The sequence below is a fragment of the Sphingomonas sp. Leaf38 genome (genome assembly GCF_001421825.1).
GTDB lineage: Bacteria > Pseudomonadota > Alphaproteobacteria > Sphingomonadales > Sphingomonadaceae > Sphingomonas.
Window position 1 is genome coordinate 538,127 of sequence record NZ_LMLD01000011.1, and the last position, 93,772, is coordinate 631,898.

General features: G+C 67.4%; 84 protein-coding genes, 1 tRNA gene and 1 riboswitch. Of the genes, 55 read left to right on the forward strand and 30 right to left on the reverse strand.

Annotated elements, in window-relative coordinates; all coding sequences use genetic code 11:
- Positions 1–277: 277 nt before the first annotated feature.
- Entirely contained in the window at positions 278–2,404 is a 2,127-nt protein-coding gene (ligA, locus tag ASE88_RS09880) for an NAD-dependent DNA ligase LigA (protein ID WP_056477835.1), read from the reverse strand.
- Between the two features lie 116 nt (positions 2,405–2,520).
- Between ligA and ASE88_RS09885 the strand changes: the two genes are divergently transcribed.
- Positions 2,521–3,492, forward strand: coding sequence for an SDR family oxidoreductase (locus tag ASE88_RS09885; RefSeq protein ID WP_056477837.1), 972 nt, complete (start codon positions 2,521–2,523; stop codon positions 3,490–3,492).
- A 137-nt stretch (positions 3,493–3,629) separates the two neighbouring features.
- Here ASE88_RS09885 and ASE88_RS09890 read toward each other — a convergent pair whose 3' ends face one another.
- Complete coding sequence (locus tag ASE88_RS09890) at positions 3,630–4,298, reverse strand: Crp/Fnr family transcriptional regulator (protein WP_055873803.1); 669 nt, start codon at positions 4,296–4,298, stop codon at positions 3,630–3,632.
- 98 nt (positions 4,299–4,396) lie between these two features.
- Here ASE88_RS09890 and ASE88_RS09895 point away from each other — a divergent pair, with 98 nt between their 5' ends.
- Together ASE88_RS09895 and ASE88_RS09900 are read left to right on the forward strand one after the other, a co-directional pair.
- Positions 4,397–5,176, forward strand: coding sequence for a class II aldolase/adducin family protein (locus ASE88_RS09895; RefSeq protein ID WP_056479345.1), 780 nt, complete (start codon positions 4,397–4,399; stop codon positions 5,174–5,176).
- 143 nt (positions 5,177–5,319) lie between these two features.
- Complete coding sequence (locus ASE88_RS09900) at positions 5,320–5,664, forward strand: hypothetical protein (protein ID WP_162233414.1); 345 nt, start codon at positions 5,320–5,322, stop codon at positions 5,662–5,664.
- 91 nt (positions 5,665–5,755) lie between these two features.
- On the opposite strand, the gene recN is transcribed toward ASE88_RS09900, so the two are convergent.
- The gene (recN, locus tag ASE88_RS09905; protein ID WP_056477841.1) at positions 5,756–7,420 is read right to left on the reverse strand and encodes a DNA repair protein RecN; all 1,665 of its coding nucleotides are present in this window, start codon (positions 7,418–7,420) and stop codon (positions 5,756–5,758) included.
- 65 nt (positions 7,421–7,485) lie between these two features.
- Positions 7,486–8,448, reverse strand: coding sequence for an outer membrane protein assembly factor BamD (locus tag ASE88_RS09910; RefSeq protein WP_082463228.1), 963 nt, complete (start codon positions 8,446–8,448; stop codon positions 7,486–7,488).
- Between the two features lie 135 nt (positions 8,449–8,583).
- Between ASE88_RS09910 and ASE88_RS09915 the strand changes: the two genes are divergently transcribed.
- Complete coding sequence (locus ASE88_RS09915; RefSeq protein ID WP_056477843.1) at positions 8,584–9,408, forward strand: class I mannose-6-phosphate isomerase; 825 nt, start codon at positions 8,584–8,586, stop codon at positions 9,406–9,408.
- A gap of 331 nt (positions 9,409–9,739) precedes the next feature.
- Positions 9,740–10,912 carry a glycosyltransferase gene (locus ASE88_RS09920; protein ID WP_056477846.1) on the forward strand — a complete coding sequence of 391 codons (1,173 nt, stop codon included), beginning with the start codon at positions 9,740–9,742 and terminating at the stop codon, positions 10,910–10,912.
- Positions 10,913–10,967: 55 nt separating this feature from the next.
- Here the strand turns inward: ASE88_RS09920 and ASE88_RS09925 are convergent, their stop codons facing one another.
- Genes ASE88_RS09925 through yajC form a run of 4 tightly spaced genes read right to left on the reverse strand, consistent with a single transcriptional unit; the run spans position 10,968 to position 14,277 of the window.
- Positions 10,968–11,342, reverse strand: a complete 375-nt coding sequence (locus tag ASE88_RS09925) for an Mth938-like domain-containing protein (protein ID WP_056477848.1) — start codon at positions 11,340–11,342, stop codon at positions 10,968–10,970.
- Positions 11,343–12,317 carry a protein translocase subunit SecF gene (gene secF, locus ASE88_RS09930; RefSeq protein WP_055873785.1) on the reverse strand — a complete coding sequence of 325 codons (975 nt, stop codon included), beginning with the start codon at positions 12,315–12,317 and terminating at the stop codon, positions 11,343–11,345.
- A 14-nt stretch (positions 12,318–12,331) separates the two neighbouring features.
- Positions 12,332–13,936 (reverse strand): protein translocase subunit SecD, encoded by a 1,605-nt coding sequence (gene secD, locus ASE88_RS09935; protein WP_055873781.1) that lies wholly within the window; start codon positions 13,934–13,936, stop codon positions 12,332–12,334.
- Positions 13,936–14,277: a preprotein translocase subunit YajC gene (gene yajC, locus ASE88_RS09940; protein WP_055875282.1), complete on the reverse strand. Its 342-nt coding sequence runs from the start codon at positions 14,275–14,277 to the stop codon at positions 13,936–13,938. The genes secD and yajC overlap by 1 nt, the downstream gene beginning before the upstream one ends.
- A gap of 243 nt (positions 14,278–14,520) precedes the next feature.
- Here yajC and ASE88_RS09945 point away from each other — a divergent pair.
- Positions 14,521–14,597: transfer RNA gene (locus ASE88_RS09945), tRNA-Pro, on the forward strand.
- 145 nt (positions 14,598–14,742) lie between these two features.
- Here the strand turns inward: ASE88_RS09945 and ASE88_RS09950 are convergent.
- Positions 14,743–17,025 (reverse strand): NADP-dependent malic enzyme, encoded by a 2,283-nt coding sequence (locus tag ASE88_RS09950; RefSeq protein WP_056477850.1) that lies wholly within the window; start codon positions 17,023–17,025, stop codon positions 14,743–14,745.
- Positions 17,026–17,210: 185 nt separating this feature from the next.
- The gene (gene pyk / locus ASE88_RS09955; protein WP_056477851.1) at positions 17,211–18,674 is read right to left on the reverse strand and encodes a pyruvate kinase; all 1,464 of its coding nucleotides are present in this window, start codon (positions 18,672–18,674) and stop codon (positions 17,211–17,213) included.
- 81 nt (positions 18,675–18,755) lie between these two features.
- Here pyk and ASE88_RS09960 point away from each other — a divergent pair, with 81 nt between their 5' ends.
- The 4 genes from ASE88_RS09960 to ASE88_RS09975 all read left to right on the forward strand — a co-directional run bounded on the left by ASE88_RS09960 (position 18,756) and on the right by ASE88_RS09975 (position 20,413).
- Entirely contained in the window at positions 18,756–19,076 is a 321-nt protein-coding gene (locus tag ASE88_RS09960) for a DUF1244 domain-containing protein (protein WP_055873772.1), read from the forward strand.
- A 196-nt stretch (positions 19,077–19,272) separates the two neighbouring features.
- Positions 19,273–19,515 carry a DUF2312 domain-containing protein gene (locus ASE88_RS09965; RefSeq protein WP_197942503.1) on the forward strand — a complete coding sequence of 81 codons (243 nt, stop codon included), beginning with the start codon at positions 19,273–19,275 and terminating at the stop codon, positions 19,513–19,515.
- Between the two features lie 89 nt (positions 19,516–19,604).
- Entirely contained in the window at positions 19,605–19,889 is a 285-nt protein-coding gene (locus ASE88_RS09970; RefSeq protein WP_056477854.1) for a DUF1294 domain-containing protein, read from the forward strand.
- 80 nt (positions 19,890–19,969) lie between these two features.
- The gene (locus ASE88_RS09975; RefSeq protein WP_082466463.1) at positions 19,970–20,413 is read left to right on the forward strand and encodes a nuclear transport factor 2 family protein; all 444 of its coding nucleotides are present in this window, start codon (positions 19,970–19,972) and stop codon (positions 20,411–20,413) included.
- 4 nt (positions 20,414–20,417) lie between these two features.
- Here the strand turns inward: ASE88_RS09975 and ASE88_RS09980 are convergent, their stop codons facing one another.
- Entirely contained in the window at positions 20,418–21,881 is a 1,464-nt protein-coding gene (locus ASE88_RS09980) for an ATP-binding protein (RefSeq protein ID WP_055873757.1), read from the reverse strand.
- 114 nt (positions 21,882–21,995) lie between these two features.
- Here ASE88_RS09980 and ASE88_RS09985 point away from each other — a divergent pair, with 114 nt between their 5' ends.
- The 9 genes from ASE88_RS09985 (at position 21,996) to ruvA (ending at position 30,551) form a co-directional block, all read left to right on the forward strand.
- The gene (locus ASE88_RS09985) at positions 21,996–22,538 is read left to right on the forward strand and encodes a DUF1003 domain-containing protein (RefSeq protein ID WP_055873756.1); all 543 of its coding nucleotides are present in this window, start codon (positions 21,996–21,998) and stop codon (positions 22,536–22,538) included.
- A gap of 29 nt (positions 22,539–22,567) precedes the next feature.
- Positions 22,568–23,311 (forward strand): YebC/PmpR family DNA-binding transcriptional regulator, encoded by a 744-nt coding sequence (locus ASE88_RS09990; protein ID WP_056477859.1) that lies wholly within the window; start codon positions 22,568–22,570, stop codon positions 23,309–23,311.
- Between the two features lie 210 nt (positions 23,312–23,521).
- The gene (ruvC, locus tag ASE88_RS09995) at positions 23,522–24,022 is read left to right on the forward strand and encodes a crossover junction endodeoxyribonuclease RuvC (RefSeq protein ID WP_055873751.1); all 501 of its coding nucleotides are present in this window, start codon (positions 23,522–23,524) and stop codon (positions 24,020–24,022) included.
- Between the two features lie 297 nt (positions 24,023–24,319).
- A complete protein-coding gene (locus ASE88_RS10000) occupies positions 24,320–25,648 on the forward strand; it encodes a BNR repeat-containing protein (RefSeq protein ID WP_162233415.1) in 1,329 nt (442 codons plus the stop codon).
- A gap of 182 nt (positions 25,649–25,830) precedes the next feature.
- Positions 25,831–27,000 carry a polysaccharide pyruvyl transferase family protein gene (locus ASE88_RS10005; protein ID WP_056477863.1) on the forward strand — a complete coding sequence of 390 codons (1,170 nt, stop codon included), beginning with the start codon at positions 25,831–25,833 and terminating at the stop codon, positions 26,998–27,000.
- A complete protein-coding gene (locus tag ASE88_RS10010; protein WP_056477865.1) occupies positions 26,997–28,664 on the forward strand; it encodes an AMP-binding protein in 1,668 nt (555 codons plus the stop codon). Before ASE88_RS10005 ends, ASE88_RS10010 begins: the two co-directional genes overlap by 4 nt.
- Positions 28,661–28,939, forward strand: coding sequence for an acyl carrier protein (locus tag ASE88_RS10015; RefSeq protein ID WP_055873740.1), 279 nt, complete (start codon positions 28,661–28,663; stop codon positions 28,937–28,939). The genes ASE88_RS10010 and ASE88_RS10015 overlap by 4 nt, the downstream gene beginning before the upstream one ends.
- A complete protein-coding gene (locus ASE88_RS10020) occupies positions 28,936–29,883 on the forward strand; it encodes an alginate O-acetyltransferase AlgX-related protein (RefSeq protein ID WP_056477866.1) in 948 nt (315 codons plus the stop codon). Before ASE88_RS10015 ends, ASE88_RS10020 begins: the two co-directional genes overlap by 4 nt.
- 68 nt (positions 29,884–29,951) lie before the next feature.
- A complete protein-coding gene (ruvA, locus tag ASE88_RS10025) occupies positions 29,952–30,551 on the forward strand; it encodes a Holliday junction branch migration protein RuvA (RefSeq protein ID WP_055873733.1) in 600 nt (199 codons plus the stop codon).
- Positions 30,552–30,601: 50 nt separating this feature from the next.
- Here ruvA and ASE88_RS10030 read toward each other — a convergent pair whose 3' ends face one another.
- Entirely contained in the window at positions 30,602–31,510 is a 909-nt protein-coding gene (locus ASE88_RS10030; protein WP_056479348.1) for a 2-hydroxyacid dehydrogenase, read from the reverse strand.
- A gap of 54 nt (positions 31,511–31,564) precedes the next feature.
- Between ASE88_RS10030 and ruvB the strand changes: the two genes are divergently transcribed.
- The 7 genes from ruvB (at position 31,565) to ASE88_RS10065 (ending at position 40,872) form a co-directional block, all read left to right on the forward strand.
- A complete protein-coding gene (gene ruvB / locus ASE88_RS10035; RefSeq protein ID WP_055873730.1) occupies positions 31,565–32,590 on the forward strand; it encodes a Holliday junction branch migration DNA helicase RuvB in 1,026 nt (341 codons plus the stop codon).
- Positions 32,591–32,809: 219 nt separating this feature from the next.
- Positions 32,810–35,083, forward strand: a complete 2,274-nt coding sequence (gene ptsP / locus ASE88_RS10040; RefSeq protein ID WP_056477868.1) for a phosphoenolpyruvate--protein phosphotransferase — start codon at positions 32,810–32,812, stop codon at positions 35,081–35,083.
- A gap of 99 nt (positions 35,084–35,182) precedes the next feature.
- Entirely contained in the window at positions 35,183–36,145 is a 963-nt protein-coding gene (locus tag ASE88_RS10045; protein ID WP_056477870.1) for a helix-turn-helix domain-containing protein, read from the forward strand.
- Between the two features lie 110 nt (positions 36,146–36,255).
- Positions 36,256–37,170: a tetratricopeptide repeat protein gene (locus ASE88_RS10050; RefSeq protein WP_056477872.1), complete on the forward strand. Its 915-nt coding sequence runs from the start codon at positions 36,256–36,258 to the stop codon at positions 37,168–37,170.
- Positions 37,171–37,363: 193 nt separating this feature from the next.
- Positions 37,364–38,332: a tRNA lysidine(34) synthetase TilS gene (gene tilS / locus ASE88_RS10055; protein ID WP_056477874.1), complete on the forward strand. Its 969-nt coding sequence runs from the start codon at positions 37,364–37,366 to the stop codon at positions 38,330–38,332.
- 185 nt (positions 38,333–38,517) lie between these two features.
- The gene (ftsH, locus tag ASE88_RS10060) at positions 38,518–40,425 is read left to right on the forward strand and encodes an ATP-dependent zinc metalloprotease FtsH (RefSeq protein WP_235525621.1); all 1,908 of its coding nucleotides are present in this window, start codon (positions 38,518–38,520) and stop codon (positions 40,423–40,425) included.
- Between the two features lie 63 nt (positions 40,426–40,488).
- The gene (locus ASE88_RS10065) at positions 40,489–40,872 is read left to right on the forward strand and encodes a hypothetical protein (RefSeq protein WP_235525571.1); all 384 of its coding nucleotides are present in this window, start codon (positions 40,489–40,491) and stop codon (positions 40,870–40,872) included.
- Between the two features lie 15 nt (positions 40,873–40,887).
- Here the strand turns inward: ASE88_RS10065 and ASE88_RS10070 are convergent, their stop codons facing one another.
- On the reverse strand, positions 40,888–41,118 hold the full coding sequence (locus tag ASE88_RS10070; protein WP_056477875.1) for a hypothetical protein: 231 nt from the start codon (positions 41,116–41,118) through the stop codon (positions 40,888–40,890).
- A 71-nt stretch (positions 41,119–41,189) separates the two neighbouring features.
- Here ASE88_RS10070 and ASE88_RS10075 point away from each other — a divergent pair, with 71 nt between their 5' ends.
- From ASE88_RS10075 to ASE88_RS10120, 10 genes are all read left to right on the forward strand, one after another.
- Positions 41,190–42,452, forward strand: a complete 1,263-nt coding sequence (locus ASE88_RS10075; protein WP_056477878.1) for a glutamate-5-semialdehyde dehydrogenase — start codon at positions 41,190–41,192, stop codon at positions 42,450–42,452.
- A 4-nt stretch (positions 42,453–42,456) separates the two neighbouring features.
- Complete coding sequence (locus ASE88_RS10080) at positions 42,457–43,071, forward strand: nicotinate-nucleotide adenylyltransferase (protein ID WP_055873707.1); 615 nt, start codon at positions 42,457–42,459, stop codon at positions 43,069–43,071.
- Position 43,072: 1 nt separating this feature from the next.
- Positions 43,073–43,480, forward strand: coding sequence for a ribosome silencing factor (gene rsfS, locus ASE88_RS10085; protein WP_055873704.1), 408 nt, complete (start codon positions 43,073–43,075; stop codon positions 43,478–43,480).
- 18 nt (positions 43,481–43,498) lie between these two features.
- Positions 43,499–43,921 (forward strand): 23S rRNA (pseudouridine(1915)-N(3))-methyltransferase RlmH, encoded by a 423-nt coding sequence (locus ASE88_RS10090; RefSeq protein WP_056477880.1) that lies wholly within the window; start codon positions 43,499–43,501, stop codon positions 43,919–43,921.
- 3 nt (positions 43,922–43,924) lie between these two features.
- Entirely contained in the window at positions 43,925–45,097 is a 1,173-nt protein-coding gene (locus tag ASE88_RS10095; RefSeq protein WP_056477882.1) for a murein hydrolase activator EnvC family protein, read from the forward strand.
- A gap of 142 nt (positions 45,098–45,239) precedes the next feature.
- Positions 45,240–46,631, forward strand: a complete 1,392-nt coding sequence (locus ASE88_RS10100) for a S41 family peptidase (protein WP_056477884.1) — start codon at positions 45,240–45,242, stop codon at positions 46,629–46,631.
- Positions 46,632–46,651: 20 nt separating this feature from the next.
- A complete protein-coding gene (locus tag ASE88_RS10105) occupies positions 46,652–47,134 on the forward strand; it encodes a disulfide bond formation protein B (protein ID WP_056479351.1) in 483 nt (160 codons plus the stop codon).
- Positions 47,131–47,667 (forward strand): demethoxyubiquinone hydroxylase family protein, encoded by a 537-nt coding sequence (locus ASE88_RS10110; RefSeq protein ID WP_055873689.1) that lies wholly within the window; start codon positions 47,131–47,133, stop codon positions 47,665–47,667. Before ASE88_RS10105 ends, ASE88_RS10110 begins: the two co-directional genes overlap by 4 nt.
- A 66-nt stretch (positions 47,668–47,733) precedes the next feature.
- On the forward strand, positions 47,734–48,243 hold the full coding sequence (locus ASE88_RS10115) for a hypothetical protein (protein ID WP_056477886.1): 510 nt from the start codon (positions 47,734–47,736) through the stop codon (positions 48,241–48,243).
- A gap of 615 nt (positions 48,244–48,858) precedes the next feature.
- The gene (locus tag ASE88_RS10120; protein ID WP_055873682.1) at positions 48,859–49,560 is read left to right on the forward strand and encodes a DJ-1/PfpI family protein; all 702 of its coding nucleotides are present in this window, start codon (positions 48,859–48,861) and stop codon (positions 49,558–49,560) included.
- Here the strand turns inward: ASE88_RS10120 and ASE88_RS10125 are convergent.
- A complete protein-coding gene (locus tag ASE88_RS10125; protein ID WP_055873679.1) occupies positions 49,557–50,189 on the reverse strand; it encodes a DedA family protein in 633 nt (210 codons plus the stop codon). The genes ASE88_RS10120 and ASE88_RS10125 overlap by 4 nt on opposite strands.
- Before the next feature lie 93 nt (positions 50,190–50,282).
- On the opposite strand from ASE88_RS10125, the gene ASE88_RS10130 reads away from it, so the two are divergent.
- Positions 50,283–51,080 (forward strand): aldo/keto reductase, encoded by a 798-nt coding sequence (locus ASE88_RS10130; RefSeq protein ID WP_056477888.1) that lies wholly within the window; start codon positions 50,283–50,285, stop codon positions 51,078–51,080.
- A 138-nt stretch (positions 51,081–51,218) separates the two neighbouring features.
- Here the strand turns inward: ASE88_RS10130 and ASE88_RS10135 are convergent, their stop codons facing one another.
- The 7 genes from ASE88_RS10135 to ASE88_RS10160 all read right to left on the reverse strand — a co-directional run bounded on the left by ASE88_RS10135 (position 51,219) and on the right by ASE88_RS10160 (position 60,142).
- Positions 51,219–52,622 carry a UdgX family uracil-DNA binding protein gene (locus ASE88_RS10135; protein ID WP_056477890.1) on the reverse strand — a complete coding sequence of 468 codons (1,404 nt, stop codon included), beginning with the start codon at positions 52,620–52,622 and terminating at the stop codon, positions 51,219–51,221.
- 139 nt (positions 52,623–52,761) lie between these two features.
- Positions 52,762–54,012, reverse strand: a complete 1,251-nt coding sequence (locus tag ASE88_RS10140) for a putative DNA modification/repair radical SAM protein (protein WP_056477892.1) — start codon at positions 54,010–54,012, stop codon at positions 52,762–52,764.
- Between the two features lie 220 nt (positions 54,013–54,232).
- Positions 54,233–54,409, reverse strand: a complete 177-nt coding sequence (locus ASE88_RS19235) for a hypothetical protein (protein ID WP_200910200.1) — start codon at positions 54,407–54,409, stop codon at positions 54,233–54,235.
- A gap of 60 nt (positions 54,410–54,469) precedes the next feature.
- Positions 54,470–57,856 (reverse strand): chromosome segregation SMC family protein, encoded by a 3,387-nt coding sequence (locus ASE88_RS10145; RefSeq protein WP_056477894.1) that lies wholly within the window; start codon positions 57,854–57,856, stop codon positions 54,470–54,472.
- A 263-nt stretch (positions 57,857–58,119) separates the two neighbouring features.
- Positions 58,120–58,860 carry a thioredoxin domain-containing protein gene (locus tag ASE88_RS10150; protein ID WP_056477896.1) on the reverse strand — a complete coding sequence of 247 codons (741 nt, stop codon included), beginning with the start codon at positions 58,858–58,860 and terminating at the stop codon, positions 58,120–58,122.
- Positions 58,861–58,886: 26 nt separating this feature from the next.
- Entirely contained in the window at positions 58,887–59,552 is a 666-nt protein-coding gene (locus ASE88_RS10155) for a thioredoxin domain-containing protein (RefSeq protein ID WP_056477898.1), read from the reverse strand.
- Complete coding sequence (locus ASE88_RS10160; protein WP_082466469.1) at positions 59,552–60,142, reverse strand: DUF721 domain-containing protein; 591 nt, start codon at positions 60,140–60,142, stop codon at positions 59,552–59,554. Before ASE88_RS10160 ends, ASE88_RS10155 begins: the two co-directional genes overlap by 1 nt.
- A 59-nt stretch (positions 60,143–60,201) precedes the next feature.
- Here ASE88_RS10160 and ASE88_RS10165 point away from each other — a divergent pair, with 59 nt between their 5' ends.
- From ASE88_RS10165 to alr, 9 genes are all read left to right on the forward strand, one after another.
- Entirely contained in the window at positions 60,202–61,233 is a 1,032-nt protein-coding gene (locus tag ASE88_RS10165) for an A/G-specific adenine glycosylase (RefSeq protein ID WP_156357047.1), read from the forward strand.
- The gene (locus ASE88_RS10170) at positions 61,230–62,582 is read left to right on the forward strand and encodes a serine hydrolase domain-containing protein (RefSeq protein ID WP_056477901.1); all 1,353 of its coding nucleotides are present in this window, start codon (positions 61,230–61,232) and stop codon (positions 62,580–62,582) included. The genes ASE88_RS10165 and ASE88_RS10170 overlap by 4 nt, the downstream gene beginning before the upstream one ends.
- Before the next feature lie 5 nt (positions 62,583–62,587).
- Entirely contained in the window at positions 62,588–63,466 is an 879-nt protein-coding gene (gene nudC / locus ASE88_RS10175) for an NAD(+) diphosphatase (protein WP_056479356.1), read from the forward strand.
- A gap of 123 nt (positions 63,467–63,589) precedes the next feature.
- Positions 63,590–65,650, forward strand: a complete 2,061-nt coding sequence (locus ASE88_RS10180; RefSeq protein ID WP_056477902.1) for a TonB-dependent receptor — start codon at positions 63,590–63,592, stop codon at positions 65,648–65,650.
- 76 nt (positions 65,651–65,726) lie between these two features.
- Positions 65,727–65,943, forward strand: a riboswitch (cobalamin riboswitch).
- 115 nt (positions 65,944–66,058) lie between these two features.
- On the forward strand, positions 66,059–67,936 hold the full coding sequence (locus ASE88_RS10185) for a TonB-dependent receptor plug domain-containing protein (protein WP_056477905.1): 1,878 nt from the start codon (positions 66,059–66,061) through the stop codon (positions 67,934–67,936).
- Positions 67,933–68,736, forward strand: a complete 804-nt coding sequence (locus ASE88_RS10190) for an ABC transporter substrate-binding protein (RefSeq protein WP_056477907.1) — start codon at positions 67,933–67,935, stop codon at positions 68,734–68,736. The genes ASE88_RS10185 and ASE88_RS10190 overlap by 4 nt, the downstream gene beginning before the upstream one ends.
- Complete coding sequence (locus ASE88_RS10195) at positions 68,733–69,701, forward strand: FecCD family ABC transporter permease (RefSeq protein ID WP_056477909.1); 969 nt, start codon at positions 68,733–68,735, stop codon at positions 69,699–69,701. Before ASE88_RS10190 ends, ASE88_RS10195 begins: the two co-directional genes overlap by 4 nt.
- Entirely contained in the window at positions 69,692–70,471 is a 780-nt protein-coding gene (locus ASE88_RS10200) for an ABC transporter ATP-binding protein (RefSeq protein WP_056477911.1), read from the forward strand. Before ASE88_RS10195 ends, ASE88_RS10200 begins: the two co-directional genes overlap by 10 nt.
- A 92-nt stretch (positions 70,472–70,563) precedes the next feature.
- Positions 70,564–71,589: an alanine racemase gene (gene alr, locus ASE88_RS10205; RefSeq protein WP_056479358.1), complete on the forward strand. Its 1,026-nt coding sequence runs from the start codon at positions 70,564–70,566 to the stop codon at positions 71,587–71,589.
- Here alr and ASE88_RS10210 read toward each other — a convergent pair whose 3' ends face one another.
- The 4 genes from ASE88_RS10210 to ASE88_RS10225 form a co-directional block, all read right to left on the reverse strand.
- On the reverse strand, positions 71,590–72,573 hold the full coding sequence (locus tag ASE88_RS10210) for a prolyl hydroxylase family protein (protein ID WP_055873641.1): 984 nt from the start codon (positions 72,571–72,573) through the stop codon (positions 71,590–71,592).
- A gap of 78 nt (positions 72,574–72,651) precedes the next feature.
- A complete protein-coding gene (locus tag ASE88_RS10215) occupies positions 72,652–75,984 on the reverse strand; it encodes a TonB-dependent receptor domain-containing protein (protein ID WP_055873639.1) in 3,333 nt (1,110 codons plus the stop codon).
- Positions 75,985–76,142: 158 nt separating this feature from the next.
- Positions 76,143–77,330, reverse strand: a complete 1,188-nt coding sequence (locus ASE88_RS10220) for an acetyl-CoA C-acetyltransferase (RefSeq protein WP_056477913.1) — start codon at positions 77,328–77,330, stop codon at positions 76,143–76,145.
- 33 nt (positions 77,331–77,363) lie between these two features.
- Positions 77,364–78,359 carry an alpha/beta fold hydrolase gene (locus tag ASE88_RS10225; RefSeq protein ID WP_082466477.1) on the reverse strand — a complete coding sequence of 332 codons (996 nt, stop codon included), beginning with the start codon at positions 78,357–78,359 and terminating at the stop codon, positions 77,364–77,366.
- Between the two features lie 77 nt (positions 78,360–78,436).
- Here ASE88_RS10225 and phaR point away from each other — a divergent pair, with 77 nt between their 5' ends.
- Both phaR and ASE88_RS19240 read left to right on the forward strand, forming a co-directional pair.
- Entirely contained in the window at positions 78,437–78,973 is a 537-nt protein-coding gene (gene phaR / locus ASE88_RS10230) for a polyhydroxyalkanoate synthesis repressor PhaR (protein WP_056477915.1), read from the forward strand.
- 23 nt (positions 78,974–78,996) lie between these two features.
- The gene (locus ASE88_RS19240; RefSeq protein ID WP_200910201.1) at positions 78,997–79,173 is read left to right on the forward strand and encodes a hypothetical protein; all 177 of its coding nucleotides are present in this window, start codon (positions 78,997–78,999) and stop codon (positions 79,171–79,173) included.
- Here the strand turns inward: ASE88_RS19240 and ASE88_RS10235 are convergent.
- From ASE88_RS10235 to ASE88_RS10245, 3 genes are all read right to left on the reverse strand, one after another.
- On the reverse strand, positions 79,163–80,623 hold the full coding sequence (locus ASE88_RS10235) for a hypothetical protein (RefSeq protein ID WP_056477917.1): 1,461 nt from the start codon (positions 80,621–80,623) through the stop codon (positions 79,163–79,165). The genes ASE88_RS19240 and ASE88_RS10235 overlap by 11 nt on opposite strands.
- Positions 80,623–81,834: a hypothetical protein gene (locus tag ASE88_RS10240; protein ID WP_056477919.1), complete on the reverse strand. Its 1,212-nt coding sequence runs from the start codon at positions 81,832–81,834 to the stop codon at positions 80,623–80,625. Before ASE88_RS10240 ends, ASE88_RS10235 begins: the two co-directional genes overlap by 1 nt.
- 369 nt (positions 81,835–82,203) lie before the next feature.
- A complete protein-coding gene (locus ASE88_RS10245; RefSeq protein ID WP_055873623.1) occupies positions 82,204–83,739 on the reverse strand; it encodes a CpaF family protein in 1,536 nt (511 codons plus the stop codon).
- Positions 83,740–83,874: 135 nt separating this feature from the next.
- On the opposite strand from ASE88_RS10245, the gene ASE88_RS10250 reads away from it, so the two are divergent.
- Positions 83,875–85,392, forward strand: coding sequence for a S1C family serine protease (locus ASE88_RS10250; protein ID WP_056477921.1), 1,518 nt, complete (start codon positions 83,875–83,877; stop codon positions 85,390–85,392).
- Here ASE88_RS10250 and ada read toward each other — a convergent pair.
- The gene (gene ada / locus ASE88_RS10255) at positions 85,368–86,423 is read right to left on the reverse strand and encodes a bifunctional DNA-binding transcriptional regulator/O6-methylguanine-DNA methyltransferase Ada (RefSeq protein ID WP_056477923.1); all 1,056 of its coding nucleotides are present in this window, start codon (positions 86,421–86,423) and stop codon (positions 85,368–85,370) included. The genes ASE88_RS10250 and ada overlap by 25 nt on opposite strands.
- A gap of 115 nt (positions 86,424–86,538) precedes the next feature.
- Between ada and ASE88_RS10260 the strand changes: the two genes are divergently transcribed.
- Positions 86,539–87,381 carry an oxidoreductase gene (locus ASE88_RS10260; protein ID WP_056477925.1) on the forward strand — a complete coding sequence of 281 codons (843 nt, stop codon included), beginning with the start codon at positions 86,539–86,541 and terminating at the stop codon, positions 87,379–87,381.
- Between the two features lie 184 nt (positions 87,382–87,565).
- Here the strand turns inward: ASE88_RS10260 and ASE88_RS10265 are convergent, their stop codons facing one another.
- Positions 87,566–88,243 (reverse strand): dienelactone hydrolase family protein, encoded by a 678-nt coding sequence (locus ASE88_RS10265; protein ID WP_056477926.1) that lies wholly within the window; start codon positions 88,241–88,243, stop codon positions 87,566–87,568.
- Between the two features lie 334 nt (positions 88,244–88,577).
- Here ASE88_RS10265 and ASE88_RS10270 point away from each other — a divergent pair, with 334 nt between their 5' ends.
- The 5 genes from ASE88_RS10270 (at position 88,578) to atpD (ending at position 93,697) form a co-directional block, all read left to right on the forward strand.
- Positions 88,578–89,132, forward strand: coding sequence for a F0F1 ATP synthase subunit delta (locus ASE88_RS10270; protein WP_055873610.1), 555 nt, complete (start codon positions 88,578–88,580; stop codon positions 89,130–89,132).
- 4 nt (positions 89,133–89,136) lie between these two features.
- Positions 89,137–90,666: a F0F1 ATP synthase subunit alpha gene (atpA, locus tag ASE88_RS10275; protein ID WP_056477928.1), complete on the forward strand. Its 1,530-nt coding sequence runs from the start codon at positions 89,137–89,139 to the stop codon at positions 90,664–90,666.
- Between the two features lie 70 nt (positions 90,667–90,736).
- Positions 90,737–91,630, forward strand: coding sequence for a F0F1 ATP synthase subunit gamma (locus tag ASE88_RS10280; RefSeq protein WP_055873603.1), 894 nt, complete (start codon positions 90,737–90,739; stop codon positions 91,628–91,630).
- On the forward strand, positions 91,627–92,208 hold the full coding sequence (locus ASE88_RS10285) for a hypothetical protein (RefSeq protein ID WP_056477930.1): 582 nt from the start codon (positions 91,627–91,629) through the stop codon (positions 92,206–92,208). The genes ASE88_RS10280 and ASE88_RS10285 overlap by 4 nt, the downstream gene beginning before the upstream one ends.
- A gap of 4 nt (positions 92,209–92,212) precedes the next feature.
- Positions 92,213–93,697: a F0F1 ATP synthase subunit beta gene (atpD, locus tag ASE88_RS10290; protein WP_056411996.1), complete on the forward strand. Its 1,485-nt coding sequence runs from the start codon at positions 92,213–92,215 to the stop codon at positions 93,695–93,697.
- Positions 93,698–93,772: the final 75 nt, after the last annotated feature.

Genomic DNA, 93,772 nt, shown 5'->3' on the forward strand with positions numbered 1-93,772 from the left:
CGACGCGGCCATCGGCGCGACGAGCGCGACCACTGCCACACCCAGGAAAAGGTTGTTCCGCATCAGTAATTACCCCTTTTGAGCGCTTTGCTCTGGATTTCGCGACTTCATGTCGTGTTAATCCGGCCCTGCACTTTGAATATTTCGGATATGTGACATTGGCGAGTAGCGAATTGTCACAGACGCACTCGGCGGTGTTGCGTTGCAAAATAGCAACGCAATTCGACCGATCTCGTCGATCCGGGAACCAACCTTGCGACGAGGCGTGCGGCCGGCGTCAGTCCGCGGCGGCGACGATCTCCGCCCACTCGGCCTCGGTGATGACGCGGATGCCGAGATCGGTGGCTTTCTTCAGTTTCGACCCCGCGCCCGGCCCGGCGATCACGAGTCCGGTCTTGCTCGATACGGACGCTGCCACGCGCGCGCCGAGTGCCTCGGCCTGTGCCTTGGCCTCGTCGCGGCTCAGCGTCTCGAGGCTGCCGGTGAAGACGAGGATCTGCCCGGTCACCGGCGATTCGCGCGTCTCGTGGATCACGTCGGCGGGCTTCACCTCGCGCAACAGGTCGAATACGACGCGGCGGTTATGCGGCTCGGCGCAGAAGCCGACGAGCGCACTCGCCACCTCGGGGCCGATCCCCGCGGTCTCGATCGCGCCGACCAACAGCTTGTCGCGGCGGAGCACGAATTTCCGCTCGGGTTCGCCGATGACCGGTTCGATCTGCGAACGCAGGAAGACCGCGTGCCTCAGCACGCTGCCGAGCGCCTTTGCGGACACATAGCGGCGCGCAAGGTCGCGCGCGGTGATCTCGCCGACGTGGCGGATGCCGAGCGAAAACAGGAACCGGTCGAGCGGGATCGTCCGCTTGGTTTCGATCGCCGCGATCACCTTCGCCGCCCAGACCCGCCCGTCCTTCTTGCGCGCGGCGAGCTGCTCTTCGGTAAGCCGGAAGATATCGGCAGGCGATTCGATCAGCCCGTCGCGGAAGAACGCCTCGATCAGCGTCTGGCCGAGCCCGCCAATGTCGAACGCATGGCGCGACGCGAAATGGATCAGCCGCTCGACGCGCTGCGCCGGGCAGATCAGCCCGCCGGTGCAGCGATAGACGACCTCGCCCTCCTCGCGCTCGGCGGCGGACCCGCATTCGGGGCAGCTATGCGGGAAGACATACGCGTCGCGCTCCGCGTCGGGCGTCAGATTCTCGACGATCTGCGGGATCACGTCGCCGGCGCGCTGCACCAGCACGCGGTCGCCAGGCCGCACGCCGAGTCGCTCGATCTCGTCGGCATTGTGCAGCGTCGCGTTGGTCACCACGACGCCGCCGACGGTGACGGGCGACAGCCGCGCGACCGGGGTCATCGCGCCCGTTCGCCCGACCTGGATGTCGATCCGCTCGAGCAATGTCTGCGCGCGCTCGGCGGGAAACTTGTGCGCGATCGCCCAGCGCGGTGCCTTGGCGACCTGACCCAGCCGCGCCTGCCAGTCGAGCCGGTCGACCTTGTAGACCACGCCGTCGATATCGAACGGCAGGTCGGCGCGCTCGGCTTCGATCGCGCGATAGACGGCAAGCGCCGCGGCCGTCCCCTCGACCCGCGCGAACCCTTCGGCGATCGGAAAGCCCCAGCCGCGCAGCGTGTCGACCACCTCGGCCTGCGTCTCGCCCGGCACGACGCTCGCCTCGCCCCAGCCATGCGCGAGGAACCGGAGCGTCCGGCTCGCGGTCACGCTCGCATCCTTCTGGCGCAGCGATCCGGCGGCGGCGTTCCGCGGATTGGCGAACTGCCGCGCGTCCTTGCCGGTCTCCTCGGCCTCGGCGAGCAGGCGCGCATTGAGCGCGGCGAAGTCGTCCTTCGCCATATACACCTCGCCGCGAACCTCGAAGACCGCAGGGGCCGCGCCGGCCAGCTGCTGGGGAATGTCGCTTATGGTGCGGACATTGGCGGTCACGTCCTCGCCGACCTGCCCGTCGCCGCGGGTGAGCGCCTGCACCAGCCGCCCCTCTTCATACCGCAGCGAGCAGGACAGCCCGTCGATCTTGGGCTCCGCGGTCAGCGCCACGGGCGCGTCGTCCGCCAGCTTCAGAAACCGGCGCACGCGCGCGACGAACTCCTCGACCTCCTCGTCCGCAAACGCATTGTCGAGGCTCATCATCGCCTTGGCGTGCGCGACCTTGGCCAGATGCCCGGCAGGCGCCGCGCCGACCGTCCGGCTCGGCGAATCGGCGCGTACCGACGCCGGAAACGCCGCCTCGATCGCCGCATTGCGCCGCACCAGCGCATCATACTCGGCATCGCTGATCTCGGGCGAGTCGTCGGTGTGATAGAGCGCGTTGTGATATGCGATCTGCGCGGCGAGCGCCTTCAGTTCGGTGGCGGCTTCGGTCTCGGTCGCGGGAAGGTCAGGCATCGCGCCGGGTTAGGGGAGGGCGCCACCTTTCGACAAGACCTGGATCAACATGGCGTGAACATTCGCGCGACTTGCGCGCTGACATCCCAAGACAATTTTTCGCAGGATCCGCCATCATGACCGACACCAATCGTCGCGACCTCTTCAAGGGTGCCGCCGTCACCGGCCTCGCCGCCGCCGCCGCACCGGCGTTCGCGCAAGGCCAGGCTTCGCTCGCCGATCCGCAAACGCGCTTCGTCTCGACGCCCTTTCCCGAACAGCGCCAGAAATGGCCAGCACTCCAGCGCGACATGCGCCCTGTCCCCGATTGCGGCGAGGCGAGCTATCGGGGCTCGGGACGGCTCGCGGGCCGCAAGGCGCTGGTCACCGGTGGCGACTCGGGGATCGGTCGGGCCGCGGTCATAGCGTTCGCGCGCGAAGGCGCCGACGTCGCGATTAACTACTACCCGACCGAGGAACCCGACGCGCAGGATGTCGCCAAGCTGCTCCGCGCCGAGGGGCGCAAGGTCGTGCTGATCCCCGGCGACCTGACCGATGCGAAATTCTGCACCGACCTGATCGCGCGCGCCGCACGCGAGCTCGGCGGGCTCGACATCCTCGTCAACAACGCCGCCTATCAGCAGTCGAAGGCGTCGATCGCCGAGATCAGCTTCGAGCAGTTCGACCGGACGATGAAGACCAACGTCTATGCGATGTTCCACCTGTGCAAGGCGGCGATCCCGCTGATGAAGCCGGGCGCGTCGATCATCAACACGGGATCGGTCAATTCGGTCGATCCGGGCGAGGAACTGCTCGATTACGCGACCACCAAGGGGGCGATTTTGATCTTCACCAAGGGGCTCGCCAAACAGCTCGGCAAGAAGGGGATCCGCGTCAACATGGTCGCGCCGGGTCCGGTCTGGACGCCGCTCCAGGTGGCGGGCGGTCAGCTCCCGGGCAAGATGGGCGAGTTCGGGCAGGACACGCCGCTCGGCCGCGCGGGCCAGCCCGCCGAACTCGCGTCGCTGTTCGTGACGCTGGCCGAGACGGGCACGAGCTTCACCAGCGGCAGCGCGTTCGCAGCGACCGGCGGCAGCGGGGTGCTGTAACGCCGGCCCCGTCCCCTTACTCCACCCCGGCGAAGGCCGGGGCCCAAATGGAAAGGTCGCAGTAACGGAGCGATGCGCATCGTTATCACCGTCCCCCAATTGGGCCCCGGCCTTCGCCGGGGGGGGGCATAACGAACTCACCCCTTACCCAACCGCCGCAACCCCTCCGCATCCACCACCCGGATCCGCGCATAGTCCAGCGCGATCACCCCTTCGCGCTCCATCGCCTTCAGCGCCTTGTTGAGCGTCTGCCGCGACACCCCGATCATCGCGGCGATATCCTCCTGGCGAAGCGCGACGCTGTCCCCGCCCGCCGCGCGCACCAAGCCCCCCAGCGTCCGCGCGAGCCGCACCGGGATCGGCTGCGCCAGCGTGTTCATCATGAACGCCAGCGACGCACGCTGGTGCGCGCACGCCAGCAGCGCGATGTCCCACCACAATTCGGGCGTGGCGCCTGCCAGCCGCCGGAACGCCTCGATCCCGATATGCAGCACGCGCGCCGCACCGAACGCGATCGCATCATGCGGCCTGGGCCCCGCGTCGAGCGTCGACAGCTCGCCGAACCACGTTCCCGGCCCCATCATCAGCACCACCAACTCGGCGCCGACCGCGGGATAGCCGATCAGCCGGACCTGTCCGTCGAGCACCGCCCACAGCCCGTCGGGCGGATCGCCGACGCCGTACAGCCGCGTCCCCGCCGCGACCGACCGGATGCTCGCCTGCGCCAGCAACAGCGCGCGCCGCGCGGCGGGCACCGCGCCGAACCACGCATCGGCCTCGAGCAGCCCGGTATCGATCGGTGCCATGACGCATCGTGTCGGCCGATCGACGAGATTGTCAATCCGGCGACATTGTCACGCCGGGGGGCATGCTATTTCCGGGGCATAATAACAGGAGATCGATGATGGCGACCGCACTCAGGACCGAGCCGACCGTACGCGACCTGGTGTCGCCCGAGGAATGGGCGCTCCGAGTCGATCTCGCCGCCGCATACCGTTTGGTCGCGCATTATGGCTGGGACGACCTGATCTTCACGCATCTCTCGGCGCGCGTGCCCGGCCCCGAGCATCATTTCCTGATCAACCCGTACACGCACATGTTCGAGGAGATCACCGCGTCGTCGCTCGTCAAGATCGACGTCAACGGCGACAAGGTCATGGACACGCCCGCGCCGGTCAACCGCGCGGGCTTCGTGATCCACTCCGCGATCCACGCTGCGCGCGACGATGCGGTCGCGGTGCTGCATCTGCACACGCCGCACGGCCAGGCGGTGTCGGCGATGGCGGAGGGGCTGCTCCCGCACACGCAGACCGCGTTGATCGCCGGGCACGACGTGGCGTATCACGACTTCGAGGGCATCGCGACCGAGCTCGAGGAGCGCGAGCGGCTGGTCGAGGATCTCGGCACCAAGCACAGCATGATCCTGCGCAACCACGGCACGCTGACGGTGGGTGAATCGATCCCGCAGGCGTTCCTGCGCATGTATTTCCTCGAGCGCGCGTGCGAGGCGCAGGTGCTGATGCTGAGCGCCGGCCGCGAGAATCTCAACACCCCGAACCAGGGTGTGGCGGAGAAGGTCGAGGGCCAGTCGAGCGGTCCCGGCATGCGGATGCTGGCGGATGGCCTCGCCTGGCCGGCGCTGCTCCGCAAACTCGACCGGATCGACCCGAGTTTCCGCGACTGAGACCGGCGCGACGGGAATATAAACCACCACCCCGGCGAAGGCCGGGGTCCAATTGGCAAGGTCGTTGTAACGCAGTACCGCGCTGACCAACTGCTGTTTTCCAATTGGGCCCCGGCCTCCGCCGGGGGGGCAGGGAGGGCACGATGAAGGCGACAGCTTTAATGTTGGTCATGCTCTGCGCCACGCCCGCCACGGCGCAGCAAACCCATGTTTCGCCCAAACCCGCTCCCGCGATCGGCTATGACTGGAACGACGATTCCTCCGCCAACGACCGCGTCCAGCAGACTCTATGGCCCCGCTCGGACGCCAGCGCGGCGGGGCTCGACGACATGATCCATGCCGAGCAGGCGCCAATTCACGCAGCGATCCACGAGGATGGCGGCTTCGGCAGCCGCGCGCTGCACGGCCTGCGCAAGGTCGGCGGCGACTACATCGTCGTGCCGGTGCTCAAGGTCCATCTCGGCCACCCGCGGCACGAGAAGCCCTGAGCCCGCGAGCCCCCACTCCTCTCCCGCTAAGGCAGGAGGACGGGGAGCTCGGGTGAACACAGCCGATCAGGCCAAGCCCCCAACCAAACCCTCAGGCCCGCTCGAGCAACCGCTCCGCCTGCGCGCGCGCCTCGTCGGTGATCATCGCGCCCGACAGCATCCGCGCAATCTCCTCGCGCCGCTCGTCCTCGGACAGCGCACGCACGCCGGTCCGCGTGACCGTCCCGTCGTTGCTCTTGGCGATCAGCAGATGCTTCGCGCCGCGCGCCGCGACCTGCGGGCTGTGCGTGACCACCAGCAGCTGCGTACTCTGCGCCAACCGCGCGAGGCGTTCGCCGATCGCGCTGGCCACCGCGCCGCCGACGCCGCGATCGATCTCGTCGAACACCATCGTCGACGCGCCGCCCTCTTCCGCCAGCGCCACCTTCAGCGCGAGGATGAAGCGCGACAATTCGCCGCCCGAGGCGATCTTGGTGAGCGCCGCGAACGGTGCGCCCGGATTGGTCGAGATCTCGAACTCGACGCGGTCCTTGCCCGCCGAAGACCAGCCCTCTTCGCCCAGCGCCGCCACCACCGTCTGGAACCGCGCCGCATCCAGCTTCAGCGGCGTCAGCTCGCCCGCTACCGCGACATCGAGTCGCTTGGCCGCCGCCAGCCGCCGCTTCGTCAGCGCATCCGCGGCCGTATCATACGCCTTGCGCGTCGACGCCACGCGCGCCTCGAGCACCGCAATCCCGCCTTCGCCCGCATCGAGCCGTTCCAGCCGCGCGCGCATCTCGTCCGCCAGCGCTGCCAAATCGTCCGGCTGCACGCGGTGCTTGCGCGCCATCGCGCGCAGCTCGAACAGCCGCGCCTCGTCATCCTCCAGCGCGCGCGGATCATAAGCGAGCTCGGCGCGCGCATCGCGCAACTGCTCCTCCGCCACCGACGCCTCGATCACAGCGCGGTCGACCGCCGCGAGCGCCTCGCCCAGCGCGACATGATCCTCCGCGATCCGCTCGAGCACGCGCGCGGCCTGGCGCAGCTTCGCGAGCCCGCCGTCCTTGCCCTCGAGAAAATCGTCGATCGCGGCGAGATCGTCGGCGATCTTCTCCGCGCGCTGCATCGAGCGCCGCGTATCCGCTAGCGTCTCTTCCTCGCCCGCCATGGGAGAAAGCGCGGTCAGCTCGGCAACGGTATGCTCCAGCCATTCGCGATCGCGCGCCGCCGTCTCGATATCCGCACGCGCCGCCGCCAGTTCAGCCTCGGCAGCACGAAATCCCGCATAGGCCTTCCCCGTAGCGCCCGGCTCGGTCCGCCCGAAAATGTCGAGCAACGCGCGATGCCCGCGCGCATTGAGCAACCCGCGCTCGTCATGCTGACCGTGGATCTCGACCAGATGCGGAGCCATCTCGCGCAGCAGCCCTGCCGAGGCGGGCTGATCGTTGACGAACCCGCGACTGCCGCCGTCCGCCTTGACGATCCGTCGCACGATCAGCGGCTCGCCGCGCTCAATCTCAAGCCCGTTCTCGTCGAACAGCAGCGCGAGCGGCGATTCGGGGGCAGGGGCGTCGAACGTTGCGGTGACGACCGCCTGCGCGGCGCCATGCCGCACCAGCCCGCTATCGCCGCGCCCACCGAGCGCAAGCCCCAGCGCATCGAGCAAAATCGACTTGCCCGCGCCGGTCTCGCCGGTGAGGACGCCGAGCCCCTCGCCGAATCCCAGGTCCAGTGCCTCGATCAGCACCACGTCGCGAATAGAGAGTTCGGTCAGCATCGCGCGCGTCTTAGACGATTTGCGCGCGAAGGTGATCCCCTAATGTTCTCATGCGCGACCCGGCGTCAGTTGCCGGGGCCGGTCCGCGTCGCGCTGCCCGGGCCGACCGGCGCAGGGCTCGAAACGCTGCCCGCACCGGTTCCGCCGGTGTTCCCGTTCGCCTTGGGAAGCTCCAGCACGCCGGTACCCGGCGTACCCGCAGTTCCCGTCGGGACGACGGCTTCACCCGGTGCGAGCGGCGCAATCGGCTTGACCGGATGCTCCTGCATCAGCGTGTAGGCATGGTCGTACCAATCGCTGCCGGGATAATTGCGCCCGAGCACCGCCGCGGCCTTTTCGGCCTCGATCGGCACGCCGAGCTGCAGATACGTCTCCGTCAGCCGCATCAGCGCCTCGGGCGTGTGCGTGGTCTGCTGGAACTTGTCGATCACCGTGCGGAACCGGCCGTTCGCCGCGAGCCACTGGCCACGCGTCTCGTAGAAGCGGCCGATCTCCATCTCCTTGCCTGCGAGATGGTCGTTGACCAGATCGATCTTCAGCCGCGCATCCGACGCGTAGCGTGTGTTCGGATAGCGCCGCATCAGCTCGCCGAGCGAATCGAGCGCCTGGCGCGTGATCTTCTGGTCGCGCGTCACGTCGGTGATCTGCTCGTAATAGCCGAGCGCGATCAGGTAATAGGCATAGGGTGCATCGCGGTTGCCTGGATGGACCGCCAGGAAGCGCTGCGCCGAGCTGATCGACGCGGTGTAATCCTTGGCGAGGTAATAGCTGAAGGCCGACATGATCTGTGCGCGGCGCGCCCAGATCGAATAGGGATGCTGGCGCTCGACCTCGTCGAACAGCTGGGCTGCCTCCTTGTAGCGCGCCTGGTCGAGCCGCTGCTTGGCGGTCGAGTACAACGTGCCCACGTCGCGCGCGACATAGGGGAGGTCGCCCTTGGCGGCGCGGCCACCCGCACAACCGGCTATGGGGAGCGCAAGCGCGGCGATGAGCGTGACCGCGAGGGCACGAGACTGGGTGATACGCATCGGCGTGATCCTTAGCGTAAGCGGATAGCCGCGAACAATCCTTTTCGCCGGGTCGCTCTTGCCCCTTCCCGCCAACCGGATCGCACGGCAATAGTCGCGCGTTGGCGTCACGCCACTGCTATCGAGGATCATGTCATGCCGGCCACATTGTTGCACACCCACCGCGTCGAAAAGCCCTGGGGTCGCGACACGCTCTGGCCCGGTTTCGAGGATCCCGCCGCGGGCTCGCCGCCGATCGGCGAGGTCTGGTTCCAGGAGCCCGGCAACACCACGCCCGACCTGCTGATCAAATATCTGTTCACCAGCGAGAAGCTGTCGGTGCAGGTCCACCCCAATGACGAGCAGGCGCAGGCGCGCGGCCTGCCGCGCGGCAAGGACGAGTGCTGGACGATCCTCGCGGCCGAGCCGACATCGACGATCGCGGTCGGCACGAAGGCGCCGATGTCGAAGGACGAGCTGCGCGCCTCGGCGATCGACGGTACGATCGAGGGCAAGCTTGACTGGAAGCCGGTCCAGCCGGGCGACTTCATGTATTGCGCGTCGGACACGATCCACGCGATCGGCGGCGGGCTGACCGTGATCGAGGTTCAGCAGAATTCGGAGACGACCTACCGCCTGTACGATTACGGTAGCGACCGCGAGCTGCATCTGAAGGACGGCATCGAGGTCGCCGATCCAACGCCTTACGTCCCCGTCGCGCCACCGGTCGAAGTCGAGACGGGCCGGACGATCATGGTCGAAGGGCCGAAGTTCGTGCTCGAACGCTGGAAGGGCGGCGATCACGTCGTCAATCTTCCCGAAGGCACGACCGGTTGGGTGATCCCGATCACCGGCACGGGTCACGTCGCGGGCGTCGCGTTCAAGGCGGGTGAATGCGCGACGATGACCGGAAGCGAGACGGTTTCCACCAGTGCGGATGCGGACGTGCTGTTCGCGTATCCGTTGGCAAAGCGGCTCTGACCGGAAAAACCGGTCATCTTGATTTCTCCGCGAAGGCGGGTGCGCTGCTCTGCGGTCGCGGGGAACATTGGAAGCCGGGCAAGCGTCGCTGACACGACCGCTATCCCGAATCACAGCTACGCCCCGGCGAAGGCGACGCCGGATGGGCGGTATTTCAAGCAGGCGGCGGCGCTTCATCACTAACAAACACCGCCCAATCACCTTCGTAGTCAACAATCCGCCGGTGCAAAAAAATCTGCTCGAAGGATGAAATTGCGGCGGGAGTCTCGACCGGGATCGCAACGGCTCACTCACCCCGCATTAACCAGCATGCCCCTACACCCACGGCGACATGCTTCGCATCCTGACCCTTTCGACGCTGTTCCCCGATGCCACCCGCCCCAATTTCGGCATCTTCGTCGAGCGCCAGACGTCGGGCCTAGCGGCTCATCCCGACGTCGTCCTCCAGGCGGTGGCGCCGATCGGCCTTCCCCCCGCGCCGCTCGCGAAACTGGGCCGCTATGCCGGTCTCGCCTCTGTCGCGACGCGTGAATGCTGGAACGGCATCGACGTCCATCGCCCGCGTTTCACCGTCCATCCGTTCCTGCAGGGGCGTCGCCATGCCGCCGAGCTCGAACGCGCGCTGATCCCGCTCCTCGACGCGATCCGCGACGAGTTCGCATTCGACGTGATCGATGCCTCGTTCTTCTTTCCTGACGGCCCTGCCGCGGTCGCACTCGGCAAACGCTATGATGTGCCTGTCTCGATCAAGGCCCGCGGCGCCGATATCCATCATTGGGGCACGGTGCCCGCCACAGCAGCGCAAGTGCGAGCCGCAGGTCGTCACGCGGCCGGGCTGCTCGCGGTCAGCGGCGCTATGAAAGCCGACATGGTTGCGCTCGGGCTGTCCGCCGACCGCATCCGGATCCACCACACGGGTGTTGATCAGGCGCGGTTTCAACCCGTGGATCGTGCCGCGGCAAAGGCTTCACTCGGCGTGACGGGGCCGCTCGTCGTTTCGGTCGGCGCCCTGATACCACGCAAAGCGCATGATATCGTCATCGACGCGGTCGCAGCGCTTCCGGGCGTGACCCTGCTGGTCGCGGGGGAGGGCCCCGAGCGGGCAAGGCTCGAGGCACGGATCGCGCGGCTGGCGATAGGCGATCGTGTCCGCCTGCTCGGCGCGGTCCCGCACGCGGACCTGCCAAGGCTGATCGCCACCGCCGATGTCGGCGCGTTGGCGTCGCGGTCCGAAGGTCTCGCCAATGCCTGGGTCGAGTCACTCGCGTGCGGGACTCCGATCGTCATCACCGACGCGGGCGGCGCGCGCGACGTGGTGACGTCGCTCGACGCCGGCCGCGTCACGATCCGCGACGGATTGGCCTTTGCCGCGGCGATCGTCGCGCTGCTGGCCGATCCACCGACTCAGGCCGCGACGCGGGCCACCGCCGCGCGGTTTACGTGGGAGGCGAACACCGCTGCGCTCTATGACCATCTCGCAGCGCTGGTCGCGGGTCGCCGGTAACATCCTTCACCACTTTGGGTGGCACCTCGCACTGCGGGGCAGCTTCCCAGTCTGGTTACCGCTCGAGCGGATAAAGCGCCGCGACGATCCAGCGACCTTCGCCGCGCAAGACCGCCCATGCGCGAGCGGCGGCTCGACTATCCATCGCCTCGATCCCGAACCCGCGCGCCTCGACCGCGCGCTTGAACGCGAGCGGGGGTTGGCGCAGCGCGGCGCCGGTGCCGAGCAGCAGGAATTCGGGCGGCGGATCGAGCGCGAGCAGTGCGGCGACGTCCGCCTCGCCCAGCGTCTCGAACGCGGGCGGCTCCCAGCCATCCGCGCGCTCGGGGCTGATCGACAATGCGGTATAATAACCGTCGTCGACCTTGAACCCGGCCCGACCGATCGCCGAGATTATCGGCCCATCGGTCTTCTCGCGGTCCATCCTCACTTAACGTTCGACCTTCGGGCCCACCCGCTCGGCCCCGTCCTGCACGCCGCCTTTGCGCGGTGCAGGATCGGCACGCAGCCCCAGCGTGATCAGCAGCGACGACGACACGTAGATCGACGAATACGTCCCCACGACGATACCCAGGATCATCGCCGCGGTGAACCCGCGTAGCACATGCCCGCCGAGCACCAGCATCGCGACCAGCGCGAGCAGGATCGTCACCGACGTCATCACCGTACGCGGCAGCGTCTCGTTGACCGACAGGTCGATGATCTCGCGCATGTCCATCTTCCGATACCGGCGCATATTCTCGCGGATCCGGTCGTCGATCACGATCTTGTCGTTGATCGAATAGGAGATGATCGTCAGCACCGCCGCGACGATGTTGAGGTCGACCTCGAAATAATCCCGCATCAACGCAAAAAAGCCGAGCGTCATCAACAGATCGTGGACGATCGCAACGATCGTCGAGACGCCGAACTGCCATTCGAACCGCACCACTGCGAAAAGCGCAATGCCCAGAATCGAAAGGCCGACCGCGAGCAAGCCCTTGGTGATCAGTTCATCGGAGACCTTCCCCGAGATGGTGTCGTATTTCGAGAACGTCGAGCCTGGGAATTTCGCAACGATGTCGTCCGAAACCTTCTTCACCAGTCGGTTGGTTGCGCCTTCGTCACCGCTTTCCGGCAATGGCAGTCGGATCGACAGCGTCCTGGGATCGCTGAACGACTGGATCGAGGCCTCGCCGACGCCGAGCCGGTCGACCTCGGTTCGGACTGCTTCGATAGAGGGCGGCGTCGCGAAGTTCTGTTCGATCAGCACGCCGCCGACGAAATCGACGCCCATGTTCAAGCCGCGGAATGCGACAAGGCCGACCGCGAGAAGCGAGAGGATCAAAGTCAGCCCGAACGCCCATTTGCGGAGCGAAACGAACTTCAGGTTCGTGTTGTCGGGAACGAGTTTCAGCAGGCGCATGGTAATCTCCCGCCTCAAATATTGATCGTGGTGGGGCGGTTCTTCCGCAGCCACAGCGCGACCATCATCCGCGTGAACGTGACCGCGGTGAACACCGACGTGCAGATCCCGATCAGCAGCACGACCGCGAAGCCCTTCACCGGGCCCGAGCCGAGCAGCAGCATGATCACGCCGGTGATGGCATGCGTCACGTTCGCCTCGAAGATCGTCCGCGATGCTTCCTTGTAGCCGAGCTCGACCGACTGGACGACGCTGCGCCCGCGTCGCCGCTCCTCGCGGATCCGCTCGTTGATCAACACGTTGGCGTCCACCGCGGTCCCGATCGTCAGCACGAAGCCGGCGATACCGGGCAAGGTCAGCGTCGCGTTCAGCATCGCCATGACGGCAACGATGACCAGGATGTTGATGACCACCGCGAGGTTCGCATACAGGCCGAACCGTCCGTAGGTGACGAACATGAACACGATCACGAGCAGCGCGGCGACGATCGATGCCAACACGCCGGCGCGGATCGAATCCTTGCCGAGATCGGGGCTGACGGTGCTTTCGGCGATCGTCTTCAGATTGACCGGCAGCTTGCCCGACCGCAGCGAGATCGCCAGCGCGTTCGCCGACTCGACGGTGAAGTTGCCCGAGATCGACGCGCGACCGCCAAGGATCGGCTCGTTGATGTTCGGCGCGGAGATCACCGAATTGTCGAGGATGATCGCGAACGGCTTGTTGGTATTCTCGGTCGTGACCTTGGCGAAGCGACGACCGCCGACCGCGTCGAACGTGATCGCAACCTGCGGCGCGTTGGTCTGCGGCTCGAACTCCTGGCGCGCATCGGCGAGCTGATCGCCCGAGATGATAACCGAGCGCTTCACCGCGATGAACGGAATGCCCTGCGGATTGCCTGGATACGGCAGCACCTGGCTACCGATCGGCGCAATGCCCTTGGCGAGGTCGGCCGGGTTCGCGGTCTCATCGACCAGCTTGAACTCGAGCTTGGCGGTCTTGCCGATCAGCTCCTTCAACGCCTGCGGGTTTTTCAGGCCCGGTACCTGCACCACGATCCGCGTCGCGCCCTGGCGGATGATCGTCGGCTCCTTGGTGCCGAGCGCGTCGATACGACGACGGACGACTTCGGTCGCGTCCTTCATCGCCGTGTCGATCGCCTGTGTCAGGCCGGCCTGGGTCGGCCTGAGCACGAACCGGCTCGTGTCGACGACGTTGATGTCCCACTCGCGCTGGCCGCTCATGCCTGCGCCACCACCGGTGATCGCCAGCAGGCGTTCGCGCGCCGCATCGACCTGGCTTGGATCGCGCAGCAGGAAGGTCAGCTGGCCCCCACGCGTCGAAATTTCACCGATCTCGATCCGCGGCGTGCCGTTGCGCATGGTCCCCGCCACGCTGTCGCTCATCGCCTCGATCCGCGTCGCGGCGAGGTCGGCGGTATCCGCCTCGAGCAGCAGATAGCTGCCGCCGGCGAGATCGAGCCCAAGATTTATGTGCGGATGGGGAATGCTGCCCCATTTGCTCGTTGTGCTCTCGGGGAGGAAACTCGGGATCGCCAGCAGGCACAGCGCCGCGAGCAACCCGATGATCGACCCGACCTTCCAGCGCGGAAAATCCAGCATCAGTCGTTGGCCGGTTTCGTGTTTGGGCTGGTGATGTCGGTCAGCGTCGCCTTGACAACGCGCACGCGGACGTTCGGCGCGATCTCGACCTCGACGACATTATCCTCGACCTTGGTCACCTTGCCGAGGATGCCGCCCGACGTGACGACGCTGTCGTTCTTCTTCACCGCCGCGACCGACGCCTGCAGCGCCTTCATCCGCTTTTGCTGCGGGCGGATCATCAGGAAATAGAACACGACGAACACGAGGAAGAGCGGCGCGAGGCTCAGGAACGAGGCGATGCCGCCCCCCGCCGTCGTGGCGCCGTCTGCGGCCTGGGCATAAGCTGGTGAGATGAACATGAAGGTCCGTATCTGGCTGGGCCGTAGAAGGCGCAAGGTTGGGTCGGGCCGGACGTCGCGCGTCGCGCCCGCATTGGTCCGCCCGCTATCATCGCTTGGAACCGCGCGCAACAGATCGCCACAGGATGAGACGTGGGCGTCATGCGACCGAGCGCATCTTGCGGTACGGGTGTGTTCGCGCTTGCATCCTGCGCGGACCCCGCGTAGTGCGCCCCCCTCGGGTCGCCTTGCGGCCCGTTCGGTCGGAGCGTAGCGCAGCCTGGTAGCGCACCACACTGGGGGTGTGGGGGTCGCAGGTTCGAATCCTGTCGCTCCGACCATTTTCTCTTAGCGATGCGAGTGCGGAACGTTCCGCCCACCTCGTTCTCCCGCGAACGCGGGAGCCCAGGGTAACGAACGCTGCCGCCTGTAACCCTGGACCCCCGCCTGCGCGGGGGAACTCGCTTTGGTTTGGTGGGCGAGAGCTTACGCCGTCTCGCTCACCGTCGCTGCATGGCCCACCGCGATCGCGCTCAGGTTGACGATCCCGCGCGCGGTCACGCTCGGCACCAGCATCTGCAGCGGCTTGGCAAGCCCGAGCAGCATCGGCCCAAGCGGCGCGGATTCGGTCGACGCCGACAACAGCGACACTGCGATGTTCGCCGCATCGATGTTCGGCATCACCAGCAGGTTTGCAGACCCCGTCAACGGACTGTCGTTCACCAGCCGCCGCCGCAGCGCCTCGGACAGCGCGGCATCGCCGTGCATCTCGCCGTCGAACTCGAACCCCGGCGCCATCTCCTTGAGCAACGCATGCCCCGCGCGCATCTTCTGCGCCGACGGCGACCGCGACGCACCGAAGCTCGAATGCGACAGCAGCGCCGCCTTGGGCTCGATCGCGAACGCGCGTACCGCGTCCGCCGCGAGCATCGTCATCTCGGCGATCTGCTCGGCGGTCGGATCGACCGTCACGTGCGTATCGCAGAAGAACAGGCTGCCGGTGCGCAGGATCACCGCGGACATCGCATAGAGGCGCGACACGCCCGGCATCCGCGGGATCAGCGGCATGACGTAGGTCATCTGCGTCCACCAGTCGCCGATGCCACCACACAAGGCTGCATCGACGCGACCCTCGCGCAGCAGCATCGCCGCGGCGACGCTCGGCCGGGTCCTGAGCGCACGCTCCGCGCTGTCGGGTGGCGTACCGCGGCGGCCGACGAGCGCACCGTAGCTCGCGAGCAGGGGCTCGAACACCTCGCGGTCGGTCGCCGGATCGAGCACCTCGACATCGCTGCCGATCGTCATCCGCAGCCCGCTCGCCTCGATCCGCTGGCCGATCACGTCGCGGCGCCCGATCAGCACTGGCCGGCCAAGGCCTTCGTCGATCACCGTCTGCACGGCGCGCAGTGTCCGGTCGTCCTCGCCCTCGCCATAGGCGATCGAGCGCCCCGCCTGCTTGGCGCGCGCGAAGATCGGCCGCATCAGCTGGCCGGAGCGGTACACGAACACCTCGAGGTCGCGCAGATACGCATCGAAATCCTCGATCGGCCGGGTCGCGACGCCCGAGTCCATCGCCGCCTTCGCCACCGCTGGCGCGACGTGCAGGATCAGCCGCGGATCGAACGGCTTGGGAATGATGTAGGTCGGCCCGAACACCGGCGTCGCGCCGCCATAGGCGCTGACCACCACGTCCGACGCGGTCGCACGTGCGAGCGCGGCGATCGCGTCGACCGCGGCCACCTTCATCGCCTCGTTGATCTCGGTCGCGCCGACGTCGAGCGCGCCGCGGAAGATGAACGGGAAGCACAACACGTTGTTGACCTGGTTCGGGAAATCCGAACGGCCCGTCGCGATGATCGCATCGGGGCGGGTCGCGGCGACCAGCGCCGGCTGGATTTCCGGTTCCGGGTTCGCCAGCGCGAGGATCAGCGGATCGGGCGCCAGCAGATGCAGCCATTCCTGTTTCAGCACGCGCGGCGCTGACAGCCCGAGGAAGATGTCTGCTCCCTCCAGCACGTCCGGCAAGGTCCGCGCGTTGGTCTTGCGGGCATAGCGCGCCATGTTCGGCGGCATCACGTCGCCGCGATCGGCATGGACGACGCCCTTGATGTCGGTCAGCGTCACGTTCTCGGGGTTGAGACCCATCGACACCAGCAGGTCCACCGTCGCCAGCGCCGCCGCGCCTGCGCCCGACGTCACCAGCTTCATCTGGTCAAGCTGCTTGCCGCGCAGTTCGAGCACGTTGCGGACTGCGGCGGCACACACGATCGCGGTGCCGTGCTGATCGTCATGGAACACCGGGATGTTCATGACCTCGCGCAGCTTCGCCTCGATCTCGAAGCATTCTGGCGCCTTGATGTCCTCGAGGTTGATCCCGCCGAACGTCGGCTCGAGCACGCGGACTGCCTCGATGAACGCCTGCGGGTCGAGCTGGTCGATCTCGATGTCGAAACAGTCGATCCCGGCGAATTTCTTGAAGAGCACCGCCTTGCCCTCCATCACCGGCTTCGACGCGAGCGCGCCGATCGCGCCGAGCCCCAGCACCGCGGTGCCGTTGGTGATGACCGCGACGAGGTTGCCGCGCGCGGTATAGTCGCGCGCCTTGTCCGGATCCGCGGCGATTTCCTCGCATGCGGCGGCGACGCCCGGCGAATAGGCAAGCGCCAGATCGCGCTGCGTCGCCATCCGCTTGGTCGCCTCGACCGAGAGCTTGCCGGGTTTCGGATAACGGTGATAATCGAGCGCGGCTTTGCGGAAATCGTCTTCCATGGTCTTCCTAACCTGTCGGCCGCGGCGGCGACCGGGTGATCGAGAGCGCACGGGCACGGGCTCGCGGCGTCGAATGTTCGAGGCAGCGCATAGCCGCACGCGCACCGATCCGCCAACCCGCTAAGATGCCGGCGCGATCCGCGTATTACGTAGCGTCGCCGCATACATCGCGCGCGCGACCGACGTCAGACTTGCGAGTGATGGCCCTTCAGCTCGTCGCCGACGATGCGGACGACGTGCAGCACGTTGGTCGACCCGGGCGTCCGGAACGGTACGCCTGCCAGCACGATCACCCGGTCGCCCGCCTTCGCCATGCCGTGGCGCAGCGCCATCCGCTTCGACTTGGCAACCATGTCCTCGAACGATTCGACGTCGCGCGTATGGACCGCATGCGTGCCCCACAGCAGCCCGAGCCGCCGCGCGGTATCCTGGTTTGGCGTCAGCACAAGCAGCGGCACCGACGGACGCTCGCGCGCGATCCGGCGCGCGGTAGAGCCCGACGTGGTGAAGCAGATGATCGCCACCGCCGACACCGTCGCGGCGATGTTCTTCGCCGCTTCGGCCAGCGCGTCGGCGGTCGTCGGATCGGGCTTCATCACGGTGAAGTGCATGCGGTCGCCATGTTCCGGATCGGCCTCGACCGACACGCCGATCGCATCCATCATCGCCACCGATTCGACCGGCCACGCGCCCGCCGCGCTCTCGGCCGACAGCATGATCGCGTCCGCACCGTCATAGACGGCGGTCGCGACGTCGGACACTTCCGCGCGCGTCGGCGACGGCGACGTGATCATCGATTCGAGCATCTGCGTCGCGACCACCACCGGGCGGCCCATCCGGCGCGACACCTCGACGATGCGCTTCTGCAGCGGCGGCACCGCCTGCGGGGGCATCTCGACGCCGAGATCGCCGCGCGCGACCATCACGCCGTCGCACGCCTCGACGATTTCCTCGAGCCGCTCGATCGCGGCGGGCTTCTCGATCTTGGCGAGCAGGGCTGCCTTGCCGCCGATGAGCTTGCGCGCTTCCCAGAGATCCTCGGGGCGCTGGACGAACGAGAGCGCGATCCAGTCGACGCCCTGGTCGACCGCGAAGTCGAGATCGCTGCGATCCTTCTCGGTCAGCGCGGCCATCGGCAGCACGACGTCGGGGACGTTCAGCCCCTTGTTGTTCGACAACGCGCCGCCGACCTCGACGCGCGTCGTGATCTCGCGCGGGCTGTGCGAGACGACGCGCAGGACCAGCTTGCCGTCGTCGAGCAGCAGGCGCGCGCCCGGCTCGATCGCGGCGAAGATCTCGTCATGCGGCAGCTCGACGCGGGTCGCGTCGCCCGGCGTCGTGTCGCGGTCGAGCACGAAGGTCGAGCCGGTTTCGAGCACGGTGCGGCCGCCCTCGAACTTGCCGACGCGCAGCTTGGGCCCCTGGAGATCGGCGAGGATCGTCGAGGGGCGGCCATATTGCTTCTCCAGCGCGCGAATCGCCTGGATGACCGCGATCTTCGACTGCTGGTCGCCATGGCTCATGTTGATGCGGAACGCGTCGGCGCCGGTGCGGAACAGCGTCGCGATCATCTCCGGCGTACTACTGGCCGGGCCTAGCGTCGCGAGGATGCGGACCTTCCGCAAGCGGGGGGCGATAGCGATGGTCATGCGTGCGGTTTCCTCGGGGAAGCTCTTTGCCGCGACGGGCCTTAAACCCTATCTCCGCGGGATCAACCACGGAGCATATGAATGACCCCCGAAACCGACCCGCTCGACACTTTGGACGATGCCGTAGCGGCAAAGGCGTTCCGTCGCCTGATCCGTCACCTCCGCCACCGCGAGGACGCGCAGAATGTGGATCTGATGGGACTCGCCGGTTTCTGCCGCAATTGCCTGTCCGACTGGGTCGAAGAGGCGGGCGGACTCGACAAGGATGCGGCGCGCGAGACCGTGTATGGGATGCCCTATGCGCAGTGGAAGGCGCATCACCAGGGCGACGCGACCCCTGAGCAGCTCGAACGGATGAAGGAAAGCGTCACCAAGAACGCGCCGCAATCGGCTGGCGCCTGATTTGTGGCGATACGCCGCGGCGTCGCTTGAGCCGAACACGGTAAACGCCTAGACGCGGCGACGCACCCACAGCGGCCTGATTCACGACGTCCTGCGACGGCGATCATCGGCGTGGGGTATTTCGATTGGTTTGAGGCCGGCGCCTTTGGCGCCCGCGAGTGGGGAATTTTCGATGTCTGACGAACGGCAACACGGCATGGGCGGCGGCGCGGTCGCAGCGGACGAACTGCGCCTGCTGATCGAGCGCGCCGAGCGCCTCGAAGAAGAGAAAAAAGGTATCTCGGACGACATCAAGGACGTGATGGCCGAAGCCAAGGGCCGCGGTTACGACCCCAAGGCGATCCGCAAGATCCTGTCGATCCGCAAGAAGAAGAAGGAAGAGTATCAGGAAGAGGAAGCGATCCTCGAAGTGTACCTCCAGGCCCTGGGAATGATCTGAGGATCGGACTCTGCGCGGTGCCTCTCCCCCGATCTGTCGTCGGGTTGCGAGGAGGCGCCGCGTTAATCTCCCTGATGCACCGGTAGAGAATGCTTCTCCCGATCTTCGCGGCATTCGTCCTGGTTCTGGTCGTCAACATGATCACGATCGCCGCGTTCGCGATCGACAAGCGGCGATCGTCGGCCGACGCATGGCGCATCCCCGAATCCCGCTTGCTCTGGTTCGCAGCGCTCGGCGGCAGCCCGGGGGCGTTCTGGGCGCGTTATCGCTTCCGCCACAAGACGCGGAAGCAGCCGTTCGTCGGCCAGCTCCAATTCATCGCCATGGTCCAGGTGGGCGTGGTCACCGGGCTTGCGATCGCTTTTGCGCTATGACGTCGGCGTCATGCTCTCGGGATTGATGCCTCCGCGAAACCGCTGTATTGCTGTTATACGACATTGCATCGGGGGCGGGCATGAGACTAGTCATAGCGATCGCGGCGGCACTGCCGATGAGCGCGGCAGTCGTTGCCCAATCGGTCGACCAAGACGCGAAAGTGCTGGTGCAAAAGGCCGAGGCGTTCATCAGGGTTCGCAACCAGTTCGATCAGGCGGCGATGGCCGCAATGATGGCGCCCGACTATCAGGAGGTGTCCCCCGTCGGCGAGGTCGATTCTCGCGACCGGGTTATCGGGTTCTACGCCGCCGACAAGAAATCGCTCGCGCCGCCGATGACGATCACCGAGACCGTCGCGCGACCCGCCGGCACGATCGGCGTCGTGACGATGCGGATCGCCTATACGATGCCCGGCAAGGACGGCCAGACGCAGACGCATGCGCTGCGCGCCGGCTTCGTCGCGCGGCGGATCGACGGCGACTGGCAGTTCGTGTCGTTGCAGTTGACCCCGATCCGCGGATGACGCCCTAAGCCGCCTCCGCCGGCAGCGTCGTCCAGCCGAGCCCGGGAATCGTGATCGAGCGCTTGCCCGCCAGATCGGTGCGGCAGACGATCAGCTCGCGGCTTTCGATATAGCCGATCAGGCGCTTCACGCGGCCGATCGAGCTGGTGCCGTAGGTCGCCGCTATCCGTGCGTCGGAGGGGCAGGGTTCGCCTTCCCGCGCGGCGCGCGCCACCAGCAGGAACGCGCCGAGCATGTCGTCGGGTAGACCGCTGGCGACATCCAGCGCCGCCGTCCAAGCCTCATCGGTCATGTCGAAGATGCCCGCGCGTGCGCAACTCAATCGACGGACGAAGCCCGGCAGGTCGAGCGGCGGCTTGGCAAGGCCACCCATCCGGCAGCGCACCTGGAAATCCTGGAACAGCACCGAGGGTGGCCGCAGCGTCGATTCGGGATCCTCGACGATCGCGCGGAAGACGTCTGCGTAGACCGCCTCGACCTCGTCGTCGGTCTTCTCGGGCGGCGGCGGTGCGGCGGTGCGCGGTTCGGGCGGGCGGGCGATACCGTCGAGCAGCTCCTCCGCCGGCACGCGGCGTGGACGCGAATCGAACATCAGGCCCAGTTCGGGCGCGTCGACCACCGGCTCGGACAGCAGGTCCTGCAGGTCCATCGGCGCGGCGCTGGGGAGGGGGGTGAGCTTCGGACTCCCGCTGCGTGCGGAGGTCGCCACGTCGCCGATCTTCACGGTGATCGGCCGCCGCGACACCGCCGGCCCGAGCGCCATGAAGGTGCCGCGCTGGAGATCGCGAATCGCTTCGGCTTGGCGCCGCTCCATGCCCAGCAGATCGGCGGCGCGCGCCATGTCGATGTCGAGGAAGGTGCGCCCCATCAGGAAGTTCGACGCCTCCGCCGCGACGTTCTTCGCCAGTTTCGCCAGACGCTGAGTCGCGATCACGCCGGCAAGGCCGCGTTTACGCCCGCGGCACATCAGGTTGGTCATCGCCGCGAGTGAGGCGCGACGCACTTCCTCGGACACTTCGCCGCCCGTCACCGGCGCGAACATCTGCGCCTCGTCGACCACCACCAGCACCGGATACCAATGCTCGCGCGGCGCATCGAACAGCGCGGAGAGGAACGACGCGGCGCAGCGCATCTGCCCCTCGACCTCGAGCCCTTCGAGGCTGAGCACCGCGGACGTCCGGTGTTCGCGCAGCCGCGTGGCGATCCGCGAGATTTCGCGTTCGCTATAGTCGCCCGCCTCGATCACGACATGGCCGTGCGGCCCCGCGAGCGTGACGAAATCGCCCTCGGGATCGATCACGATCTGCTGGACATGCCCCGCCGATCGCTCGAGCAGCCGGCGCAGCAGATGCGATTTTCCCGATCCCGAATTGCCCTGCACCAACAGGCGCGTGGCGAGTAGTTCCTCCAGGTCGACGCCGACGGCAGTACCATTGCCGTCGGTGCCCATATTCACGCTAACCGTCATGCCGCGCGTTTGGCAGGTGCGGACGCATTGGGGCAAGGAGTCTTTCGCGTAGGTGCGTCGCAAGTGCGGTTTTGCGCACTGGCTTAATCCGCAATCCCGGTTACGCCAGTCGCCATGGCCACATCCTCTCCGCTCGACGATCTCTCGCAACGCCTGCTCGGCAAATCTCCCGGCGAGCTAGACGACGAGCAACGCCGCGTCCTCGCGGGGATCGAGGCGGGGACAACGGTCAGCCGCGATGCCGCTGACCTTGCCGACGAACGCGCGACGTTCGGCGAGCGGCTGTCGGACCGGGTGGCCGCGGTCGGTGGGTCGTGGGCGTTCATCATCGCCTTCACCGCGGTGCTCGTGGGCTGGATGATCCTCAATTCGGACATCCTCACGCATTTCGGGCGGGCGTTCGATCCCTATCCCTACATCTTCCTCAACCTACTGCTGTCGACGGTCGCGGCGATCCAGGCGCCGATCATCATGATGAGCCAGAACCGGCAGTCGGCGAAGGATCGTCTCGCCGCGAGCCTCGACTACGAGACCAATTTGCGCGCCGAACTCGACATCCTGCGCGTGCATCACAAGATCGATCATCTGGTGCTGGCGCGGCTCGAGGCGATCGAGGCCAAGATAGACGGTCTGGCGAAAAGCGCGCCCGAGGCCTAAGAGCGGCGCTTCAGTTCAAAGAGGCACCGATGGCAGGCCATTCCAAATACAAGAACATCATGTACCGCAAGGGCGCGCAGGACAAGAAGCGCTCGTCGGCGTTCAGCAAGCTTAGCCGAGAGATCACGGTCGCGGCCAAGATGGGGCTGCCCGACGTCGACATGAACCCGCGCCTGCGCGCGGCGGTGAACGCGGCGAAGGCCGCGTCGCTGCCCAAGGAGAACATCCAGCGCTCGATCGACAAGGCGAGCCGCGGCGATGCCGAGAATTACGAGGAAATCCGCTACGAGGGCTTCGGTCCGGGCGGCGTGTCGCTGATCATCGAGGCGCTGACCGATAACCGCAACCGCACCGCGACCAACGTGCGCGTCGCGGTCGGCAAGAACGGCGGCAACCTCGGCGCGGGCGGTTCGGTCAGCCACGCGTTCGACCGCGTCGGGCTGATCTCGTATCCGGCCAGCGCGGGCGATGCCGACACGGTGTTCGAAGCGGCGCTCGAAGCGGGTGCCGAGGACGTCACATCGAGCGAGGACGGCCATGAGGTCTGGACTGCGCAGGGTGACCTGCACGAAGTCGCCAAGGCGCTCGAAGCCAAGCTCGGGGAAGCCGAGGGGGCGAAGCTCGCCTGGCGCCCCCAGGTCATGGTCGCGGTCGGTGCCGACGATGCGGCGACGCTGTTCAAGCTCATCGACGCGCTCGACGACGACGACGACGTGCAGACCGTCTGGGGCAATTACGAAATCTCCGACGAGATCATGGAGTCGCTGGGTTGAACGGCTTGCGGTTGAGATGAAGAAGGTGGGTTCACGCGGAGACACGGAGACGCGGAGAGTTGTGCCGTGTGGATCCGTCCTCCGCGCCAGCAGCCTCATATCTGTCGGCCAGCCTAGCGGAGTGAAAGTCCCGCTGACGCGAGACGCTCGCCAAACGCGCACCACCTCCGCGTCTCCGCGTCTCCGCGCGAACCACCATTCTACTTACGCATGATTATTCTCGGACTAGACCCCGGCCTGGGCACCACTGGCTGGGGTGTCATCCGCGCCGATGGCAATCGCCTGAGCCACATCGCCAACGGCCAGATCAAGACCGATCCGTCGATGGCGCTCCCCCGCCGCCTCACCGCGCTTTACAACGCGCTGATCGACGTCATCCGCACCGAACGCCCCGACGGCGCCGCGGTCGAGGAGGTGCTCGGCAACACCAACGCGCAATCGACGCTGAAGCTCGGCCAGGCGCGCGGCGTCGTCTTGCTTGCCGCTGCCGGCGCGGGGCTGCATATCGGCGAATACCACCCCTCGACCGTCAAGAAGGGCGTCGTCGGCACCGGCGGCGCGGACAAGAAACAGATCCAGGCGATGATGGCGGTGCTATTGCCCGGCGCCAAACTCGCCGGCCCCGATGCCGCCGACGCGCTCGCGGTGGCGATCACCCATGCCCACCATGTGGCAAGTGCGGCGGCGCTGGCGCGTCGGAGTGGCACTTGACCGAATAGGCTCAACAACGTCAGTTCGTCTCAATTGCGGGGCAGCGTAGAGGTTGCAGGCTTCGGTCTGTTTTACACTGCAGTGCACCATTTTCCTTTGTCCGTCACTGAACAACAATTTGTAACGATCTTGTTTAGGCCACCAATAACGAAGGAAAATCGAGTATTTCTCGGTACCATCCGCATGATAGTACGCGGATCATCATGTTTTAATGGCAGGACGCTCATCGATGATCTTGATTGCGGTAACATGAGCGCGATATTAATTGCTTTGCTCGTCAGCTTATCGGTTCCGGTGATGTCACAGCCTGGTACCGGAAGCCAACGGCTTACCAGTTGCAAGCAGCCCGTTTCCGCTGGAAGCCCCAACGCGATCCGCATCGCGGCGCTCTGGACCGGTGTCGGTACGCCGATCGGCAGCGCTGCGAGCCGGGACGGGCGCGTATTCGCGGCCTATTATAATGCCGATCGCTGGATGGAGGTCGTGGCGGTCGCGGCGAACCGCGCGAGAGTCTGCACGATCCGGCTGCCGTCGCGCTTCGCCGGCTGGGACGCGCATAACGGTATAGCGATGGCGATCGCGCCCGATGCTACGCTCCACCTGGTCGGCAACATGCATGCGAGCGCGATGTTCTACGCGCAGGGCAGCGCCGCCGACCTGTCGAACCTGCAGCCTGCCCGAATGCTCGGGCGTGATGAGGATCGTGCGACCTACCCGACGTTTCTGCACGATTCGGCGGGCAACCTGCTGTTCCTGTACCGAACCGGATCGTCGGGCGACGGGAGCTGGCTGATGAACCGCTGGGGCGGCGGGCGCTGGCAGCGGATCGGCCCGCTGTTCGTCGATCATGACGACCACGGCCATGTCAGTGCCTATCCCAGCAGCTTCGCGGTCGGGCCCGATGGCACCTATCACGTCGCGGTCGTCTGGCGGCGGACGCCCGATGTCGCGACCAACTTTGCCGTCACCTATGCGAGCACGCGCGACTTCGTGACGTGGCGCGGCGCCGGTGGGCGGTCGATCAAGGGCCCGCTCGGCCCGGACCAGATGGCGATGGTCGAGCAGACCGGACCGAATGCGGGGCTGGTCAACAGCGCGTCGGTGATCGTCGCCCCCGATGGCGCGCCGGTGATCCTGTACCCGCGACACGCCCGTTCGAGGAATGATACGATCGTCGCGGCGCGGCCGACGCGTGGCGGTGCGTGGCAGGTCCGCGAGCTGGCGGTGGCGGATGGCTCGACGTCGGTCGCCGGGGGCGGCGCGCTTGCCGCGCTGCCGTCGTTCGCCGTCCTCGCGCAATCCGGGTGGACCGCGACGCTGCGCCTGTCTTTCCCGCCGCGCGCGCACCCGGTCGTGGCGTTGAACCTGAAGACGATGACTGCGGCGCCGGGGCAGGTGCCGCCCGCGGATGCGCCGGTGGCCGTCTATACGCCTGCCCAAGTGCAGGGCATGGCCAAGGTCTCGACGCGGCAGTCGCCGGTGCTGGAGAACGGAGTAGATGGCCCGCGGCGCGCGACGCTGCGGTGGTTTGCGCAGGTCGCCAATGGCGACACGCCGCGTGCGTGTACGGCGGCTGCGCCCAAAGCCTGCGCGCCGCCGCCGGCCCCTTTGATACTGGAATACTGACCGCGTTCCGCCGGGTGACGGCAACACGCCGTCCCGCCGCGCACGGATTGGCGAAAAATGTTCAAGTTTTCGATGTGAAGCGCGCGCGCGCGCGGCTAGGTCATACGGTGCCTGCCCGGTATCCTAGGCCTTTTTCGCTTGCGGGATCCGCGCCCCCTTTCAGCGACTTCGAAAGAGTACCGATGGTCGTTTCCCAGCCCGCGCGTCGTGTCGCGATCCTGCCGAACCTGTCGATCGGCCAGCTCGGCGCCGCCGGGTTGATCCCGACCGCCAGCGCCGCGACGCTCACCGAAGCGCTTGGCGGCAACGCGGGCAATGTCGCCTATGTCGATGGGCTCGTCGCATCGCTCGCCGGATCGCACATGATCACGTGGAGCACGCCGCCCGAACTGGTACGCGCCAACGCCGACATCATTGTCGTCGCCTGCGCCAATCAATTGGGCGATCATGTCGACCTGTCGGGCTGGGCGGATCGTCTGTCGGCATTCGGCCTGCCGGTGGTGCTGGTCGGGCTGGGTGCGCAGGCCCCGGAGATCGGCCACCACCTCGAATTGAAGGCCGGCACGCGCGCGGCGCTGGACGTCGTTGCGGCCGGGTCGGGCGGCGCGCCTGCGATGCTGGTCCGGGGCGCCTATACGGCGGATGTCCTCGCGCGGCACGGCTACGCGTCGACCGTCATCGGTTGCCCGTCGCTTTTCCTGTCGCCGATAAAGGATCTTGGCGGGCGGATTGCAGCGCGGGTCGCCGCCGGAATCGGATCGCGGCCGGCGATCGCGGCGGGGCATCATCACTACCGCGACATGGCGCCCGAGCACCGGTTGATCGCGGCCGTCGATCGCGACGACGGCTGTTATGTCGTGCAGCATCCCGAGACGATGATCGCGCTGGCCCGGTCCGATCCCGCCGATACCGAAGGCGCGCCGTTCGCGCTGTTGGTGGAGCGCCTGCTGCCCGATCTGACTCTGCCGCAGGTAAGCGACTGGGGCCGCAGGCGCGCCTTCGTCTTCACCGACAGTCAGAGCTGGATGAGCTTTCTGCGTCGCTATGACTATGCGATCGGCCCACGCTTCCACGGCGTCGCGCTCGCGATTCAGGCCGAGCGACCCGGCGTCGTTCTGTATGTTGACAGCCGCACGCAGGAGATGGCGCAGACAATGGCGATTCCGTCGCTGCCGTTCGAGGCGGTGCCGGCCAGCGATCTGCGGGACGTAATCGCGCGGGCCTGGACCGTCGAGGCCGGGATCCGCTTCGATACCCAGCGTGCGGCGCTTGCCACCGTCTTTCGCGCGGCGTTGCGCGATCATCGGATCGCCGTCGGCCCCCGGCTTTCGGCACTGTGTACAGGGCAGTGATCCTGGCATCGGGCACAGGGCAGCACGGTCTGGTGCAAGCCCCTCCGGCCGACGCCGGGCTGCTCGCGCCGTTCATCGCGCGATACAGGGATGCGCCATCGTCGGTGCAGTTCGTGCTGGAGCATGCCGACGGCAGCGATGTCGTAACGCACGCGATGCTCTGGGAAGGCGGCCAGCGCTACGCGCACCTCTATCGCCGCCGCGACGCCGCGCCGGGCAGCGTCGTGCTGATCGCGCTGCGATTGTCGCCCGACCTGCTCTATGCGTTCGTCGGTGCAATCCTGGCGGGGTGCGTCCCGGCGATGATGCCGTTGCCCTCGACGAAGCAGGATCCGCAGCGGTTCTGGGACAGCCACGACCGTCTGTTCCGTCACATCGGTGGCGGGATCATGGTCACCGATGCCGCGGACGCGCCGGGGTTCGGTGCGGCCATCGCGGCGGGTCTCCTGTCGATCGTCACGCCGGCGGACGCGGTGCCGAACCGCGGCGATCCGATCCTGTGGGCGTGGGATCCCGACGCGGTCTGCTGTCTGCAGCACAGTTCGGGAACGACGGGGCTGAAGAAAGGCGTCACGCTGACCGCCCGCGCCATCGCGGGTCAGATCTCCAGCTATGGCACGGCGATCGGGCTGCGCGCGGACGACGTGATCTGTTCGTGGCTGCCGCTCTACCACGACATGGGGTTCGTCGCGACGTTCCTGCTACCGTTGCTGACGGGGGTTCGTGCGGTAATCATCAGCCCGTTCGCCTGGCTATTGAATCCGCTGTCGCTGTTCGATCTGATCGCCGATCATCGCGGGACACTGGCCTGGCTACCCAATTTCGCGTTCAACCATCTCGCCAACTCTGCCGACCCGGCTCGCCGTGTCGACCTTTCGCAGATGCGGGCGTTCATCAACTGCTCCGAACCGTGCAAGCCATCGAGCTTCGACCGGTTCCTGGCGGCGTTCGAGTATTGGGGCGTATCCGTCGATCAGTTGCAGACCTGCTATGCGATGGCCGAAACGGTGTTCGCGGTGTCGCAGACGCGCCCTGGATCACCGGCCAGACGCTGCGAGGTCTCGGCGCGGGGATTGCGCGAGCACCGTCTGGCTTTCACCGGTGATGACTGCATCACACTGCAAGGCAACGGGCCACCGATCGATGGCATGGCGGTGCGGATCGACGGACCGGACGGCGTCGGCGAGATCCTGGTTCGCGGCGACTTCGTGTTCGACGGCTATTTCAAGCGCGATTCCGTCGCCAGCTTCAAGGATGGGTGGTACCGCACCGGAGATCTCGGCTTCCTGCACGAGGGCGACCTCTACATACTGGGCCGCCAGAAGGACCTGATCATCCTGCTCGGCAAGAACTTCTATGCGCACGAGATCGAGCAGGCGGTTGGCGAGGTCGACGGCGTGAAGGCGGGGCGGGTGGTCGCCCTGGGCCTTTTCAACGACGCGATCGGCAGCGAGGAGTGCCATATCGTCCTCGAACGCACGGGTATCGTTCCCGACCGATCGTTGCGGCTCGCGGTCAAGTCCAGGCTGCTCGACCTGCTCGGCCTGGTGCCGAAGAAGATCTCGATCGTGGATCAGGGCTGGCTGATAAAATCGACCTCGGGCAAGATGAGCCGCGCCGACAACAGCGAAAAATACCGTTTGGAACGACAGGAGCGCGCATGACCAGAGACGCAATAGGCGAGGGGATCTTTGCGATCGTCGCCCGGACGTTCGATGCCGACGCGGCGGACTTCGACGAGACGACCACGGCGGACGATGTCGATGGCTGGGACTCGCTGGCGCACGCCACGCTCCTGATCCGCATCGAAAAGCGGTTCAACGTCGATCTCGGACCCGCCGGGAGCGAGGCGCAGGACCTCGGCGCGTTGATCGATCTGGTGGATCGCCGTCTGGGCGACGGTCCGCAAGACGACGCACAGGACGGACCACGGTCATGAGCGATGCCGCCGATACCCGGGCGCGCTTGGCGGCCGAGGTGATCCAGGGCGCGGACGGTTATCTCTTCCACCGCGATCACGATGCGGTCGATCAGGTCACCGGCGCGCTGCCACTCGCGCCGCAAGACGTCGCTGCGTGGCGCGACAGCATCGAAACGCGTGCCGCCTGGTGCAAGGCGAACGGGATCGCCTTCCGGATGATGATCATCCCCGAAAAGCACGTGGTGTACGCGGACAAGCTGCCGCCCACTATCGTACCGGCCGCAGACCGCCCCGCGCTGCAGATCCTGGCCAGCCTCGATGCCGACACCCGCGCGCTCTGCTCCTATCCCGTCCAGCCGCTGATCGACGCGCGCAGCGCGCGCGAGACCTATCTCCAGACCGATACCCACTGGACATTCTATGCGGGCTTTCTCGCGTACCGGATGCTGGTCGACGATCTGGCACGGTCGGTGCCGCTCCCCGTCCGCATCGACGAGGCGGATTTGTCCTTTGCGGCGCGCACCCACGTCGGGGATCTCGGCGTGCGCCTCGAGCCCGAACGCGACGAACGTACCGAGACCGTCGGGCATCGGACCGCACGGCCGTTCCAGCGCGTCTTCGAAAACAAGAAATTCTCACGCGGTGCGCTGTCGATCTACGAATCGGATGATGCGAGCTTGCCGCGGTGCGTGCTGTTTCGCGATTCGTTCGCGAATTATATCATCCCGCATCTCATCCCGACATTTTCGCGGCTGGTGGTGATGAGTTCGGACAGCATGCACTATGACCTCGTGCGTGCCGAGCGGCCCGATGTCGTGATCTTCACGATCATCGAACGGTTTCTCGGGATGCTCGACGGCACCGGGCAGCGTCATCTTCCTGAGGACCTCACGGGCCCCGATTTCGCTGCTCTAACGGGATCGAGCCCCACCGAACTGGCGGCCTACACCAGCCGCGCCTGACCTCGATGTTTAGCCGATGACGGCGCGGAGGATGACGCGGCGCTTCCTATGTTCTACCGGTCTCGGCAATGATCGCACATCTCAAAGGCAGGCTGGACTCCACAGGCATCGACCATGCAGTGATCGATGTCGGCGGCGTCGGATATCTGGTCGGCGCGTCGGCGCGCACGCTATCGGCGCTTGGGCCGGTCGGCGAGGCGTGTACGGTATTTACCGAGCTGCTCGTCGGCGAGGATTTCCAGCGGCTTGTCGGGTTCTCCAGCGCCGACGAACGCGACTGGTTTCGGTTGCTGACGGGCGTGCAGGGGGTCGGCGCGCGGGTTGCATTGGCGATATTGTCGGCCTTGGAGCCGGTCGACCTGAGCCGTGCGATCGCCAGCGGCGACAAGGCGATGGTCGCGCGGGCGAATGGCGTCGGTCCGAAGCTCGCCCAGCGCATCGTCATGGAACTGAAGGACAAGGTCGGCGGCATCGCGCTCGGGCTCGGGCCGGCGGTCGTCAATGCGGCGCCCGGGGCATCGGCGGATGCGGTGTCGGCATTACTCAACCTCGGGTTTCGGCCGAACGAGGCGAGTGTGGCCGTGGCGGCCGCGGACGAGGAGTTGGGAACCGGGGCCTCGCTCGATGCGCTCGTGCGACTGGCGCTACGCAAGGCGTCCAAGTCTTAGCGACGGCGCGTCTCTTCCCCTTGGCGGGCGCACTTGCGATCCGCGTAGGCTCAAAGCGGCGTGATCAACGGTGTGCCGGCAAAATGCGCGTCGAGATTGGCTACCACGAGCGCCGCCATCGCTGCCCGGCCATCGACGGTCGCGCTGCCTTGATGCGGCGACAGGACGACCTGGCCCATCGTCTTGAGCGCATCGGGCACGGCGGGTTCGTCGGCGAATACATCGAGTCCAGCCCCGGCGATCGTTCCATCCTCGAGCGCCGCGATCAGCGCCGCTTCGTCGATCAGGCTGCCGCGAGCAATGTTGACCAGGATCCCGTCGCGACCAAGCGCCGCGAGAACGGTTGCATCCACGATGTGCGACGTCGCATTGCCACCGGGGGCTGCGATAACCAGTACGTCGCACGCCGCCGCAAGCTCGGCGATATCGGCATGGAAGACGCCTGCGAAATTCGGTTTGGCGGAGCGCGCGGTATAATGGAGTTCGCTGGCGAACGGTGCGGCGCGCGTTGCGATCGCGTTGCCGATCCGGCCTAGTCCGAAGACGCCGATCCGCCGTCCGCTCGCCCGGCGTGCCGGATCGACCTGCCAACCGCCGCCCCGCACTGCACAGTCGTTCGCGACGATCCGCCTTTGCACCGCCAGCATCAGCCCGATCGCGAGGTCCGCGACGTCGTCGGTCAGCACGTCGGGCGTCGTCGTCACCGCGATGCTGCGTGCTCTGGTCGCGGCAAGGTCTATCCCGTCATACCCAACGCCGTGGATCGCCACGATCTCCAGTGCGGGAAGGCGATCGAGCAGCGCGGCATCGACCACGCTGCTGCCGCCGCCGACGATCGCCCGCGTCGTTGCCGGCGGGGTCTGACGGTGCAACGTGAAGCGCTCGGCCAGCGTCGCCGCCAGCGCCGGCGAAGCGCCCGCCAAGAGATACAGGTCGGGATGACTGGTTTCGTTGGTCATGACCATCTCATAGCCACCTTGCCCCCTTCACCGCGAGCGCGCTATCGCGAGCGGGTGACCGATACAGACCGCATCCTGACTCCCGCCAAGCGTCCCGAAGACGTCGATGCGGCGCTTCGTCCGAAGAACCTTGATGAATTTGTCGGGCAGAAGGCGGCGCGGGAAAATCTGCGCATCTTCATCCAGGCGGCCAAATCGCGCGGCGATGCGCTGGATCATGTGCTGTTCTTTGGGCCGCCGGGGCTCGGCAAGACGACGCTCGCGCAGATCGTCGCGCGCGAGATGGGGGTGGGGTTCCGCGCCACCTCGGGGCCGGTGATCGCCAAGTCGGGCGATCTTGCCGCGCTGCTGACCAATCTCGAGGATGGCGACGTGCTGTTCATCGACGAGATCCACCGGTTGCAGCCCGCGGTCGAGGAGGTGCTCTACCCGGCGATGGAGGATCGCGCGCTCGACCTGATGATCGGCGAGGGGCCCAGCGCGCGCTCGGTACGGATCGACCTGCCGCGGTTCACGCTGATCGGCGCGACGACGCGGCAGGGGTTGCTGACGACGCCGCTCCGCGATCGCTTCGGCATCCCGGTGCGGTTGCAATTCTATACCGTCGAGGAGCTGGAGCGCGTGGTCTCGCGCGCAGCCGGGCTGCTTGGGCTCGGCATCGCCAAGGACGGTGCGATGGAGATCGCGCGTCGCTCGCGCGGGACGCCGCGGATCGCCGGGCGGTTGCTGCGGCGCGTGCGCGATTTCGCCAATGTCGCGGGGCACGAGACGGTCGATGCGCGCGCGGCTGATGCGGCGCTCAACCGGCTCGAGGTCGATTCGCTCGGGCTCGATGCGATGGATCGGCGCTATCTGATGATGATCGCGGACATTTATCGCGGCGGGCCGGTCGGCGTCGAGACGCTGGCGGCAGGCCTGAGCGAACCGCGCGACACAATCGAGGAGGTGATCGAGCCGTATCTGATCCAGTTAGGCTTGATCGCGCGCACTGCTCGTGGCCGATTCCTGAATGCGGGCGGTTGGAAGCATCTCGGCCTGAACCCGCCGGCCGGAAGCCAGGACGGCTTGTTCGACGCGTAGACAGCGCTGCCCCACCCCAATGTGTCCCTGCGAAGGCGGGTTCAGACTGGGCTCCCGCGTTCGCGGGAGAGCAAGGGGGCAGGGGGAGCGGTTCAGGATACCGATCTGTCCTGCACCACGCCTCGTTGTAAGAAAACGCATCATCGGATCGTTTGCGCTTGTGCCCGGCATCGCTTTTGTTGCGTGGCACCCAAGCCGTTCATCTGTTAGCCAGCGGTCATGCCCCTTTCGGCCGCCGCCTCCGCCCGCGAAATCCTCACCAGCCTTCACGATGTGATGGCCGCGCGCACGTCTGCGCAAGCCAAGCTCAATTCGGTCGTCGGCATCATCGCCACCGCGATCCACAGCGAAGTCTGTTCGATCTACCTGTTGCGTGAAGGCGTGCTCGAACTGTTCGCCACCCGCGGCCTCGATCAAGCGGCGGTCCACGTCACCAAGCTTGCGCTAGGCGAGGGGCTCGTCGGCACGATCGCCGAGGACGTCGAGGTGCTCAACCTCGACGAAGCCGCGAGCCATCCGGACTTCGCCTACAAGCCCGAGACCGGCGAGGACCGGTTCCACAGCTTTGCCGGCGTGCCGATCATCCGCCGCGAGCGGTCGGTCGGTGTGCTCGCCGTCCAGCACACCGATCGCCGCAAATATGCCGATGTCGAGATCGAGGCTTTGCAGACGGTCGCGATGGTGCTCTCCGAGCTGATTGCCAATGCGGGGCTCATCGACACCACCGGCGGCGGCGCGGATCGGCCGCAGTCGACCGCGGCGATGCGCATCCCCGGCCAGAAGCTGGTCGATGGCATGGGCGCGGGGTTCGCGGTGTATCACCAGCCGCGCATCCACATCGAACACACCGTCGCCGAGGATACCGACGCCGAGCGGCACCGAGTCTATGCGGCGTTCGACAAGATGCGCGAAGGCATCGACCGGATGACTCGCGAGGCGGAGTTCGGCGTCGGCGGCGAGCATGTCGAGGTGCTCCAGACCTACAAGATGTTCGCCTATGACGAGGGCTGGGCACGGCGGATCAACGAGGCGATCGATTCGGGTCTGACCGCCGAGGCGGCGATCGAGCGCGTCCAGCAGCGCACCCGCCAGCGTATGCGCCAGATCGACGATCCGCTGCTCGCCGACCGGATGCACGATCTGGAGGACCTGTCGAACCGGCTGCTCCGCATCGTCTCGGGCCAGATGGGCACCGCGGCGCAGATGGGGTTGCGTCAGGACACGATCCTGATCGCACGCAATCTCGGCCCCGCCGAGCTGCTCGAATATGACAAGAGGCGGCTGAAGGGCGTGATCCTCGAAGAGGGATCGCTGACCGCGCATGTCACGATCGTCGCGCGCGCGATGGGTGTGCCGGTACTCGGCCGCGTCCGCGACATTCGCCGGTTGGTGGCGGAGGGCGACATGCTGCTGCTCGACAGCGCCGAGAGCAATGTGTTCGCACGGCCCTCGGCGGCGATGGAGGAGGCGTTCGACGCGCGGCTGGCGATGCGGCAGAAGCGCAAGGCGGCGTTCGCGGCGCTGCGCGACGTGCCGCCGGTGACCAAGGACGGCCACCGCCTGACCGTGATGGTCAATGCCGGGCTCCGCGACGACGTCGCCGCACTCGACGTGACCGGCGCGGACGGGATCGGGCTGTTCCGCACCGAATTCCAGTTTCTCGTCTCGTCGACGCTGCCGCAGCGCGAGCGTCAGCACCGGCTGTACCGCGAAGTGCTCGACGCGGCGGGCGAGCGCCCGGTGATCTTCCGCACTGTCGATATCGGTGGCGACAAGGCGCTGCCCTATCTCAACAAGGAAGACGTCGACGAGGAGAACCCGGCGATGGGCTGGCGCGCGCTGCGCCTGGGCCTCGAACGCGACGGGTTGATGAAGGTGCAGGCACGCGCGCTGCTCGAAGCCGCCGCCGGCCGGACGCTCAACGTGATGTTCCCGATGGTCAGCGAGCCGTGGGAGTTCGACGAGGCGCGCGCGCTGTTCGAGGCGCAGCGTCACTGGCTCGAGGGACGCGGGCGCAAGCTGCCGCTCGCGATCCGCTATGGTGCGATGCTCGAAGTGCCCGCGCTCGCCGAGATGCTCGACGTGTTGCTGCCGCGGATCGAGTTCCTGTCGATCGGCACCAACGATCTGACCCAGTTCCTGTTCGCCGCCGATCGCGCCAACCCGAAGCTCGCCGAACGCTACGACTGGCTCAGCCCGTCGATCCTGCGGTTCATCGCGCGGCTAGTGCCGCCGACGCGCGCGGCGGGGGTCGATCTGGCGGTGTGCGGCGAGATGGGCGGGCGGCCGCTCGAGGCTATGGCGCTGATCGGTCTCGGGATCGAGCGGCTGTCGATCACCCCCGCGGCGGTCGGCCCGATCAAGGCGATGACGCGATCACTCGATCGCGCTGCGCTCACGACTTATATGACAGCGTTGCTGGCGGATCCGCCGCGTGACATGCGCGATGCGCTGACCGCCTGGGCGACCGAAAACGGCGTCGAAATCGTCTGAGCGCCCGAAAGCTGCGCTTCTTGTCCGCCTGCGCGTTGACACGGCTTGGGCCCTCTGAAAGACGGGGGCATAACACGTAGTCCGGCTTCGGAGACAAGAATGGACGAGGTCGATACCGGCCAGAACGCTGCGCCCGCTGTACCAGAGCGTGCTGGCGACATTCTTCGGAACAGCCGCGAATCGCAGGGGTTGAGTGTCGCGGATATCGCCGCGCGGACGCGCGTGCCGCTACGGCATCTCGAGGCGATCGAGGCATCCGACTATAGCGCGCTGCCGTCGTCCACCTATGCGGTCGGCTTTACGCGCGCCTACGCGCGTGCGGTCGGCGTCGACGAGGTCCGGATCGCGCAGATGGTCCGCGACGACGTCGCCAAGCTTGGCCGTCGCACGCCCGAATACGAACCCTATGAGATGACCGACCCGTCGCGCGTGCCCTCGCGCGGGGTGGCGATCGTCGCCTTGGGCCTCGCGATCGCGGTGCTGGTGCTGGTCGGGCTGTGGTACGGCACCGACATGTTCCGGGGATCGACCACGTCGTCGACCGCGGCACCCGTCGCCGAGACCGCACCGAACCCGGCCGCGCAGACCGCGCAACCCGTCCCCGCGCCGGCGACCCCGGCCAACGGGCAGGTCACGCTGACCGCCTCGGACGAGGTGTGGATGCGCGTGTACGATGCGGACAACAAGACGCTGTATCTCGGCACGATGAAGCCGGGCGACAAGTTCGACGTGCCCAGGGATGCGAAGGACCCGATGATCAACATCGGCCGAGCGGACAAGCTGGCGGTGACGCTCAACGGTGCGGCCGCCCCCGCGCTCGGCACCGGCGAGCGTGCGATCAAGGACGTCCGCATCGGTGCGCCGGCGATCGCCGCGCGGATCGCAGGCACGTCCGAGCCGCAGCCTGCGCCGGCGGCTGCGACCACGGCATCTGCTCCTCGCGAGCGGTCGCGTCCCAGCCGTCCGCGGACGCAGCGCCGTCCGCTGAGCGAGACGCAGCGCGCCAATCTGGATGCAGCCGCTAACCCCCAGCCTGCCGCTACGGCAACGCCCGATCAGTAAGTCTCGGTCGGGGATGGAGATGGGCCATTGCCGGGGTCTTAAGGCTGGCGACAGGATGGGTAGTGCAGCTATACCCGGACGATTAACCAATCCACCGGGGGGTGTGGCTCATGCGTAAGTCAATTCTGATCGGCGTCTGCCTCGCGGCTCTCTCGCCCGCTGCCGTTCAGGCACAAAATGTCGAGGGCCGCGTCGGCAAGCTCGAAAGCGAAATGCGCGCGGTCCAGCGGAAAGTCTTTCCGGGCGGCGCGGGGCAGATGCTCCAGCCCGAAGTCCGCGCGCCGCAAAGCGAGCAGGGCCCGGGGCCGGGCTCGCCCGCGACGAGCGCGCTGGCCGATGTGAACCAGCGTGTCACCTCGCTCGAACAGCAGATGACCTCGCTGACCGAGCAGATCGAGCAGAACCAGAACCGCACGCGCCAGTTGCAGGACGCGTTCGACAATTATCGTCGCTCGAACGATGCGCGCGTGAAGATGCTCGAGGCCGGCCCCGCGCCGATCGCGGCGGGCGGCCCGATCGACTCCGACGACACGTCGAGCGGCCCCGCGCGCCCGTCGACGCGTCCGGAAACCGCGAGCCGTCCCGGCGCCGCACCCGCCCCGACCAAGGTCTCGGTCGAGAAGCCCTCGACCGGCGACCCGGCGGAGGACGAGTATATGTATGGCTACCGGCTATGGGCGGCCAAGCAATACCCGCAGGCGGAGGCGCAGCTGAAGAAGGTCGTCGCCGAATATCCCAAGAGCAAGCGCGCGAGCTATGCGCAGAATCTGCTCGGTCGCGCCTATCTGGACGAGGGCAAGCCGAGCCTCGCATCGATGGCGTTCTATGACAATTACAAGAAGATGCCCGATGGCGAGCGCGCACCCGACAGCCTGTTGTACCTGGGGCAGGCGCTGACCAAGCTTAACAAGCCCGCCGATGCCTGCAAGGTGTATGACGAGCTGAACGACGTCTATGGTGCGAAGATGGCGGCGGCGATGAAGGGGCAGGTTGCCGCCGGACGCGCCGCGGCGAAGTGCAAGTAAGCCAGCTCCCGATGGTCATGCGTAATTGCCTGTTCGTGACGTCGGGTCGCGCACCAGCACCACCCCGGCGGAGGCCGGGGCCCAATTGGGAAAGCCGGCATAACGGTGTGCTGCGCTCAGTCATCACCGTCCCCCAATTGGGCCCCGGCCTGCGCCGGGGGGGTAAATTCTCCCCGGACAGGGCGGTCTCGGCATGACCGAGGAAGGCCGCCGTTTCGCCGCCGACTATGCGCGGCTGGCAGGCGATATCGTCAACCCGGTGCTCGCCGTATCGGGTGGCCCCGACAGTATGGCGATGCTCACGCTCGCGCATGAGGCGCTTGGCCCCGGCTTCACGGTAGCCAGCATCGACCACCGCCTCCGCCCTGAAGCGATCGAGGAATCGGCGATGGTTGCTGCGCACTGCGCCACGCTCGGCATCGCGCACGCGACGCTCGCGCCGAGCGAGCCGATCACCGGCGCCAGCATCCAGGCGCAAGCGCGCACCACGCGCTATGCGCTCCTCACTGATCATGCCCGCACGATCGGGGCGGGGGGGCTCGTCACGGGCCACCACGCCGACGACCAGGCCGAGACCTTCCTGATGCGCGCCGCGCGCGGGTCCGGGCTCGCAGGATTGGCGGGCGTTCGCGCGCGCACCGAAGTTCACGGCGTTACGGTCATTCGCCCGCTTCTCGACTGGCGCCGCGCCGAACTCCGCGCGATCGTCCGCCGTGGCGAAGTGCCGTTCTTCGACGACCCTTCGAACCATGACGATCGCCACGACCGTACGCGCTTCCGCCGGTTGCTGGGCGACAACGAGTGGCTCGGCACGCCCAACCTCGCGCGCGCCGCAGCCGCGCTGGCCGAGACTGATACCGACGTCCGCGCGATGGTAGACTGGATCTGGGCGGACCGCGCAAAGGTCGGCGGCGGCGAGGTAAAGCTCGTGGTCGCCAGGCTGCCACGCGAGATCCTGCGCCGGCTCGCGCGCCGGGCGATCGGCGCGGTGCGCGCCGAAGCGGGTATCGTCGCGCCCGAATGGACCGAGGCTGCGAATGTCGAAAAGCTGCTCGACTCGCTGATGGCGGGGAAGCGCACCACGCAGGCGGGGATCATCGCCAGCGTGCGCGGCGACGTGTGGCGGTTCCGCGAGGCGCCGCCGCGTCGGGCGGGTGCCTGAACCGCATCGCGGTTCGTTTACACTGATCACCACAAGTCGCGTCTTGTTCCATTGCCATTAACCTGCGCGCGCTTATCTTGTGCGCTGAAAGGTATCGTGCACCCATGAGCGACAACGACAACCGCGGTCAGAAGCCCCAGGGCCCCGGAAACGGCGGCCCCGAGAATGGCGGCGGCAATCCTTGGATGAAAAGCCTGCTGATCTGGGTCGGCATCCTGCTCGCTCTGGCGCTGTTCGTGACCATGTTCGACGGTCGCACGGCAGCGTCGGGTGGCAACACGATTGCCTATTCGGCGTTCCTCGACAAGGTCGACGAGGGTACCGTCAAGGACGTCAACATCTCCCGCGATATCATCTCGGGGACGCTGTCGTCAGGTGAGAAGTTCAAATCCTACCCGATCCAGGATTCGACGCTCGTGCCGAAGCTGCGCGAGAAGGGTGTCGCGATCAGCGCAAAGCCCGAGGAGGGGCCGTCGATGCTGGCGCTGCTCCTTTATCAGTCGCTGCCGTTCCTGCTGTTCCTTGGAATCGCATTCTTCGTGCTGAAGCAGATGCAGAAGAATTCGGGATCGGGCGCGATGGGCTTTGGCAAAAGCCGCGCGAAGATGCTGACGCAGAAGGAAGGCAAAGTCACTTTTGCCGACGTCGCGGGCATCGACGAAGCGCGTGAGGAACTCGAGGAAATCGTCGAGTTCCTGAAGGACCCGACCAAGTTCGCGCGCCTCGGCGGCAAGATCCCCAAGGGCGCGTTGCTGGTCGGTTCGCCCGGTACCGGCAAGACGCTGCTCGCCCGCGCGATCGCAGGCGAGGCGGGCGTACCGTTCTTCACGATCTCGGGTTCCGACTTCGTCGAGATGTTTGTCGGCGTCGGTGCAAGCCGCGTGCGCGACATGTTCGAGCAGGCCAAGAAGTCGGCACCGTGCATCGTCTTCATCGACGAAATCGATGCGGTCGGTCGCCACCGTGGTGCGGGCCTCGGCAACGGCAATGACGAGCGCGAGCAGACGCTGAACCAACTGCTGGTCGAGATGGACGGCTTCGAGGCGAACGAGGGCATCATCATCATCGCCGCGACCAACCGTCCCGACGTGCTCGACCCCGCGTTGTTGCGTCCTGGTCGCTTCGATCGCCAGGTCGTGGTGCCTCGCCCTGATATCGAGGGCCGGATCAAGATCCTCGAAGTCCACATGAAGAAGGTGCCGCTCGCTCCCGACGTCGATGCGCGCGTCATCGCGCGCGGCACGCCGGGCTTCTCGGGCGCCGATCTCGCCAACCTCGTCAACGAGGCGGCGCTGCATGCCGCTCGCAAGGGCAAGCGTCTGGTGGCGATGGCCGAGTTCGAGGAGGCCAAGGACAAGGTGATGATGGGCGCCGAGCGTCGCAGCATGGTTATGACCGACGACGAGAAGCGGATGACCGCGTATCACGAGGCCGGCCATGCGGTCGTCGCGATGCACGAGGCCGCGTCGGATCCGATCCACAAGGCGACGATCATCCCGCGCGGTCGTGCGCTGGGCATGGTCATGCGTCTTCCCGAGCGGGACAGCTACAGCTATCATCGCGACAAGATGTACGCGAATCTCGCAGTGTCGATGGGTGGCCGTGTCGCCGAGGAAGTCATCTTCGGCTACGACAAGGTGTCGTCGGGCGCGAGCGGAGACATCCAGTACGCCACCGGTCTGGCGCGCGACATGGTCACGCGCTGGGGCATGTCGGACAAGGTCGGCCCGCTCGAATATGGCGAGCCGGAGGGCGAATCGTTCCTCGGCTATTCGTCGAGCCGTCCGTCGCGCATGTCGAACCAGACCGCGCAGCTGATCGACGACGAGATCAAGCGGATCGTCGAAGGTGGTCTTGACCGTGCCAAGCAGGTGCTGAGCGATCATGTCGACCAGCTCCACACGGTCGCGGGGGCGCTGCTCGAATACGAGACGCTGACCGGCGACGAGATTAAGCAGCTGATTGCTGGCGAGGATCTGGATCGTCCGGATCCGGGTGCTAAGACGTCGAACGTCCCGCGTGCGGGCACGTCGATCCCGAAGACGCGGCGTCCCAATGGACCGTTCGGCACGCCGACCCCGCTGGGGGCCTGATCCGGTTCACCGATTAGTCAGCTAAACTGCTCTATGGGCGGTCTTTTCTCGGAAAGGCCGCCCATGTCGTATTTGCATTCGAAGGCTGTAGTCGCTGCAGTGCTGATCGCCGGCGTCGCGTTGCCCGCGAATGCAGCAATGACCGTCGGCACTTTCCTGTCGCGCGCCAACGCGCTGCGCGACCAGGGTCCGATGGCGTTCATGTCGCCCGAGCTTCCAGCTTTGAAGGCGGAGGCGAAGGCCGCGACAAATCAGTTGAAGGCCGACCGCGCCGCGCGTGCCGCGGCGGGCAAGCCGCCGATCGCCTGCGTTCCGGAAGGCGAGACGGTCGGCATCATGGACATGCTCGATGGCCTGAACGAACTGCCGGCCAGCTATCAGAAGCGCCCGCTCAAGGACGGCTATGCGCGCGTCCTGGCGAACCTTTACCCGTGCGGGCGTGGCTGATCGGGTCGCGCCGACCTAATCGGTCAGGCCGTGCAGGAGCCGCAGGACAATAAACGCCAGCAGGACTGTGAACGCGAACGCCAGCAGCGCCACCGTGCGCCACGCCGCGGCGCGCTTCCGCAGCTCATACGCGCCGCGCAATTGCGCGAACATGTGGACCGGCGGGATCACAAGGGCGCCCAGCCGCAGCATTGGACCGGGTACCCCGACGACATGGCCGACGATTAGCACGATCGTCAGCAGCATCCCCTGTAAGATCGGCAGCGTAACGAGTTCGTGGCGTTGGCGCGAGGGGCTTCGCATGCTAGCGCGCGGCCATGGACGCTGCAGCAAATCCGACCGACGTGATCGCTATAATGGGCCGCCGCGCGCGCGCCGCCGCGCTGGTGCTGGCGTCGCTGCCGACCGCGCGGAAAGCCGCTGCGCTGGTGTTGGCGGCGGAGTCGGTTCGTGCCGCGTCGGCGGAAATTCTGGCGGCGAACGCAGTAGACATGGCGCGCGCAACCGAGTCCGGCTTGTCCGGCGCGTTGCTTGATCGTCTGCGGTTGGACGCGGGGCGGATCGCGGCGATGGCGGACGGCGTGGCGGCCGTCGCGGCGCTCGCCGACCCGGTCGGGCAGGTCATCGACTCGCGCGAACGACCTAACGGCCTCAAGCTTTCGCGCGTGCGCGTACCGATCGGCGTGATCGGCATTATCTACGAAAGCCGCCCCAACGTCACTGCGGACGCAGCTGCATTGTGCGTGATGGCCGGCAACGCCGCGATCCTGCGCGGCGGGTCCGAGGCGGTGGCGAGCAATCGCGCGATCCATGCGGCGCTGATGGCGGGACTGGCGGCGGGCGGGGTGCCTGCCGGTGCAATGCAGCTCGTGCCGACCACCGATCGGGCCGCGGTCGGCGCAATGCTGACGGCGGACGGGGTGATCGACCTGATCATCCCCCGCGGCGGCAAGAGCCTCGTCGCGCGCGTCCAGGCCGAGGCACGCGTGCCGGTGCTCGCGCATCTCGACGGCATCAACCATGTCTATGTCGATGCGTCGGCGGACCCGGCGATGGCGGCGGCGGTCGTCGTCGATGCCAAGATGCGCCGCACGGGCGTGTGCGGTTCGATGGAGACGCTGCTGATCCACCGGGCGTATCCCGAGGCCGCGGCGCTGATCCGGCGTCTGGCCGATGCCGGTTGCGTGGTGCGCGGCGACGCAGCGTCGCGCGCGCTCGTGCCCGACATCGTGGTCGCCGATGCCGCGGACTGGGACACCGAATATCTCGACGCGATCGCCTCGGTCGCGATCGTCGATGGCCTCGACGCGGCGATCGCGCACATCGCCCGCCACGGTTCGCATCACACCGACGCGATCATCGCCGAGGACGCTGCCATCGCCGAGCAATTCCTGACCGCCGTCGACAGCGCAATCGTCCTGTGGAACGCCTCCACCCAGTTCGCCGATGGCGGCGAGTTCGGGCTGGGCGCGGAGATCGGCATCGCCACTGGCCGCCTCCACGCCCGCGGCCCCGTCGCGCTCGAGGGGCTGACGACCTACAAATGGATCGGCCGCGGCACGGGGCAGGTGCGCGGTTGATGCGATGACCCGCGTCGGCATCCTCGGCGGGTCGTTCAACCCTGCGCACCGCGGCCACCGTGGCATCACGCTCGCGGCGATCGAGGCGCTCGCACTCGACGAGGCGTGGTGGCTGGTGTCTCCCGGCAATCCGCTCAAGGACGCCGCGCGCGACATGGCGCCGCTGGCCGCGCGTCTTGCCTCGGCGCAGCGCATGGCGCGCCGCGCGCCGATCCGCGCGACCGATATCGAGTCGCGGCTGCACACGCGCTATACGCTAGACACGATCCGCAAGCTCAAGCGTCGCTACCCTAAGATCCGCTTCGTCTGGCTGATGGGCGCCGACAATCTGGCCGACTTCCACCGGTGGAAGAACTGGCGCCAGATCGCCCGCGAGGTTCCGATTGCGGTAATCGCGCGGCCGGGATATGACGGGCGCGCCCTCGCGGCCCCCGCGATGGGTTGGCTGCGGCGCTTCCAACGGCGCACAGACCATGCGAAGAGCTGGACGACGTGGAGATTGCCGGCCCTTGTGCTGTTGCGCTTCCGACCCGACCCGACCTCCGCAACCGGCCTGCGCGCCAAAAATCCCGACTGGGTCCAGCACGTTGCTGGTCCGGTAGTTTTACCCAGGAGCTGACTTGGCCACTTCCCCTACTGCCCCTCGCGCGACCGACCCCGAAGAGGTTGAGGCACTGCATCGCCTGATCCTCGCGTCGCTCGACGACGACCAGGCGGTCGAGACGATCTCGATCCCGCTCGCGGGCAAGACGAGCATCGCCGACTATATGGTGATCGCCAGCGGTCGTTCGACCCGCCAGGTCGCCTCGATGGCGCAGAAGCTGGCCGAGCGGATCAAGGCCGAGTTCAAGCGCCCGGTGAAGATCGAGGGCCTGCCGACCGCCGACTGGGTGCTGATCGACGCGACCGACATCATCGTCCATCTGTTCCGCCCCGAAGTCCGCAGCTTCTACAATCTGGAGCGGATGTGGGCGTTCGGCGATGCGCCGACGCCGCCGGCGATGCCGACGTTCACCGACGAAGACTAAACCGACCCCGAGGCGGCGATGCTGCTCCACATCGTCGCCCGCGGACGGATCGGGCGGTCGCCCGAGGCGGATCTCGTCGACCGCTATCTCAAGCGGATCGCCTGGCCGACCAAGGTCAGCGAACTCCCCGACACCGGCGGCAAGATCCCGCTCGTGGGCGAGCAGACCAAGCGCATTCTACTCGACGAGAAAGGCGAGACGCTCTCCTCGACGCAGTTCGCGCATAAGCTCGAGCGGTGGCGCGACGACGGCGTGCGCGAGGCGCGGTTCATGATCGGTGCCGCGGACGGCTTCGACGATGCGGCGCGCGACGAGGCCGACCTGCTCTTCTCGTTCGGCCGTGCGACATGGCCGCATCTTCTCGCGCGCGCGATGCTCGCCGAGCAGCTTTTCCGCGCGACCAGCATCCTTGCCAATCACCCCTATCACCGCGAAGGGTGATGCATGAGGCTAGGGGGCGTTCTCGCGATCGCGGCGCTGTTCGCGGCGGCGGGCGTCACTGCGCAGACTGACGCGCCGGAACTCGCGACCGAGCAGCAACGGCTGGTAGCGACCAAGCGCGATGCCGCGATCGCCGCTGCCCGCGCCGCCAAGCTCGCCGCCGCTGCGGCCGAGGAACGCAATGCGGCCGACAAGGCCCGCCGCGAGGAGCAGGCGCTGGCCGCGCGCGTGACCGCCGCCGAAGCCAATCTCGCGACCGCCAGTGCGCGCGTGACGCTGGTCGATCGGCTGCTGTCCGACCAGCGCGCCAGGCTCGGCCGCGCGCAAACCCCCGTCGCCCGCCTGCTGGCCGCGCTGGAGTCGCTCGCCCGCCGCCCGACGATCGCCGCCGTCGCGCAGCCCGGATCGGTCGCCGACCTTGTCCATGTCCGCGCGGTCCTCGGCAGCGCGTTGCCCGTCGTCCGCCAGCGCACCGAAGCGGTCCGCGCCGAACTCGCCGAAACGCGCCGCTTGCAGGTGAGCGCGGCGCTCGCCGCCAAGGCGCTCGCCGACGGCCGCGCGCGTCTCGAGACCGACCGTCTCGCGCTGGCAACCCTGGAAGCCCGCCACCGGCAGCGCAGCCAGTCGCTGGGACGCGGGGCGATCAGCGAATCGGACCGCGCGCTCGCGCTCGGCGAGCGTGCGCGCGATCTGGTCGACGGGATGACGGCCACGACCAACGCCAAGGCGACCGCGGCCAGCCTGGTCGGACTCGCCGGCCCCCTGCCGCGCCCGATCGCCCCCGGCACCACGCCTCCGCCCCCCGCGAGCAGCGTCTACCGCACCCCGGTCGCAGGCAGGCTCGTCACCGGCTTCGACGAACTCTCGGAATCGGGCGTCCGGTCGCGCGGCCTGACCTTCGCGGCCGCCCCGCGCGCGCGCGTCGTCGCGCCCGCGGCGGGCAAGATCCGCTACGCGCGACGCTTCCGCGACTATGGCATCATCGTCATCATCGACCATGCCGCCGGCTGGACCAGCCTTGTCACCGGGCTTGCCGAGACGAGCGTCACCCCCGGCGAGCGCATCGCGATGGGCGCGCCGATCGGTACCGCCCCGCGCGACGATCCGCGCGTCACCGTCGAACTCCGCCGCCGCGGCCGTCCGGTCGATCTCGCGGCTCTCATAGGGTCGCGTTGATGACATGAGGCTGATCGGCTAGTCAGGCGCGGTTCAGCCTCACCGGGCTTTGCTCCGCGCGCGCGATGTCGCTACGATGCGCCGCTACGATCTACCGTTACGACGCTAAGATACCGTCATTTCTCAGGTTGCAGGACCATCGATGCCTCGTCCTATACTGCGTACCCCGATCCTTACCGCAACGGCGATCGTCGGCGCGCTGACGCTGATCCCGCTGGCCACCTCGGCGATGGCGGCGGTCGACACCGACACGTATCGCGAGTTCGATCAGTTTCTCGACGTGTTCAACCGCGTGAAGGCGGAATATGTCGACAAGGTCGATGACAAGACGCTGATCAAGGGCGCGATCCAGGGCATGCTCGCCAGCCTCGATCCGCATTCCAGCTATGTCGACGCGCTGGACTACGAAAACCTCCGGATCATGACCGAGGGCAATTACGGTGGTCTCGGCCTGACGGTGCAGATGGAGGACGGCGCGATCAAGGTCGTCGCCCCGCAGGAAGACTCGCCGGCAGCCCGCGCGGGCGTCAAGTCCGGCGACTATATCACGCATATCGACGGCAAGCTGATCTACGGCGATTCGCTCGACGAGGCGGTCGGCAAGATGCGCGGCAAGCCCGGCAGCACGATAACGCTCGGCCTTGTCCGTCCTGGCCGCGACAAACCGCTCGACGTAACGATGACGCGCGAGATCATCGTCCAGAAGCCGGTGAAGTGGGAAGTCCGCGGCGACGTCGGTTATATCAACATCAACACGTTCAGCGAGAACACCGGCGCGGACACGCGCGCGGCGATCATGGCGATCGACAAGTCACTCGGCCACCGCCCGCTCGGCTATGTCGTCGACCTCCGCGAGAATGGCGGCGGCTTGCTCACGCAGGCGATCGAAGTCAGTGACGCGTTCCTCGATCACGGCGAGATCGTTTCGCAGCGCGGTCGCGAGAAGACCGATATCGAACGCTATTACGCCAAGCCTGGTGACGATGCGCACGGCCTGCCGGTCGTCGTCCTCACCGATCCCGGCACCGCGTCCGCGTCCGAGATCGTTGCCGGCGCGCTGCAGGATCATCACCGCGCGCTGATCATGGGCGAGCGCAGCTTTGGCAAGGGCTCGGTCCAGACCGTGCTCCCGCTCGGTCCCGAGACCGCGCTCCGCCTGACGACCGCGCGCTACTTCACGCCGTCGGGTCGCTCGGTGCAGGAGGGCGGGATCGAGCCCGACATCAAGGTCCCGCAGCTCACCGATCCCGACTACAAGTCGCGCCCGGTGTTCCGCGAGGCGGACCTGCGCAAGCACCTGATCAACGAGGTGAAGGCCGACAACGCGGTGCTCGAGGAGGATACCAAGACCGACCCCCGCTTCGCGCAGACGCCCGAGCAATTGAAGAAGCAGGGCATCGACGACTTCCAGCTCTATTACGCGCTGAAGACCGTCGCGCGGCTCGGCGGCGCCGCCCAGGTCGCTGCCGCCACCAAGCCGCGCCCGATCAAGCCCGATCCCACCGCCGCCGCCGCCAAGGCGCCTAACAAGTGAGCGTGCGTCGCGGGTTGGGCATGACCAAGAACGAAGAGATCGCGCGCGCCATCGCGTTCCTGCTGCCGGCATTCCTGCTGCTCGGCGCGCTCGGCTCGCAATATCTTGGCGGGCTGTATCCGTGCGAGATGTGCCACTGGCAGCGCTGGCCGCATTATTCCGCGGTGCTGATCGCCGGCGCAACGTTCTTCGTTCCCGGTCGCTCGCTGCGCGCGTCGCTGGTGATCATCGCCGGGCTTCTGATCGGCCTTAGCGGGCTGATCGGCATCGCGCATGCCGGGGTCGAATATCACTGGTGGAACGGTTTTACCGCCTGCACCACGACCGTCTCGATGGCGGGTACCACTGCTGCCGAACGTCTTGCCGCGATCATGAACGCGCCGATGGTACGCTGCGATTCGCCGCAGTGGAAATTGCTCGGAATCTCGCTCGCCGGCTTCAACGCCATCTTTTCCCTCGCCGGTGCGTTCACCATATTCGCACTCATGAGGAAGACGAGATGAGCAGCTGGAAGCCAGGAGACGCCAAGCGCGCGACCGATTCGATGATTCGCGTCGACCAGGCGGGCGAATATGGCGCGATCCGCATCTACGCGGGCCAGCTTGCCGTGCTTGGTGATCGGCATCCTGCGTCGCGATCGATCCACCACATGGCGCAACAGGAGGAGCGCCACCGCGCATTCTTCGACAAGATGATTGTCGAGCGCCGCGTGCGCCCGACGGTGCTGCAACCGATCTGGAAGGTCGCGGGCTTCGCGCTGGGCGCCGTGACTGCGGCGATCAGCCCGCGCGCGGCGATGGCGTGCACCGCGGCGGTCGAAACCGAGATCGACAAGCATTACGAGGAGCAGCTTGTTCAGCTTGGCGCCAGCGATCCCGAGCTATCGGCGGCCATCCTCGATTTCCAGGCCGAGGAACTCGAACACAAGGCGACTGCGATCGCGGCGGGGGCCGAAGAGACGCCGGGGTATCCGGTACTGAGTGCTGCGATCCGGCTTGGTTGCAAGGTTGCGATCGCGACCGCCAAGCGGATCTAGGCGGACCGAATACGGCTCAGGCCGAGCGACGATAACGGGCCGAACGAACGCGTGGGAGTGATGCGTATGAAAATGCTTTTTGCGGTGGCTCTGCTGGTCGCTGGACCCGCGGTTGCGCAGACCGTGCCGTCGACTTCCAATGGCAATGCGGGACCGACGCTCGCCCAGCCGCCCGCCAAGGCGCCCGCGCTTCCCGGCGCGAACGCCCGGCCCAAGCCAGTCGTCGCACCCCCGCAGGTTTCGCGCAACGCGCCGATCAACGGCGTCCTTACGCTGTTCGGCAACGAACGCTGCCCGACCAACGCGAACGGTGAGGAGATCGTCGTCTGTGTCCGCCGCAGCGCTCAGGAGCAATACCGCGTTCCCAAGGAACTTCGCGAGTTCGTCGTCACGCCCGAAAACGCCAGTTGGGCGACCAAGGCGCAGGGCACGATGGATGCAGGTTCCGGCGTCAATACGATCGGCAGCTGCTCAGCAGTCGGTGCCGGTGGTGCCACCGGCTGCTTCGGCCAGCGGGTGCGGGAATCGCGCCTGGAGAACAAGACCCGTGCGGCGGAAGTTCCCGTCCTGCCGTAACCCGGCGGACGAGAGCGGTCCCGCGATCCCGACGCGGTCCCGCCATACTTCTCCGTCATCCTGGCGAAAGTCAGGATCCAAGGTTCCACAGACGATCGCCTGCGGCTCTGGATCCTGACTTTCGTCAGGATGACGGGTCTGCCCAGGATGCTGGGCTCAACCTTCAGGCCATATCCGCCTCTTCCGCATGCGCCCCACCTTCATCCGCCGCCTCAGCGAAGGCTGGGTATCCCGCGACATGGGTGACGCGAGTCCGCACGATGGCCCACGACCCACATGATCGCCCCGTAGATCCGCGCGGCCTTTCCCGGGACCCAACTACGTCCCGCGCCCGGGCGCGCCACCATCCTGCGCCCCCCTTTCGCCCCTCTGTCCTACAAGCATAGGGTATGACATGCTGCGCGTATGACGTTGCAAACCTTCCCAGCCGTAATCCCGGAAGCCGCCCGTCAGCGTGTCTCGACGATCAGAAAGAATACGACGCCAGCGTCTATACTTTCTATACTTCACTCGCGCGCCGCCCGCATCCAATGCCCGATTGTCGTGACTTCTCCATAATTTAGGTAAATCGACACCCGTACGCCCTCCACCGCTCCTCTCGCTAGGAATACCGGCATGACCAAATCGCTGAGCATCGCCTTCCTGCTGTTTCCGAACGTCACACAGCTCGACCTGACTGGCCCCGCGCAGGTCCTGTCGCGCCTCGGCAACGCCCACCTCGATCTGGTCTGGAAGACGTTGGAGCCGGTGCCGACCGACGCGGGTTTCTCGATCCTGCCGACCGCGACCTTCGCCGACGTACCACGCGCCGATATCCTCTGCGTGCCCGGCGGGTTCGGGATCAACGATGTGATCGCCGACGACGAAGCGATGGCGTGGGTTAAGGCGGTCGGGGCGCGGGCAAGCTGGGTGACCAGTGTCTGTACCGGGTCATTGATCCTCGGCGCAGCGGGATTGCTCGACGGCTATCGGGCGGGATGCCATTGGGCGCAACGCGACATGCTGACGCTGTTCGGCGCAATCCCGGTGGCCACGCGGACCGTCGTCGATCGCAACCGGGTAACCGGTGGCGGTGTCACCGCGGGGATCGACTTCGCGCTGACGCTGAGCGCGATGATCCGCGGCGAAGCACATGCGAAGGCTGTTCAGCTCAGCCTCGAATATGATCCCGCGCCGCCCTTCGACAGCGGCTCACCCGAGAAGGCCGATCCTGAAATCGTTGCTGCGGTCAACCGGAGAACAGCACAGCTGGTGCCGACCCGCGACGACGATCTGCGCGCGCTCGCCAAGCGACGCGGTTACGCCCGAGATACTTAAGGGTGACGCTTCAAACCGCGCACACGGTGCCAGATGTAGAAGCCTACCAGCGCGATCAGGACCACGCCGATCAACAGGTCGGCGCTGTGGAACGCCGCCTTCACGCGCGGATCGCTGTCCCATTTGTCGCCGAGCTTCATGCCGACCCAGGCGAGCCCGAAGCACCACGGCCATGACCCGATGAAGGTGTAGACGTGGAACGGCACGAGTCTCATCCGCGCAACGCCGGCGGGAAAGGCGATGAATGACCGGATCACGGGGAGTAGCCGACCGATCAGCACCGCCATCGAGCCCCAGCGTGCGAAGAACCGGTCGGCCGCATCGAGCTCGCCCGGACCGATCAGCAGGTATCGGCCCCAGCGCTCGGCCATCGGGCGGCCACCGCGCTTGCCGACCTCGTACGCGACGATCGAGCCGAGGTTGCAGCCGATCGCGCCCGCAGTGGCGGCGAGATACAGGTCGAACCGCCCTGTCGACACGAGATAGCCGGCGAACGGCATGATGATCTCGGACGGCAGCGGGATGCAGGCGCTCTCGATCGCCATGAGTAGCGCGATGCCGACATAGCCACCCGAGGAGATGACGCCGATCGTGAAGGTGGCCAGCACGGCCAGGATCTTTTCGAACATGGCCCGGTCGATTGCGCGAACCGGGCGGCGAAGGGAAGCCCTAAACCGAATCGGCGCATCGGAACCGGCGTGCGGCTCGTTCGCTGGTGGGGCATGACAAATCTTACACTCAACGACGGTCGCTCCATGCCCCAGCTCGGCATGGGCACGTGGCAGATCCCCGACAGCCAGGCCGCGGCGATCGTCCGCAGCGGGCTCGATATCGGCTTCCGGCTGGTCGATACCGCCGCGATTTATGACAATGAGCGCGGCGTCGGCGATGGTTACAAGGGATCGGATGCGTTCCTCACGACCAAGCTGTGGAACGACCGACAAGGCGATGCCGAGGCGGCAATGGACGAGAGCCTCGCGCTACTGGGCGTCGAGTCGGTCGACCTGTACCTGATGCACTGGCCGGTGCCGAAGCAGGACCTGTTCGTCGACGCGTGGAAAGCGATGATCGCGCTCCGCGATGCCGGCAAGGCGAAATCGATCGGCGTGTCGAACTTCCTCCCCGAGCATATCGACGCGATCGTCGCGGCGACCGGCGTGATGCCCGCGGTCAACCAGATCGAACTTCACCCACACTTCCAGCAGCGTGAGCAACGCGCGTACCACGAGGCGCACGGCATCGTGACGCAGAGCTGGAGCCCGCTCGGGCAGGGCAAGACCCTACTACAGGATCCAGCGATCGTCCGGGTTGCGGACAAGCATGGCCGGAGCGCGGCACAGGTGATTCTGGCGTGGCATCTGGCGAACGGCTTCTCGGTAATCCCGAAGGCATCGGATGCCGACCATCTCGCGGACAATTTTGCCGCGCTGGACCTGACGCTCGACGAGTGGGACATGGCCGCGATCGAGGCGCTCGACGACCCAGCTGGCCGCTTGGGGCCGGAGCCGAACGCGATGTGATGGGGGCGGCTTGGGTCAGACACCGCCTCTGCCCTCCACTTCGCCCGTCATCCTGACGAACGTCAGGACCCAGGGTCACGAACGACGCCTTACATGGCTCTGGGTCCTGACTTTCGTCAGGATGACGTGGGAGTGGGGTTACAGTTCTCCTAGCCTGCCGCCCACCACCCGCAGATCTTCGACGAACCGCGCATATTCCTCCGCCGCCTGCGCCGGGTCGGGCAAGCGCAGCAGGTAGCTCGGGTGCACGGTGATCCAGGCTTCGCCACCATCCGGCAGTTGCAGCGCCCGCCCGCGTTCCCGCCCGATCGTCATCACCTTGCCGAACAGCGAGCGTGCCGCGGTTGCGCCGAGCGCCACCGTCACCTTGGGCTTGATCAGCATCTGCTCCTGCTCGATCCACCAGCGACACGCGTCGATTTCGCCGGCCCCCGGCTTGGCATGGATCCGCCGCTTGCCGCGCTGTTCGAACTTGAAGTGCTTGACCGCGTTGGTGACGTACGCGCGCGAGCGGTCTACGCCCGCCTCGGCCATCGCCTTGTCGAACATCTGGCCAGCGGGGCCGACGAACGGGCGACCGGCGTTATCCTCCTGATCGCCCGGCTGTTCGCCAACGAACATCAGCGGCGCGTCGACCGGGCCTTCGCCAAAGACAGTCTGCGTTGCGGGCTTGTAAAGCGGGCAGCGCGTGCAACCGGCAGCCTCGTCTCGCAGCGCCTCCCATGCGATCAGGCTGTTGCCGCCGACGGTGTCGCGCGCTCTCGCGATCATGCCGCTTTCCCTCGCCTGCGCCGCTGCCAGCAACCCCGGCACGAGCGCGGTCTCCGGCATGTTCTTCCAGTATTTCTTGGGCATTTCCTTCAGCATCGCGCCGATCTTGACGCGCGCCGGGTTGAACGTGCTGGCGTAATAGGTTTTCCATACCTCCTCGGTCGGATCGCCGTCGGGGGCGTCGGCCTTGCTGGCGCCGGGGCCTTCCGAGAGCGCCTTGCCGTCCCAATGGATCGACACTTCGGGTGTCAGGATCGACCAACGCATGCTGGCGAAGCGGTTGACAAAGAACGCGGCATTGGCGCGGACGATGTGGTGATCGGGCTCGAACCAGGCGACGAAGCGCGTTCCGGCCTCCTCCCCACCCCCGTCCTCAACCTCGCGGAAGCGGAGAAAGGCGCGCATCTTGTGGATGTCGCGGCGGACGTCCTTGGCGATCCTGTCGAGCCGGCGGACGAGTGGGTCTGCGCGGTCCTCTATCAGCTTCGGTTCGCGGCGCAGGCGGGCGAGCAGCGTATAGAGCAGCGCGAAGCGTTCGGGGTCGCTGCCGAGGATCGCGCTGCGGGCGAGATCGAGGAAGGCGCGGGGGACGGAGAAGGCGCCGGGGGCTGGGGCGGGGGCTGGTTCGGCGACCGTCGCGAACAGGTCGACGGGTTCGTCGCCGACCTGCCAGACGACGTCGTCTGGTGGGACGTTCTCGGCGACCAGACCACGCGCCGCGTCGCGCCAGCCGTCGAAATCGTCGGGTTCGGTGAGCGTTACAACGCGCATAATCCTCCCCGGCACGGGGAGGGGGACCGCGACGCATAGCGGCGTTGTGGAGGCGGTTCGCCACCAACGTTACGCTCGTGGAAGCCCCCCTCCACCAGCTGCGCTGGTCCCCCTCCCCGTGCCGGGGAGGAACAGGCGGTCATGCGAACATTTCCATCTGCTTGGGTTTTGGCTTTGGCGCGATCAGCGGGCGGAGGTCTGCCGCGTCGGACAGCATCACCGGACGCCAGTCTTCGGCGATGATGAACGGGCGGAGCTTGGCGATCGACACGGTCAGGCGGGCAACGTCGGCGAGATGCAGGCGGCGCCAGCGGCGGCTTATCAGGATGCCGTTGACCGCCTTCACGCCGAGCCCGGGGACGCGGAGCAGCAGCTCGCGGGGGGCGCGGTTGACGTCGACCGGGAAGGAGCCGCGAAACTTGAGCGCCCAGGCGAGTTTCGGATCGATATCGAGCGGGAGCATTCCGGTCGCGTCGTCGGCGGCCGCCACCACCTCGTTCGGCTGGAATTCGTAGAAGCGCATCAGCCAGTCGGACTGGTAGAGCCGGTGCTCGCGCATTAGCGGCGGGCGTTGCAGCGGCAGGACGGCGCTCGCATCGGGGATCGGGCTGAACGCGGAATAATAGACGCGGCGAAGCCCGAACCGGTCGTAGAGCGTCGAGGCTTTGCGGACGATATCGCCGTCGGTCGCGGCGTCGGCGCCGACGATCATCTGCGTCGACTGGCCGGCGGGGGCGTAGCGCGGCGCGGACTTGTACTTCGCCTTGGCATCCTTGCCGTCGGCGATCGAAGCCTTCACCTCCGACATGGCAGTTTCGATGCGGACGCCATCCTTTTCGGGGGCGAGGCGCTTCAGCCCGTTCGCGGTCGGCAGTTCGACATTGATCGACAGACGATCGGCGTAGAGCCCGGCCTGGTGGACGAGCTCGGGATCAGCGTCGGGGATCGTCTTCAGGTGGATATAGCCGCGGAAATGATGATCCTCGCGCAAGCTCCGCGCGACCTCGACCATCTGCTCCATCGTGTAATTGGACGAGGCGATGATGCCCGAGGAGAGGAACAGCCCCTCGATATAATTGCGCTTGTAGAACGCGATCGTCAGGTCGACGACTTCCTTGGCGGTGAAGCGCGCGCGGCGGACGTTCGAGCTCTTGCGGTTGATGCAGTAATGGCAGTCGAAGATGCAGCTGTTGGTCAGCAGGATCTTGAGTAGCGAGATACAGCGGCCGTCGGGGGCGTAGGCGTGGCAGATGCCCATGCCCTCGGTCGAGCCGAGCCCCTTGCCGTCCTTCGAATTGCGCTTGGCGGTCCCCGACGACGCGCAGGACGCATCGTATTTAGCCGCATCGGCGAGGATCTCGAGCTTTTCACGGGTGTCGAGTTGGGCCATTCGTTCGTCTTACGTTCCATGGTGGAAGGTGTCGAGTGATGGAGATCAACTTGTCGCCATGGCACTATGTCGCTGAGGCGGCGTGGTTCTCTGTAACAGCGGCAGAGTGAAGTTCACAAAGTTCACACGCTGGAAGGCGTTTCGCCGCGAGGGGTGGCGCATCGATATGCCGTAAGCAATCGCATGCTGTCAGGCCGATCGCGTGTAGGACAGCGCTTGTTCAGTCGAACAGATAACGGATCAGATCGACCATCCCGCCCAGGCTGACGGGCAGGATCAGCAGGAGGGCGAGATAGACGAAGATCAGCCGGGTCAGCGCCTTTTCGTGGCGATAGACGGGCTTCTTCGGAGGAAGCTCCTCCTTACGCGGCCAGATGCTGGAGTCGTCCAGAAACATCTCCGTATTATAGCGCAGCGACAGCGAGAATATCGCGCAAAATCACCCGCGAGAGCGCATTTATTCGGCTGCGATCAGCCCGGTCGCGGCCTGAAGGTCGACCGAGACGAGGCGGCTTATGCCGCGTTCGATCATCGTCACGCCGAACAGCCGGTGCATGCGACTCATCGTGACCGCGTTGTGCGTGACGACGAGGTAGCGCGTGTCGGTATCGCGCGCCATCCGGTCGAGCAGGTCGCAGAAACGTTCGATATTCGCGTCGTCGAGCGGCGCGTCGACCTCGTCGAGGACGCAGATCGGTGCGGGGTTGGTGAGGAACAGCCCGAAGATCAGCGCGACCGCGGTGAGCGCCTGTTCGCCGCCCGATAGCAGCGTGAGCGATTGCAGGCGCTTGCCGGGCGGTTGGACCATGATCTCGAGCCCGGCCTCGAGCGGATCGTCCGAATCGACCAGTTCGAGATGCGCGCTGCCGCCGTCGAACAGCGTGGTGAACAGCCGCTGGAAATGGCCGTTCACCGCCTCGAACGCGGCGAGCAGGCGCTGACGGCCCTCGCGGTTGAGCGTGCCGATCGAACCGCGCAGGCGGTTAACGGCCTGGCCGAGTTCGTCGCGTTCGACCGCGTTGCCGCGCGACGCGTCTTCGAGCGCCGCGAGTTCGGTTTCGGCGACGAGGTTGACCGGACCGATGCGTTCGCGGTCGGTGGTGAGGCGGTCGTGCGTGGCGGATTCCTCGGCGGGTGCGCGGATGTCGGCGACCGCGAAGCCGAGGCGTTCGGGGAGGACGGGGGCGGGGCATTGGAAGCGTTCGCCCGAGAGCTTGCCGAGATCGAGCCGGCGCGCTTCGTGGTTTTCGACCCGCGCGATCGCGCCGGCACGCGCCTCGCGGGCGACGGCGAGCGCTTCGGTGGCGGCACGGTGCGCGTCGTCGGCGGCGCGCGCAGCGGTCTCGGCGGTGTGTTCGGTGGCGCGCAGCGCGTCGGCGGTGGTGCGGGCTTCGTCGTGTTCGGCGTCGAGCGTGGCGATCGCGGCGGCGAGCGCTACGGGGCGATTCGCGATGGCGGCGCGGTCCGCGTCGAGCGTCGTCTCGCGCGCGTCCATGCTGGCGATGCGTTTGGCGGCCTCGCCGGCGCGGGCTCGCCAGCTGCGCGTGTCGGCCTGCGCGGCGGCAAGGCGCTCGCGGTGCGCGGCGAGCGTGCGGTCGAGGCCGATGCGGTCGGCGAGTGCTTGCGCGACGGCGGCGCGGCTGCGTTCGGCGTCGTATTGGAGCGATGCGACAAGGCGCGCGTTGGCGGTGCCGTCGGGAACTGCGGCCATCGCCGCCTCGGCGCGGGTGCGTTCGGCGTGCGCGTCGGCGACGTCGTCGGCGATGCGGTGCGCGCGGACGTCGAGATCGGACCGCTGTGTGGCGAGACGTTCGAGCGCGGCGGTGGCGCGGTCTTCGTTGCGGACTGCGTCGCGGGTGTCGGTTTCGGCGCGTTGCAGCGTGGCGCGGGCGGTTTGCGACTGGCGGCGGGCGTCGGCAATCTGCTGGTCGATCGCGGCGCGCGCGGTCTCTGCGGTGTCGAGCGCGGCGGCGGCGGCGGGGCGTGCCGACTGGAGCGCGGTCAGGCGGTTGCGGCGGACGAGGCGTTCGGCGGCCGCCGCGCCGGTGCCGGTGGCGGTAAAGCCGTCCCAGCGGCGCAAGATTCCGTCGCGGGTGACGAGCCGCTGGCCGACCGCGAGCGACTGGCCCGCATCGGTGTCGACGACGAAGACCTGGGCTAGGCGGCGCGCGAGCGCGGGGGGCGCGTCGACATGCGCCGTCAGCGGCTCGGCGCCGGCGGGGGCTGCGGGGTCGTCGGCGCGGGGAGCGGCGACGACCCAGGCATCGAGTGGGGTGTCGAGATCGTCGCCGAGCGCGGCGGCGAATGCGCGTTCATAGCCGGTGGCGGCGGAGACGTGATCGAGCAGTCGGTCGCGGCCGGAGCGCTGTGTGGCCTTGGTGAGCGCGGCGGCCTCGCTGTCTATCGCCGCAAGGTCTGCGCGGGCGGTGGCGCGCGCGGTTTCTGCGGCGTCACGTGCGGCGGTCGCGGCGGTTTCGTCGGTGTCGGCGCGGGCGATGGCGTGGCGCGCGGCGTCCGCGGTGGCGGCGGCGGAGCGTCGGGTGTCCGCGGCGGCGTCGCGCGCGACGGTGAGCGGGGCGGGGTCGCCGAGCGCACGCAGCGCGGCGGCGATCTGCGCGGCGTCGCGATCGGCGCGGTCGGCGCGCGACCGGGCGGCGGCGAGCGCGGCGCTGGCGACGCGCACCTCGGCGGCGTCGCGGGCTTGCGTGGCGAGCGCCTGCGCGAGCGCGACTTCGGCATCGCGCGCCGCGCGTTCCGCAACGGCGAGCACGGTATCGAGATCGGGGATCGCGGCGGTGGCGTCGGCGATCGCTGAGTCGAGTGTCTTGGCTTCGTCGGCGAGGCCAGCGAGCGCGGCGGCGGCGTCGCTGGCGAGCGAGCCTTCGCGCGCGCGGTCGTCGGTGATCCGGATGCGGGCGTCGGCGAGGTCGGCGATGCGGCCTTCGACGTTGGTCTTCTCGGCGTTCAGCGCGGCGAGGCGGTGGGCGAGATCGCCGACGCGGTCGCGCGCGGCGAGCGCGCCGGCGCGGGCGGTGGCGACCGTTTCGACGGCACCGTGCTGATCCTTGCCGGCGCTGCGTTCGGCGTCGGTGGCGGCGCGGACGCGGGCTTCGGCAGCGGTGGCTTCGGCCTTGGCGGAATCGGACGCGGTGGCGGCGTCACGCCAGCGGGCGAAGAGCGTGCGCGCCTCGGCGACGCGGATCTGTGCGGAAATCAGGCGATAGCGTTCGGCGGCGCGCGCTTGGCGTTTCAGCGTGGCGGCGCGCGCGTCCTGGTCGGCGATGATCTCGTCGAGCTTGGCGAGATTGGCTTCGGTGGCGCGAAGTTTGCCCTCGGCGTCCTTGCGGCGGACGTGGAGTCCGGCGATTCCCGCGGCGTCCTCGAGCATCGCGCGGCGGTCGGCAGGCTTGGCGGCGATGACCGCGCCGATCCGGCCCTGGCTGACGAGGGCGGGGGAATGCGCGCCGGTGGCGGCGTCGGCGAAGAGCAGGCCGACGTCCTTCGCGCGGACGTCACGGCCGTCGATCCGGTAGGCGGAGCCCGCGCCGCGCTCGATCCGGCGGACGATCTCGCGTTCGTCTCCGGCAACCTCGGCGAGGATCGAGACTTCGGCGAAGTCGCGCGGCGGGCGGGTCGCGGTGCCGGCGAAGATGACGTCGTCCATGCCGGCGCCGCGCAGCGACTTGGCACTGGCCTCGCCCATCGTCCAGCGGAGTGCTTCGAGGAGGTTGGACTTGCCGCAGCCGTTCGGGCCGACGACGCCGGTGAGGCCGGGTTCAATGCGGAGGTCGGCGGGGTCGACGAAGCTTTTGAAGCCGGTGATGCGGAGGCGTTTGATCTGCATTTTTTGCGCCCTCCCCCCTACGACTGCGTGGTGATCCTTAGCCCGATCCTGACCGCAAAACATGTGTCCCCGCGAAGGCGGGGACCCAGACTGGGCTCCCGCCTTCGCGGGAGAACAAGGGGGGAGTGCGCATGGGTCACCGCAATGCCACCCCGGCGAAGGCCGGGGCCCAATTGGGGGACGGTGCTAACGGAGGTCGCGCTCCGTTACTGCGACCTTTCCAATTGGGCCCCGGCCTTCGCCGGGGGGGGAGGGGGGGCGGCTTACGCCCCCGCCGCCTTCAGCGCCTTCTCCATCTGATCCCAGCTGACGACCTGGTCGAGCTTCTTGTCGTTGATCAGGAAGGTCGGCGTGCCCGTGACGGTGCCGGCCTGCATCGCGTTTTCGGTGGGCTTGGCCATCACTTCGAGCTGCTTCTGATCCGCCAGGCAGGCGCGCGCTTTCGCTTCCGGAATGCCGCGCTGCTTGACGAAATCGATCGCGCCCATCTGCTCGGCGAGCTTGGTCGCGACCACCGTCGGCGGCTGGTTGGCGAGTTCCTGCTGCTGTGCGGGCGTCATCGCCTGGAGCTTGTCGAGGAACGCGATCTGGTTGCCGTACATCTGCTCGAGGATCGGGAAGAACGGCGCGACGCCGCCGCACTGGCCGAGCAACGTCAGCGCGACGTCGGGCGCGCCGTGGACGAGGAAGTCGCGGAATTCGAAGCTCACCTTGCCGGTCGAGACATATTTCTCGGTCAGCGGCTTGTACGCCTCGCGGGCGAACGCGCCGCAGGTCGGGCACGAGCGCGCGCCATATTCGACGAGCTTGATGGCCGCATTCGGGTTGCCCATCAGATAGCCCTCGGGGGTCTTCACGACCGTCTCGGTCCAGTTCTGGCCGGCGGGCGCGGCGGTGGCGGCGACGGGCGCGGCAGTGGGCGTGTCGACGTTGCCGGTGGAATCGTTCTTCGAGCAGGCGGCGAGCGCGAGCGGCAGGACGGCGAGCGAGGTGAGGAACTTCATGGGGGTACTCCAGTGGATCTGATGCATTAGCGGGCGCCGGCCTTGCGGAGCGCGGGTTCGAGCTGGTCCCAGCCGACATGCGGCACGATCTTGCCGTTGAGGTAGAAGGTCGGCGTGGAGTCGATCTCCTTGGGCGCGTCGGCGGTCAGTTTGACGATCCGGTCGATCTCGGGCTGGTTGGCGAAGCAGGCGTTTATGGCCGCGTCGGACAGCCCGCGCGCCTTGACCATCGCGGTCAGCCCCGAGCCGTCGGCGTTCGCGCGGACCTGCGCGGCGGCCGGATACATGGCGAGCCGTGCGGCGTTGCCCTGCTGATACTCGATCCCGCGCTCGAGCCATTGCGGCTGCGCGGCGAAGATCGCGGACGAGGTGGCGGAAAAGCCCTTGGGCCCGGTGCAGCGCGCGAGGATCGCGGCGGACAGATCGAGCCGGTCGCGGATGAAGTGGCGCAGTTCGAGGCTGGTCGAGCCCGACGCGATCATCTGGCGCTTGAGCACGGGTTCGGACTTCACCGAGAAGTCGGCGCAGTGCGAGCAGGTGTAGCTGGCATATTCGACCAGCTTCACGCGCGCGGCGGGGTTGCCGATCAGATAGGCGCCCGAGGGGAGGATACGCGCGGTCTGCGACCAGTCGCGTTTGGGCGCGGCGCCGGTCAGGAGGAAGAGGGCGAAGACGGCAAGGAGGACGCGCATCAATTGATCCTGGGAAGGCCGTGCGTCGAGGCGACTCCGGCGGCGAGGGATTCGAGGACGGCGCGCAGTTCCGGATCGGCGATGCCCCGAAGACTTGTGGTCAGGCTCGCACCGAGATCGACGGGGACCGGGCGGATCGACGGCGGGGCGCGGCGGGGTGTGGGGGCGGCGACGTCGCCCTGGCGGATCGCGACCTTCACGATCGCGGCATAGCCGAAGAAGCGGTTCACGCGCTCGATGATCTCGGGCGCGATGTGCTGCATCATCGGTGCGTGCGCGCCGCGGACGGTGAGCGTGAGGACGCCATCCTGTTTCTTGCCGACCGGGAAGCGGATCGATTCGGGGGTGCTGGCGCCCGCGAGCTTCGCGCCGACGATATCGGGCCAGCGGCTGACGATCGACGATTGGACGAAGCCGAATCGCCGGAACGCCGCGCCGCCGATCGCAGGCAGCAGCTCGGCGACCGCGCGCGAGCGGTTCTCGCGCGGGGCGTCGGGATCGGTCTTGCCTTTTATGCGCCCTTTGGCGGACTTGGTCGTCGCCGGCTTGGGCGTCGGAGCTTTAGGCAGGGAAACGGGCGGCTTGCTCATCCGCAAACCCATGCCATAGGCGACGCGTGAACGCCAAGCGCTCTTCGGTCTCGACGGCCCTGCTCGACTGGTACGACGCGCATCGCCGCCACCTGCCGTGGCGCGCCAAGCCCGGCGAGGCCGTCGATCCGTACCGGGTGTGGCTGTCCGAGGTGATGTTGCAGCAGACGACGGTCGCCGCGGTGACGCCGCGGTTCCTGGCGTGGACCGCGCGCTGGCCCGATTTCGCGAGCCTCGCGGCGGCGGACGATGCCGATGTGATGGCCGCGTGGGCGGGGCTTGGCTATTATGCGCGGGCGCGCAATCTGGTGAAGGCGGCCAAGGCCGTTGTCGCCGAGCATGGCGGCGTGTTCCCGCGGACCGAGGCTGAGCTGCGCGAACTGCCGGGGCTTGGCGCCTATACGGCGGCGGCGGTGGCGGCGATCGCGTTCGGCGAGCGCGCGGTGGTGGTCGATGCGAATGTCGAGCGGGTGGTGGCGCGGCTGTTCGGGATAGAGACGCCTTTGCCGGGCGCTCGGCCGGCGATTCGGGTGGCGGCGGACTCGATCACGCCCGACGCGCGCGCGGGCGATTTTGCGCAGGCGATGATGGATCTGGGCTCGGGGACGTGCACGACGCGCAGTCCGAAATGCCTGCTGTGTCCGATCCGCGAGCATTGCGAGGGGTTCAGGCAGGGCGCGCCCGAGCGGTTGCCGGTCAAGGCGAAGAAGGCGGCCAAGCCGCAGCGTTTCGGCACGATCTTCTGGCTGGAACGTGGCGGGCAGGTGCTGCTCGTGCGGCGGCCCGATACGGGGCTGCTCGGCGGGATGCGTGCGTTGCCGACCGGGCCGTGGGGCGATCTTCCGCCGGAACTCGAGGACGCGCCGGCGCAGGCCGACTGGCGGATGCTCGATGCGACGGTTGCGCACGGCTTTACGCATTTCGATCTGCAACTGACGCTTGCGGTGGCGACGGTCGAGGCGCATCACCCTCGCGCTCCAGCCGGAAGCGAATGGTGGCCGATCGACGACCTGGACAGCGCCGGGCTGCCGACCGTGTTCGCCAAAGCCGGCAGAGCGATACGACACTGGGCCATAGGGAGAGCTGCATGAAACTGGTGCACTGGATTTCGACGGGCGGCCTTGTCGCGCTGGCCGCCGCGACCGCCTATGCGCAGCAGGCGCAGCCCCGGCCAGCAGCCCTTTCGCAAGCGCGCCCTGCGCCGCGTATGACGATTCCGGTCAAGGCGCTGCTTCCCGCGACGACGACGTTGTTCGACAGCTATGTGGCGCGCAACACGATGCCCGGCATCGTCGGCGCGTTCGGGGTCGGCAACGGCCCGACACTGTTCCCATCGGCGGGCCGGATCAGCGACGATGCAGGCGCACCGGCGGTTAGCCCCGATTCGCTGTGGCGCGTCTATTCGATGAGCAAGCCGATAACCGGCATGGCGGCGATGATGCTGATCGAGGACGGCAAGCTCAACCTCGACGATCCGGTCAGCAAATATATCCCGGCGTTCAAGGACATGAAGGTGGCGACAAGCCCCGATACGTCGCTTGATTCGCGTCCGGCGACGCGACCGATCACGATCCGCAACCTGCTGACGCATACTGCCGGGCTCGGCTATTCGATCGTCACGAAGGGCGCGCTGCTCAAGGAATATGAGCGGCTCGGCATCCTGCCGGCATCGGTCAACGCGGCGATGGAAGAGAAGATGCGGCTGGTCCGGCCGACGTCGCTGGAGGCGTTCGCGAACCGCGTCGCGACGCTGCCGCTGATCGCCGATCCGGGCACCAAGTGGAGCTATTCGATCGGGCTTGACGTGATGGGCCGCGTGATTGAGGTCGCGAGCGGCATGAGCTTCGAGCGGTTCGTGCAGACGCGGCTGTTCGATCCGCTCAAGATGAAGTCGAGCTTCTGGCAGGTGCCGCAGAGCGAGGTCGGGCGGCTGGCCACGAACTACGCGTTTGTCGGCGACACGCGGACGCCGCTCGATCCCGCCGCGACGTCGGTGTTCCTGCAGAAGCCGAGCTTTCCGTATGGCGGCGCCGGCCTGGTGATGTCGGCGCGCGATTACGACCGATTCCTGCACATGATCCAGGACGGCGGCACGCTCGATGGCGTGCGCGTGATGAAGCCCGAGACGATCGCGCTGGCGACGTCGAACCTGCTGCCGGCGGGCGTGACCTATGGCGGCGTGAGCGGCGGTACCGGGGGGACGAAGGGCAGCAACATGGGCTTTGGTGCGGGCGGATCGGTGGTGCTCGAGACCATGCCGAACGGGCCGGGCAAGGGCACCTACGCCTGGGGCGGCGCGGCGGGGACGGTCGCGTGGGTCGATCCCCTCAAGCGAACGCGCGGCAACGTGATGGTCAATTACTTCCCGGCGGATCGGATTCCGCTGCGGGAGGACGTGGTCGCGGCGCTGCAGCAGGATGCTGCGCGGTTGCGCCGATGAGCGTGATGGCGGCACCTGGATTTACCGGCGGGACGCTCGACCGGTCCGATGCGTTGCGCCATGATCCGGACGCGCTGGCAGCGGCGACGCGCGATTGGCGCGCGCGGCTGCTCGTGCTGGACGGGTTGCAGCCCGGGGTAACCGATGACGGGCATCTCGCCTGGACGTCGATGGCGGACATGCCCGACGATGCCGCGCCGATCCTGCTCGGGCTCGACGAGAGTGGGCGACCGCATTTTGCGGCATTGCTGGCGGGAATGCGGGTCGAGACCGCGCCGGCGATGCGATCGCCCGCGCTGATGGCGGTGCTGGCGTCGCTCGCACCGGGTGAGGCGGCGACCTACGCGGGCGCGCGCAGCGTCATCGACTGGCACGTCCGGCACGGATTCTGCGCGAAGTGCGGCTCGCCGACCGAAATGATACGCGCCGGATGGGCACGGCAATGTCCGAATTGCGCGACCGAGCATTTCCCGCGGGTCGATCCCGTGGTGATCATGATCGCCGAGCATGACGGGCGAGCGTTGCTCGGGCGTGGCAAGGGCTGGCCAGCGGGGCGGTATTCGGCGCTCGCGGGGTTCGTGGAGCCGGCCGAGTCGATCGAGGAAGCGGTCGCGCGCGAGATCCTGGAGGAGTCGGGGGTTCGCGTCGGCAAGGTGCGCTATGTCGCCAGCCAGCCCTGGCCGTTCCCGTCGTCGCTCATGATGGCGTGCGTCGCGGAGGCCGAGGACGACGCGATCACGCTCGACGTGAACGAGCTCGAGGATGCGATGTGGGTGCCGCGGGAAATGGTACGCGCGGTGTTGCGCGGGGAGGAGGGGCCGTTCGTCGCGCCGCCGCCCTATGCGATTGCCTATACGCTGCTCAAGGAATGGGCGGGGGAGTAGGCCACCCTTCGTTATCCCGATGCGTGTGTATTCCGCCGGTTAGGCTCATCCTGTAGCAGGGCTTTTTGCCGCCGACGCTATTCCGGGCCTTCAGATATCGCGAAAAGCTGTCATGCGGGGGCCATGATTCGTCCTTCGCTTTTCGCTATCGCGCTCGCGTCCTCCGGTCCGGCGCTTGCGCAGTCGGTCGTGGCACCTGCCGCCGATGAGTCCACCGAGATCGTCGTGACCGGGCGCGGGCTCGCCGATGCGCCGGGCGATCGTGCCTACGACATCGTCACGATCGATCGCGCCCGGATCCAGGCGAATGCGAGCAACCGGCTGGAGAGCGTGCTCGCCGACGTCGCCGGGTTGCAGCAGTTCCGCCGCTCCGACTCGCGGAGCGCGAACCCGACCAGCCAGGGCATTTCGCTGCGCGGGATCGGTGGCAATGCGTCGAGCCGGGCGCTGCTGATCTTCGACGGCGTGCCGCAGGCGGATCCATTTGGTGGCTGGGTGGCGTTTCCGGCCTATGCGACGGGGCGGCTCGGGCGCATCCGCGTGACGCGTGGCGGCGGGAGCGGGTATCAGGGGCCGGGTGCGCTCGCCGGGACGGTCGAGTTGGACAGCGCGACACCCGATCAACTCACCCCGGTCCAGGGCAGCGTCGCCTATGGCAGTCGCGACTCGGTCGACGGGCAAGCGTCGGCAGCGTTGGTGCGCGGATCGGGGTTCGCGACGCTATCGGGCGCGTACGCGCGTGGTGACGGCTTTACGCCGACCGTCGAGGAGAGCCGCGGGATCGTCGATCATGCCGCCCCGTACGAACAGGCGTCGGGCGCGCTGCGGACGGTCGTCGGGATCGATGCGAAGACCGAATTGCAGATGAATGCGAGCGCATTCACCGACCGGCGCGACCGGGGGAGCGACTTCACCGCCAACAGGAGCGAGGGAGCGGATGCCAGCCTTCGCCTGATCGGCCGCGGCGCCTGGGGCTATTCGGCGCTGGCGTATCTGCAGACGCGCGCGTTCGCGAGCAGCTTCAACAGTATCAATGCCGCGCGGACGACCGCGACCCAGTCGTTGAACCAGTATAACACGCCGGCGACAGGGCTCGGCGGGCGGATCGAGATCGCGCCGCCGCTGGGCGAGAACATCACGCTCAGGGTCGGCGCGGATATCCGCGACGTGAGCGGCAAGACGCAGGAGCTCTATACGTTCGTGAACGCCGTACCGTCGCGTCGGCGCGAGGCGGGGGGGGGCACGACGACAACCGGCGCGTTCGCCGATGGGAGCGTCGTCGCGGGTAGCTTTACGTTCAGTCTGGGCGCACGGGTCGACTGGTGGTCGATCGATGGCGGCTATCTGTCGGAACGACCGCTCGCGGGCGGCGCTGCGTTGACCAATCTGCGCTACGCGGATCGCGATGGCAGCGAGACGACCGGCCGGGCGGGCGTGGCGTACCAGCCGGTCGAGGCAATCACGCTGCGCGCAGCGGGCTATCGCGGCTGGCGCCTGCCGACGCTCAACGAACTCTATCGCCCTTTCCGGGTCGGTAACGACGCGACCGCGGCGAACGCCCAATTATCGCCGGAGCGACTGACCGGGGTCGAAGCCGGGGCGACGCTGACCCCGGCCCCCGGCGTGAGCATCGCCGCAACCTATTTCCATAACCGGCTGAAGGAAGCCGTGGCGAACGTCACGACGACCAATCCGCCACAGATCCTGCCGGGGGTGACGACCTATCGCGTCCGCCAGAATCTCGACGCGATCCGTGCGCACGGCTTCGAACTGGATGCGGCGTATCGCCCTGGGCGACTGGGCGTGCAGGCGTCGTGGTCGCACACCAATTCGACGGTCGAGGGTTCGGGGATCACCGCCGCCTTGGACGGCTTGCGACCCGCGCAGACGCCACGCGACCAGGTGTCGGGAACGGTCGACTGGCGACACGATGCGGCGGCGGTGTCGCTGACGGTGCGGCATATCGGCCAGCAGTTCGACGACGACCAGAATACGCGCGTGCTCGATCCGGCGACGACGCTCGATGCCTATGCGGCGCTGCCGATCCTGCGCTCGCTGACAGCCGAGTTCCGGGCCGAGAATGTCCTCAACGAGCGGGTCGAGGCGGGGATAAGCGGCGCAAACATCGTCGAGCGCGCGACGCCGCGAACGATCTGGGTCGGTCTGCGTTACGGTTTGCGCTAACCGCGTCATAGTCTCGTCGTCGCGGGACAGGATTACGGCGGTATCCGCTGCGTTGACCCGTGCAGAGCGCGCGACTAATGCCATTCGCGTGAAGGGTTCCCGGCGACGGGATCAAAAGGGAAGTCGGTGCGCGGGCCGGGTCGGTGCGACCCCATCCGCAAGACCGGCGCTGTACCCGCAACTGTGACCGGATAGCGGCCACCCCGAAGATGCCACTGGGTTTCAGCCTGGGAAGGCGGGGTGGGCGCGGCGACCCGGAAGCCAGGAGACCTGCCTCTCACGGTCGATCCACTGCGCGGGCGGGTGTCCGGCGCGGACGAGTGCTCCGGTCCCGCCGGGTTCCCTCGAGCGAGAGACGTCTGGCCGCCCCGCGAATGGTCGCAGGCGGTTCTGGTTAGGACGTGCCTGATGACGAAGTTCTTCCTCCTCCTAGGCGCCGCGACGATCGCGGCACCGGCGAACGCCCAGACGATTCCCGATAGCGATGCCTCGGACATCGTCGTCACCGCGAGCCGCGCCGCGCAACCGCTGAGCGAAATCGGCCAGGCCGTCACGGTGATCGACCGCGCCGAGATCGAGCGCCGGCAGACCACCGTGGTATCCGATCTGCTCGCGACCACGCCTGGCGTCACCGTCACGCGCAACGGCACAGTCGGCGCGCTGACCGGCGTCCGCATCCGCGGCGCCGAGGCGGACCAGACTCTGGTCGTGATCGACGGCGTCCGCGTCAACGATCCGTCGTCGACCGGCGGCGGCTTCAATTTCGGCAATCTCCTGTCGAGCTCGGTCGAGCGGATCGAGGTGTTGCGCGGACCGAACTCGGTGCCATGGGGCAGCCAGGCGATCGGCGGCGTCGTCAACATCATCACCGCCGCGCCGACCGAGGGTTTGCAGGCGCGCGCCAACGCCGAATATGGCTATGCGGACAGCGTGTTCGCGAGCGCGGGCGTGTCGGGCGCGAAGGGCCCGGTATCGGGCTCGCTGACCGGCGGCTACCTGCGCAGCGACGGCATCTCGTCCGCGGCAAGCGGCACCGAGCGCGACGGATATCGCCAGTACGGTGCGACGGGGCGGCTGGGCGTCGAGTTCGCGCCGGGCATCGGCCTCGACCTGCGCGGCTATTTCGCGGACAGCCGCGTCGACATCGACGACGGGTTCGACCCGAATACGTTCGTGGTCGCGGACAGTGCCGCCTATGGCACCACGCAGGAACTCTATGGCTATGCCGGCCTGCACGCGAACTTCGCCGATGGCCGGTTCAACAACCGCGTCGCGTTCACGATCGCCGACATCAACCGCGACAATTTCTCGCAGCCGGGCGGCGACGTGTCGTTCCTCGGTCGCGGCCGCAGCGAGCGTTACGAATATCAGGGCGACTTCCGTCCGCTCGACCAGGTCCGCGTCGTCGCGGGTGTCGAGCGCGAGAACAGCCGCTACAATGACGGCTTCAGCTATGCCGATACCGGCATCACCAGCGTGTACGGCCAGCTGATCGTCAAGCCGATCGATATCCTCACGCTGACCGGCGGCGTCCGTAACGACGACCACGAGGATTTCGGCAATCACACGACGTTCGGCGCGAATGCGGCGCTGGCGCTGCGCACGGGGACGACGGTGCGTGCGAGCTATGGCGAGGGCTTCAAGGCGCCGACCTTGTACCAGCTCTTCTCCGAATACGGGAATGGCGACCTCGATCCGGAGACGGCACGCAACTTCGACGTCGGCGTCGAGCAGGCGTTTCTCGGCAATCGCGCACGCGTCGGGGTGACCTATTTCAACCGCCGTACGCGCAACCAGATCGATTTCCGCGATTGCATCGCGGTCGAGTGCGTTGACCGGCCGTTCGGCGTATACGACAACGTTGCCCGCGCCGAGGCGGACGGCGTCGAATTCACGCTCGCGGTGCGCCCGGTCGATGCGCTGACGCTGACCGCTAACTATAGCTATATCGACACCGAGAACCGTTCGATCGGCGACGATTTCGGCAAGCATCTCGCGCGCCGTCCCAAGCAGACCGCGAGCGTCGACGCGGACTATCGGTTCGCGTTCGGCCTGTCCGTCGGCGGTACCGTGACGATGGTCGGCGACAGCTTCGACGACGCCGCCAACGCGACGCGCCTCGACGGTTATGCGCTCGCCAGCGTTCGCGCGGAGCTGCCGGTCAACGACCAGATCGCGCTCTACGGCCGCGTCGATAACCTCACCGACTCGCGGTATCAGACGATCGCGGGCTACGGGAATTACGGCCGGGCGGCGTATGGCGGCGTGCGGTTGCGGCTGAAGTGAGGCGCGGGGCGATCCTCCTCGCGCTCCTGCTCGGGGGCTGCGCGCGGTCCCCCGGCGCGGGCGGCGGCGGCGGGATCGTCTCGACCAATCCCTGCGTGGATTCGGTGCTGGTGCGGATCCTGCCCGCATCGCGGATCGCCGCGATCAGCCAATATTCGCACGACGCGTCGGGGACCTCGATCCCGCTCGCCGTGGCGCGCCGGTTCCGGACGACCGCCGGGACCGCCGAGGAGGTGATCGCGCTGCATCCCGATCTCGTCATCGCCAGCACCTACACCCCGTCCGCGACGCAGGCGGCTTACGCGCGGGCCGGTTTGAAGACATTGCTGGTCGGCATCCCCGATTCGATCGCGGAGAGCCAGGCGCAGGTCACGCAGATCGCCGATGCCGTCGGTGCGCCGGCGGGGGGCGCGCGGATCAACGCCGCTATCGATCGCGCATTGACCCGCTGGAGCCGCAAGGATGGTCCGTCGCCGAGCGCGCTGCTGTATATCAGCGGCGATCTCGCGACCGGGGGGAGCACGTTGCTGAACGAGATGATGACGCGCGTCGGCCTCCGCAACGCCGCGGCGCGCTATGGCCTGACGCAGACCGGCACGCTCTCGGCAGAGACGATCGTGACCCGACCGCCCGCGATCGTGATCGCGCCCGAGCGAACCAGCCGCGGCACCGCGCTGCGCCAGCGCCTGTTGGCGACCACGCCGCACGCCGTCTTCCCACGCGTCCTGATCAATTGCGGCGGCCCGACTATCCCGCCCGCACTCGAACGCCTTGCCGCGATCCGGGCGACGGTCGCGTGAGCCGAGCACGCAAGCTCGCCGCGCTGACGCTGTTGCTGGTCGTCCTGTTCGGCCTGTCGCTGGGCTGTGGCAAGGTTTGGGTGCCGCTCGACGCTTGGTTCTCGCGCGACCCGCGCTGGTGGATCATCCTCGAGCTGCGCTTGCCGCGCGCGGTGCTCGGCCTCGCGCTCGGCGCGACGCTCGGGCTGTCGGGCGCGGTGCTGCAAGGCTATCTCCGCAATCCGCTCGCCGACCCGGCGGTCGTCGGCGTGTCGTCGGTCGCAGCGCTCGGCGCGGTTGCGGCGATCGTGTTCGGCCTTGGTTCGGGACCCGCGATCTTCGTGGCGGCGATGATCGGCGCGGGCGGCGCGGTCGCGCTGCTCGCGGCGCTGACATGGCGCTCGCCGAGCGCGATCACCTTCATCCTCGCGGGCACCGTGCTCGCCAGCCTTGCGGGCGCGCTCACCGCATTCCTGATCTCGATCGCGCCGAATCCCTATGCGGTTGCCGAGGTGATCGACTGGATCATGGGTGCGCTGACCGATCGCGGCTGGGACGACCTGAAGCTGGCACTACCGCCGATGCTGCTCGGCGCGGTCCTGTTGCTAGGCACGGGCCGCGCGCTCGATGCGCTGTCGCTGGGCGAGGCGGCGGCGCGATCGCTCGGCATACGGATGGGCCGCGTGCGGTGGCTGGTCGTGCTCGGTACCGGCCTCGTCGTCGGCGCGGGCGTCGCGGTGACCGGCGTGATCGGCTTCGTCGGCCTCGTCGTCCCGCATCTGCTGCGACCGATCTTCGGCCACCGCCCGAGCGCCTTGCTGCTGCCTTCCGCGCTCGGGGGCGCTGCGCTGGTGCTTGCCGCGGACAGCCTTGTCCGGCTCGCACCCGGCGCGGGCGAAGTGCGGCTCGGCGTCGCGATGGCGATGATCGGCGCGCCGTTCTTCCTGGGCCTGCTCGTCAGGGAACGGGGCCGCGCATGGATCTGATCGTCGACGCGCTACACGTGAGGCTCGGCAAGCGCACCGTGCTCCAAGACGTGTCGGCGCATCTCCGCCCCGGCCGCGTCACCGCAATTCTCGGCCCCAACGGCGCGGGCAAGAGCACGCTGGTCAAAGCCGCCGCCGCGCTCATCAGTCTGAGCGCGGGCAGCGTCCGGCTCGACACGCAGGACGTCGCGACGATGGACCCGCGTGCGCGCGCGCGTGCGATCGGCTACCTCCCGCAGGACGCGACGGTGCACTGGAACATCGTCGCGCGCGACGTCGTCGCGCTCGGTCGCCTGCCGCATCTCGGGGCGCACGCTGCCCCGTCACCGCAGGACCGCGCCGCCGTCGACCGCGCAATGCACGACACCGAAACCACGCGCCTTGCCGATCGCCCGATCGGCGAACTCTCTGGTGGCGAACGCGCGCGCGTCCTGCTCGCGCGCGTGCTGGCGGGCGAACCACGCTGGCTGCTCGCCGACGAACCGCTCGCCAGCCTCGACCCCTCGCACCAGATCGACCTGCTCGCGCGGCTGCGCACCTACGCGGCGGGCGGGGCAGGGGTGGTGATCGTCCTCCATGACCTCATCCAGGCGCAGCGCGCAGCGGACGATACGCTGCTGATCGCCGACGGTCGCGTGGTCGCGTTCGGTCCGGTCGCGGACGTGATGACCGCGGACACGCTCGCGCATGTGTTCGGCGTCCGCGTCGCGCCGCTCGACGATGGAGACCGCCGCCTGCTGGTCCCGGTCGGGCGTGTCGAGCGCGAGTAGGCCGGGCGACGCGGCGGCCGAGCCGTGGCAGGCCAAATGAAAGATCATCGACGCGCCGCGCCCGGGGCACTATCCCGCCCCGGGTGATCGACATTCCCGCACCCCTACGCCTGCGCCTCGACGGCGACGCCCTCGTCCGGAACTGGCGGACGCTCGACCGCCTGAGCGGCACCGCGGCATGCGGCGCGGCGGTCAAGGCCAATGGCTATGGCCTTGGCGCGACCGAGGTCGCCCGCCGCCTGGCCGACGCCGGCTGCCGCGACTTCTTCGTCTCGAACTGGCAGGAAGCCGCCGATCTCGCGCCGCTGGGACTGACCGTTTCCGTCCTGCACGGCGTCCGCGGCGACGATATGCCCGCCGCCGGCGCGGGGTTTGCCCGTCCGGTCCTCAACACCGCCACGCAGGTCGCGCGCTGGAAAGCCGCGGGCGGCGGCGCGTGCGACGTCATGGTCGACACCGGGATGAACCGCCTCGGCGTGTCGGCGGACGATATCGCTCGCGGCCTGCTGCAAGGCCTCGAGATCGAAACGCTGATGAGCCACTTGGCGTGCGCGGACGAAAACGTGCCGATGAACGCGGTCCAACGCGACCGGTTCGCCGCGCTGGCGGGCACGACATCGGCGCGGCGGCTCAGCCTCGCCAATTCGGCCGGTATCGCGCTCAACGGCTATGCGTTTGACCTGACCCGCCCCGGCCTGGCGCTGTATGGCGGTGTCCCTCGCCCGGACCTGACCGACGCAGTCCGACCCGTGGTCACGATCGAGGCCCAGATCCTGCAGCGCCGCCGCGTCCGCGCCGGTGAGACGGTCGGCTACAACGCGACCTGGACCGCGACTGCGGACACCGACGTCGCGATCGTCAACCTCGGCTATGCAGATGGCTATTTCCGCGGCTTTTCCGGTGTCGGCACCGCCCGCGCCGCGGACATCCCGCTCGGGGTGTTGGGTCGCGTGTCGATGGATCTCGTCGCGGTCGCGCTGACCGGCGCGACGGGGGTCGTCGAGGGCGACTGGATCGCATTCGACTTCATCCTGCCGGACGCCGCGGCAGTATCGGGCATGAGCCAATATGAGTTGCTGACCGCGCTCGGCGCGCGTTTCGCGCGCGTATGGGCATGATCACGCGGCGTTTTCGGGCCCGGTCCAGACGCTGAACGGGCGCGCGCGTATCCAGCGCGTCGCGAGCCATTTGACGCCGCTGGTAACGGGTTCGCCGGCGTGTTGCGTCGTTCGATCGACAGCGCCGTCGGGGCGTACATTGTCGAAGATCACCGCATCGCCGGTGCGGGGCATGACGCGGAGCGCGTTGTTCAGGAAAAACGTCGCGCCGCCCGAAAACCCATCGTTCAGATAGACCAGAACGGTGCGAATCCGCTGGTTGCCCGTCGCCGGCAGCGCATCGACATGCGGCCGAAATTGCTGGCCGGGGCGATATCGCAGGACGGACAGCGCCTCGCCCTGACGCCAGTCGGTTCCGGTAACGGCTGCCAGCCGGCGGTTCAGCGCCTGGACGACCAACGTTTCCCGCGTCGGGCCGATGACCGCACCATCCGACGTGCGCACCGGATTGGGGACGTTACGTCCGGTTTGCGGATCAGCCACCATCGCGGGTTGCAGCATATCGGCCGCGCAGTGCGCGATATGCAGGCACTCGTCCTGCGTGAACAGCCGGGCGATATGCCGGACGTCGGGGGTCTTGCCGATCGTTTCCGCCTGCGCAGGATCGACCGGGGCGCCGTCGTCGGTGAGTGTCATCTTGTCGAGCAACGCCCGATGCGCCGCGGCGATCGCATCGGTTTCGGCTGCCGTATCGAGCAAGGCGCGTGCGCCGGCCCAGTCCGCCGTCGCCCCACTGCCGTTCGCGACAAGCGCGATCTCGACGAGCGCTGCGTCGGGATTGCCAAGCGATGCCGCCTGCCGGAGGAGCGCGCGCGCTGCCGGCAGGTCTCGCCGCACCGGGGAGCCTGCAAGCGTCCACATCGCAAGCTTGAACACGGCATCGACGCTGCCTGCTTGCGCATGCTGCTCGATCACCGAGACCGCGTCGCCAACACGGCCTCTGGCGAGCAGGTCATCAGCGTGTGCAACCGGATCGTGGATCATTCGTCACCCATAAAAAAAGGGGCCGGTGGAAACCCACCGACCCCGCAGTATCGCACGTCAGGTTCGTTTGGAACCGGATCAGAAGCGGGCGGTCACGCCTGCATAGAAACGACGGCCGACGTTGTCGTAGATGCCGCTGCCTGCGCCGATACCGGTCGCACCCAGGGGCGGGAGACGGTCCGTCAGATTGTCGACGCCGACGTAGAAGTTCGACCGCTCGCCGATGTCCACGCCCACCTTCATGCCGATGTACAGGACATCAGGATAGAAGGACTGGCTGAAGTCGTCGAGGTTCTGCGGCGCACGGCCCTGGAAGGGCTCCTGGTTCTCGATCGCGCCGACCGACTGCTTCGCCAGATAGCGGAACTGCGTGTCGAGGGTGAACTGACCGAAATCGACACCCAGGTTGACGTTGACCGCATCCTTCGGCTGCCCGATTTCGCCGTTCAGGTTGTCGCCAAAGTCGGGCTGTACGGGGTTCAGGAAGTTCGTGTTCTCGAACGAGTGCGTATAGATCACCTGACCGGACACGCGGGTCGCTCCGAAGCTGCGCGTGTAGGCGAGGTTCGTATCGATACCGCGAACCTTCAGGCTGGCGAAGTTGAACGGCAGCTGGAGAAGGCTTCCCTCGATGATGCGGTAGGCCTGTTCCCCGTTCGGACCGGTCGCACCGGCAGCAACGCGCGTGAAGCTATTGCAGAACTGGTTGTCCGTGATCGATGGTGCGTCGTAGCAGGTATTGGCGATCGCCTGTGCGGAAGGCGCCGCGATGACCCGGTTGACCTGGATATTATAGTAGTCAACCGACAGCGTCAGACCCGGTGCAAAGCGCGGCTGGATGACCCCACCATAAGTGTACGAATCAGACTTTTCCGCCTGAAGGTTGGAGTTGCCGCCGCTCAGCGTCTCGAGCGACTGCACGTACTGGTAGTTATAGTTGGCCGGGATACCCGCTGCCGCGCAGTTTGCGGCACGGAACTGCGTGCCACGGCCGAGATTGTCCGCCGAGCAAGGATCGACGAACCCTGGTGCGAAGTTCTGGCCAGCCGGCGAGAACTGCTCCGAAAGATTCGGGGCGCGTACGGCACGGCCATAGTTGGCACGGAAGCGGATGTCCTGGATCGGCGAGTATTCACCGCTCAGGTTGTACGTGTAGACCGTCCCTGCGGAGCCCTTATAGTCGGAGACACGGCCGGCAGCGGACAGCGTCAGCTCCTTGATCAGGACGATGTCCTTGAGCAGCGGAATGCGGACTTCGCCGAACGCTTCCTTCACTTCGAACGATGGCGGATTATAGGCCGCGATCGCGTTGTAGAAGGTGTAGCCCGCCTCGACCAGCGGATCGGCCTGGAACTTGTTCGTCTCCCGACGATACTCACCGCCGATCGAGAAGCCGATCGGTCCGCCCGGAAGATTGATGAACTTCGACGTGTCGCCGGCGACGGTGCCGAGGATGTCCAGCTGCGTGATCTTGCCGAACGACTGCGTGTTGCGCAGCACATAGTTGCGTGCGGCATCCGAGATGCTGCCGACGCCGAACGGATTGAGCGGCTGGCACGCGGCGATGTTGCTGTCGAGGATCGCCTGACCCGCTGCGGTCGGGAGACCGGTTTCCGGATCAATGCCCGCACCAACCTGCTGCGCGCTTGCGAGCCCGCGTGCTGCGGTGTTCTGCGACCCGCAGACGATCTGACCCGCGGCGTTACGCTGCGCGTCGAGCGCCAGGCTCAGGCGCTGGACGTCGACGTTGCCGAGAACCTTCGTCCTTTCCCGGAACTCGCCATAGTTCGCGGACAGTTCGTAGTTGAAGGTGTCGGCGAAATCGCCGCGCACGCCGCCGACGAAACGATACGTCTCGCGACGCGCGTCCTCACGACGCGAACCCAGATCGGTCAGGTTCTTGCGCAGGATGAAGCGCTGCGTGCCGGCGTTGATTGCCGCAATCTGGTTCGCCTGGACTTGGGCGGCGGTCAATCCATTGCCTGCGGCGAATGCCGTCCCGGTCGTGATGTTGATGCCGTTGGTCGCCGACTGCAGCGCCTGGGCGGTCAGCGTCGCGCGCGACGTCGCGTCGAGGAACGGGTTGTCGAGGCGTGGACGCTCGTACAGCGCGTCGATCGTGCTGCCGGTGAAGAACGCCGGACCCGAGCCGCCGAGGCTGACCGAGTCGACGCGGACATACTTGGCTTCGAAGAACGGCACGAACGCGGTCGAGACATCGAAATGACCGATCATGTTTGCCGAATAGCGGTCGATCTGCGGCAGAAGCTGCAGCAGAACGCCCTCGCGCCGCGTGTTTCCGTTGCCGCCGAGGAACGTTCCGGCGGGCGCGCCTGACGGGGTCGTTGCACTGCCGCCGGCGATGCCGACGCGCGTGCCGGTCTGGCGCGTGAGCGTACCCGCCGGCTGGAACAGGTAATTGACGGTATAGGCGCGACCCAGCGGATCACGACCGCCGGGCGCTGCGGACGTCGCGCCGATGCCCGCGCCGGCGAACGACACGAGGCCGCCATCCGAGAACGTACCGACGCGGACGTCGCGGAAGAACGTTGCGTCCGGCACGCCGTCGAAGTTCAGGTTGCCGTTGAGACCGGCGCCTGCCGGATCGATGTTCGTCGTGACGAACGCGTCGTTCTGGCGATAGTTTTTGCGGCTCGATGCGAACAATGCCTGCGTGCGTGCATATTCCAAATTGACCGCGATGTTGCCGCGGCCGTCTGCGAAATTCTTGCCGCCCGTCACGCTGACGAAATAGCTGCCTGCGTCCTTCTCGTCGCTGACGCCACCCTGACCGCGGATCTGCAGGCCTTCAAAGTTGCTCTTGAGGCGGAAGTTGACGACGCCGGCAAGCGCATCCGAGCCGTACACGGCGGAGTTGCCGCCGGTGACGACGTCAACGGCTTCGAGCAGATCGGTCGGGATCGTGTTGACGTCGACGGATACCGCGTTGTTGAGGATATCCGCGCCGACGTGACGGCGTCCGTTGACGAGCACGAGCGTGCGCGACGTTCCCAGGCCACGAAGATCGAGAAGGTTGAGGCCGCCGGTGCCGAGGAACCGGGTCGAGTTCGACTGGCCGAACGAGCTCTGGAGCTGCGGGAGATCGTTGAGCACGTCGCCGATCGACGTACGCGCGGTCTGCGTCAGTTCCGCAGCGGAGATGGTCGTGACCGGAACGACCGACGTGGCGTTGGGCGAGCGGATGCGCGAGCCCGTAACGAGGATTTCCTCACCGCCTGCGGCGGGCTTCCCATCGGCCTGCGTAGCGCTGGTCGTCTGGACCGGTTCCTGCGCCATCGAATCGCCCGCGACCGGTGCCGGTTCGGTGGTCGTCTGCGCGAAAGCACCGTGCGGAAGAAGCGCCAGTGCGCCTACGACCGCCGTGGCGCCAAGAAAGCGATTGAATTTCATGTTTTTTTGCCCCGTTTTCGTCGATGGGGCATTCAAACTTGTTCGGGTCGTCTGCGCAAGGTTCTGTTCATAATCACGACGCGGACATCACCTTTTTGCGTCACCATGTGACAAAACCGTCACAATGGATCGTCCCGCAAATCTCGCATGACCGCGTCTTATCGCTCCAGACACATCGCGATCCCCATGCCGCCGCCGATGCACAACGTCGCCAGGCCCTTCTTCGCATCGCGCTTCTGCATCTCGTAGATCAGCGTCGTCAGGACGCGCGCACCGCTCGCGCCGATCGGGTGGCCGATCGCGATCGCGCCGCCGTTGACGTTGACCTTGCTTGCGTCCCAACCGAGCTCCTTGCCGACCGACAGCGCCTGCGCGGCAAACGCTTCGTTGGCCTCGATCAGGTCGAGCTCGCCGAGCGTCCAGCCCGCCTTCTCGAGCGCGCGGCGAGTCGCGGGGACGGGGCCGATACCCATCACCGACGGGTCGACGCCCGCCGACGCCCAGCTCTTGATCGTCGCGAGGATCGGCGAACCGCGACGTTCGGCCTCGTCGCGGCGCATCAGGACGAGCGCGGCGGCGCCGTCGTTGAGGCCGCTCGCGTTCGCCGCAGTGACGGTGCCGTCCTTCTTGAACGCGGGTTTCACGCCCGAGACGCTCTCGATCGTCGCACCGGCGCGGATATATTCATCATCGGCGACGATCGTGTCGCCCTTGCGGCCCTTGATCGTTACCGGCGCGATCTCGTCCTTGAACCGCCCTGCGCCGCGTGCGGCCTCGGCCTTGTTCTGCGAGGCGACCGAGAACGCGTCCTGCTCGCCGCGCGTGACCTGATATTGCTCGGCGAGATTCTCGGCGGTGATGCCCATGTGATAGCCGTTGAAGACGTCGGTCAGGCCGTCGCTGACCATCGTGTCGACAAGGCTGAGGTTGCCCATCTTCTGGCCGCCACGGATCGACTGCGCGTGCGCCGAGAGCGACATCGATTCCTGCCCGCCCGCGACGACGATCGTCGCGTCGCCGGTCTGGATCGCCTGGCAGCCGAGCGCGACGGCGCGGAGGCCGGAGCCGCAGACCTGGTTGACGCCCCAGGCGGGGATCTCCTTGGGCACGCCCGCCGCCATCGACGCCTGGCGCGCGGGATTCTGGCCTTGCGCAGCGGTAAGCACCTGGCCGAGGATCACTTCGGACACGTCTTCGCCCGCCACGCCCGCCTGACCGAGCGCAGCCTCGATCGCGATGCGGCCGAGTTCGTGCGCGGGCGTTGCGGCGAACGCGCCGAGGAAGCTGCCGACGGGGGTGCGCTTGGCGGCGGTGATGACGACGTCAGTGGGGAGCAGGTCGGTCATGTCGGGATCCTCTGTGTTTGTACCCCGTGTACGTCAGTCGAGCGCGGCGATCCAGTTGGCGAGCGGTTCCCAGAGGCGTGCGCGGGCGGAGCGGCCGATGACCATGCCGACATGCCCCGCGCCGAGATCGCGGCGGTCGGCAAGCCCGATCGCGGTGGCGGCAGGGACGATCCGGTCGCTCAGCGAAACGAACTCGACGGTCGGGCAGGCCAGCGCGCGCGGATCGACCGGGATGCCGGCGATCGCCCAGCGGCCCTTGCCGGGGCGGTCTTCGGCGATCCAGTCCTCGAACAGCGACGCTGCGGCGGCGTAGGGGAGGGGAGCGCCCGCGTTCGCCCAGTCCTCGAGCCGGACGAACGCGCGCGCCGCATCGCTGTCGGGCGGGAGGTCGGCGAAGGCTTCGTATTTGGCGATGGTGCGGGTCGGGTCGAGTTGCCAGAAGCCGGTCTGCAGCACTTCCATCGGGAGCAGGCCCAGCACCGCGGCGGCGGGTTTCACCGCGGCCCAGGTTGCGGCGAGGCTGGGACGGCTTTCGGCGTACCCCGCAAAATGCCACGGCGCGGCGATCGTCGCGACGCCGGCGACGGGCGTCATCGCGGCGGCGCCCAGCGCCAGCGTGCCGCCGAGGCAGTAGCCGACGACGACCGGTGGTTGGGGCAGTGCCTGCAGCAACGGGACCAGCAATCGCTCGACATGCGCGGCAAGATCGAGGTCGCGGTCGGCGTTGCCGGGCGATCCCCAGTCGACCAGCCAGGCGTGGAACCCCTGCGCGGCGATCCACCGCAGCAGCGAAGTATCGCGCGAATGATCGAGGATATCGGGCGGGTTGATCAGCGACGGGACGAACACGACGGGGCGTCCGCGGCCGCCATAATCGCGCAACGACACGCGGCCGGCGCGGTGGATCGCGGGCATCGGATCCGCCCGCAGCTCTCGCGGCGCGCCCTGATACGCGCGCAATCCGGCCAGCGCGCGCGCCATCCGGTCGGGCGATGCTGCGGTCTCGCTGCGCAGCAGCGACAGGAACAAGGGTAGAGGTCTGGGTCCTTGTTGCGGTGCGTCATCAAAGACTGTAGCCTCCGTTTCAAACATAAGACGGGGGATCCATGAAGAAGCAACCAGCGGCCGACGGAATCGTCATCATCAAGAAATACGCCAATCGGCGTCTCTATAATACCGAGACCTCATCGTACATCACGCTCGATCATCTCGCGACGATGACCCGCGCGGGCCGCGACTTCAAGGTGGTCGATGCGAAGACCGACGAGGACATCACGCACAACGTCCTCACGCAGATCATCATGGAGGAAGAGAGCCGCGGCGAGACGATGATGCCGGTGAATTTCCTGCGCCAGCTGATCTCGATGTACGGCGATTCGATGCAGACGATGGTGCCGGGCTACCTGGAGGCGTCGATGGACAGCTTCCGCCGCAATCACGACCAGTTCAAGTCCGCGGTCGAGGGTGCGTTCGCCAACTCGCCGTTCGCCGATATCGCCAAGCGCAACCTCGCAATGTTCGACGTCGCCGCCCACGCGATGACGCCGCCCGCGCCGGCACCCGCTGCCAGCAAGGACGACGAGATCGCGGCGTTGCGCACCGAACTCGCCAAGTTGCAGGAAAAGGTCGAGAAGCTCGGCTGAGCGGTCGGACCGATGGGGGGGCGGTGTTGTGGAGTGCGAGCGGCGCGCTGGCCGCGGTTGCCATCCTTGCAGGGGTCGGCGAGCGTCGCCGGCGACGACGGCGCGATCCGGATTCGGTCGGCTGGGTCGACTGGCCGACCGTCCAGATGCTCGCGCTGATCGCACTCGCCATCACGATCGGGCTCGCGTTCAAGACCTGAAGCGGCGGTCGTTCCTGAGATAGACGACGGTGTGCCAGCTGTTCCGCGGGGTCGTGAAGACCGGGCGGTAGTCGCGCGCGAGCGCCGCCTTGACCGCGCGCAGGCTCCCGCGGTTCCAGATCGACAGCCGACGGTCCGACGTGACGATGACGGGCGGGCGGCGCGCGAGGATGCGGCGCACTTCGCCGGGTTCGTCGATCCCGGTCGCACCCTGTTCGGTGTCGTAGGCGAGCAGGTTGGGAAAGGCATAGGCGGTCGGCAGGCAGGCGTGCGCGAGGTGGTAGGTGATCGTATCGCCGATGAAGACGTACGGGCAGGCGCCGCCGCTGTTCGTCGCGACGATCTGCGCGACTCGGTACGCGCCGGCCGAGTCGTTTGGATGGATCGCGCGCTTGGCGACGAGGATCGAAGCGGTCACGCCCAGGGTCAGCGCGATCATCCGAACCGACCGACCGAGCATGGGCGCAGCGAGGATGGCGAGCGGCGCGACCAGCGGCAGCGCATAATGATCGAAGAACGTCCCGATCGCGCAGAAGCCGATCAGCGCCGAACCCAGCCAGGCGTAACCGACCATCAAAGGCTCGACAGCGACTTCACTCCGCGGCCGCGCACGCCATGTCAGCCCGGTCGCCAGGATCAGCGGCGACAGTTGCGCGGCGATGCCCAGCAGCCGCATCGCAAGATCGCTCGCCGAATAGCCGCGTCGCAAAGCGATCGAGGCGAAGTTGGCGAACCAGAACGCGTCGAACGCGGCCGCGCCTCGGGCGTGATACCAGCCGATCGCGGCCAGCGTCGGCAGCAACCCCATCAGCGCCCAGGCGGCGGTCGCGCCGGCGGTCTGATACCCGCTCGTGCTTGCACGCCGCAGATACCAGAGATGTGCCAGTCCGAAAAACGCGCCTTCGAACATCGGCGTGTATTTCAGCTGAATCGCGATCCCGGCGAGCAGGCAGGCGACGATCCCGCTCGCGACGATCGTCAGCGGGCGCTGGTCGGCGGCCTTTGCGGGCAGTCGCAGCGTCAGCAGCCCGGCCACCGCCATCGGCAGATTGTAGAAGACGGGCGCCTGCCCGCCACCGCCACCGACCAGCGTGATCGCGACGAGATAGGCGATCCCCGCGACCATCGCACCGCGGTCGTCGGCACCGATCGTCCCGGCGGCACGGCGCACGACGAGCGCGGTTGCCCATGCGCATCCGGTCGCGACCAGCTGATAGGCGAGGATCCCGTTGCCGGGGAGCGTGCGAATCCCCGCAAACAGCAGGAACAGTCCGACCGGCTTGCGGTCCCAGATGTCGACATAGGGCACCGCGCCGTGCAGCAGGCGATCCCCGACCAGCAGATAATATTGCTGGTCGGGCTCGATGACCGGGTTGCCGAAATCCCACGCCCGGATCGCCAGCGCCACCAGCAGCAGGAGCATTGCGCCCGCCCAGCGGCTGTGGCGCATCAGTAAAATCGTGCGAGCGTCAGCGCGCGCGTCGTGCCGTCGCACAGCCCGAGCCGGACGACGCGCCCGGGCGCGCCCGCGGACCAGGACGCGATCGGGCTGGTCGCATAGTCCGCGGGGATCGGCACCGTGTCGATCGTGCAGATCAGGTCGCCGTCCTTCCACCCGGAGGCCGCAGCGGGGCCGCCGCGCATCACGTGGAGGACTTTCAATCGGTTGGGCTCGACACCCACAAGCAACCCGCTGGTCGATCGCAACGGCTGCGTATCGGCCTTTGGACCGCGGCTGAGCACCATGCGGCGCGCGCCGGGATCGAGCAGGACGCGGTAGTTCTGCAGGAATCCCGAGCCGATCCGGCCGGCGACGCCGATCGATTGCGAAAAGCCGCCCGCGGGTTCGATCCGCACTTCCGACCAGCGCGCGACCATATTGCCGACATGGATGTCGGGAACGATTGCGAGGCCGCTGATCGCGGGGCCGGCGAGACCGAACGAGATCGCGGTGGTGGACGGCACCGCAAGGCTTGCCGCCGCCCAGCCGGGGGCCGTGACGGTGATCGACGATCCGTCGCCGGTATCGACCACGACCGGGGCGAGCCTGCGGTCGCCGAGCGTGATCGCGCTTTCATAGACGCTGCGTTCGGCGGAAACCCGCAACGACGCGGTTTCGCCCTTGAACGGCAGCCGGCCCGAGCGGAGCAGGCGGAAGCGGTGCGCGGCGTAATCGATGTCGAGCGCGTAGCCCGCCATCATGTCCGCACCGACGAGCAGGTCGACGGCAGAGGCGCTGCCGGTGGCGATCGCGGGAAGATCCGCGACCGTGACGCCGCCGCCGGTCCGCGCGAGCCCGCCGACCGCGATCGAGCGCGTCGGCATCCAGCCGAGCGCGATCGATCCGCCGATCGCGGTCGCACTGCCGCCGGCGACCAGTTTGGCGGTATCGACCGCGGGGGAGGCCTTTGCGAGCAGCGTATAGCTGACGCCGGTGTCGAGGATCGCGGTGACGTCGCGCCCGTCGAGCTGCATCCTGAAGCGGATCTGGTTGCCCGGGGTGAGGTCGAACGGCACCCAGCGCGTCTCGGCATTGGTGGCGAGATGGTAGACGCCGCGGTCTCGGGCGGCTGGCGAAATCGCGGCCGGCGCTGCCGGCTCGCGCGCGGAAACGATGAGGACCGCCAGCAGCGGGACGAGCGTGAGAAGGGCGCGGCGCATATGGCACCGTCCCTAGCGGGTCGGTGGCGGCGTACAAGCGGCGCGGGGTGCGCCGATCGAAGAGCGGACTTGTCCCCTTGCGCAAAGGACGTGGCCGGGTTTCACCGACGGTCCGCCCGCGCTCGTGTTTGAGCGCCAAAGCCGATCGGCAATCCTCCCCCCGCCCGGGGGGAGGTGGCTGGCGCTTGCCAGACGGAGGGGGCGGTAAGCGCCGACGCGGGTTCCGTGTTATCGTTCTCCGTCGCTCCGCGCCCCCTCCCGCTGGCGGGGGAGGATCGAATCCTGCGCTGCTTATGTCGACTGAAGCAATGCCCCATCCCGTCCGAGGCCGGGGTGATGGGTATGGTGAAGGCCCTGAGGCAACGCCCCTTACAGGCACGCCTCCAGATACGCCTGATCGAACCCGAACTGCTTGGCCTTCTCCAGCGTATACGGCCGCAACCCCATCGACCGGTATTCGCCCAGGATCTTGCCGTCGGCCGACTCGTCCATATACTCGAACTTGAACAGCTCCTGCGTCACGATCACCGGACCTTCCATGCCGATCACCTCGGTGATGTTCGTCACGCGACGCGAGCCGTCGCGCAGTCGCTTCACCTGGATGATCAGCTCCACCGAGTCGGCGATCTGGCGCGAAATCGCTTCCTTCGGCACCTTGATGTCCGACATCATCACCATGTTCTCCATACGCGCGAGCGCCTCGCGCGGGGAGTTGGCGTGGAGCGTACACATCGATCCGTCGTGACCGGTATTCATGGCCGCGAGCATGTCGAAACACTCGGAACCACGAATTTCGCCCAGGATGATCCGGTCCGGCCGCATACGCAGTGCGTTCTTCACGAGATCGCGGATCGAGATTTCGCCCTGGCCCTCGAGGTTGGCGGGGCGCGTCTCGAGAGGGAGCCAGTGGGGCTGTTGCAGCCGAAGCTCGGCCGCGTCCTCGATCGTCAGCACGCGCTCGCCGGGGTCGATCATCTTCGACAGCGCGTTGAGCATCGTCGTCTTGCCCGAGCCGGTACCGCCCGAGATCACGACGTTGAACCGCGACGCGCCCGCGATCTTCAGCGCGGTCGCCATCTTGGGGCTCATGCTGCCGAACCCGGCCATCATGTCGAGCGTGATCGGCTTGGCCGAAAACTTGCGAATCGAGATCGCGGTCCCGCGCAAGCTCAGCGGCGGCACGATCACGTTGACGCGGCTGCCGTCCTTGAGGCGCGCGTCGGCGAGCGGCGTGGTCTGGTCGACGCGGCGGCCGACCGAGTTCACGATCCGTTGCGCGATCTGGAACAGATGCTCCTCGTCGCGGAACTGGATCGGCGCGAGCTCGAGCTTGCCCTTGCGCTCGACATAGGTCTGTTCGGGGCCGTTCACCATGATGTCGGTGATGTTCGGATCCGCCAGCAATTCTTCGAGCGGCCCGAGCCCGAGCAGCTCGTCGACCAGCACCTTTTCCAGCGCGAACTGTTCGCGGCGGTTGAGCGTCAGCTTCAGCTCGGCGAGCACTTCGCCGATGATCGGGCGGAATTCCTCCGCCAGCTCGTCCTTGCCGAGCGTTGCGGCGGCCTCGGGATCGACGCGTTCGAGCAGACGCGGGAGGACCTGTTCCTTGATCTTGTGGATCGACTGTTCGAAGCCCTCGACGCGGCTGTTGCCCGCCTCGCCGCTGGCGTTCTGGCGATCGGAGAGGCGCTGCATCGCGTCCATCTGCGTGCCGGGCATCGTGCCGGGGCCAAAGCCATCGGTTTCGCCGGGCATCGGCAGCGACTCGATCGGCGGAAACTGCGAACCGCCTTCGGGCTCGGGGCGTGGCGCAGGGCCGCCGCCTTGCATCGGGCGCGCCACGCCGAATGCTGGCCGGGCCGCTTGCCCCCCGCTGATGCCATTACGACGCCCGAATGCGCTCATGCCCAAATCCCTGGATGATTGCCCAACGGGTTAGGGGGCAAGGCTTGATAATTCGCTAACCAAACCGGATCGGCGCGCGTGGTCCCGGCGGTGCCGAGGGTTGATCGCCGCCGCGAACTCCCCGAAGGCGGGGACATGATCCGCCTGCTGCTCCTTCTCGCGCTGACTTTCGGGTTGGCCAGTTCCGCGTCGGCCGACGACATCGCCGCCACCGGGCGCGGCGTGGTGCGCGTCGTCACGATCGCGGTGGTCGACGACCAGGTCGTCGGCTTCGGCCATGGCAGCGGTTTTGCGGTCGCGCCCAACCGGATCGTCACCAACGCGCACGTCGTCGATCTCGCCGAGCGCTATCCCGACAACGTCGTCGTCGGGATCGTCCCGACCGAGGGTACCAAATCCTACCAGGGCAAGGTGATCGCCTATGATTCGCAGCGCGATCTGGCGCTGATCGAGTTCACCGGCGCGCGCCTGCCGCCGAGCGCGCTCTATACCGGGCCGATGAACGAGGGCGATGCGGTGGTGTCGCTCGGCTTTCCCGGCAATGTCGACCTGGCGACCGCGCGGTCGGCGGCGGACTATATCCGGCCGATGACGCCGGTCCGATCGGAGGGCGTGTTGTCCGGCCGCCGCGTGCTGAGCGATATCGAGGTGCTGCTGCACACCGCCAGCATCGCGCGCGGCAATTCGGGCGGTCCGTTGCTCGACCGGTGCGGGCGGGTGATCGGCGTGAACTCGGCGATCACGCGCGGCGAGGACGGCGATTCGACGTTCGGATTCGCGATCGCGGACACCGAACTCGCGGGCTTCCTGCGCGATTCGAAACAGCCTTATGCGTCGATCGGCACGGGCTGCACCTCGATCGAGGATCGCCTGCGGCAGGACAGCGACGCCGACGCGCGCGCGACTGCCGATGCGGCGTCGGCGAGGCGCGACGCGGCGGCACAGGATGCGTTGGCGCGCGAGGGCGCCGTCGAAAAGGCCCGGACCGAGGCGGCGCGCACGCGCGAGAACGTGATGGCGATCGCCGGGCTGTTGCTCGTCGCGGGCGCGCTGGTGATCGGCAGCGCGGGGCTGCTCGAATCGCGTGGCCAGCGGCGGCAGGCGATCTGGGCGGTCTCAGTCGGCGGCGTCGCGGTACTCGTCGCGATCATCGTGTTCGTGCTGCGGCCGTCGGGCGAGGTCGAGGTGCCGCTGTCGGCGCTGCCGAAGTCGCGGCTGGCGACGCCCGATGCGGCGCTCGGCAAGCTGATGTGCACGCTGATCCCCGAACGCAGCCGGATCACGATCTCGTCGAGCGAGGACGTGCCGATCGAATGGGGCGCCAAGGGCTGCATGAACGGCAAGACGCAATATGTCGGTGCGCGGAACCTTGGCGGGGGCGGCCGCTTCGACCGCGTGCTGGTGCCCGATGCCGAGCAGACCGTGTCGGTGCTGTCGTTCGACCCGGCGACGCGAATCTATTCGAACACGCGCTACCTGATGTCGGCGGCGGGCATGGCGGCGGCGCGGACCACGCGCGGGGTGGTGCCGAACGTGTGCGGGATGGACGACACCGCGCTCGCCAAGCTGACCAGCCAGCAGGCGGCGATCCGCGCGGTGCTGCCGCCGCTGCCCAACGAGAAGCTCGTCTATTCCTGCAAATCGGCGCGCTGAGCGGCTTCGACAGCGAGCAGCTTGCGTTTGCGGTCGAGCCCGTACGCATAGCCGCCGAGTGCCCCGCCGATCCGCTGCGCGCGGTGGCAGGGGATAACGATCGACACCGGGTTCTGGCCGCACGCGGTGCCGGCGGCGCGCACCGCGGCGGGCCGGCCGGCGAGCGCGGCGAGTTCGCTATAGGTGCGCGTCTCGCCGATCGGGATGGTGCGCAGCGCCTGCCAGATCGCCTCCTGGAACGCGGTGCCGCGGACGTCCAGCGGGAGGTCGTGGTCGCGTTCGGGGGATTCGACGGCGGCGACGACATGCGCGGCCAGCTCGGCCAGCGCGGCATCGCCCGGTTCGATCGTCGCGTTGGGGAAGCGGCGACGCAGCTCGTCGGCGTCTTCGTCAAACGAGACGCGGCACAGGCCCTTGTCGGTGGCCGCGACGAACAGCGCGCCGAGGCTCGTGTCGGCGATGGTCCAGCGAATCGTGACGCCTTCGCCGCCGCGCGCCCACGCGCTGGGCGCCATGCCAAGCCGTTTGGCATCCGCCTCGTAGAAGCGGCTCGGGGCGGAATAGCCGGCGTCGTAGATCGCTTCGGTCACGGTCGAGTCCTCCGATAGGGCGTCGGCCGCGCGGCCGGTGCGCAGTGCGCGCGCATAGGCGGCGGGGGTGACGCCGGTGGCGCGCTTGAACAGGCGGTGGAAATGGTGCGGCGCGTAGCCGACCTGCGCCGCGACCGCGTCGAGCGAGAGCCGGTCGTCGGCGGCTTCGAGCAGCGCGATGGCGGCGGCGACGGCGATCCGGTCGCGGCCGACCGTGTCCGGGGTGCAGCGCAGGCACGCGCGGAATCCGGCGGCGCGCGCACTCGCCGGGTCGGGGTGGAAGCTGACATTCTCGCGCTTGGGGTGACGCGCGGGGCAGCTCGGCTTGCAGTAGATGCCGGTGCTCTTCACGCCGACGAGAAACCGGCCGTCCCACGCGCGATCGCGCGCCGCGAATGCGCGCCACGCGGTGTCGTCGTCGAGGGCAGGGGCGGTGCTCATGGGACGGTTATAGCGCGCCGCGCTCCCCGCGCATCCCGTGGCTTGCGCTCAAAGCCGGAGCCAATCGCGGGCCCGGCCGTTCTGAGCAAGTCCCTGAATATGAAAGACTTGCACCATGGCCTCCGACACGCCCGTCTGGTTCATCTCCGGCTGTTCGACCGGGTTCGGTCGCGAACTCGCCAAGCTCGTGCTCGCACGCGGCTGGCGCGCGGTCGTCACCGCGCGTGACGCGACCCGCGTCGCGGATCTGGCGGACGGCGCGGAGGATCGCGCGCTGGCGGTGTCGCTCGACGTGACCGATCAGGCGCAGATCGACGACGCGGTCGCGCAGGCCAGGGCGAAGTTCGGTCGGATCGACGTGCTCGTGAACAATGCGGGCTATGGCTATCAGGCCTCGGTCGAGGAGGGCGAGGAGTCCGAGATCCGCGCGCAGTTCGATGCGAACGTGTTCGGGCTGTTCGCGCTTACGCGGGCCGTGCTGCCGATCCTGCGCGCGCAGAAGAGCGGGCATGTGATCAACATCACGTCGGTCGCGGGGCAGATCGGGTTCCCGGGCTCGGGCTATTATGCCGCGTCGAAGCATGCGGTGGAGGGCTGGTCGGATGCGTTGCTCGCCGAGGTGAAGCCGCTCGGGATCGATGTGACGTGCGTCGAGCCGGGGCCGTTCCGCACCGACTGGGCCGGGCGTTCGCTGAAACAGACGCCGGTCGCGATCGCCGACTATGCCGACACCGCGGGCAAGCGGCTCGACGGCACGCGCGAGGCCAGCGGGACGCAGGCGGGCGACCCGGTGCGCGCTGGCGAGGCGATGATCGCGCTCACCGAGGATGCGAACCCGCCGCGGCATCTGGTGCTGGGCGCGTGGGGCTATGATCACGTGACGGCGAAGCTGGCGGAGCGGTTGAAGGAGATTGAGGCGCACAAGGCGGCCAGCCTGGGCGCGGATTTCCCGGCGTAATGCTGAATCGGCCGATATCCGTCAGCCGATAGAAAGGGCACCTCCCCGGCGGAGGCCGGGGCCCAGGTGGAAAGGTGGCAATGACGGAGCGCTGCCCTCCGTTAGCAACGTCCCCCAACTGGGCCCCGGCCTTCGCCGGGGTGGCAAGAGGGAGGACGCCGGAAGGCTTACTCCCTTCGGCTATTCAGCCCCCGTTGGCGCGGAACAGGTCGAGCGTGCGCTGCTTGGCGAGATCCGCGCTTGGCTCGTGATAATCCTTGCGCCGGTCCGAATTGAACCCGTGGCCCGCCTCGTAGACATACACCGTTGCGTTGGGCCAATCCTTGGCGACGACCTGCTCGACGCCCTCCATCGGGATGCCGTGGTCGTGGCGGCCGAAGTGGAGGATCACCGGCACCTTCGGCTCCTCGTCCGCCGCAGCGGGGATCATGCTGCCATAATAGCCGCTCGCCGCCGCCACGCCGTTGAGCCTGGTCGACGCGAACCACGCGACCGACCCGCCATAGCAATAGCCGACCACGAACACCGGACCCGCGGCGGCGAGCGTGTCGATGCACGTCTGGACGTCCTTCAGCGACAGATCGAACGGATGGAGCTGCCGCGCCAGCTCGATCCCGCGCGCAAGGCCGTCGCCCGAATAATCCGCCTCGAACCCGGGATGCTCGCGGTCGAACAGCGCGGGCGCCAGCACCTCGTAGCCGTCGGCGGCGTAGTCGTCGCACAGGTCGCGGATATGATCGGTGACGCCGAAGATTTCCTGCACCAGCACGAGCCCGCCGCGGCGTTCCCCTGCCGGGTGCGCATGATAGACCGCGACGGTCGCGCCGTCGGACATGGTCATCGTTTCCATCGTGCCGGTCATTTTCGAGTCCTCGTCGGTTGGTCGTAACGCTCGCCCAATACCGTCATTCCCGCGGAGGCGGGAACCCATAGTGGCAGGCCGTGCGATGAAAGCGCCGGGTCCGGAGGTTATGGATCCCCGCCTGCGCGGGGATGACGGGGAGGGGGAAGATCGGGGGCCTCCAGCCCCGTACCAATGACAAAACAGTCACAAACCGATCCTCCCGACCCTCCCGCCGGGTTGCCAATCCCGGAACCCGATGCTACCCGCGCCGCGTCCCATGAGAGGTGCTTTCGCGCCCTCTTCCCCCATGGGACAGCAACATTTTCGGTTTCAGGCGAGGATTGACAGGTCCGTGGAGACATCCGGCGGTATTCAGGCGAGCTTAGGCGGGCGTTATGCGCTGGCCCTGTTCGAACTCGCACGTGACGCGAAGACGATCGACGCAGTCGAGTCGAGCCTGTCGCGCGTGCGTGACGCACTGGCGCAGTCGGAGGACTTCCGTGCTCTGACGATCAGCCCGATGGTGTCGCGTGGCGCGGCGGTGAAGGCGGTCTCCGCGGTCGCCGACGAACTCGGCGTCGATGCGACCACCAAGAGCTTCCTCGGCGTCCTCGCCGAGAACCACCGGCTGGGCGCGCTCCCCAAGATCATCAAGGCGTTCCGCGCACTTGCCGCGCAGCATCGCGGCGAGATCGCGGCCGAGGTGACCTCCGCGCACCCGCTGACCGACGAACAGGTGATCGAGCTGAAGCATCAGCTCCGCCAGCGCGTCGGCCGTGAAGTTTCCGTCGACCTCAGCGTCGACCCATCGTTGCTGGGTGGACTCGTCGTCCGCGTCGGCAGCCAGATGATCGATTCGTCGATCAAGACGCGTCTCAACACTCTCGCGCACGCGATGAAGGGCTAAGCTAATGGATATCCGCGCCGCAGAAATCTCGAAGATCATCAAGGATCAGATCGCCAATTTCGGCACCGAGGCTCAGGTCAGCGAGACCGGCCAGGTGTTGAGCGTCGGCGACGGCATCGCGCGCATCTTCGGCCTCGACAACGTCCAGGCCGGCGAGATGGTCGAATTCTCGAACGGCGTGCAGGGCATGGCGCTCAACCTCGAGGCCGATAATGTCGGCGTCGTGATCTTCGGGTCGGACTCGGAGATCAAGGAAGGCGATATCGTCAAGCGCACCGGCACGATCGTCGATGTGCCGATCGGCAAGGAGCTGCTCGGCCGCGTGGTCGATGGCCTCGGCAACCCGATCGACGGCAAGGGCCCGATCCACACGACCGAGCGCAGCCGCGTCGAGGTCAAGGCACCGGGCATCATCCCGCGCCAGTCGGTCAGCGAGCCGGTCCAGACCGGCCTCAAGGCCATCGACGCGCTCGTCCCCGTCGGCCGGGGCCAGCGCGAGCTGATCATCGGCGATCGCCAGACCGGCAAGTCGGCGGTCGCGATCGACGCGTTCATCAACCAGAAGATCGCCAACGCCGGCGACGACGAGTCGAAGAAGCTGTATTGCGTCTATGTCGCGATCGGCCAGAAGCGCTCGACCGTGGCGCAGCTCGTCAAGACGCTCGAAGAGAATGGCGCGATGGAATATTCCATCGTCGTCGCCGCCACCGCGTCGGACCCCGCACCGCTCCAGTATCTCGCACCGTACACCGGTGTCGCGATGGGCGAGTATTTCCGCGATCGCGGCATGCACGCACTGATCTGCTACGACGATCTGTCGAAGCAGGCGGTCGCCTACCGCCAGATGTCGCTGCTGCTGCGTCGTCCGCCGGGCCGTGAAGCCTATCCCGGCGACGTGTTCTATCTCCACAGCCGTCTGCTCGAGCGTGCGGCCAAGATGTCGGACGCGAACGGTGGCGGCTCGCTGACCGCGCTGCCGATCATCGAGACGCAGGCGGGCGACGTTTCGGCGTACATCCCGACCAACGTGATCTCGATCACCGACGGCCAGATCTTCCTCGAAACCGACCTGTTCTTCTCGGGCGTGCGCCCGGCGATCAACGTCGGTCTCTCGGTCAGCCGCGTCGGCTCGGCCGCACAGACCAAGGCGATGAAGAAGGTGTCGGGCTCGATCAAGCTCGAGCTCGCGCAGTACCGCGAGATGGCGGCATTCGCGCAGTTCGGGTCGGATCTCGATGCGTCGACGCAGAAGCTGCTCAACCGCGGTGCGCGTCTGACCGAACTGCTCAAGCAGGCGCAGTTCTCGCCGCTGCCGTTCGAAGAGCAGACCGTGTCGATCTTCGCCGGCACCAGCGGCTATCTCGACAAGGTGCCTGTCGCCGACGTGACCCGCTACGAGCAGGCGCTGCTCGCCGACATGCGCGCGAACCATGCCGATGTGCTCAAGCTGATCCGCGATACCCGCGATCTGGGTAACGAGTCGAAGGACAAGCTGAAGGCAGCGCTCGAAGCGTTCGCCAAGACTTTCGCTTAAGTAGAACATGCCCCCGCTGACGCGGGGGCAGGCTGGGCCTCCGCCTTCGCGGAGGAACAAAGGGACGTAGATGGCGAGCCTCAAGGCACTCAAGATCCGCATCGGCTCGGTGAAGTCGACGCAGAAGATCACCAAGGCGATGAAGATGGTCGCCGCTGCGAAACTGCGCCGGGCGCAGGATGCGGCGGTCGCTGGCCGGCCCTATGCCGAGCGGCTCGAAGCGGTGATGGCGAGCCTCGCGGGGCGAGTCGGCATCGCGCCGGGCGCATCGCCGCTGCTGGCCGGCACCGGCAAGGACCAGGTCCACCTGATCGTCATCGCGACGTCGGAGCGTGGTCTCGCGGGTGCGTTCAACACCAACATCGTCCGCGCGGCACGTCGCAAGGCCGAGGAGTTGATCGCGGCCGGCAAGACCGTGAAATTCTATGTCGCCGGCAAGAAGGGGCGCGTGATCAAGCGCTTCTTCCCGAACGACATCCTCGCCGATCACGAGATGAGCCAGATCAAGAAGCTCGCGTTCAGCGACGCGCAGGAGATTTCGGAAGACCTGATCAAGCGCTTCGGCGAAGGTCAGTTCGACGTCGCGCATCTGTTCTACGCGAAGTTCGTGTCGGCGCTGGTGCAGGTGCCGACTGGCATCCAGATCGTCCCCGTGCCGATCTCGACCATCCCCGGTGCAGAGGCCAAGCCCAACGCGCCGGCGGAAGCCGTGACCGAATACGAGCCCGACGAGGAAGCGATCCTCGCCGACCTGCTGCCGCGCAACGTCGCGATCCAGATTTTCCGCGCGCTGCTTGAAAATGCGGCGTCGGAGCAGGGCAGCCGCATGAACGCGATGGACAACGCCACGCGCAATGCCGGCGACATGATCACGCGTCTGTCGATCCAGTATAACCGCACGCGTCAGGCCGCGATCACGACCGAGCTGGTCGAGATCATCTCGGGTGCCGAAGCGCTGAAATGAGGCTCGCGGTCGCCTTGACCCTTACTGCGATGCTGGCGGGCTGCGGCAAGCCGGCACCGTCGGTGCGCGAGCAGGAGGCGGCGCAAGCTGCCTCCGTCGCGACGCTGTCGGGGTGGGATCGGCTGTTCGCCGCCCCGCAGGAGGCGGTCGGCGCGATCAACCAGGCGGGCTTCGGGCTGGGCAGCTATGCGGCAAAGGACGGTGGCTTCATCGCGACCGGCCAGCCGCGGATGTTCTCCAACTCGAACGCCAAGGCGCCGAACACGACCTCGGTCGTCGTCGCGGGCAAGACTGCCGCGGCGATCGATACCGTGACCTATGCGCTGACGCTGACCGATCCGGTCGACGCGACCACCGCCCGGATGCGGCTCGCGCAGACCGTCGGCGAATTTCTGGGCCGCTTCAAGATCAAGGCATCGCCCGATCTGTTGCGCGCGATCCGCCTCGGCAAACCGCTCGATGCGGCCCCGATCACGGTCGCGCTCGTCCCTTCGACCAGCGGTGCGCCCGAGCGCATCGACGTGACTTTTACCCGTTCACCGGCTACCAACCCGGCCAACAACAAGACCCAAGGATAGTGTGATGGCAACCGCCGCTGAAGACATCCGCCCGACCGAGGGCAGCTCGAAGGCCACGAACAACACCGGCCGCATTTCGCAGGTCATCGGTGCCGTCGTCGACGTGCATTTCCCCGATAACCTGCCCGCCATTCTGTCGGCGCTCGAAACCGACAACAACGGCAACCGGCTCGTGCTCGAGGTCGCCCAGCATCTCGGCGAGAACACCGTGCGCACGATCGCGATGGACGCCACCGAGGGTCTGACCCGCGGCCAGACCGTCACCGACACCGGCTCGCAGATCCGCGTGCCCGTCGGCCCGAAGACGCTCGGCCGCATCCTCAACGTCATCGGCGAGCCGATCGACGAGCGTGGCCCCGTCGGCGCAGAGACGACCGCACCGATCCATGCCTCGGCACCTTTGTTCGTCGACCAGTCGACCGAGAGCGCGATCCTGGTCACGGGGATCAAGGTCATCGATCTGCTCGCACCCTATGCAAAGGGCGGCAAGATCGGCCTGTTCGGCGGCGCCGGCGTCGGCAAGACCGTGCTGATCCAGGAGCTGATCAACAACATCGCCAAGGGTCACGGCGGCACCTCGGTGTTCGCCGGCGTCGGCGAGCGTACCCGCGAGGGTAACGATCTGTACCATGAGTTCCTCGACGCGGGCGTCATCGCCAAGGATGCCGACGGCAATCCGCAGTCGGAAGGCTCGAAGGTCGCGCTCGTATTTGGCCAGATGAACGAGCCGCCAGGCGCCCGCGCCCGCGTCGCGCTGTCGGGCCTGACGATCGCCGAATATTTCCGCGACGTCGAAGGCCAGGACGTGCTGTTCTTCGTCGACAACATCTTCCGCTTCACGCAGGCGGGCGCAGAGGTTTCGGCACTGCTCGGCCGTATTCCGTCGGCCGTGGGCTATCAGCCGACGCTGTCGACCGACATGGGCGCGCTGCAGGAGCGCATCACCTCGACCAACAAGGGGTCGATCACCTCGGTGCAGGCCGTGTACGTTCCGGCCGACGATCTTACCGATCCGGCGCCTGCGACGTCGTTCGCGCATCTCGATGCGACGACCAACCTCAACCGCGCGATCTCGGAGCTGGGCATCTACCCGGCCGTCGATCCGCTCGACTCGACCTCGCGTCTGCTCGAGCCACGCGTTGTCGGGCAGGAGCATTACGACACCGCGCGTGCGGTCCAGTCGACGCTGCAGAAGTACAAGTCGCTGCAGGACATCATCGCCATTCTCGGCATGGACGAGCTCTCGGAAGAAGATAAGCTCACCGTGCAGCGTGCGCGCAAGATCCAGAAGTTCCTGAGCCAGCCGTTCCACGTCGCCGAGGTCTTCACCGGCATCAGCGGCAAGTTCGTCCAGCTCGAGGACACGGTTCGCTCGTTCAAGGCGGTGGTCGAGGGCGAGTATGATCACCTGCCCGAGAGCGCATTCTACATGGTCGGCGGTATCGACGAAGCCGTCGCCAAGGCCGAAAAGATGGCCGCGGAAGCCTAAGCGCTTCTAGCTCCCTCTCCCCTCCGGGGAGAGGGCTGGGGTGAGGGGCCGCCACAAGCGCTCCCGCCCGGTACT

Bases quoted from the DNA above. Each gene is read 5' to 3' on its own strand.
- ASE88_RS10170 (WP_056477901.1), top strand. From the start codon at position 61,230: ATGAAACTGGTGCACTGGATTTCGACGGGCGGCCTTGTCGCGCTGGCC.
- ASE88_RS09980 (WP_055873757.1), bottom strand. From the start codon at position 21,881: ATGACGGTTAGCGTGAATATGGGCACCGACGGCAATGGTACTGCCGTC.
- nudC (WP_056479356.1), top strand. From the start codon at position 62,588: ATGGCGGCACCTGGATTTACCGGCGGGACGCTCGACCGGTCCGATGCG.
- ASE88_RS10145 (WP_056477894.1), bottom strand. From the start codon at position 57,856: ATGCAGATCAAACGCCTCCGCATCACCGGCTTCAAAAGCTTCGTCGAC.
- yajC (WP_055875282.1), bottom strand. From the start codon at position 14,277: ATGTTCATCTCACCAGCTTATGCCCAGGCCGCAGACGGCGCCACGACG.
- ASE88_RS10185 (WP_056477905.1), top strand. From the start codon at position 66,059: ATGACGAAGTTCTTCCTCCTCCTAGGCGCCGCGACGATCGCGGCACCG.
- ASE88_RS19235 (WP_200910200.1), bottom strand. From the start codon at position 54,409: ATGTTTCTGGACGACTCCAGCATCTGGCCGCGTAAGGAGGAGCTTCCT.
- ASE88_RS10100 (WP_056477884.1), top strand. From the start codon at position 45,240: ATGCCTCGTCCTATACTGCGTACCCCGATCCTTACCGCAACGGCGATC.
- ASE88_RS10075 (WP_056477878.1), top strand. From the start codon at position 41,190: ATGGACGCTGCAGCAAATCCGACCGACGTGATCGCTATAATGGGCCGC.
- ftsH (WP_235525621.1), top strand. From the start codon at position 38,518: ATGAAAAGCCTGCTGATCTGGGTCGGCATCCTGCTCGCTCTGGCGCTG.
- ASE88_RS10210 (WP_055873641.1), bottom strand. From the start codon at position 72,573: ATGATCCACGATCCGGTTGCACACGCTGATGACCTGCTCGCCAGAGGC.
- ASE88_RS10110 (WP_055873689.1), top strand. From the start codon at position 47,131: ATGAGCAGCTGGAAGCCAGGAGACGCCAAGCGCGCGACCGATTCGATG.
- ASE88_RS10155 (WP_056477898.1), bottom strand. From the start codon at position 59,552: ATGCGCGTCCTCCTTGCCGTCTTCGCCCTCTTCCTCCTGACCGGCGCC.
- ASE88_RS10045 (WP_056477870.1), top strand. From the start codon at position 35,183: ATGGACGAGGTCGATACCGGCCAGAACGCTGCGCCCGCTGTACCAGAG.
- recN (WP_056477841.1), bottom strand. From the start codon at position 7,420: ATGCTGACCGAACTCTCTATTCGCGACGTGGTGCTGATCGAGGCACTG.
- ASE88_RS10240 (WP_056477919.1), bottom strand. From the start codon at position 81,834: ATGCGCCGCGCCCTTCTCACGCTCGTCCCGCTGCTGGCGGTCCTCATC.
- ASE88_RS09950 (WP_056477850.1), bottom strand. From the start codon at position 17,025: ATGGAAGACGATTTCCGCAAAGCCGCGCTCGATTATCACCGTTATCCG.
- ruvC (WP_055873751.1), top strand. From the start codon at position 23,522: ATGATTATTCTCGGACTAGACCCCGGCCTGGGCACCACTGGCTGGGGT.
- pyk (WP_056477851.1), bottom strand. From the start codon at position 18,674: ATGACCATCGCTATCGCCCCCCGCTTGCGGAAGGTCCGCATCCTCGCG.
- secD (WP_055873781.1), bottom strand. From the start codon at position 13,936: ATGCTGGATTTTCCGCGCTGGAAGGTCGGGTCGATCATCGGGTTGCTC.
- ligA (WP_056477835.1), bottom strand. From the start codon at position 2,404: ATGCCTGACCTTCCCGCGACCGAGACCGAAGCCGCCACCGAACTGAAG.
- ASE88_RS09900 (WP_162233414.1), top strand. From the start codon at position 5,320: ATGAAGGCGACAGCTTTAATGTTGGTCATGCTCTGCGCCACGCCCGCC.
- atpA (WP_056477928.1), top strand. From the start codon at position 89,137: ATGGATATCCGCGCCGCAGAAATCTCGAAGATCATCAAGGATCAGATC.
- ASE88_RS09990 (WP_056477859.1), top strand. From the start codon at position 22,568: ATGGCAGGCCATTCCAAATACAAGAACATCATGTACCGCAAGGGCGCG.
- ASE88_RS10005 (WP_056477863.1), top strand. From the start codon at position 25,831: ATGGTCGTTTCCCAGCCCGCGCGTCGTGTCGCGATCCTGCCGAACCTG.
- ASE88_RS10250 (WP_056477921.1), top strand. From the start codon at position 83,875: ATGATCCGCCTGCTGCTCCTTCTCGCGCTGACTTTCGGGTTGGCCAGT.
- ASE88_RS09895 (WP_056479345.1), top strand. From the start codon at position 4,397: ATGGCGACCGCACTCAGGACCGAGCCGACCGTACGCGACCTGGTGTCG.
- ada (WP_056477923.1), bottom strand. From the start codon at position 86,423: ATGAGCACCGCCCCTGCCCTCGACGACGACACCGCGTGGCGCGCATTC.
- ASE88_RS10090 (WP_056477880.1), top strand. From the start codon at position 43,499: ATGCTGCTCCACATCGTCGCCCGCGGACGGATCGGGCGGTCGCCCGAG.
- ASE88_RS10180 (WP_056477902.1), top strand. From the start codon at position 63,590: ATGATTCGTCCTTCGCTTTTCGCTATCGCGCTCGCGTCCTCCGGTCCG.
- ASE88_RS10120 (WP_055873682.1), top strand. From the start codon at position 48,859: ATGACCAAATCGCTGAGCATCGCCTTCCTGCTGTTTCCGAACGTCACA.
- ASE88_RS09920 (WP_056477846.1), top strand. From the start codon at position 9,740: ATGCTTCGCATCCTGACCCTTTCGACGCTGTTCCCCGATGCCACCCGC.
- ASE88_RS10160 (WP_082466469.1), bottom strand. From the start codon at position 60,142: ATGAGCAAGCCGCCCGTTTCCCTGCCTAAAGCTCCGACGCCCAAGCCG.
- ASE88_RS09965 (WP_197942503.1), top strand. From the start codon at position 19,273: ATGGGCGGCGGCGCGGTCGCAGCGGACGAACTGCGCCTGCTGATCGAG.
- ASE88_RS10105 (WP_056479351.1), top strand. From the start codon at position 46,652: ATGACCAAGAACGAAGAGATCGCGCGCGCCATCGCGTTCCTGCTGCCG.
- ASE88_RS10200 (WP_056477911.1), top strand. From the start codon at position 69,692: ATGGATCTGATCGTCGACGCGCTACACGTGAGGCTCGGCAAGCGCACC.
- ASE88_RS09975 (WP_082466463.1), top strand. From the start codon at position 19,970: ATGAGACTAGTCATAGCGATCGCGGCGGCACTGCCGATGAGCGCGGCA.
- ASE88_RS10000 (WP_162233415.1), top strand. From the start codon at position 24,320: ATGTCACAGCCTGGTACCGGAAGCCAACGGCTTACCAGTTGCAAGCAG.
- ASE88_RS10015 (WP_055873740.1), top strand. From the start codon at position 28,661: ATGACCAGAGACGCAATAGGCGAGGGGATCTTTGCGATCGTCGCCCGG.
- ASE88_RS09970 (WP_056477854.1), top strand. From the start codon at position 19,605: ATGCTTCTCCCGATCTTCGCGGCATTCGTCCTGGTTCTGGTCGTCAAC.
- ASE88_RS09960 (WP_055873772.1), top strand. From the start codon at position 18,756: ATGACCCCCGAAACCGACCCGCTCGACACTTTGGACGATGCCGTAGCG.
- ASE88_RS10285 (WP_056477930.1), top strand. From the start codon at position 91,627: ATGAGGCTCGCGGTCGCCTTGACCCTTACTGCGATGCTGGCGGGCTGC.
- ruvA (WP_055873733.1), top strand. From the start codon at position 29,952: ATGATCGCACATCTCAAAGGCAGGCTGGACTCCACAGGCATCGACCAT.
- ASE88_RS10135 (WP_056477890.1), bottom strand. From the start codon at position 52,622: ATGCGCGTTGTAACGCTCACCGAACCCGACGATTTCGACGGCTGGCGC.
- ASE88_RS10095 (WP_056477882.1), top strand. From the start codon at position 43,925: ATGAGGCTAGGGGGCGTTCTCGCGATCGCGGCGCTGTTCGCGGCGGCG.
- ASE88_RS10245 (WP_055873623.1), bottom strand. From the start codon at position 83,739: ATGAGCGCATTCGGGCGTCGTAATGGCATCAGCGGGGGGCAAGCGGCC.
- ASE88_RS09890 (WP_055873803.1), bottom strand. From the start codon at position 4,298: ATGGCACCGATCGATACCGGGCTGCTCGAGGCCGATGCGTGGTTCGGC.
- ASE88_RS09915 (WP_056477843.1), top strand. From the start codon at position 8,584: ATGCCGGCCACATTGTTGCACACCCACCGCGTCGAAAAGCCCTGGGGT.
- ASE88_RS10070 (WP_056477875.1), bottom strand. From the start codon at position 41,118: ATGCTGCTGACGATCGTGCTAATCGTCGGCCATGTCGTCGGGGTACCC.
- tilS (WP_056477874.1), top strand. From the start codon at position 37,364: ATGACCGAGGAAGGCCGCCGTTTCGCCGCCGACTATGCGCGGCTGGCA.
- ASE88_RS10130 (WP_056477888.1), top strand. From the start codon at position 50,283: ATGACAAATCTTACACTCAACGACGGTCGCTCCATGCCCCAGCTCGGC.
- ASE88_RS10215 (WP_055873639.1), bottom strand. From the start codon at position 75,984: ATGAAATTCAATCGCTTTCTTGGCGCCACGGCGGTCGTAGGCGCACTG.
- ASE88_RS10260 (WP_056477925.1), top strand. From the start codon at position 86,539: ATGGCCTCCGACACGCCCGTCTGGTTCATCTCCGGCTGTTCGACCGGG.
- ASE88_RS10125 (WP_055873679.1), bottom strand. From the start codon at position 50,189: ATGTTCGAAAAGATCCTGGCCGTGCTGGCCACCTTCACGATCGGCGTC.
- ASE88_RS10030 (WP_056479348.1), bottom strand. From the start codon at position 31,510: ATGACCAACGAAACCAGTCATCCCGACCTGTATCTCTTGGCGGGCGCT.
- ASE88_RS10235 (WP_056477917.1), bottom strand. From the start codon at position 80,623: ATGCGCCACAGCCGCTGGGCGGGCGCAATGCTCCTGCTGCTGGTGGCG.
- ptsP (WP_056477868.1), top strand. From the start codon at position 32,810: ATGCCCCTTTCGGCCGCCGCCTCCGCCCGCGAAATCCTCACCAGCCTT.
- ASE88_RS10280 (WP_055873603.1), top strand. From the start codon at position 90,737: ATGGCGAGCCTCAAGGCACTCAAGATCCGCATCGGCTCGGTGAAGTCG.
- ASE88_RS10050 (WP_056477872.1), top strand. From the start codon at position 36,256: ATGCGTAAGTCAATTCTGATCGGCGTCTGCCTCGCGGCTCTCTCGCCC.
- ASE88_RS10020 (WP_056477866.1), top strand. From the start codon at position 28,936: ATGAGCGATGCCGCCGATACCCGGGCGCGCTTGGCGGCCGAGGTGATC.
- ASE88_RS10065 (WP_235525571.1), top strand. From the start codon at position 40,489: ATGTCGTATTTGCATTCGAAGGCTGTAGTCGCTGCAGTGCTGATCGCC.
- atpD (WP_056411996.1), top strand. From the start codon at position 92,213: ATGGCAACCGCCGCTGAAGACATCCGCCCGACCGAGGGCAGCTCGAAG.
- ASE88_RS10150 (WP_056477896.1), bottom strand. From the start codon at position 58,860: ATGAAGTTCCTCACCTCGCTCGCCGTCCTGCCGCTCGCGCTCGCCGCC.
- ASE88_RS10140 (WP_056477892.1), bottom strand. From the start codon at position 54,012: ATGGCCCAACTCGACACCCGTGAAAAGCTCGAGATCCTCGCCGATGCG.
- ASE88_RS09985 (WP_055873756.1), top strand. From the start codon at position 21,996: ATGGCCACATCCTCTCCGCTCGACGATCTCTCGCAACGCCTGCTCGGC.
- ASE88_RS10080 (WP_055873707.1), top strand. From the start codon at position 42,457: ATGACCCGCGTCGGCATCCTCGGCGGGTCGTTCAACCCTGCGCACCGC.
- phaR (WP_056477915.1), top strand. From the start codon at position 78,437: ATGAAGAAGCAACCAGCGGCCGACGGAATCGTCATCATCAAGAAATAC.
- secF (WP_055873785.1), bottom strand. From the start codon at position 12,317: ATGCGCCTGCTGAAACTCGTTCCCGACAACACGAACCTGAAGTTCGTT.
- ASE88_RS09885 (WP_056477837.1), top strand. From the start codon at position 2,521: ATGACCGACACCAATCGTCGCGACCTCTTCAAGGGTGCCGCCGTCACC.
- ASE88_RS10220 (WP_056477913.1), bottom strand. From the start codon at position 77,330: ATGACCGACCTGCTCCCCACTGACGTCGTCATCACCGCCGCCAAGCGC.
- ASE88_RS09910 (WP_082463228.1), bottom strand. From the start codon at position 8,448: ATGCGTATCACCCAGTCTCGTGCCCTCGCGGTCACGCTCATCGCCGCG.
- ASE88_RS10265 (WP_056477926.1), bottom strand. From the start codon at position 88,243: ATGACCGGCACGATGGAAACGATGACCATGTCCGACGGCGCGACCGTC.
- ASE88_RS10115 (WP_056477886.1), top strand. From the start codon at position 47,734: ATGAAAATGCTTTTTGCGGTGGCTCTGCTGGTCGCTGGACCCGCGGTT.